The 115343-nt window shown below is 48.5% G+C and carries 99 protein-coding genes, 3 tRNA genes, 3 rRNA genes and 2 pseudogenes (2 of these 107 running past the window's edge); 47 read left to right on the top strand and 60 right to left on the bottom strand.

Annotated features, from left to right (window positions below):
- Both KCG54_RS03105 and KCG54_RS03100 read right to left on the bottom strand, forming a co-directional pair.
- Positions 1–863, bottom strand: the 5' end (the start) of a protein-coding gene (locus tag KCG54_RS03105) for a TonB-dependent hemoglobin/transferrin/lactoferrin family receptor (RefSeq protein ID WP_254324613.1). 1510 nt of this gene lie to the left of the window's left edge; 863 of the gene's 2373 nt are visible here — the first part of the coding sequence; it begins with the start codon at positions 861–863; its stop codon lies beyond the left edge, outside the window.
- Positions 864–1037: 174 nt separating this feature from the next.
- On the bottom strand, positions 1038–1661 hold the full coding sequence (locus tag KCG54_RS03100) for a biliverdin-producing heme oxygenase (protein ID WP_049329094.1): 624 nt from the start codon (positions 1659–1661) through the stop codon (positions 1038–1040).
- 404 nt (positions 1662–2065) lie between these two features.
- Here KCG54_RS03100 and KCG54_RS03095 point away from each other — a divergent pair, with 404 nt between their 5' ends.
- Genes KCG54_RS03095 through KCG54_RS03085 form a run of 3 tightly spaced genes read left to right on the top strand, consistent with a single transcriptional unit; the run spans position 2066 to position 5552 of the window.
- Positions 2066–3376 carry a paraquat-inducible protein A gene (locus KCG54_RS03095; RefSeq protein WP_254324612.1) on the top strand — a complete coding sequence of 437 codons (1311 nt, stop codon included), beginning with the start codon at positions 2066–2068 and terminating at the stop codon, positions 3374–3376.
- A complete protein-coding gene (gene pqiB / locus KCG54_RS03090) occupies positions 3373–5034 on the top strand; it encodes an intermembrane transport protein PqiB (protein WP_254324611.1) in 1662 nt (553 codons plus the stop codon). Before KCG54_RS03095 ends, pqiB begins: the two co-directional genes overlap by 4 nt.
- Positions 5034–5552, top strand: a complete 519-nt coding sequence (locus tag KCG54_RS03085) for a PqiC family protein (RefSeq protein ID WP_254324610.1) — start codon at positions 5034–5036, stop codon at positions 5550–5552. The genes pqiB and KCG54_RS03085 overlap by 1 nt, the downstream gene beginning before the upstream one ends.
- Before the next feature lie 55 nt (positions 5553–5607).
- On the opposite strand, the gene KCG54_RS03080 is transcribed toward KCG54_RS03085, so the two are convergent.
- The gene (locus KCG54_RS03080; protein ID WP_254324609.1) at positions 5608–6318 is read right to left on the bottom strand and encodes a GrxB family glutaredoxin; all 711 of its coding nucleotides are present in this window, start codon (positions 6316–6318) and stop codon (positions 5608–5610) included.
- 88 nt (positions 6319–6406) lie between these two features.
- On the opposite strand from KCG54_RS03080, the gene KCG54_RS03075 reads away from it, so the two are divergent.
- The 4 genes from KCG54_RS03075 to putA all read left to right on the top strand — a co-directional run bounded on the left by KCG54_RS03075 (position 6407) and on the right by putA (position 15424).
- On the top strand, positions 6407–8620 hold the full coding sequence (locus KCG54_RS03075; protein ID WP_254324608.1) for a RelA/SpoT family protein: 2214 nt from the start codon (positions 6407–6409) through the stop codon (positions 8618–8620).
- 198 nt (positions 8621–8818) lie between these two features.
- Positions 8819–9613 (top strand): formate/nitrite transporter family protein, encoded by a 795-nt coding sequence (locus KCG54_RS03070; RefSeq protein ID WP_254324607.1) that lies wholly within the window; start codon positions 8819–8821, stop codon positions 9611–9613.
- Between the two features lie 452 nt (positions 9614–10065).
- A complete protein-coding gene (gene putP, locus KCG54_RS03065) occupies positions 10066–11592 on the top strand; it encodes a sodium/proline symporter PutP (protein WP_254324606.1) in 1527 nt (508 codons plus the stop codon).
- A gap of 223 nt (positions 11593–11815) precedes the next feature.
- Positions 11816–15424 carry a bifunctional proline dehydrogenase/L-glutamate gamma-semialdehyde dehydrogenase PutA gene (putA, locus tag KCG54_RS03060; RefSeq protein WP_254324605.1) on the top strand — a complete coding sequence of 1203 codons (3609 nt, stop codon included), beginning with the start codon at positions 11816–11818 and terminating at the stop codon, positions 15422–15424.
- A gap of 56 nt (positions 15425–15480) precedes the next feature.
- Here the strand turns inward: putA and nth are convergent, their stop codons facing one another.
- The 4 genes and pseudogenes from nth to KCG54_RS03040 form a co-directional block, all read right to left on the bottom strand.
- Positions 15481–16110: an endonuclease III gene (gene nth, locus KCG54_RS03055; protein WP_150538046.1), complete on the bottom strand. Its 630-nt coding sequence runs from the start codon at positions 16108–16110 to the stop codon at positions 15481–15483.
- A 111-nt stretch (positions 16111–16221) separates the two neighbouring features.
- A complete protein-coding gene (gene nhaC / locus KCG54_RS03050) occupies positions 16222–17601 on the bottom strand; it encodes a Na+/H+ antiporter NhaC (protein WP_003747540.1) in 1380 nt (459 codons plus the stop codon).
- Positions 17602–17782: 181 nt separating this feature from the next.
- Complete coding sequence (locus tag KCG54_RS03045) at positions 17783–18406, bottom strand: alpha/beta fold hydrolase (RefSeq protein WP_254324604.1); 624 nt, start codon at positions 18404–18406, stop codon at positions 17783–17785.
- Between the two features lie 92 nt (positions 18407–18498).
- Positions 18499–19721 (bottom strand): annotated as a pseudogene (locus KCG54_RS03040) (sugar MFS transporter).
- A 274-nt stretch (positions 19722–19995) separates the two neighbouring features.
- On the opposite strand from KCG54_RS03040, the gene KCG54_RS03035 reads away from it, so the two are divergent.
- Positions 19996–20409 (top strand): YqaA family protein, encoded by a 414-nt coding sequence (locus KCG54_RS03035; protein WP_254324603.1) that lies wholly within the window; start codon positions 19996–19998, stop codon positions 20407–20409.
- A gap of 65 nt (positions 20410–20474) precedes the next feature.
- Here the strand turns inward: KCG54_RS03035 and KCG54_RS03030 are convergent, their stop codons facing one another.
- From KCG54_RS03030 to KCG54_RS03015, 4 genes are all read right to left on the bottom strand, one after another.
- The gene (locus KCG54_RS03030) at positions 20475–21668 is read right to left on the bottom strand and encodes an amino acid aminotransferase (protein WP_070588069.1); all 1194 of its coding nucleotides are present in this window, start codon (positions 21666–21668) and stop codon (positions 20475–20477) included.
- Positions 21669–21766: 98 nt separating this feature from the next.
- Positions 21767–22417, bottom strand: coding sequence for an HAD family hydrolase (locus tag KCG54_RS03025; RefSeq protein WP_254324602.1), 651 nt, complete (start codon positions 22415–22417; stop codon positions 21767–21769).
- Between the two features lie 69 nt (positions 22418–22486).
- Positions 22487–23431 carry a cation diffusion facilitator family transporter gene (locus KCG54_RS03020; protein WP_254324601.1) on the bottom strand — a complete coding sequence of 315 codons (945 nt, stop codon included), beginning with the start codon at positions 23429–23431 and terminating at the stop codon, positions 22487–22489.
- A gap of 15 nt (positions 23432–23446) precedes the next feature.
- Positions 23447–24277, bottom strand: a complete 831-nt coding sequence (locus tag KCG54_RS03015; RefSeq protein ID WP_254324600.1) for a ferritin-like domain-containing protein — start codon at positions 24275–24277, stop codon at positions 23447–23449.
- A gap of 289 nt (positions 24278–24566) precedes the next feature.
- Between KCG54_RS03015 and lolA the strand changes: the two genes are divergently transcribed.
- Complete coding sequence (gene lolA, locus KCG54_RS03010) at positions 24567–25187, top strand: outer membrane lipoprotein chaperone LolA (protein ID WP_254324599.1); 621 nt, start codon at positions 24567–24569, stop codon at positions 25185–25187.
- Positions 25188–25263: 76 nt separating this feature from the next.
- Here the strand turns inward: lolA and glmM are convergent, their stop codons facing one another.
- Complete coding sequence (gene glmM, locus KCG54_RS03005) at positions 25264–26601, bottom strand: phosphoglucosamine mutase (RefSeq protein WP_004520640.1); 1338 nt, start codon at positions 26599–26601, stop codon at positions 25264–25266.
- A gap of 216 nt (positions 26602–26817) precedes the next feature.
- A complete protein-coding gene (locus KCG54_RS03000) occupies positions 26818–27684 on the bottom strand; it encodes a c-type cytochrome (RefSeq protein ID WP_049323135.1) in 867 nt (288 codons plus the stop codon).
- 285 nt (positions 27685–27969) lie between these two features.
- Here KCG54_RS03000 and KCG54_RS02995 point away from each other — a divergent pair.
- A tRNA-Arg gene (locus KCG54_RS02995) sits at positions 27970–28045 on the top strand.
- A gap of 91 nt (positions 28046–28136) precedes the next feature.
- Here the strand turns inward: KCG54_RS02995 and KCG54_RS02990 are convergent.
- Together KCG54_RS02990 and KCG54_RS02985 are read right to left on the bottom strand one after the other, a co-directional pair.
- Entirely contained in the window at positions 28137–29330 is a 1194-nt protein-coding gene (locus KCG54_RS02990; RefSeq protein ID WP_254324598.1) for an aromatic amino acid transaminase, read from the bottom strand.
- Positions 29331–29440: 110 nt separating this feature from the next.
- Positions 29441–30214 carry a FadR/GntR family transcriptional regulator gene (locus KCG54_RS02985; RefSeq protein WP_070589682.1) on the bottom strand — a complete coding sequence of 258 codons (774 nt, stop codon included), beginning with the start codon at positions 30212–30214 and terminating at the stop codon, positions 29441–29443.
- A gap of 428 nt (positions 30215–30642) precedes the next feature.
- Here KCG54_RS02985 and KCG54_RS02980 point away from each other — a divergent pair, with 428 nt between their 5' ends.
- Entirely contained in the window at positions 30643–32619 is a 1977-nt protein-coding gene (locus KCG54_RS02980; RefSeq protein WP_254324597.1) for a TonB-dependent copper receptor, read from the top strand.
- 127 nt (positions 32620–32746) lie between these two features.
- On the opposite strand, the gene KCG54_RS02975 is transcribed toward KCG54_RS02980, so the two are convergent.
- From KCG54_RS02975 to KCG54_RS02960, 4 genes are all read right to left on the bottom strand, one after another.
- Positions 32747–34084, bottom strand: a complete 1338-nt coding sequence (locus KCG54_RS02975) for a sodium-dependent transporter (protein ID WP_254324596.1) — start codon at positions 34082–34084, stop codon at positions 32747–32749.
- A 267-nt stretch (positions 34085–34351) separates the two neighbouring features.
- Positions 34352–35257, bottom strand: coding sequence for a metal ABC transporter solute-binding protein, Zn/Mn family (locus KCG54_RS02970; protein ID WP_107867435.1), 906 nt, complete (start codon positions 35255–35257; stop codon positions 34352–34354).
- A gap of 79 nt (positions 35258–35336) precedes the next feature.
- The gene (locus KCG54_RS02965; protein ID WP_254324595.1) at positions 35337–36212 is read right to left on the bottom strand and encodes a metal ABC transporter permease; all 876 of its coding nucleotides are present in this window, start codon (positions 36210–36212) and stop codon (positions 35337–35339) included.
- Between the two features lie 76 nt (positions 36213–36288).
- Positions 36289–37014 (bottom strand): metal ABC transporter ATP-binding protein, encoded by a 726-nt coding sequence (locus KCG54_RS02960; protein WP_249552092.1) that lies wholly within the window; start codon positions 37012–37014, stop codon positions 36289–36291.
- A 270-nt stretch (positions 37015–37284) separates the two neighbouring features.
- On the opposite strand from KCG54_RS02960, the gene KCG54_RS02955 reads away from it, so the two are divergent.
- On the top strand, positions 37285–37581 hold the full coding sequence (locus KCG54_RS02955) for a DUF2288 domain-containing protein (RefSeq protein ID WP_254324594.1): 297 nt from the start codon (positions 37285–37287) through the stop codon (positions 37579–37581).
- 65 nt (positions 37582–37646) lie between these two features.
- Here KCG54_RS02955 and apaG read toward each other — a convergent pair whose 3' ends face one another.
- The 12 genes from apaG to KCG54_RS02895 form a co-directional block, all read right to left on the bottom strand.
- Positions 37647–38015, bottom strand: coding sequence for a Co2+/Mg2+ efflux protein ApaG (apaG, locus tag KCG54_RS02950; RefSeq protein WP_003682575.1), 369 nt, complete (start codon positions 38013–38015; stop codon positions 37647–37649).
- 96 nt (positions 38016–38111) lie between these two features.
- The gene (locus KCG54_RS02945; RefSeq protein ID WP_254324593.1) at positions 38112–38600 is read right to left on the bottom strand and encodes a phosphatidylglycerophosphatase A family protein; all 489 of its coding nucleotides are present in this window, start codon (positions 38598–38600) and stop codon (positions 38112–38114) included.
- Complete coding sequence (gene thiL, locus KCG54_RS02940; RefSeq protein ID WP_254324592.1) at positions 38593–39549, bottom strand: thiamine-phosphate kinase; 957 nt, start codon at positions 39547–39549, stop codon at positions 38593–38595. The genes KCG54_RS02945 and thiL overlap by 8 nt, the downstream gene beginning before the upstream one ends.
- Positions 39550–39736: 187 nt before the next feature.
- Positions 39737–40456 (bottom strand): SDR family oxidoreductase, encoded by a 720-nt coding sequence (locus KCG54_RS02935; protein ID WP_049331115.1) that lies wholly within the window; start codon positions 40454–40456, stop codon positions 39737–39739.
- Between the two features lie 95 nt (positions 40457–40551).
- Positions 40552–41859 carry a hydroxysqualene dehydroxylase HpnE gene (gene hpnE, locus KCG54_RS02930; protein WP_254324591.1) on the bottom strand — a complete coding sequence of 436 codons (1308 nt, stop codon included), beginning with the start codon at positions 41857–41859 and terminating at the stop codon, positions 40552–40554.
- A complete protein-coding gene (hpnD, locus tag KCG54_RS02925) occupies positions 41856–42704 on the bottom strand; it encodes a presqualene diphosphate synthase HpnD (RefSeq protein WP_254324590.1) in 849 nt (282 codons plus the stop codon). The genes hpnE and hpnD overlap by 4 nt, the downstream gene beginning before the upstream one ends.
- A gap of 436 nt (positions 42705–43140) precedes the next feature.
- Positions 43141–43428 (bottom strand): ComEA family DNA-binding protein, encoded by a 288-nt coding sequence (locus KCG54_RS02920; protein WP_036472233.1) that lies wholly within the window; start codon positions 43426–43428, stop codon positions 43141–43143.
- A gap of 383 nt (positions 43429–43811) precedes the next feature.
- A 5S ribosomal RNA gene (rrf, locus tag KCG54_RS02915) occupies positions 43812–43925 on the bottom strand.
- Between the two features lie 95 nt (positions 43926–44020).
- Positions 44021–46908 (bottom strand): 23S ribosomal RNA (locus tag KCG54_RS02910).
- Between the two features lie 348 nt (positions 46909–47256).
- A tRNA-Ala gene (locus KCG54_RS02905) sits at positions 47257–47332 on the bottom strand.
- A gap of 5 nt (positions 47333–47337) precedes the next feature.
- Positions 47338–47414, bottom strand: a tRNA-Ile gene (locus tag KCG54_RS02900).
- 105 nt (positions 47415–47519) lie between these two features.
- A 16S ribosomal RNA gene (locus KCG54_RS02895) occupies positions 47520–49060 on the bottom strand.
- Together the 16S, 23S and 5S rRNA genes with 2 tRNA genes alongside form the textbook arrangement of a ribosomal RNA operon.
- 544 nt (positions 49061–49604) lie before the next feature.
- Here KCG54_RS02895 and KCG54_RS02890 point away from each other — a divergent pair.
- Together KCG54_RS02890 and coaBC are read left to right on the top strand one after the other, a co-directional pair.
- The gene (locus KCG54_RS02890) at positions 49605–50834 is read left to right on the top strand and encodes a tetratricopeptide repeat protein (protein WP_254324589.1); all 1230 of its coding nucleotides are present in this window, start codon (positions 49605–49607) and stop codon (positions 50832–50834) included.
- Between the two features lie 44 nt (positions 50835–50878).
- A complete protein-coding gene (gene coaBC / locus KCG54_RS02885; RefSeq protein WP_254324588.1) occupies positions 50879–52057 on the top strand; it encodes a bifunctional phosphopantothenoylcysteine decarboxylase/phosphopantothenate--cysteine ligase CoaBC in 1179 nt (392 codons plus the stop codon).
- A gap of 56 nt (positions 52058–52113) precedes the next feature.
- Here coaBC and era read toward each other — a convergent pair whose 3' ends face one another.
- Both era and rnc read right to left on the bottom strand, forming a co-directional pair.
- Entirely contained in the window at positions 52114–53043 is a 930-nt protein-coding gene (gene era, locus KCG54_RS02880; protein WP_003679342.1) for a GTPase Era, read from the bottom strand.
- Positions 53044–53107: 64 nt separating this feature from the next.
- Positions 53108–53827 carry a ribonuclease III gene (gene rnc, locus KCG54_RS02875; protein WP_070646320.1) on the bottom strand — a complete coding sequence of 240 codons (720 nt, stop codon included), beginning with the start codon at positions 53825–53827 and terminating at the stop codon, positions 53108–53110.
- Between the two features lie 254 nt (positions 53828–54081).
- Here rnc and KCG54_RS02870 point away from each other — a divergent pair, with 254 nt between their 5' ends.
- The 3 genes from KCG54_RS02870 (at position 54082) to nusB (ending at position 55528) form a co-directional block, all read left to right on the top strand.
- Entirely contained in the window at positions 54082–54405 is a 324-nt protein-coding gene (locus KCG54_RS02870; RefSeq protein ID WP_003748560.1) for a DUF2185 domain-containing protein, read from the top strand.
- Between the two features lie 93 nt (positions 54406–54498).
- The gene (gene ribH / locus KCG54_RS02865; protein ID WP_036493252.1) at positions 54499–54978 is read left to right on the top strand and encodes a 6,7-dimethyl-8-ribityllumazine synthase; all 480 of its coding nucleotides are present in this window, start codon (positions 54499–54501) and stop codon (positions 54976–54978) included.
- A gap of 121 nt (positions 54979–55099) precedes the next feature.
- Complete coding sequence (gene nusB / locus KCG54_RS02860; RefSeq protein ID WP_049350952.1) at positions 55100–55528, top strand: transcription antitermination factor NusB; 429 nt, start codon at positions 55100–55102, stop codon at positions 55526–55528.
- A gap of 117 nt (positions 55529–55645) precedes the next feature.
- On the opposite strand, the gene KCG54_RS02855 is transcribed toward nusB, so the two are convergent.
- On the bottom strand, positions 55646–56068 hold the full coding sequence (locus KCG54_RS02855; protein WP_254324587.1) for a type IV pilin protein: 423 nt from the start codon (positions 56066–56068) through the stop codon (positions 55646–55648).
- Positions 56069–56357: 289 nt separating this feature from the next.
- On the opposite strand from KCG54_RS02855, the gene KCG54_RS02850 reads away from it, so the two are divergent.
- The 10 genes from KCG54_RS02850 to nagZ all read left to right on the top strand — a co-directional run bounded on the left by KCG54_RS02850 (position 56358) and on the right by nagZ (position 70715).
- The gene (locus KCG54_RS02850; protein WP_004519696.1) at positions 56358–57539 is read left to right on the top strand and encodes an efflux RND transporter periplasmic adaptor subunit; all 1182 of its coding nucleotides are present in this window, start codon (positions 56358–56360) and stop codon (positions 57537–57539) included.
- An 81-nt stretch (positions 57540–57620) separates the two neighbouring features.
- Complete coding sequence (locus tag KCG54_RS02845) at positions 57621–59558, top strand: MacB family efflux pump subunit (protein ID WP_254324586.1); 1938 nt, start codon at positions 57621–57623, stop codon at positions 59556–59558.
- Between the two features lie 63 nt (positions 59559–59621).
- Entirely contained in the window at positions 59622–61004 is a 1383-nt protein-coding gene (locus KCG54_RS02840; protein WP_254324585.1) for a TolC family protein, read from the top strand.
- Between the two features lie 112 nt (positions 61005–61116).
- Positions 61117–61983, top strand: a complete 867-nt coding sequence (locus KCG54_RS02835) for a DUF808 domain-containing protein (protein ID WP_070646300.1) — start codon at positions 61117–61119, stop codon at positions 61981–61983.
- Between the two features lie 55 nt (positions 61984–62038).
- Positions 62039–63586: an apolipoprotein N-acyltransferase gene (gene lnt, locus KCG54_RS02830; protein ID WP_070826613.1), complete on the top strand. Its 1548-nt coding sequence runs from the start codon at positions 62039–62041 to the stop codon at positions 63584–63586.
- A gap of 279 nt (positions 63587–63865) precedes the next feature.
- Positions 63866–64729, top strand: a complete 864-nt coding sequence (rpoH, locus tag KCG54_RS02825; protein WP_004519690.1) for an RNA polymerase sigma factor RpoH — start codon at positions 63866–63868, stop codon at positions 64727–64729.
- A gap of 148 nt (positions 64730–64877) precedes the next feature.
- A complete protein-coding gene (hemA, locus tag KCG54_RS02820; protein ID WP_254324584.1) occupies positions 64878–66131 on the top strand; it encodes a glutamyl-tRNA reductase in 1254 nt (417 codons plus the stop codon).
- A gap of 245 nt (positions 66132–66376) precedes the next feature.
- On the top strand, positions 66377–67876 hold the full coding sequence (locus KCG54_RS02815) for a DegQ family serine endoprotease (protein ID WP_254324583.1): 1500 nt from the start codon (positions 66377–66379) through the stop codon (positions 67874–67876).
- Positions 67877–68009: 133 nt separating this feature from the next.
- Positions 68010–69530 carry a Na+/H+ antiporter NhaC family protein gene (locus KCG54_RS02810; protein WP_254324582.1) on the top strand — a complete coding sequence of 507 codons (1521 nt, stop codon included), beginning with the start codon at positions 68010–68012 and terminating at the stop codon, positions 69528–69530.
- 99 nt (positions 69531–69629) lie between these two features.
- On the top strand, positions 69630–70715 hold the full coding sequence (gene nagZ / locus KCG54_RS02805; RefSeq protein WP_254324581.1) for a beta-N-acetylhexosaminidase: 1086 nt from the start codon (positions 69630–69632) through the stop codon (positions 70713–70715).
- A 77-nt stretch (positions 70716–70792) separates the two neighbouring features.
- Here nagZ and KCG54_RS02800 read toward each other — a convergent pair whose 3' ends face one another.
- Positions 70793–71539: an amino acid ABC transporter permease gene (locus KCG54_RS02800; protein WP_128580488.1), complete on the bottom strand. Its 747-nt coding sequence runs from the start codon at positions 71537–71539 to the stop codon at positions 70793–70795.
- A gap of 326 nt (positions 71540–71865) precedes the next feature.
- Between KCG54_RS02800 and yegQ the strand changes: the two genes are divergently transcribed.
- A complete protein-coding gene (yegQ, locus tag KCG54_RS02795; RefSeq protein ID WP_070646281.1) occupies positions 71866–73221 on the top strand; it encodes a tRNA 5-hydroxyuridine modification protein YegQ in 1356 nt (451 codons plus the stop codon).
- Between the two features lie 63 nt (positions 73222–73284).
- Here the strand turns inward: yegQ and hemC are convergent, their stop codons facing one another.
- Positions 73285–74220, bottom strand: coding sequence for a hydroxymethylbilane synthase (hemC, locus tag KCG54_RS02790; protein WP_107810756.1), 936 nt, complete (start codon positions 74218–74220; stop codon positions 73285–73287).
- Positions 74221–74338: 118 nt separating this feature from the next.
- On the opposite strand from hemC, the gene ybeY reads away from it, so the two are divergent.
- The 5 genes from ybeY (at position 74339) to KCG54_RS02765 (ending at position 78226) form a co-directional block, all read left to right on the top strand.
- The gene (gene ybeY, locus KCG54_RS02785; protein ID WP_070826620.1) at positions 74339–74854 is read left to right on the top strand and encodes an rRNA maturation RNase YbeY; all 516 of its coding nucleotides are present in this window, start codon (positions 74339–74341) and stop codon (positions 74852–74854) included.
- A 1-nt stretch (position 74855) separates the two neighbouring features.
- A complete protein-coding gene (locus KCG54_RS02780; RefSeq protein ID WP_254324580.1) occupies positions 74856–75698 on the top strand; it encodes an HlyC/CorC family transporter in 843 nt (280 codons plus the stop codon).
- Complete coding sequence (locus tag KCG54_RS02775) at positions 75695–76432, top strand: methionine ABC transporter ATP-binding protein (protein WP_254324579.1); 738 nt, start codon at positions 75695–75697, stop codon at positions 76430–76432. Before KCG54_RS02780 ends, KCG54_RS02775 begins: the two co-directional genes overlap by 4 nt.
- A 1-nt stretch (position 76433) precedes the next feature.
- On the top strand, positions 76434–77120 hold the full coding sequence (locus KCG54_RS02770; protein WP_004519678.1) for a methionine ABC transporter permease: 687 nt from the start codon (positions 76434–76436) through the stop codon (positions 77118–77120).
- Between the two features lie 194 nt (positions 77121–77314).
- On the top strand, positions 77315–78226 hold the full coding sequence (locus KCG54_RS02765; RefSeq protein WP_070695416.1) for a MetQ/NlpA family ABC transporter substrate-binding protein: 912 nt from the start codon (positions 77315–77317) through the stop codon (positions 78224–78226).
- A gap of 595 nt (positions 78227–78821) precedes the next feature.
- On the opposite strand, the gene KCG54_RS02760 is transcribed toward KCG54_RS02765, so the two are convergent.
- From KCG54_RS02760 to KCG54_RS02715, 10 genes are all read right to left on the bottom strand, one after another.
- Positions 78822–79841, bottom strand: coding sequence for an FAD:protein FMN transferase (locus tag KCG54_RS02760; RefSeq protein ID WP_070695418.1), 1020 nt, complete (start codon positions 79839–79841; stop codon positions 78822–78824).
- Positions 79842–79960: 119 nt separating this feature from the next.
- Positions 79961–80455 carry a nitrous oxide reductase accessory protein NosL gene (locus KCG54_RS02755; protein WP_070695420.1) on the bottom strand — a complete coding sequence of 165 codons (495 nt, stop codon included), beginning with the start codon at positions 80453–80455 and terminating at the stop codon, positions 79961–79963.
- Positions 80452–81282, bottom strand: coding sequence for an ABC transporter permease (locus KCG54_RS02750; protein WP_254324578.1), 831 nt, complete (start codon positions 81280–81282; stop codon positions 80452–80454). Before KCG54_RS02750 ends, KCG54_RS02755 begins: the two co-directional genes overlap by 4 nt.
- Complete coding sequence (locus KCG54_RS02745; protein ID WP_254324577.1) at positions 81279–82178, bottom strand: ABC transporter ATP-binding protein; 900 nt, start codon at positions 82176–82178, stop codon at positions 81279–81281. The genes KCG54_RS02750 and KCG54_RS02745 overlap by 4 nt, the downstream gene beginning before the upstream one ends.
- Positions 82179–82234: 56 nt before the next feature.
- A complete protein-coding gene (locus tag KCG54_RS02740) occupies positions 82235–83614 on the bottom strand; it encodes a nitrous oxide reductase family maturation protein NosD (protein WP_432761017.1) in 1380 nt (459 codons plus the stop codon).
- Between the two features lie 198 nt (positions 83615–83812).
- The gene (gene nosZ / locus KCG54_RS02735) at positions 83813–85780 is read right to left on the bottom strand and encodes a TAT-dependent nitrous-oxide reductase (RefSeq protein ID WP_036493194.1); all 1968 of its coding nucleotides are present in this window, start codon (positions 85778–85780) and stop codon (positions 83813–83815) included.
- 108 nt (positions 85781–85888) lie between these two features.
- On the bottom strand, positions 85889–88165 hold the full coding sequence (locus KCG54_RS02730) for a NosR/NirI family protein (protein ID WP_254324575.1): 2277 nt from the start codon (positions 88163–88165) through the stop codon (positions 85889–85891).
- A 488-nt stretch (positions 88166–88653) separates the two neighbouring features.
- Complete coding sequence (gene porB, locus KCG54_RS02725; protein WP_254324574.1) at positions 88654–89715, bottom strand: trimeric porin PorB; 1062 nt, start codon at positions 89713–89715, stop codon at positions 88654–88656.
- Positions 89716–90028: 313 nt separating this feature from the next.
- Positions 90029–90874 carry a tRNA pseudouridine(38-40) synthase TruA gene (gene truA, locus KCG54_RS02720; protein WP_254324573.1) on the bottom strand — a complete coding sequence of 282 codons (846 nt, stop codon included), beginning with the start codon at positions 90872–90874 and terminating at the stop codon, positions 90029–90031.
- 227 nt (positions 90875–91101) lie between these two features.
- Positions 91102–93075, bottom strand: a complete 1974-nt coding sequence (locus KCG54_RS02715) for a FimV/HubP family polar landmark protein (protein ID WP_254324982.1) — start codon at positions 93073–93075, stop codon at positions 91102–91104.
- A 353-nt stretch (positions 93076–93428) separates the two neighbouring features.
- Between KCG54_RS02715 and KCG54_RS02710 the strand changes: the two genes are divergently transcribed.
- The 6 genes from KCG54_RS02710 (at position 93429) to dtd (ending at position 96833) form a co-directional block, all read left to right on the top strand.
- Positions 93429–93962: a septation protein A gene (locus KCG54_RS02710; protein WP_107724141.1), complete on the top strand. Its 534-nt coding sequence runs from the start codon at positions 93429–93431 to the stop codon at positions 93960–93962.
- A complete protein-coding gene (locus KCG54_RS02705; RefSeq protein WP_004519663.1) occupies positions 93962–94252 on the top strand; it encodes a YciI family protein in 291 nt (96 codons plus the stop codon). Before KCG54_RS02710 ends, KCG54_RS02705 begins: the two co-directional genes overlap by 1 nt.
- The gene (locus KCG54_RS02700; RefSeq protein WP_254324572.1) at positions 94249–94521 is read left to right on the top strand and encodes a BolA family protein; all 273 of its coding nucleotides are present in this window, start codon (positions 94249–94251) and stop codon (positions 94519–94521) included. Before KCG54_RS02705 ends, KCG54_RS02700 begins: the two co-directional genes overlap by 4 nt.
- A gap of 70 nt (positions 94522–94591) precedes the next feature.
- Positions 94592–95464, top strand: coding sequence for a peptidylprolyl isomerase (locus KCG54_RS02695; RefSeq protein WP_101755918.1), 873 nt, complete (start codon positions 94592–94594; stop codon positions 95462–95464).
- Between the two features lie 44 nt (positions 95465–95508).
- Positions 95509–96273: a peptidyl-prolyl cis-trans isomerase gene (locus KCG54_RS02690; protein ID WP_254324571.1), complete on the top strand. Its 765-nt coding sequence runs from the start codon at positions 95509–95511 to the stop codon at positions 96271–96273.
- Between the two features lie 98 nt (positions 96274–96371).
- Positions 96372–96833: a D-aminoacyl-tRNA deacylase gene (gene dtd / locus KCG54_RS02685; protein ID WP_254324570.1), complete on the top strand. Its 462-nt coding sequence runs from the start codon at positions 96372–96374 to the stop codon at positions 96831–96833.
- 59 nt (positions 96834–96892) lie between these two features.
- Here the strand turns inward: dtd and KCG54_RS02680 are convergent, their stop codons facing one another.
- The 14 genes and pseudogenes from KCG54_RS02680 to hisC all read right to left on the bottom strand — a co-directional run bounded on the left by KCG54_RS02680 (position 96893) and on the right by hisC (position 107384).
- Positions 96893–97411 carry a gluconokinase, GntK/IdnK-type gene (locus tag KCG54_RS02680; RefSeq protein ID WP_107724138.1) on the bottom strand — a complete coding sequence of 173 codons (519 nt, stop codon included), beginning with the start codon at positions 97409–97411 and terminating at the stop codon, positions 96893–96895.
- A gap of 90 nt (positions 97412–97501) precedes the next feature.
- Positions 97502–98887, bottom strand: a complete 1386-nt coding sequence (locus KCG54_RS02675; protein ID WP_049331176.1) for a GntP family permease — start codon at positions 98885–98887, stop codon at positions 97502–97504.
- A gap of 557 nt (positions 98888–99444) precedes the next feature.
- The gene (tatC, locus tag KCG54_RS02670; RefSeq protein WP_039862097.1) at positions 99445–100221 is read right to left on the bottom strand and encodes a twin-arginine translocase subunit TatC; all 777 of its coding nucleotides are present in this window, start codon (positions 100219–100221) and stop codon (positions 99445–99447) included.
- Positions 100222–100236: 15 nt separating this feature from the next.
- Positions 100237–100899 (bottom strand): Sec-independent protein translocase protein TatB, encoded by a 663-nt coding sequence (tatB, locus tag KCG54_RS02665; protein WP_254324569.1) that lies wholly within the window; start codon positions 100897–100899, stop codon positions 100237–100239.
- Positions 100900–100902: 3 nt separating this feature from the next.
- Positions 100903–101105 (bottom strand): annotated as a pseudogene (tatA, locus tag KCG54_RS02660) (Sec-independent protein translocase subunit TatA).
- Positions 101106–101146: 41 nt separating this feature from the next.
- Positions 101147–101470, bottom strand: a complete 324-nt coding sequence (locus tag KCG54_RS02655) for a histidine triad nucleotide-binding protein (protein WP_254324981.1) — start codon at positions 101468–101470, stop codon at positions 101147–101149.
- Between the two features lie 117 nt (positions 101471–101587).
- A complete protein-coding gene (locus tag KCG54_RS02650) occupies positions 101588–101911 on the bottom strand; it encodes a phosphoribosyl-ATP diphosphatase (RefSeq protein WP_003679440.1) in 324 nt (107 codons plus the stop codon).
- 31 nt (positions 101912–101942) lie between these two features.
- Entirely contained in the window at positions 101943–102350 is a 408-nt protein-coding gene (hisI, locus tag KCG54_RS02645) for a phosphoribosyl-AMP cyclohydrolase (RefSeq protein WP_432761016.1), read from the bottom strand.
- Positions 102351–102394: 44 nt separating this feature from the next.
- Positions 102395–103162 (bottom strand): imidazole glycerol phosphate synthase subunit HisF, encoded by a 768-nt coding sequence (gene hisF, locus KCG54_RS02640; RefSeq protein WP_254324568.1) that lies wholly within the window; start codon positions 103160–103162, stop codon positions 102395–102397.
- Positions 103163–103202: 40 nt separating this feature from the next.
- The gene (locus KCG54_RS02635) at positions 103203–103520 is read right to left on the bottom strand and encodes a hypothetical protein (protein ID WP_036493171.1); all 318 of its coding nucleotides are present in this window, start codon (positions 103518–103520) and stop codon (positions 103203–103205) included.
- 177 nt (positions 103521–103697) lie between these two features.
- A complete protein-coding gene (gene hisA / locus KCG54_RS02630) occupies positions 103698–104435 on the bottom strand; it encodes a 1-(5-phosphoribosyl)-5-[(5-phosphoribosylamino)methylideneamino]imidazole-4-carboxamide isomerase (protein WP_254324567.1) in 738 nt (245 codons plus the stop codon).
- A 73-nt stretch (positions 104436–104508) separates the two neighbouring features.
- Complete coding sequence (gene hisH, locus KCG54_RS02625) at positions 104509–105153, bottom strand: imidazole glycerol phosphate synthase subunit HisH (RefSeq protein WP_254324566.1); 645 nt, start codon at positions 105151–105153, stop codon at positions 104509–104511.
- 169 nt (positions 105154–105322) lie between these two features.
- Entirely contained in the window at positions 105323–106279 is a 957-nt protein-coding gene (gene hisB / locus KCG54_RS02620; RefSeq protein ID WP_070606862.1) for an imidazoleglycerol-phosphate dehydratase HisB, read from the bottom strand.
- A 19-nt stretch (positions 106280–106298) separates the two neighbouring features.
- Entirely contained in the window at positions 106299–107384 is a 1086-nt protein-coding gene (hisC, locus tag KCG54_RS02615) for a histidinol-phosphate transaminase (protein ID WP_254324565.1), read from the bottom strand.
- Between the two features lie 218 nt (positions 107385–107602).
- Between hisC and KCG54_RS02610 the strand changes: the two genes are divergently transcribed.
- The 8 genes from KCG54_RS02610 to rimM all read left to right on the top strand — a co-directional run.
- Positions 107603–107959 carry a DUF2069 domain-containing protein gene (locus tag KCG54_RS02610; RefSeq protein ID WP_039862096.1) on the top strand — a complete coding sequence of 119 codons (357 nt, stop codon included), beginning with the start codon at positions 107603–107605 and terminating at the stop codon, positions 107957–107959.
- Complete coding sequence (locus KCG54_RS02605) at positions 107956–109788, top strand: PglL family O-oligosaccharyltransferase (RefSeq protein ID WP_254324564.1); 1833 nt, start codon at positions 107956–107958, stop codon at positions 109786–109788. The genes KCG54_RS02610 and KCG54_RS02605 overlap by 4 nt, the downstream gene beginning before the upstream one ends.
- 207 nt (positions 109789–109995) lie before the next feature.
- Positions 109996–110673: a two-component system response regulator MisR gene (gene misR / locus KCG54_RS02600; protein WP_003748666.1), complete on the top strand. Its 678-nt coding sequence runs from the start codon at positions 109996–109998 to the stop codon at positions 110671–110673.
- A gap of 15 nt (positions 110674–110688) precedes the next feature.
- Positions 110689–112086, top strand: a complete 1398-nt coding sequence (locus tag KCG54_RS02595) for a HAMP domain-containing sensor histidine kinase (protein ID WP_254324563.1) — start codon at positions 110689–110691, stop codon at positions 112084–112086.
- Positions 112087–112141: 55 nt separating this feature from the next.
- A complete protein-coding gene (locus tag KCG54_RS02590) occupies positions 112142–114061 on the top strand; it encodes a CoA-binding protein (RefSeq protein ID WP_254324562.1) in 1920 nt (639 codons plus the stop codon).
- Positions 114025–114531 carry a GNAT family N-acetyltransferase gene (locus tag KCG54_RS02585; protein ID WP_349306441.1) on the top strand — a complete coding sequence of 169 codons (507 nt, stop codon included), beginning with the start codon at positions 114025–114027 and terminating at the stop codon, positions 114529–114531. Before KCG54_RS02590 ends, KCG54_RS02585 begins: the two co-directional genes overlap by 37 nt.
- Positions 114532–114606: 75 nt before the next feature.
- Complete coding sequence (rpsP, locus tag KCG54_RS02580) at positions 114607–114855, top strand: 30S ribosomal protein S16 (RefSeq protein ID WP_003684452.1); 249 nt, start codon at positions 114607–114609, stop codon at positions 114853–114855.
- 15 nt (positions 114856–114870) lie between these two features.
- Positions 114871–115343, top strand: partial view of a ribosome maturation factor RimM gene (gene rimM, locus KCG54_RS02575; protein WP_254324561.1) — the 5' portion only. Its footprint extends 37 nt past the window's final position; only the first 473 of its 510 coding nucleotides appear in the window; it begins with the start codon at positions 114871–114873; its stop codon lies off the right edge, out of view.

The following is a 115343-nucleotide window of genomic DNA, read 5'->3' as shown; positions in this document are numbered from 1 at the left end:
TAAGACTCTTCGATCGTGTAATTGTGGCCCTGCTGACCGTTGAGAGATGCTCCGATACGGTGGTTGTCGTTGATTTGATAAGCAATCTTACCCAAGAAGCTGTGGTATTTGTGTTGGGACGGATCAGGAATACCGCGAGCAGAACCACGGATATTCGCTCCGCTGCCGGCACCCTCTACCGGATAACCACGCTCGCCCGCGCTTTCAGTCTCATGACCGCGACGTTGTGAATACAGCAAAACGGCATCCACGCGATCGTTGCTCACGCCGAAACCGAGGGTATTTGTCCATTCGCGGTTGCGGCTGCTGTAACCGTTTTTCATCATCACGCCGAACTGACGCTCAGGCAACAGCAAATCATGACCTTGCAGGGTTTGGTAATTCACGCCGCCACCCAATGCACCGCTACCGGTATTGAAAGAGTCTGCGCCCTTCACGATTTCGATGTTGCGCACGAGTTCGGGGTCGATAGACAGACGCGAGCTGTTGAAGTTGCCATAACGGGCATACAGCGAGTTTTCTTCGGAATCAGGTAGGTTTACGCCGTCAATGCTGACGCCGACACGGTTGCCTTCCACGCCGCGTACAGCAAAGCCTTTTTGATGACGGCCGCTATCGCTCAAGCCAACGTCGGTGGAATAACGTACCAAGTCTTTGTTGTCGCGTACCATTTCTTGTTGGATACGGCCAAGGTTGACACGTTCCACGGCTGCAGGCGCATTGCGCTGGCCTTTAACGCGGACTTCTTTTATTTCTGCTTTAACGGGTGTGGTTTCAGTTGCAGCTTCATCTACTGCTAATACTGGATTGCCAAAAATACTGCCGACCAGCGCGGCAATAGGGAGCATTTGTAATGGTTTCATATTATCAACTCAAGATGTAATGGATTGTTCATCCATCAGTTAATGCATAAAAAATTTCTGATAATCATTAATAATTAATAAGACAGCAACCCGTTCAAACAAAACTTTGTTGTGTAATTAAAGGCCCCTGCAAACATCTACGCCGAGACCTTGTCTGTTTGATTTAATTATTTTTTAGAGTCTGTGCGGCGTCATACCTTCAGGCGCTTCCGCACCTTCCGGCAAACCGAAGGTTTCACGCAGAATCACTTTATAGAATTCAAAAGCTTCGCGAGCGCCTTGAATGGCTTCCGCTTCAGCTTCCGGAGTCAAGTTCAAAGCATTCAGATGCTCGACAAAAGCGCGCCAGTGTTTGCCGCGGCCGTTCGGATGAGGAGCCAGGTGGCGTGCGCCGAATTCGCCGGTGTATTCGAGCTTTTGAGCGTGTTTGAACAAAAATGCCGCGCCCAAATTTGAACCTTCGGCGCAATAGAGCCAGCCGATGGCTTTATTGCCGGTTTCGTGTGGCAATTCTTTGTCAAATTTGTAAGGCTCTTCGCCCAAGTCTTTCAAGTCTTGAGTCACGGCATCGTAACGCGCCATGTATTCAAGCTCTGGAATGGCTTTGTTCAATTCGGCATCTTTATAGATGTGATCGACGGCCTTATGGAAAACAGATTGAAGTTTCAAGAATTTGATGTAGTTTTCTTTGCTGGAAAAAGGTTGAACGGACATAACCAAGTTATCAACGCTGTCGTGCGTTGTCGTGGTTTGCTCTTTCAAGCGTTTGGCGAAAGTCAGCTCTTGGGTTTCACTCATGATGTTTCCTTTGAATTAAGAGACTAATGGTTTCAGACGGCCTTTATGGTTAAAAATACCGTCTAATTTGAAAAGAATCGTTTTAAAAACAAAGAAGATAATTTTTAGCCTGTTTCAGGTTCGTTGACCGTGTACCTTCCACAAATCTACAAGGATTATCGTGTTTTTAAATATTGAGAATATATCTTATTTTTATCCTAATGGCAATAAACCAAACTAAGACCTATTAATAAAATTTAACGGTCCATAGCAATAATCTTCTGAAGTTTTTTCAAACTTTTCAGACGGCCCAAACCTTATTAAGCAGCCACCATTCAATCAAATATCGACCTAAATTTGGGCTATCCTTCTGTTTTCCTTTATAATGCGACACTCTTTGCACCTTCTTTATCCCCTGCCGAACCATGAAACGGATTCCTGCCTACCATCGCTGGTGGCGCTACAAGTCTTATCTTCCTGATGCGACGCTGCCTGCACATACGGTGGAATGCCCGGATTGCGGCTGCCGTATGGATATTCCGCGCCTGCGTCAGGGACAGGAAGCGCATTGTCCGGTGTGCAACCACGAAATCGTGGAAGTGGAAAACAATCCGTATATCGCGCCGATTGCCTATGCGCTGACAACCTTGATTCTGATGGCATTCGCGTACAATATGGTGTATATCCGCGTCGATTTGTTCGGCGTGACATCGATTTTGTCGTTGCCGCAAATGATGCGGCTTTTGATTTCGCTGGATTACGGTTTTCTAGCGGAAGTGATGTTTATCCTCACCTTCGGCGCGCCTTTACTGTTTTTACTGCTCTGCCTTTATGTTTATACGGCTTTGATCCGTGAAAAGGCCTACCCTGCGCTGCGCTTTGCAACGCGTGTATTGGTTCGGCTGCGCCATTGGATTATGGTGGATGTGTTTTTTATTTCCACTTTGGTGGCGTATATCAAACTCTCGTCCGTTGCTACAGTAGAGTTTGGTTCGGCGTTTTATCTGATGTTTCCGTTGTCGGTCATGCTGATTCGGACTTCGGTATCGATTCCGCAGCATTGGGTTTATTATAAGATTCACCGTTTAACCGGCGGCCATGCGGTTCAGACGGCCGCTGAAGACAAAATCTGTTGCAGCCGCTGCCTGTATTTCCGCGATAAAGACGAGCAACCTTGCGGCGTATGCGGTGCGGACTTATACCGCCGCCGCCCGAAAAGCCTGAGCATTTCGCTGGCGTTTTTAATGGTGGCATTTATCCTATATTTCCCTGCCAACATCCTGCCGATTATGATTTCGTCCAATCCGACGGCTTTGGAGATCAATACGATTTTCAACGGCATTGTGTATATGTGGGACGACGGCGACCGATTGATTGCCGTGATTATCTTTAGTGCCAGTATTATGCTGCCGGTATTGAAGATTATTGCGATGGCGGTTTTGATTTATTCCGCATACTTCAAACCCGTGATGAGCGCGGACAAAATGTCGGTTTTGTATCGGATTACCGAATCCATCGGCCGCTGGTCGATGATTGATATTTTTGTGATTATTATTTTGATGAGTTCGTTCCACACCAATATGGCGCGCGTCGTGCCGGGTGGTGCGGCGATTTACTTCTGCCTGGTCGTTATTTTGACCATGCTTTCGGCCTATTATTTCGATCCCCGTCTGATTTGGGACAAACAACAGCAGCTTTCAGACGGCCTTGATTCTGACCAGACCTTAACACAATGAAAAAACACGATTCTTCACCCAATTATCACGCCCCGGCGCGTGTCAAGAAAACCAATGTCTTCACATCTATCGTGTGGCTGATTCCACTGATTGCGCTGATTGCCGGCGGCTGGCTTTTGGTTAAAGACATCCGCAACCGCGGCCCTGTCGTTACGCTGTTGATGGACAGCGCCGAAGGCATCGAAGTCAACAACACCGTTATTAAGGTGTTGAACGTCGATGTCGGACGCGTTACCCGCATCAAATTGCGCGACGACCAAAAAGGCGTGGAAGTTACTGCCCAGCTCAGCGCCGACGCCAAAGACCTTATCCGCAGCGATACCCAATTTTGGGTGGTCAAACCGCGTATCGACCAAAGCGGCGTTACCGGCTTGGGAACCTTGCTTTCCGGCTCATATATTGCATTTACACCGGGTAAAAGCCAAGAAACCAAAGATGTATTTGTCGTCCAAGACATTCCACCGATTGCCGCCATCGGTCAAAGCGGCCTGCGCCTGAATTTGATCGGCAAAAACGACCGCATCCTCAACGTCAGCAGCCCTGTTTTGTATGAAAACTTTATGGTCGGCCAAGTAGAAAGCGCGCATTTCGACCCGTCCGACCAAAGCGTGCATTACACCATTTTCATCCAAAGCCCCAACGACAAACTGATTAATTCCGCCAGCCGTTTTTGGCTGGAAAGCGGCATTAATATCGAAACCACAGGCAGCGGTGTCAAACTTAACTCCGCCCCTCTGCCTGCCCTGCTGTCCGGCGCGATTTCCTTTGACTCGCCTAAAACAAGCGACAGCAAAAACGTCAAAAGCGAAGACAGCTTCACGCTTTATGACAGCCGCAGCGAAGTGGCCAATCTGCCTGACGACCGCTCGCTGTATTACACTGCGTTTTTCAAACAATCCGTACGCGGCCTGACTGCCGGTTCGCCTGTTGAATACAAAGGCCTGAATGTCGGCGTGGTTTCCGATGTCCCTTATTTCGACCGCAACGACAGCCTGCATTTGTTTGAAAACGGTTGGATTCCCGTACGCATCCGCATCGAGCCTTCCCGTTTGGAAATCAATGCCGACGAGCAAAGTAAAGAACATTGGAAACAACAATTTCAGACGGCCCTAAACAAAGGCCTGACCGCCACCATCTCCAGCAACAACCTGTTGACCGGAAGCAAAATGATTGAGTTGAACGATCAGCCTTCCGCCTCGCCTAAGCTGCGACCGCATACCGTTTATGCAGGCGATACCGTAATCGCAACCCAAGGCGGCGGTTTGGACGATTTGCAGGCAAAAGTGGCCGACTTGTTAGACAAGTTCAACAATCTGCCATTGGATAAAACCGTTGCCGGCTTGAACGGTTCGCTTGCCGAGCTCAAGTCCACACTCAAATCTGCCAATGCAGCCCTAAGCTCTATCGACAAACTGGTCGGCAAACCGCAGACACAAAACATTCCGAACGAGTTGAACCAAACCCTGAAAGAATTGCGTCAAACCCTGCAAGGCGTATCACCGCAATCGCCTATCTACGGCGACGTACAAAATACGCTGCAAAGTTTGGACAAAACCTTAAAAGACGTTCAACCCGTGATTAATACTTTGAAAGAAAAACCCAACGCGCTGATTTTCAACAGCAGCAGCAAAGACCCTATCCCGAAAGGAAGCCGATAATGCGCCTCTTCCCGATTGCCACCGCCCTGACGCTTGCCGCCTGCGGCACTGCGCAAAGCACACAATATTTCGTCCTGCCCGACAGCCAGTACATCCGTCCGGCTGCGCATGGCAATGAAATTGCGGTCAAAGTCAACCTTGCCGAACCACTTGCCAACGGCGGCCTCGTTTACCAAACCGATGCCTACCATGTGAATCTGGCGAAAAACCACCTTTGGGCTGCTCCGCTCGATGGCGCGTTGGCAGCAAACCTCAGCAACAAGCTCAATCGCCTCAATCCGCATCGCACCTTTGTACCTGCTTCACGCAGCCAAAGCAGCCAAACCCTGAAAGTCTATATCGAAGCCTTCCAAGGCAGCTATCAGGGGCAGACCACCATCAGCGGTTATGCACAATGGCCGGACGGACGCAGCAAACCGTTTAACGCCGTCACGCCGCAACAAGGTGATGGCTATACCGCCATGCTCGAATCGTTGGAAAACGGTTTGTCACAGGTTGCCGATGCGATTGCCTATTAAACAAAAGGCCGTCTGAAAAACTTTCAGACGGCCTTTTTCATGTTTCAAACATTCATCACAATGCGCGGTCAAAATACAAAGCCACGCCGGAACGTTCGCTCATCGCCAACAAATAATCCATCAATTTTTGCGGCCATTGAATACCGCGCACAACGGTCAGGTTGCGCAAAATAGGGAAAGTAAGGATATCTTCCAAACTGATTTCACCGCCCAAGCCCTCGCCTTCGCACACCAGCGCTTCCAGCTCTGCCAAGTCTTGATGCAGACGCTCCAGATATTGTGCCGTTTTATTCAGATTAGTCTCGAAATTGCCGATACTTTTCTCTTTTTTGTCGATAAAGTATTTTTTCGCTTCATCGGTCTCAAATTCAGGCAAGCCGATTTTGACCATGCGCGGCTGTACTAATTTGTTATTGTATTCGCCCACTTTATCCAACCAAGCCTGAACCTCGGGACGAACTTCTTCTTTCAGACGGCCTTGATCGATGTAACGGACAATATCCAAACTCTCGCCCATAAACGAACCGTCTTCTTTTTGCAAAATCGGCACTTGTTTTGAGCCAATCATGCCAATCGGCGTAGCTTCGTCATCGTTTGCCAAGACAACTTCTTCCACCGCCACATTGCGCAAGCCGAAAATCATCCGCGCACGGACGCAAAACGGGCAATGGTCGTAAATATACAGCTTCATCGAAATGCTCCTTAAAATTTCAAAACGGTTAACCATAACACCCAAGGCCGTCTGAAACAAGGCTTCCTGAAACATAGTGCCACATTCGCATACAAATCTAGGGCTGTCGGCAATAAACTGTTACAATGGCAACGTTTTTATCAAAAAGAAAAAAACGCACGCCATGACCACTATTCGCCAAACGCCCCAAACATCGAGTGCAACGCTGGAAGGCCTCCTCGCTTGGTTCGACGGCTATGTTGCCGCGCTGCCCGATTCCGATAAAAACCTGATTCAGACGGCCTTTGACCTGTCTAAAGAACATTATCCTGCCGATGCCCTAACGACTTACGGCGAGCCTTTAATGGAACATTTTCTCGGCTCGATGCAAATCGTCAGCGAACTCGACTTATTGCCCGATGCCGTGGCGGCTACGATTTTGTCCGACATCGGCCAATACGTTCCCACTTGGCAAGAATTGGTTACCGAACGCTGCAACAGCACCGTTTGCGAGCTGGTCAAAGGCGTAGACGAAGTACAAAAACTGACCCAATTCGCACGCGTGGACAGCCTCGCCACACCGGAAGAGCGCGCCCAACAAGCCGAAACCATGCGTAAAATGCTGTTGGCGATGGTTACCGACATCCGCGTCGTCCTGATCAAACTGGCCATGCGTACGCGCACCCTGCAATTTTTAAGCAACGTTCCCGACAATCCTGAAAAACGCGCCGTTGCCAAAGAAACCCTCGACATTTTTGCCCCGCTCGCCAACCGCTTGGGCGTGTGGCAACTCAAATGGCAGCTCGAAGATTTGGGCTTCCGCCATCAAGAGCCGGAAAAATACCGCGAAATCGCCCTGCTTTTGGACGAAAAGCGCACCGAGCGCCTCGAATACATCGAAAACTTCCTCAATATCCTGCGTACGGAACTGAAAAAATACAATATTCATTTTGAAGTTGCCGGAAGACCGAAGCACATCTACTCCATTTACAAAAAAATGGTGAAGAAAAAGCTTACTTTCGACGGTTTGTTCGACATCCGCGCCGTACGGATTTTGGTGGACACCATTCCCGAGTGTTACACCACCTTGGGCATTGTCCACAGCCTCTGGCAGCCGATTCCAGGCGAGTTTGACGACTATATCGCCAACCCGAAAGGCAACGGCTATAAAAGTTTGCACACCGTTATCGTCGGTCCGGAAGACAAAGGCGTGGAAGTCCAAATACGTACCTTCGACATGCACCAATTCAACGAATTCGGTGTTGCCGCCCACTGGCGTTATAAAGAAGGTGGCAAGGGTGATTCCGCCTATGAACAGAAAATCGCTTGGTTGCGCCAACTCCTAGACTGGCGCGAAAACATGGCCGAAAGCGGCAAAGAAGACCTTGCCGCCGCCTTTAAAACCGAACTTTTCAACGATACGATTTATGTTTTGACCCCGCACGGCAAAGTCCTCTCCCTGCCTACGGGCGCTACTCCCATCGACTTTGCCTATGCCCTGCACAGCAGCGTAGGCGACCGTTGCCGCGGCGCAAAAGTCGAAGGGCAAATCGTACCGCTGTCAACGCCGTTGGAAAACGGTCAACGCGTTGAAATCATTACCGCCAAAGAGGGAAATCCTTCCGTCAACTGGCTCTACGAAGGCTGGGTCAAATCCAACCGCGCCATCAGCAAAATCCGTGCCTACATCCGCCAGCAAAATGCGGATACCGTGCGCGAAGAAGGCCGCGCCCAGTTGGACAAACAGTTGTCGAAAATCTTCCCCAAACCCAATCTGCAAGCATTGGCGGAAAAACTCGGCTTCAAAAAAACCGACGAACTCTATACGGCCATCGGTCAGGGCGAAGTTTCCAACCGCGCCATCCACAAAGCCTGCGGCGCGCTGAATGAACCGCCTCCCGTGCCGATTGATGAAACCAATATCGTCAAGCAGTCTAAAATCAAAAAAGGCGGCAAAAACGGCATTTTGATTGACGGCGAAGACGGCTTGATGACCACGCTTGCCAAATGCTGCAAACCGGCACCTCCGGACGACATCATCGGTTTCGTTACACGCGACCGCGGTATTTCCGTCCACCGCAACACCTGCCCTTCTTTCCGCCACCTTGCTGAACAAGCGCCTGAAAAAGTGTTGAATGCGAGCTGGGCAGCCCTGCAGGAAGGACAAGTGTTTGCCGTCGATGTCGAAATCCGCGCCCAAGACCGCTCCGGTTTGCTGCGCGACGTTTCGGATGCGCTGGCGCGGCACAAGCTCAACGTTACCGCGGTGCAAACCCAATCGCGCGATTTGGAAGCCAGCATGCGCTTTACCCTTGAAGTCCGCCAAGTCAACGACCTGCCGCGCGTATTAGCCAGTCTGGGCGACATCAAAGGCGTTTTAAGCGTAACGCGCTTATAATTCCCATTCCCCCATCTAAAGGCCGTCTGAAAGTATTGCTTTCAGACGGCCTTTCACACATCGGTTGCCAATATATAACCTACGCTTCTATCCTTACAATCAGCCGTTATTTCCTGTCCGCCATATTCTCAGGCAAACTCGCCATCCGTATGATAAAGAAAGATATTTTTATTCTTATATTAACCTTAAGGAAACTTCATGGATACACGAGACCTGTTCCCTCATGAAATTTTGCAGGACGCCATCGGCAAGAGTTGCACCAAATCTGAATTCAGCATCAAAATGTTGGTGATTTTGAGTTTCTTAGGCGGCGGTTATGTCGGCTTCGGCTATCTTGCCTGCCTGCGCGTCATCAGCGGCATTCCAGCCGAATGGAACGGCCTGGCCGCCCTTTTGGGCGCATCCGTGTTCCCTATCGCACTGATTTGTATCTTAATCGGCGGCGGCGAGTTGGCAACAGGCAATATGATGATTATGGCTTTGGGCAGATTAACCGGCCGCGTCAGCACCCACAAACTGGTGCGCAACTGGCTGATTGTCAGCTTGGGCAATCTGGCAGGCGCCGTAGCCATGGCCTATTTCCTCGGCCACTATGTCGGCCTTGCCGAAGGGCCGGCCGCAGCGAAAACCATTGCCATTGCCGAAGCTAAAGTCAATATGGACTTCGGCCGCGCATTCGTTTCTGCCATCGCATGTAACTGGATGGTGTGTATGGGCATCTGGTTTTACTTCGGCGCACGCCATACTTCAGGACGAATCTTAGCCATGTGGTTCCCGGTTATGATCTTCGTATTAATCGGTTTCCAACACTTTGTTGCCAATATGTTCATCATTCCGGCCGGTATTTGGGCGGGCGCAAATGTCAGCTGGGGTCAATTTTTCTACAATATGATTCCCGTTTTCTTAGGCAACGTCCTGGGCGGGTCATCCTTTGTCGCAGCCTCTTATCTCTTTGCTTACAAACACTTACTAAAAGACGATTTTTCTATTTAATGTAGTCTTTTTTCTAAAAACCCCGTATCTGCCCGACACAGATACGGGGTTTCTGCACAGGGCCGTCTGAAAGTCCAAGTCGTTTAATTACTTTTTCTCTTTAATCCCCAAAAAACATCAGGAAAGATAGTTTCACACACTTTCCTTCGTCATCATCGGTAAAAATTTATATATTTTTATGTTTTTAAATGACTTAGCCAAAAGGCGGCATCAATTTCGAATAAAGGCTGAGTTCTTCGCTTTGCAAAAGCGACTTTTTACGGTATGCTGGTTTAAATTATTTACAATTTAATACATTAAAATTTCGTATTTTATTGTATTTGAAAATAATTTATCCTGTCTCTCTCGCAAAAAACAGGATTTTTAAGCTGTATTTTTATTAGAAAAAAGTTTGGGTATGAATTACTTGCAATTTCAAAACCCGTTTTAAAAGTTAGATGAGGAATAAGTACATGAATCCCATGTATATCACTTTCGCGATCTATTTGGTCGCCGTATTACTGATCGGCCTCGCCGCCTATTTTTCAACACGAAACTTCGACGACTACATTCTCGGTGGCCGCAGCTTAGGTCCGTTCGTGACCGCGATGTCTGCCGGTGCTTCCGATATGTCAGGTTGGCTTTTGATGGGCTTGCCAGGTGCCATTTACCTGAGCGGTTTGAATGAAGCTTGGATTGCCATTGGTCTGATTGTGGGTGCATACCTCAACTGGCTGTTAGTTGCAGGCCGTCTGCGCGTACATACCGAATACGCCAACAACGCGCTGACGCTTCCTGATTACTTCTTCCACCGCTTCGGTGCCGGCGGTCACTTGATGAAAGTGGTTTCTGCACTGATTATCTTGTTCTTCTTCACTATTTACTGTGCTTCAGGCATCGTAGCCGGTGCTACCCTGTTCCAAAGCCTGTTCCACGGTATGTCTTACACTCAAGCCATGTGGCTGGGTGCCGGTGCGACCATCGCCTACACTTTCTTGGGCGGTTTCTTGGCCGTAAGCTGGACCGATACCCTGCAAGCTTCTTTGATGATTTTTGCATTGGTACTGACTCCTGTAATGGTGTACTTGGGTTTGGGCGGTGCAGATCAAATGAATGCTGCCATCCAACAAGTTGCCGCTTCTACCGGTAAAGAATACGGCAGCCTGTTTGCCGGTACTACTTTCATCGGCATTATCTCTACCGCCGCTTGGGGCTTGGGCTATTTCGGCCAACCGCACATCTTGGCCCGCTTCATGGCTGCCGAAAGCGCTAAATCCCTGGTTTCTGCACGCCGCATCGGTATGACTTGGATGATTCTGTGTATGGCCGGTGCCGTGGCTGTCGGCTACTTCGGTATCGCTTACTTCGGTGCCAACCCAGCCCACGTTGAAGAAATGAACGGCAACCACGAACGTATCTTCATCGCCTTGGCTACCTTGCTTTTCAACCCTTGGATTGCCGGTATCATCTTAAGCGCGATCCTCGCCGCCGTAATGTCCACCCTGTCTTGCCAATTGTTGGTTTGCTCCAGCGCGATTACCGAAGACTTCTATAAAGGCTTCCTGCGTAAAAACGCCCAACAAGCTGAATTGGTATGGATTGGCCGCGTAATGGTATTGGCGATTGCTGTGATTTCCATCCTGATTGCTTCTGACCCTGAAAGCAAAGTATTGGGCTTGGTAGCTTATGCATGGGCAGGCTTTGGTGCCGCATTCGGTCCAGTTGTGATCCTGTCTGTTTTGTGGAAACGCATTACTGCCTACGGCGCACTCTCCGGCATGATTGCAGGCGCGCTAACTGTAGTAGTTTGGGCTGAGTGGATCAAAAAACCTGCTTTGGCCGCACAAGAAACAGGTTTCGCTACTGTCTATGAAATCGTTCCAGGCTTTATCATTTGCACACTCGTGATTGTTTTGGTGTCCCTGATCGACAAAAAACCTTCACGCGAATTGCAAGAACGCTTTGAGAAAGCAGACGCAGAATACCGCGCCTCTAAATAAGGTGTTTTCAGACGGCCTGCATGATTCCGTGCAGGCCGTCTTTACGACATAAACTGTTTCAAAATAATCTGAGCCTTATCAGAAAAAACAGCAATTTATGCGGATGCATCTTGTATCCGCATCATAATTTTATTACGATATTACTATCCTTCAGAATGCTTGTTTTAGCAGTCTTAATTCAGGTCGTCTGAAATCATGAAAAAACCTTTGGAGAACATAAATAATGTTTAACTTCGCTTTTCCAACACAAACTCCTCTGCGTCAAGCTGTAACTGATGCCTACCGCCGCGACGAAATCGAGGCCGTTCAGGATATGTTGCAACGTGCACAGATGACCGACGAAGAGCGCAACGCCGCTTCCGAACTTGCCCGTCGTTTGGTTACTCAAGTCCGCTCCAGCCGCACCAAAGCAAGCGGCGTAGATGCCTTGATGCACGAGTTCTCTCTCTCCAGTGAAGAAGGTGTTGCACTGATGTGTCTGGCCGAAGCCCTGCTGCGTATTCCGGACAATGCCACCCGCGACCGCCTGATTGCCGATAAAATCTCCGAAGGCAACTGGAAAAGCCACTTGAACAACAGCCCTTCCCTCTTCGTTAACGCGGCTGCATGGGGTCTGTTGATTACCGGCAAACTGACCACCAACACTTCTGAAAAAAACATGGGTTCTGCCCTGAGCCGCATGATCAGCAAGGGTGGCGCGCCTCTGATCCGTCAAGGTGTGAACTACGCAATGCGCCTGTTGGGCAAACAGTTCGTAACCGGCCAAACCATTGAAGAAGCGCTGCAAAACGGTAAAGAGCGCGAGAAAATGGGTTACCGCTTCTCTTTCGATATGTTGGGTGAAGCCGCATACACCGAAGAAGATGCCAACCGCTACTACAACGACTACGTTCAAGCCATTCATGCCATCGGTAAAGATGCCGCAGGCCAAGGTGTTTACGAAGGCAACGGTATCTCCGTCAAACTTTCCGCCATCCACCCACGCTACTCACGCGCCCAACACGAACGCGTGATGAGCGAACTGTTGCCGCGCCTGAAAGAATTGTTCCTTTTGGGTAAAAAATACGATATCGGTATCAACATCGATGCCGAAGAAGCCAACCGTCTCGAATTGTCTTTGGACTTGATGGAAGCTTTGGTTTCCGATCCCGACTTGGCCGGCTACAAAGGTATCGGTTTCGTTGTTCAGGCCTACCAAAAACGTTGTCCGTTCGTTATCGACTATCTGATCGACCTGGCCCGCCGCAACAACCAAAAACTGATGATCCGTTTAGTTAAAGGCGCATACTGGGACAGCGAAGTGAAATGGGCTCAAGTAGACGGCATGGAAGGCTATCCGACTTACACCCGTAAAGTCCACACCGACATCTCCTACCTTGCCTGCGCACGAAAACTCTTGGATGCGCAAGATGCCGTGTTCCCACAATTTGCCACCCACAACGCCTACACTTTGGGCGCAATCTACCAAATGGGTAAAGGCAAAGACTTTGAACACCAATGTCTGCACGGCATGGGCGAAACCCTGTACGACCAAGTGGTCGGCCCGCAAAACTTAGGCCGCCGCGTACGCGTGTATGCCCCGGTCGGCACACACGAAACCCTGCTTGCCTACTTGGTACGCCGTCTGTTGGAAAACGGTGCGAACTCTTCTTTCGTGAACCAAATCGTTGACGAAAACATCAGCATCGACCGCCTGATTAAGAGCCCGTTCGACACCATCGCCGAACAAGGCATCCACCTGCATCCGGCATTGCCTCTGCCGCGCGATTTGTATGGCAAAGGCCGTCTGAACTCCCAAGGCGTCGATTTCAGCAACGAAAACGTATTGCAAAACCTGCAAGAAAAACTCAACCAAGCTTCTTCCGAAGACTTCCACGTCGCTTCTATCGTCAATGGCGAAGCGCGTAACGTGGGCGAAGCTCAACCCGTCCGCAACCCTGCAGACCACAACGATGTTGTCGGTACTGTCAGCTTTGCCGATGCCGCATTGGCTCAAGAAGCTATTGGTGCAGCCGTTGCCGCCCTGCCGGAGTGGAGCGCCAAACCTGCTTCAGAACGCGCCGACTGCCTGCGCCGTTTTGCCGATTTGTTGGAACAACACACGCCTGCATTGATGATGCTGGCCGTCCGCGAGGCTGGTAAAACCCTGAACAACGCCGTTGCCGAAGTACGCGAAGCCGTTGACTTCTGTCGCTACTATGCCAACGAAGCTGAGAACACCCTGCCTAAAGATGCCAAAGCCGTTGGCGCAATCGTTGCCATCAGTCCATGGAACTTCCCATTGGCCATCTTTACCGGCGAAGTGGTTTCTGCATTGGCAGCCGGTAACACTGTTATCGCCAAACCTGCCGAACAAACCAGCCTGATTGCTACTTACGCCGTTTCCTTGATGCATCAAGCCGGTATTCCGACTTCTGCGCTGCAACTCGTACTCGGCGCAGGCGATGTCGGCTCTGCCCTGACCGGCGATGCCCGCATCGGCGGCGTGATCTTTACCGGTTCTACCGAAGTAGCGCGCCTGATCAACAAAGCCCTGTCCAAACGCGACGACAGCCCTGTCCTGATTGCCGAGACCGGCGGTCAAAACGCGATGATCGTGGACTCTACCGCCCTGCCGGAACAAGTCTGCCTCGACGTATTGAATTCTGCCTTCGACAGCGCGGGCCAACGTTGTTCCGCCCTGCGTATCTTGTGTGTTCAAGAAGATGTTGCCGATAAAATGATCAACATCATCAAAGGTGCAATGGACGAATTGGTTGTCGGCAAACCGACCCAACTGACCACAGACATCGGCCCTGTCATCGATGCTGAAGCCCAACAAAACCTGTTGGCCCACATCAACCGAATGAAAGGCGTAGCGAAGGCTTACCACGAAGTCAAAACTGCTGCCGACGTTGATAGCAACAACTCTACTTTTGTTCGACCAATCCTGTTTGAATTGAATAACTTGAACGAGTTGCAACGCGAAGTGTTCGGTCCTGTATTGCACGTTGTCCGCTACCGTGCCAGTGAATTGGATCAACTCATCGACCAAATCAACGCCAAAGGCTATGCTCTGACCAGCGGTGTACACAGCCGTATCGAAGGCACTGTCGACCATATCCGCGACCGCATCGAAGCCGGTAACATCTACGTTAACCGCAACATCGTTGGTGCTGTTGTCGGCGTACAACCTTTCGGCGGTCACGGCTTGTCCGGTACCGGTCCAAAAGCAGGCGGTTCATTCTATCTGCAACGCCTGGTTCGTACTCCTGAATGGGTTGCCCCAACCCTCAGCCGAATCGGCCAAGCAGACGAAGACGCACTCAAACGTTTGGAAACTCTGGTTCACAAGCTGCCGTTTAACGCAGAAGAGAAAAAAGCCGCAGCCGCAGCTTTGGGTCACGCACGCGTCCGTACCCTGCGCAAAGCCGAAACCGTATTGGTCGGTCCGACCGGCGAACGCAACTCATTGAGCTGGCGCTCTCCAAAACGTGTTTGGGTACATGGTGGCAATCTGCTGCAAGCCTTCTCTGCCCTGACCGAGCTGGCAGCCGCAGGCATCCAAACCGTTGTTGAGCCTAACAGCCCGTTGGCTTCCTACTCAGCCGATTTGGACGGTTTGTTGCAAGTAAACAGCAAACCTGAAAACGCAGGCATCAGCCATGTTGCCGCTATCGAGCCTTTGAGCAGGGAGCGCAAACAAGAGTTGGCCGGCCGCGACGGTGCGCTCATCCGCATTCTGCCTTCCGAACAAGGCCTGGACATCTTGCAAGTATTTGAAGAAATTTCTTGCAGTATCAATACTACCGCTGCCGGTGGTAACGCCAGCCTGATGGCAGTTGCCGACTAATCGTAGCCAAATCAAAGGCCGTCTGAAATTCAGACGGCCTTTTTTATGTTTTTTATTTACATTTTTGCCGGATATTCGCACAAATCGTTAATCAAACATGTGCTGCATTGCGGCTTCAAAGCCTTACACGTATAGCGGCCGTGCAAAATCAACCAATGATGAGCATCCATCAAAAATTCTTTGGGAATAAAGCGCATCAGCTTGTCTTCAACTTCACGCACATCCTTGCCCGGCGCGATTTTGGTGCGGTTGGCCACACGGAAAATATGGGTATCGACCGCCATAACAGGTTGCCCGAATGCAGTATTCAACACCACATTGGCTGTTTTACGGCCAACACCGGGCAAAGATTCCAAAGCCTCTCGGTCGGCAGGCACTTCGCCATTGTATTTTTCCAGCAAAATACGGCAAGTCTGCATGATGTGTTTGGATTTGGTTTTGTAAAGGCCTATGGTTTTGGTGTATTCCATCACACCGTCCAGCCCCAAATCCAACATGGCTTGCGGCGTATTGGCAACGGGAAAGAGCTTGGCAGTCGCTTTGTTCACACCGACATCAGTCGCTTGTGCAGACAATAAAACAGCAATAAGCAGCTCAAACGGCGAGCTGAAATTCAACTCGGTAGTCGGATGCGGATTGGCAGCGCGGAAACGCTCGAAAATTTCTTGGCGGATTTGTTTGTTCATGGTTGGAATTGTTTTTATATGGCGCGGCAATTATATCCGATGGGGCTGCTTCAAACAAAGCAGGCCGTCTGAAACGCATTCAGACGGCCTGATGATCAAACAGCCTACTGTTTATTTTTTACTCAAAGTCAGCCCTGTCCAGCCAAACACCAGCGTCAGAGCCAAGCTCAAGTAGCAGAAGAAGGCGTAAGGCAGGTATTCCCAAACAGGCACGCCCAAGGCATGGCTGATGAATACGCCGCAGACGCTCCAAGGCACCAACGGGTTGATGACCGTACCCGCATCTTCCAGCGTACGGGCAAGGTTGCGCGAATGCAGGCCGAGTTTGTCATAAACCGGCTTAAAGGTTTCGCCGGAAAGCAGAATACTCAAATATTGTTCGCCAATCAGGAAGTTGACGCCGACCGATGTCATGGCCACGCTGAAAGTAGCGCGTCCGGCATTGGTCAGGAACGCACGAATGGCCTCCAGCAAAGACGGAATCACACCAATGCTGAACAACAGGCCGCCCAAGCTCATGCCGAGTATCACGATGGTTTGCGTAAAGAACATGCTTTCCAAGCCGCCGCGCGAAATCAAGCGGGCAATGTCTTTGAATGCTTCGCCTTCGAGTTTGTATCCGCTGTAAAACCACGCGCCCAGCTGTTTCAAATCAGGCGTACTGTGGAAATAAGTCACAATCAGTGCCACCACAACGGTAAACAGCATGGCCACAATGGCATTGACGCGCATCAGGGCGAGGATAACCAATAAAGCAAACGGAATCAATGAATAAGCATGCACCAAACCGGTTGCTTCCAATTGCGCGCGGAAAGCCTCGACGCTGTTCATGTCATGTGCGGCCACATTGGGCAAGAGCCACAACATCAACGCCGCACTGATCAACCACGCAGGCACAGTGGTGTACATCATGTTTTTGATGTGCTCGAACAAATCAATGCCGACAATCGAAGCGGAAATACCGGTCGTATCGGAAAGCGGCGACATTTTATCGCCGAAGAACGCACCCGACACAATCGCACCTGCCGTCATCGCCATATCGGCATGAAACGCAGCCGCCATCCCCATAAAGGCCACGCCGACAGTTGCACAAGTCGTCAAACTACTGCCGATGGAAATACCGATGACCGAGCAAAGCGCAAACGCCGAAAAATAAAAATAAGTCGGGGAAATCAATCCGAAACCGTAATACATCAGCGTCGGAATCGCACCGCTCATCATCAACGCGCTGACCATCAGGCCGATAAAGAAAAACAGATAAATCGCGCCCATGCCCTGCCCGACCGCGCCTATCATACCGTTTTGCATGTCTTGATATTTCAAGCCGCGCATCAAACCGTACAAAAGCAAGACCACGATCGCCGTCACAATCGACATATGCGGCAGCCATTCAAGCGAAATAATCGTATAACCCATTGCCGCCACCAAAGCCAAGGCCACCGCAATGGCCTCGAAACGCGGCATATTGAGTAAGGATTTGAAAGCAAACATTGTTCTTTGCCTTTTTAATAAGTATTTAACAGATTTTAGCATAACAGGCCGTCTGAAAAACCGGTTTCAGACGGCCTGCTGATTATTTTACGAAAACAACGCTCACAAATCCTTGCCATTTTCTTTAAAATAAACGAATTATTTAGAATAAAATATTTTTTAATCAGAATAAATGGTGTTTTTATTGCTTTTTAAAATATCCATCATGCAAAAATGCCACCACCTGCCCGGCAGTTTTGCGGTTGAACAGCATACCGCTATGGCTGACCGGCAAAACGACATGATCGCGCATATTCGGACAATGCGTTTCGCTGACCAAGACCGTACCATCATGTTCGCCGTGCAAACCTAAAACACGGCCCAGTCCATACGGTTTGTTACCGGCAATACTGCCCAGCTCAACACTTACGGGCAATTCAGGCATACTGCCGTCCAACGCCCCTTTGTAAGAGCCGCCCAATACCGGCTTTTGCAAACCTAAATTGAGCACGCGTTGCGCGGCACGGCTGCCTTGGTGCGGCGTACCCATGGTAACGATACGGCCGCTGACTTTATCCGGATATGCCGCCGCAAAATTGCGTAAAACCAAACCGCCCAAACTATGGCCGACAAAGTGCAGCGTTTCATCAGCATGGTTCTCATCAATCCATCGGGCCAAATCTTCAATATGTCGGTTCATCGAATGCAAAACACTGTAATAATCGAACAGAGCAACTTCAAAACCTTCTTGTTCCAGCAAATACGCCAGCGGTCTCATGACCCACGAATGCATGTGCAAGCCATGCAGCAAAATGATTTTGGCCATTTTTTCCTCCTGTCATTTAAATCATTATGCCACAAAGTAAAAAGGCCGTCTGAAATCCCATAAGGTTTCAGACAGCCTTTTATCATGATGAATTATTCGTCAGCTTTGTAGCCTTTTATAGCAAAGAAGACGATGTATACGTAACAAATCGCTGATACAACGAAAGAAATCATCAGACCTTGAGTATCCGCTACCCAACCTTGTACCACAGGCACAATCGCACCGCCGACAATCGCAGTACACAATACGCCAGAAGCGCTGCTGGTGAATCGGCCCAAGCCTTTGGTTGCCAAAGAGAAAATGGTCGGGAACATGATGGAGTTGAAGAAGCCGATGGCCAACAATGCCCACATCGCAATATCCGCACTGGCTTTACCTGCCAACATAGCAACACCCAACAAGACAACAGCAGCAGTAGCGTTAAATGCCAAATAGCGGTTAGGCGCAATTTTCGCCATGATGGCAGAGCCTAAGAAACGGCCGACCATTGCACCGCCCCAGTAGAACGACAGATATTTTGCGGCAGATGCGTGGTCCAAACCTTTCAGGTAACCCAACACGCTGACCAACAAAGAACCGATAGATACTTCGGCACCGACATAACAGAAAATACCGGCCGCACCAAAAACCAAATGACGGTATTGCCAAACACTGTGTTTGCCATCATGGTTATGTTCGCTCTCTTCTTCAGCAATTTTACGCGCATCAGGCAAACGAATCATTTTGACACACACAGCCAAAATAATAAGTAAACCGGCCAACCCTAAATACGGAATTTGAACGGAAGAAATTTGCTCGGCTTTGCTGACAGTTTGTGTTGCATCAGCCAAAATCAGGAATGCGCCGATTTGCGGAGCAATGGTCGTACCCAAAGAGTTAAATGCCTGAACCAAAGTCAGTGTTGCAGATTCTTTACCCGGTTTGGACAGCAAAGTCACATAAGGGTTACCCGCTACTTGCAACAGGGTTACACCTGAAGCCAAAATAAACAATGCACCCAAAAAGTTGCATAAGAATGACTACCGGCTGCAGGATAGAAGAGCAGACAGCCGATGGCGGTCAATACGAAGCCGCTAATCACGCCGTTTTTATAGCCGATTTTGCCGACCAAATAGCCCATCGGAATCGACATAATCGCATAAGCGGTAAAGAAACAGAATTGAATCAGCATCGCCTGAACATAAGTTAGGTCGAAAATATCTTTCAAATGCGGAATCAAAATATCGTTCATGCAGGTAATGAAACCCATCATGAAAAAGAGTGTGGTTAGGACAACCAGTGCAGGAGTATGATTTTGTTGTGAATGCGCAGACATGATTTGCCTTTCGTTTTGTTAAGATTTGCTGGAAAAATGAGCTTAAATCAGTTCATTAAACTTAACACCCATTAACAGCCGCCCGTATCATACTGATAATCCGTCACTTTGAAAACTATTTTCTAACAGCCGACTACATTATCCTTCAGTTGTTTAATTTTAAAAATTTCAATAATATTGGATTTATCTTTTATTAGATTAAAAAATAAAGGCATAATCCTCTTATTAAACCTATTATTTCTTTTTTACAATATCACTTGATGCAACTCAAAACATGCCCCCTCTTTACGCTTACCTTGCCCTGATTGCTTCTGCCTTCACTTCAGCCACACTACTTCCGGGTACATCCGAGGCGGCATACGCCGCATTTGTGTACCAATATCCGCAACATGCCCTCGGCGCATGTTTGTGTGCCGGTTTGGCGAATGGCTTGGGCAGTATGGTTTCGTATTACATGGGCAGAATGTTTCCGGCCAAGAAAAGGCCGTCTGAAAAAGTATTGGCGCGTATACAAAGATGGGGGATTTGGCCGCTATTGTTCGCATGGTTGCCGATTATCGGCGATGCACTCCCCCTTGCCGCAGGCTGGCTCAAGCTCAATGCTTTGCATTGCGCCATCATTCTGATTACAGGCAAACTGCTGCGCTATGCCATGATTTATTGGGGAATGAACATAGTTGCCGGATAAGCTTCGACAGTCAAAAATAAAGGCCGTCTGAATGATTCAGACGGCCTTTGCTTTTAATTCGACAATTACAAGACTTTCACAATGCTTTCGCACAGGTAGTCGATGTTGTCATCGGTAATACCTGCAACATTAATGCGGCCGGAGCGGACAGCATAAATGGCAAACTCGTTTTTCAAACGGTCAACTTGTTCGGGAGTCAGACCGCTGAAAGAGAACATACCGTTTTGTTCGATAATGAAATCAAAGTCTTGGGTTGCACCTTTGGCTTTGAGCAACTCAACAAATTTTTGGCGCATGGCTTTGATGCGACCACGCATTTCATCGAGTTCGGCAATCCATTGCGCTTTTAAATCATCATTTTTCAACACCAGCGCAATGGTGTTCGCACCATGTGAAGCCGGGTTGGAATACAAGGTACGGATGATGGTTTTGACTTGGCTGTGGGCGCGGGCCGCAGTTTCTTCATCTTCGGCCACCAAAGTGAACGCGCCAACGCGCTCGTTGTACATACCGAAGTTTTTAGAATAAGAACTGGCAATCAGCAATTCTGTATTGTGTTTCAAGAACACGCGCAAGCCGTAGGCATCTTCTTCCAAACCATTGCCAAAGCCTTGGTAGGCAAAGTCAAACAGTGGCAACCAGCCTTTTTCGGCAGAAAGTTTTGCCAAAGTTTCCCATTGTTCGGGCGTAGGGTCGATGCCGGTAGGATTGTGGCAGCAGCCGTGCAGCAGGACGATGTCGCCTTTTTGCGCTTGGCTCAAGTCTTCAATCATACCGTCCCAATCCAAACCGTGTTTGGCGGCATCATAGTAACGATAAGGTTTATCTTGGATACCGACCGCTTTGGCGATGGCATTGTGGTTAGGCCAAGTCGGATTGGAAATCCAGATGGTTTGCGCGTTCAACTGACGTTTGGCAAACTCGGCCGCAATACGCAATGCGCCTGTACCGCCAAGGCTTTGCGCTGTTTTGGCGCGACGGCTTGCGATGATTTCGTGGTCTTTGCCAAACAGCAGAATTTGGGTTTGTTCGTTGTAGTCGGCAACGCCGTCGATGGTCAGGTAATTTTTAGTTGTTTCGCTTTCCAACAGGCGTTTTTCAGCCTCTTTGACGGCTTTGACAATAGGCGTTGCGCCGGATGCGTCTTTGTACACGCCGATACCGAGATTGACTTTCTCCGGACGAGTTTCAGCTTTAAACGCCTCGCCCAAACCTAAAATCGGATCAGCAGGAGCAGCTTCGATATGCTTGAAGAACATGATTTTTCTCTTTACAAGTGTAAAACGGTTGAAAAAATACAAACTTAGTGCGATTTTACGCCGTTTCAGGCCGTCTGAAAACGGATTATTACAGGGTTTCAACGCAAGATTGCCAACAAATCCAAAGGCGTAGCAATACGGAAATCGGCAAGCCAGTTTTCGGTTTGGTCTTCGGCAGAAATATAGCCCCAATCGGCAAGCACGGTCGTCATGCCTGCATTTTTTCCTGCCTGCATATCGCGCTCGGCATCGCCGACATAAAAACATCGCTGCGCCTCAACACCAATCTGTTCGCACGCGTAAAACATAGGCTTCACGCTGGGCTTGGGTTCATCGCATGTATCGCCGCTGACAATGACGGCAGGAGGCACGGTAAACCCGAGCTTAGGCACGAGGATATCGGTAAAGCGCATAGGCTTGTTGGTGATAATGCCCCATTGGATACCGCGTTGAACTAAGGCTTCCAACATTTCGTTTACGCCGTCGAACAAGATGGTTTGGTCGGCATAGCAGCGGCTGTATTCGTCCAAAAACTCTTTGCGCCATTGCATATAGTCCGGATGGTCGGGCGTAATGCCTGAACCAAGTTTGAGCAAACCGCTTGCACCGTGGCTGGCCTGCGGACGGATTTCATCCATGCTTTTTTCTGGCAAACCGTGTCGGCGCAATACCGTGTTGAGCGCGCCACCCAAATCAAGTGCAGTATCGGCAAGCGTGCCGTCAAGGTCGAATAATACGGCTTGGGTCATAAGTGTTCCTTTAATGATTTTAGAAGGCCGTCTGAACAATCCAACAAGTTTCAGACGGCCTGAATATGGTTAATGGTGATGATGTTCGTGCATTTCCTGCGAACACAAAACTTCATCTTTATGCGGATGCTGTTCGCTTTCAATCTGAATCGTACAATGCCCGATGTTGTGATGCGCCAATTCATGTTCGATACGGTAGGCGATTTGTTCGGTCTCTGCAACCGTCATGTTGCCATCGACAACAATATGGCAGGACAAAACGTGGATATTGCTGGTAATCGTCCAAACATGCAAGTCGTGAACGGATTTTACACCCTCCGTATTGCGGATAACGCTGAGCAACTCATCGGTATGGATGTTTTCCGGCGCGCCTTCCATCAAAATATGCAAAGTCTGTTTAAACAGCTTCCAGCCGCTACGCCCTACCAAAGCCGCCACCAATACGCTGGCAACTGTATCCGCCCATTGCCAACCATACGCCATCATCAGCACTGCTGCGACAATCGCCCCTATCGAGCCGAACAAATCGCTGATTACATGCAGATACGCGCCGCGCATATTGACGTTTTCTTCGGTATCGCTATTTTTCAACATATAAACGGCGACGCCGATGTTGACCAGCAAACCGATGATACTGACCACCAACATGCCGCCCGTCAAAATTTCCGGCGGATAAAACAATCGTTTGACTGCTTCATAAAAAATCATCGCCGCAATCAATACCAGCGACAATCCGTTAAACATCGCCGTCAAAATTTCAAAACGCTTGTAACCAAATGTCTTTTGCAGCGTAGTCTGTTTCTCGCCAAGTTTGAATGCCCACAATGCCACGCCCAGCGAAAACGCATCGCTGAACATATGCCCCGCATCGGAAAGCAGAGCCAAAGAGTTGGTCAACCAGCCGCCGACCGCCTCAACCAGCATAAATCCGGCAATGACGAAAAATGAAATGCGCAATACCTGCTTATTGGCGGTATGCGTGTGCGCGTGCGAATGATCGTGATGATGTGCCATGATGATTTTACCATTTCAGACGGCCTTTTTATCCTGTTTCAAACTTTTCTCAAAATCTTCCAACATATCCAGCTCGAAACGGCTGAATCCGGCACGTTCCCGAGCTTCGATATTGACGTAGCCGCGGAAGATAAACATATCGTAACGCGCAATCAGGCTGCGGAACAAGGCAACCGGTTCCAAACCGCGCTCACGGCAAAGATGCTGATACCAATGATTGCCGATGGCGACATGCCCTACTTCATCGCGATAAATAATATCCAACACATCGCAGGTTTCCACATCGCCACGCTGCGCCACTTTTGCACGAATACCCGGCGTGACATCCAAACCGCGCGCTTCCAACACCCGCGGCACCAAAGCCATGCGCAATAAAGGATCGTAAGCGGTTTTATACGCCATATCCCACAAATGCCCGTGCGCTTCAAAATCGCCGTAATCGTAGCCCAAGCTGTTCAGACGGCCCCGCATCAAGCCGAAGTGAAACACTTCTTCTTTTGCCACCCTTACCCAATCGCGTACAAACTGAAACGGCATATTGCGAAAACGATACGCCGCATCCAAAGCCAGATTAATCGCATTAAATTCAATGTGCGCAATCGCATGCAACATGGCCGCATAGCCTTCAACCGTATTCATCTTGCGCGGCGTAACCTCCGAAGGCGCAACCAAACGCGGACGGGGCGGATGTCCGGCAAAACGGCAATCCACAGGTTTTGACTCATCAACCGTCAAACCTTCCGCCTCGCCCAACTGCGCAAACAAGGCCTGCGTCAATCTTCCCTTTTCATCCGGATTATCCGACAGCAAAGCCTGTTCCAATAAAGGATAAGGATTCAGATACATACAAAACCATTGTTTTAAAAAGATAAATATTATAACCGTTTTAAAAAGCAAACAGAAAGACTATAATTTCACGCTTTCCGTAAAATGACATTAAATACCACACCAAACCATTGTGTGCTTCATTAAAAAAACGTCAAAACCAAATGCAGGCCGTCTAAAGAAATAAAATTATTTCAGATACTTGCTTAGTTTTTCCATATTTACACAAATTAAACCCTCCATTCAGCCCCTTGCCTGTTACACCATAACGTCTATACTGAACCCATCTCTCCGAACAAGGAACCAAAACATGAAAACTACCCGACTGTTCACCCTGACCGCTGCCGCGCTGCTTTCTTCAGCCATCGGCTTTGTACAAGCCGGCGCAGTGGACGCCCTGAAAAAATTTAATAATGACGCCGACGGTATCAGCGGCAACTTCAGCCAAACCGTTCACAGTAAAAAGAAAACCCAAACCACATACGGTACATTCAAAATCCTGCGCCCTGGCTTGTTCAAATGGGAATACACCAAACCCTACAAACAAACCATCGTCGGCGACGGCAAAACCATTTGGCTCTATGACGTAGATTTGGCGCAAGTAACCAAATCCTCACAAGACCAAACCATCGGCGACAGCCCTGCCGCCATCCTCTCCAACAAAACGGCATTGGACAGCAGCTACACGCTGAAAGAAGACGGTTCTGCCAACGGTATCGACTACGTTTTGGCTACGCCTAAGAAAAACAACGCCGGCTACCAATACATACGCATCGGCTTCAAAGGCGACAACCTCGCCGCCATGCAGCTGAAAGACAGCTTCGGCAACCAAACCAGCATTAGCTTCAGCGGTTTGAACACCAAGCCTAACCTTTCCAGCGGTATGTTCAAATTTACCCCTCCTAAAGGTGTTGATGTCTTGAGCAACTAAGCTTCTAATAAAACACAAAGGCCGTCTGAACAACAGACGGCCTTTTATTTAGTTCAATTCAAAATCAAACACACTGTTACTTTTGACCTTGAATGGCAGCGGCAATTTTTTCTGCGCCTTTTTTCGCCCAGTCTGCCTGCTTGGCTTCCACCATCACGCGTACGACAGGTTCGGTACCGGATGCACGCAAGACTACGCGGCCTTTGCCTTCGAGTTCTTTTTCCACTTCAGCCAAAGCCTCTTTGGAAGCATCCTGCCAGTTTTGGCCTTTTTTGATGCGAACGTTGATCATGGTTTGCGGATACGGCTGCCAATCGGCGCAAACGGTGGCAAGGTCTTGATTCAAGGTTTGCAGTGCGGCCAAAACTTGCAGCGCGGAAATGATGCCATCACCGGTATTGTGTTTGTCCATACACAAAATATGACCGCTGGCTTCGCCGCCAATCAACCAACCGCGTTGGTGGAGCTGTTCCAACACATAGCGGTCGCCCACTTTAGCGCGGCAGAAATCAACGCCCTGCTCTTTCAAAGCAACTTCCATCGCCATATTGGTCATTACCGTACCCACCACGCCGCCGATTTCCACGCCTTCGTGTGCGCGTGCTTTGGCAATCACATAAATCAGACTGTCGCCGTCATACACTTTGCCATTGCGGTCAACCATCATTAAACGGTCGCCATCGCCATCCAAGGCAATGCCGTAATCGGCTTCATTTTGCAACACAGCCGCTTGCAGAGCTTTCGGATGGGTTGCCCCACATTTCTCATTGATGTTGTAGCCGTTTGGCTCATCACCGATACTGACCACTTGCGCACCCAATTCGTGGAATACTTTAGGCGCAACTGCATAGCCTGCACCATTGGCAGTATCGACCACCAATTTCAGACCGCGCAAATCCAAATGACTTGGGAAAGTGGATTTACAGAACTCGATATAGCGGTCATCCGCACCATTAATCCGGCGCGCGCGGCCAAGACGGCTGGACGGCTGGGTTTTCATTTCCTCATCGATTTTGGCTTCGATTTCCAACTCGATTTCATCACTCAGCTTCACACCGCCTTCAGCAAAGAATTTAATGCCGTTATCGGAATAAACGTTATGGGAAGCAGAAATCATCACACCGGCAGACAAACGCAAAGCACGGGTCAGATACGCTACGCCCGGGGTTGGCAGAGGGCCAGTTTGAATAACGTTGACACCGGCAGCAGTAAAGCCGGCAATCAGCGCAGCTTCCAGCATATAGCCTGAAATACGCGTGTCTTTACCGATTAAGACAGTCGGTTTGATTTCGCCTTCGTGCTGCACCAAAACCTGACCTGCCGCATAGCCTAATTTCAGGACAAAATCAGGATTGATAGGAAACTGACCGACTTCGCCGCGCACACCGTCAGTACCAAAATATTTTTTTGCCATGAGATAACTCCGTGATTGTTTTGTCGTATGTGAATATTGTTGAACTTCTTTAAAAGAATCTTGATTGTATTCGAAGGCCGTCTGAATCTTTCAAACGACCCTTGATCATGAGAATAATTTACTACTTCAGTATTATAGCAAGATCCGGATTTCCTGCACGAAAAAAGCGCATCCTTTTGCAGAATGCGCCTTCTATTCGAAATTCAAAATCAAATCTTAGAATTTAGCACCAGACTGATTAGCCATGTAATCAACTGCAGCTTTCACTTCATCATCGCTCAGGCTACCGTTACCGCCTTTGGCAGGCATTGCGTTAAAGCCTTCGAGTGCGTGTTTGTGCAGGGTGTCTTTACCTTGTTTGATACGAGGAGCCCAGTCTTCTTTTTTACCTACATGAGGAACACCTGGAACTGCGCCGCCGTGACATGCTTGGCAGTTGGCTTCGTAAACTTTTTTGCCGTCTGCGCCACCGGCTGCTGGAGCTGCCGCACCTTTGTCATCTGCTTTGGCCGCATCTGCTTTAGGGGCTTCTGCAGGAGCTGCACCTTCAGCCGCCGGAGCTGAAGCGGCTTCACCGGAAGCGGCTGCATCGGCAGGAGCTGCGGCATCAGGATCAGGGAAAGTACCGCCGGCTTTGTTGGCCATGTAAGTAATGACGCGTTTCAATTCTTGGTCGGTCAAATCAGCTGCACCGCCCTTGGCAGGCATTGCATTGAAACCGTTCAGAGCGTGTTGGAACAAGGTATCGAAACCTTGTGCAATGCGAGGCGCCCAATCGCCTTTGTTTTCAAATTTAGGCGCTTTGGGAACGATGCTGTCTGCCGCGTGACATTGAATACAGATTTTGTTGAAAATCTGATCGCCTTGACGCTCGCCGACTGGAATACCGTCGCCCAATTTCAGTTGGCCGACTGGCTGGATACGGGTTTGAGTCGCAGCTTCGGTTGTTTCGGCAACATCGCCGAATGAACCGCTTCCCGCCAGTTTGATCAGGAAGTAAATCACTGCAATGACAATAACGATACCGCTCACAAGGGTGAACAATGCAGAGCCTTGGGCTTTGTGGTCGCGGAGTTGTTTCATTTGGTAGGCCTCGCCGTTAGGTTAGGTTGTGCTGTAAGTTATAGTTTATGTGTTAAACGCAGTTAACAATATTTTGCTGGATTATACTGAATTCGCAAAGGCTTTCCAATCCATCTTGAGAAAAAGATACGCAAAAATCCTCAAAAGGCCATCTAAATTCTGCTAAGCCTTTGTAGTTAATTGATTATTCCAACTATGCAAAAAAGTGACCGCCAATGCCACTTTCAGACACTTTCAAGATAAACTTTGCCAATAAAGCCAATATGCGTTAACCTTACGGCTTTCGCACCCATAGCTCAGTTGGAAGAGTGTCAGTTTCCGAAGCTGGAGGTCACAGGTTCGATCCCTGTTGGGTGCGCCAATTATAAAGAGGCCGTCTGAAAGATGAAAATTTTTCAGACGGCCTTTTGATTTACTTCAAATAAAACTACATTCAATTTCAGATTAAACGGCTATTGCAACACTTTGGCAAATGCCTCAGCCACATAATCGATATTCGATGCATTCAATCCTGCCACACACATCCTACCCGAATCCAGCAGATAAACGGCAAACTCGTCGCGCAGGCGGTGTACCTGCGCTACGGTCAGGCCTGTATAGCTGAACATGCCGCGCTGTTTGATGAAATAGCTGAAATCGCGATTGGGAATTTTGGCCGTCAAAACATCATAAAGTTTCTGACGCATGGCACGGATGCGGTCACGCATAGCGTAAACCTCGTTTTCCCACAAAGCGCGCAGCTCCTCGCTGTTCATCACATCAGAAGCGATGTATGCGCCATGTGCGGCAGGACTGGAATAAATACGGCGGACGGTAAATTTCAACTGTCCGAACACCAGCTCTGCTTCTTCCTTATTGGGACACACTACGCTCAAACCGCCGACGCGCTCTCCGTACAGCGACAGGTTTTTCGAGAAAGAGTTGCTGACAAACAAAGGTAGTCCCATTTCGACGGCTTTACGGATTGCATAGGCATCGTTGTCCAAATCCTCGCCGAAACCTTGATAGGCAATATCCATAAACGGAATCAGCTTGTGCGTTTTGATAATATCCAACACTTCATCCCATTGCGCTTGCGACATATCGACGCCAGTCGGGTTTTGACAGCATGGATGCAAAATCAAGACGCTGTTTTCCGGCAATGTTTTGAAAAACGCAGTCATTTCTTCAAATTTCACGCCGACGGTTTCAGGGTTGTAATAAGGATACGTCCCCACTTCAAAACCGGCGCCTTCAAAAATGCCTTTATGGTTGTCCCACGTCGGATCGCTGACATAGGCTTTTGCATCGGGGAACCAACGGTGCAAAAAGTCGGCACCGACTTTCAACGCCCCTGAACCGCCTAAAGTCTGTACGGTCGCAACGCGCCCTTCTGCCAGCGCCGGATTATCCTGCCCGAACAGCAAACGCTGAACTGCGCTTCGATAAGTGTCCAAACCTTCCATCGGCAGATAAGGAGATGGGCGCGGTACAGCCGCATGCTCTGCTTCTGCCCGGCGGACAGATTCCAAAACCGGCATTTTACCTTCGTCATCAAAATAAATGCCTATGCTCAAATTGACTTTTTCAGAACGCTCGTCGCGCTTGAAGGTTTCAACCAAACTCAAAATCGGGTCGCCCGGATAATACTCGACATGACGGTACATAGTGCTTCCTTTGTTTTCAGACAGAATTGATGAAGATTGTGGCACTAAAAGTCCTTATTTGCAAAATCAGGCCGTCTGAAAAATTCAGACGGCCTGATTATTTTTAAACGCTACCAATCTACCCGTTTCAAATCGTTTTGTGCCAATACATCCGCATGCTCGCTGCGGCTTTGATATTCCCTGTCCTGCAAAATGCGGCGGGCGACATAATTCAAATGCAGTTTGGCCGCTTCCGCAGCCTCCGCCGGTTTGGCTTGGGCAACGGCTTCAAAAATAGCGCGGTGCTGGGCAATCAATGTCGGGCGCGGGTCTTCGGTTTGATGGATATAGATAATGCCGCTGCGTGTTTGCTGATAAAGCATTTTGAGCAGGCTGCTGGAAAGGTGGCTGAATAGGATATTGTGCGCGGCATCGGCAATGGTTTGATGGAAGCTGACGTCTGCTTCGGCTTGATGCTCCAAATTTCCGCTTTCACAAGCCGTCTCGAACTTCTGCCGCCAGAAGTCAATGCGTTTCAAATCGGCGTCAGTCCGTCTTTCGGCGGCCAAAGCTGCCATACAGCCTTCAACGTGGCAGCTGAAATCGAATACGTCTGTTTCCCAATTGGTATGTTTGCCGAGCAACTCCTGCCAGCTTTGCAAAAAATCCTGCTGCGGCTTGACGGAAACATAATAGCCATCGCCCTGCCGCGCTTCCAAAACCTGCTTGGCAATCAAGATATTCAATGCCACCCTGACCGACGGACGCGATACGCCGAATTCTTCCGCAAGCGTACGTTCGGGAGGCAATTTACTGCCTTCTTCATAAATGCCGGTAGCGATACGTTCTTCCAAAACGGCTAAGACCTGATCGCTGATTTTTTGCGGACGAACCAATTTCGTCATGTTGTATTCCTGATGATTGAAGGACAGTTTTATTCAGACGGCCATAAATTGGATTGACCAATTGGCCGCCCATTCTAATCAATCCCCTATTTTTCCGTCAAGAAATGTTATCAAATCGCAACATCAATAAAAAATCATAAGCAAATGATGCTTTCTATACCAAATATCTTCTTGCTTTCAGTTAAATAATTAAATTAATGAAATTCCCAATAATCAAGCTTAAAACCATATTGGCATTTTTCATTAACTGCTTAAAAGGTATCAAATTTTGTCATCACTGGTATAACCAAATCGTGAACCAGCAAAACATGCAAATAAAATGATAAATATTGATATAAGTTAAAAACAGTATGTTTTAATTTTACTAAACTTTATATATACTACTTAAGTAGTATTAAACATGACACTTAATAATAGAGAGAAACCAGATGAAATACCCACCATTACTTATCTTGCCTATCGTCTTAGCCGTATCCCAAGCATGGGCAGACACTGATCCTGTACCTGAAGAAACAGTTACCCTTTCCCCTGTCACCGTCACCGGCACACAACAAGAAAAAGCCAATCGCGTTACTTTCAACCCCAAAGCTGCTTTGCAACCCCTCCCTGCCGGCGACGGGGCAGACCTTTTGCAATCCGTGCCTAATATGAGCATCATCCGCAAAGGCGGCAGCTCGGGCGATCCGCTGTTCCGTGGCTTGGGTGGCTCGCGCCTCTCCGTCAATGCCGACGACCAGTTTATTTATGGCGGTTGTGGTATGCGCATGGACCCGCCGACTGCCTATATTCACCCAAATTCATTTGACAAAGTCGTGGTTACCAAAGGTCCGCAAACCGTTACCCAAGGTATGGGCTTGGTCAGCGGCTCGGTGCAATTTATCCGTAAAGATCCTGATTTCACTGAAAAACCTTACAACATCAATACCACTCTGACGGCGGGCAGCAACGACCGCCTTGACGGCTCGCTGGAAGCCGAGTTCGGCGGCAAATACGGCTATGTCCGTACCAATATCTCCCATAACGAAGCCGACGATTACAAAGACGGCGACGGCAACCGCATTCACTCCAACTTCAAACGCGACAGCCAAATGTTGCAACTGGGTGTTACCCCGACAGAAAATACCACCATTGCCGGCACATACGAGCGCAGCAGAGCCAAGGTTGCCTACGCCGACCGCATGATGGACGGCAGCAAATTCGACCGTGATGCGTGGAATATCCGTTTTACCCAACGCAACCTCACACCATGGTTCAGCGAGTTGGAACTGCGCTACGGTAAAAGCGAAATCGACCACGTGATGGACACATACAGCCTGCGTACCATCTACAATCCTGCCGGCAAGCAGATTAAAAATGCCAACAACCCTAAACGCAATACCGATACAGGCCGTCTGAAAGCCACTTTCGACTGGGACAAGCTCAACCTGCAAACCGGTTTGGATTATTTGGATGACGTCCACGTCGCGCGTCATGAGCGTGGTGGCGACGGCTACAGCCACAAGCCTTACATGCCCAACCAAAGTTTCAAACAATGGGGTATTTTCACCGAAGCTTCTTGGCAGCAAACCGACAATCAACGCTGGGTAGCAGGCTTGCGCCATGACCAAGTCAAAGCGCATTACGATACCGCGCGCGTTACCGACCCCGTTTTGAAACATCAAAAATTCAATTTGAACTCAGGCTTCCTGCGTTGGGAAAGAAATACGGACAACGGCCTGAAATACTATGCCGGCTTCGGTATTGCCGAACGTGCGCCTGACTACTGGGAACGCCTGCGCTCTGAAAACAAAGCCATCCGCGCAGAGCAAAACCGCCAAATCGATGCAGGTGTAATCTGGAAACGTCCTAATCTCCACGCGTCTGTATCCGTATTCGGCAGCGACATCAAAGACTTCATCATGATGGAGCGCCAAGGCATGAATTTCGGCGTGCGCAACATCAACGCTTCACGCTTTGGCGGCGAAGCCGAAGTCAAATGGACGTTTGCGCCTAACTGGGAAGTCGGCACCAGCCTCGCCTACACCCACGGCAAAAACCGTACAGACGGCAAACCTTTGGCACAAACGCCGCCACTCGAGTGGAACAACACCCTCGCCTTTGACAACGGCAAATTCAGTGCGGGCGCATTATGGCGCGTCGTAGCCAAACAAAACCGTTACAGCAAAGGCCAAGGCAATATCGTCGGCCAAGACATCGGCGCTTCTTCAGGCTTTGGCGTACTCTCGCTCAACGCCGGTTGGAAATTCAGCAAATACGCCACATTGCAAGGCGGCGTGGACAACGTGTTCAACAAAACCTATGCTGAATTCGTCAGCCGTGGTGGCGACCCGTCTGCCGGTACTCAAACCATGCGCGTGAACGAACCCGGCCGTACTGCATGGCTGAGACTGCAAGCGAAGTTCTAATCAGCCTCGCGTGTATATAAAAAGGCCGTCTGAAAAATTTTCAGACGGCCTTAATATTTTTAATGATATTTTTAAACAAACAGTCCGGCGAAGCAATGCAACGCCGGACTGTTTGTTCACTATCGGATTAAATCAAACCCAAAGAGTTGATGAACACCACAATAATCGCAATCGGGGCAAGATAGCGAAGCACACCCAGCCACAGATAAAGCAACTGTTTCGGAATGGTACTGCCCATGCCCGCATCACGCAGGACGGACTGTTTGTCCTGAACCCATGCTGTAAACACGGCAACGCTCAATGCGCCAATCGGCATAATAACGGCGGAAATAATAAAATCCCACAAGTCAAAAATGGTTTTGCCGAAAATTTTAAAATCGCTCCATACGCCAAAAGACAGCGCAGAAGGAATACCGACTATGAAGATCGCAATGCCTGTTATCCAAGCGTGGCTGCTGCGCTTTTTCTCGTCTTGGCGGATGGTTGCCGCGATGACGGTTTCCAGCATAGAAAACGCGGAAGTCAGTGTCGCAAAGACTACCAACAGCATAAACACGGCAAATAAATACGTACCCATAGGCATTTTCATGAAGACCGCAGGCAACACAACAAAAATCAAACCAGGGCCTTGACCGGGTTCAAAGCCGAAGGCAAATACCGCAGGGAAAATTACCAAACCGGCCAGCAGCGACACAAACAGGTTCATCCACATAATCATGTGGCCGGAGCGGAACATATCCTGATCCTTACCCAAATACGAGGCATAGGTAATCATCGCGGACACGCCGATACTCAAGGCAAAAAACGCCTGCCCCAAAGCAGTCAGCATCGTGCCCGGTTTCAAATACGACCAATCCGGTTTCAACAAGAATGCCACGCCGTCCATTGCCCCGGGCAAGGTCAGCGAACGGATAGCCAATGCAATAAAGAGGATAAACAAACCCGGCATCAAGACGCGGTTTGCCTTTTCAATGCCGTCTGAAACGCCGCCTTTGACCACCCAAATGGTAATCAGCATGAACAAGCCTTGGTAAAACAGCGAGCCAAACGGTGAAGAAATCGTATTTTCAAACAGGGCCTTAAAGTCTGCGCCAACGTGAATTTCGCCGGTAAAGCTGTGCACGACGTAGTTCAATACCCAGCCGCCGACCACGCTGTAAAACGACAGCAAGATAAAACAAGCAGCCACGCCCATGCGGCCAACCCACGGCCACTGCGAACCGGGGCGCAATACTTTGAAGGAGTCGATGGCGTTTTTACCGCCCGTGCGGCCGATGTAAAACTCGGCCAATTGAACCGGCAAGGCTACCAAAATCGTGAAAATCAAAAACAAAAGAAAGAATACGGCGCCGCCGTTGGTACCGGCTGTATAAGGGAATTTCCAAATTGCACCCAAACCGATGGCCGAGCCTGCCGCAGCAAGCACAAAGCCGATTTTGGATGACCAAGACGAATGGTTGCTCATGATGTAATATTAAGAAACGTGAAGATGCCGAATTGTAACAGGGTGAAGTCAGGCCGTGAGTGGCTGACGGACAGCAGATAAGCAATTCGCACGGATGGTGCGTACTTACCAAGCAAATTAGCATGAATTTTTGATAATTAAACTTTTAATAGCATAAATTTTATTTTTATATTTTAAATTTGACGGTTTGTTTTAAAAATAAGCATATAAAAGGCCGTCTGAAACCTTGTTTTTAAGGTTTCAGACGGCCTTTATCCTTAAGCCGCTTTATTTTTTCATGGCATCGGTCAAAACTTTGACATTGTAGCGATACATGCCGATGTAGCTGTTGGCCGGTGCGCCACCTAATGCATCGGAATACAAACGTCCGCTGACATTGACGCCGGTTTCTTTAGCAATACGGTCAATCATGCGCGTGTCTTTGATGTTTTCAGTAAAGACGGCTTTAATGCCCTCGCGTTTGATTTGGCGGATGATGGAAGCCACTTGTTTGGCAGACGGCTCGGCTTCGCTGCTCACGCCTTGAGGGGCGATAAATTCAATATTGTAACGTTTGCCCATGTAAGAGAACGCATCGTGTCCGGTCAAGACTTTACGCTTGGCGGCAGGTACGGCATTAAAGGCAGCCTGCGCATCGCTGTGCAATTTTTTCAGCTGCATTTGATAGTTGCCCAAACGTTGCTGATAGTAGGTTTTACCTTCAGGGTCGGCTTGAATCAGCGCATTGGCAACATTTTGCGCATAAGTACCCATCAAGACGGGGTCGGTCCAAACGTGCGGGTCAAATTCGCCGTGATCGTGATGATGGCCTTCGTGATCGTGGTCATGATGATGGCCGCCCTCTTCTGCTTTCAAAGCCTGAATGCCTTTGGTTGCTTCGGCGAAAGGAACTTTACTCTGTTTGACTGCACGCTGTACATCGGCGGCTTCCAAGCCCAAACCGTTAAGTAATACCAATTTGGCACTGCGGATTTTTTTGATGTCACCACTGGTCATGTGGTAGGCATGGCTATCTTGGTTAGGACCCACCAAACTTTGAACGGCCACACGGTCGCCACCAATCTGTTTGGCCACGTCGCCCAAAATGCTGAAGCTGGTGACAACAGGCAGCGGAGCGGCATAAGCTGCACCGGTCAATAATGCGGCAACGATGCCGAGTTTCCAATGTTTCATATTCTCTCCAGTGATATAACGTAACATTAACATCATCATAAAACAGACCGCCTGATTATTCAAGCGGCCGTCTGAAAAATCATGCCGTGCGGTGTTTCTTGCGGCGCAGCCATTTTGCCAAAATGCCGCCTTCCCAACCGAACACGACGGAAATCAGGTAAAGCGTGCCGCAGCATAAAATAATCGCCGGGCCGGACGGGATTTCGATATGGTAGGAAAACAACAGTCCTGCCAAGCCGCAAAGCAAAGCCAACGCGACCGACAAAATCATCAGCCGACCCATACTTTTCGCCCACAGTCTGGCGGTAATCGCAGGCAACATCATCAAGCCGACCGACATCAGCGTACCCAATGCCTGAAAACCGGCAACCAGATTCATCACGACCAACACCAAAAACAGCACATGCCAAAAGCCGCCCTTACCGCCTACAGCCTTGAGGAACAAAGGGTCTATGCTTTCCAACACCAGCGGGCGGAACATGACCGCCATCAGCAAAATAGTGACGCTCGCAGAAACGGCAATCAGCTGCAAAGCCGGAATATCCACCGCCAACACCGAGCCAAACAACAAATGCAGCAAATCGACACTGCTGCCGTTTTTGCTGACCAAAACCACGCCGATGGCGAGGCTGCTCAAATAAAATGCGGCAAAGTTTGCGTCTTCTTTCAATGAAGTAAACCGGCTGACCAAACCGGCCAACAAAGCCATCAGCAAACCGGCTGCAAAACCGCCGACGCTCATTGCAGGCAAACTCAAGCCGGCAAACATATAGCCAATGGCCGCACCGGGCAAAACCGCATGACTCAAGGCATCGCCCACCAAACTCATGCGGCGCATCACCAAAAACACACCGACGGGCGCCGCGCTCAATGCCAGGCAGAAAATCGACGCCAGGGCATAGCGCATAAAGTCAAATTCGGTAAACGGCGCGACGACCAAATCATATAAATCCATGTTTTATCGCTTTTTTATTAATCTCTGAAAGCCTTAGGCCGTCTGAAAAATACTAACTTTCAGACGGCCTTGTCCATTAAACCGCGCACCAATCGGCCGCTTCCTGTTTCTGCATCATTCGGTTTGCCTGTGCCAAAAACTCATCGGTCAACACATTTTCAGTCGCACCGGCAGTCACTTTTTCACGCGCCAAAAGCAGCGTGTTGGCAAAATATGCCCTCACCTGCTCGTAATCATGCAACACGGCAATCACTGCCTGACCGTCCTGATGGCACTGGCGCAAAACTTCCAACAGCGCATAAGTCGTCCGCGCGTCCACCGCGTTAAACGGTTCGTCCAGCAACAAAAATTTGGCATCCTGCACCAGCATCCGCGCAAACAATACGCGTTGGAACTGGCCATTGGACAAGTGCGCGATTTGGCGCGTGGCAAAATCCTGCATTTCCACGCGTTCCAAAGCCGCCATCACGCGCTTTTTCTGCGCCGCGTTCACACGCCCGAAAAAGCCGATTTCATACCACAACCCCATCGCCGCCAGTTCAAACACCGTCATCGGCTGGCTGCGGTCAATATCCGACTGCTGCGGCAGATAGGCAATGTCCTTGCGCGCCATATTTTCATAGCGCACGCTGCCCGTATCCGTCTTCTGCAAACCCATAATGGCTTTGAGCAGGGTCGATTTGCCCGCGCCGTTCGGCCCGAAAATCGTCCACATCTTGCCATCTTCAAACACCATATCGATATGGTGCACCACCGGCCTTCGCTGATAGCTGACCGTCAGATTTTCCACCACGATACTCATGGCGACACCGCCCAAAAATATACAGCCCACAACGCCGCCAATGCGGCAAGCGCAATCAGCAGCCTTTGCAGCAATCCGGTCAACAATACAGAATTCATAAGCCTAAAACCGCCCTTGCCCGAATACGGACAACAGGCCGTCTGAAAGAAAATTAAAACATTAAAATGATACTGTATAACGTTAACCCTGTAAATTTCTTTCGTTTTCAGACGGCATCGGGCAAAAGGCCGAATATCGGTTACAATCCGTTTTTTATTTGATGATTGTCCTATGTCTATTCCACTCTTAAACGAAAAACTCAATACCGAAACCGCCCGCATTGCATGGGAAGAGCTGCAATCCCACTTCGCACGCGGTGCCGCCGTCTATGTTGCGCCCGATTTGGATTTGATTGCCGTCGCCCGCCATGTTGCCGAAGATGAAGCCGCGCCATTGAAACAATGGATGGAACAAGGCAAATTCGGTGCCATCAGCGATGATATGGCGCGCACATTTTTAGCGGATAAGCAGGAAATGTGGGCGGTTGTCGTGGCGCCGTGGGTATTGGTACAGCCTTGCAAAGACTGATTAGGCTGTCTGAAAAAACAAAACCGGAACATTTCCCATGTTCCGGTTTTGTTTTTTCAGACGGCCTATTGCAAAGTAAAACCAGCTTTGAATTCAAGCTTCGGCACCCCGATAACGAAACGTTTGCCGATGCTGTCTTCAAACTCATACGCGCCTTCGATACTGCCCCAAGGTGTGCTGATTTGCGAACCGCTGTTGTACTCATAGGCTTCGCCCGGGTACAAAACAGGTTGCTCTTCAATCAAGCCGGCATGACCGACCTGCTCTGTCTCACCGTGTCCGTCGGTGATTTCCCAAAAACGCTGACGCAAAGTAATGATTTCATCACTGCGGTTGCAGATGGTAATCAGATAATTGAAGGCATAGCGGTCGCGATAGACGTCGCTCTGACCGGCCATATAACGCGGCTCCACGTTAATCTCGATTTCATTCATAATTGTTTACCCCGTATGGTATTTATTTTATTTCAATCCGGATAATTCCGGCGTGTCCGCCCTATTTTTGCAAAGGGTCGAAACACTTAAAACGCATCACGCGATCCAATAAAACAGGCCCAAGACCATCAAGGTCATCGCAGCCGCAATCAAATCATCAAGCATAATGCCCAAACCTCCATGAATCCGCCGGTCAAACCATTTGATCGGCCATGGTTTCAACGCATCAAACAAGCGGAAAATAATAAAAGCTGCCAGCCACCAGCTCCATTTAAACGGAATCAGCGACAGCACCAACAGCATCGCGACAATTTCATCCCAGACGATACCGCCGTAATCCTGAATGCCCAGCTCCCTCTCGGTATAACCGCAAATGCGGATACCCCAGAAAAACAAGGCGATACACAATAAAAGCAATATCCAGCCGTCTATGCCCAACAGGCACAATACAAAAGCCAGAGGTAATGCCGCCAGTGTTCCGGCCGTACCCGGTGCAACCGGCGACAAACCGCTGCCGAAACCGAATCCTAAAAAACACAATGGTTTGTGCAACAGCCAAGAAAAAGTAGGTTTACGTTCAGCCAAAATGATCAAATCCTAAAGAAGTCAGTTCCAATACGCCGCCTTCGGCATCTAAAATATTCAGACGGCCTGAGTCAGTAATTTTACCAATTCGGGCGACCGGTACGCCACTTTGTTCCGCTGCCTGACAAACGCGTTCCCTATCTTCTGGAGCAGCGGTAAAAATCAGTTCGTAATCATCGCCGCCAGACAATACTGCAGACAACCATTGTTCACGCGACAATACGTTTTTCAATTCAGGCAACGACGGCACACAATCGGCAAATATTTCCGCCCCGACAGCAGAGGCTTTTAAAATATGCCCCACATCTTGAGCCAGGCCGTCTGAAACATCTTGCGCGGCATGGGCAAACGGCAACAATGCCTGACCCAATGAAACGCGCGGCTCTGGACGGAGCAACTTATCATCGCAAACCGCCATGATTTCAGACGGCAATTGATAATGCCCCAGATGTTTGTTCAAAGCAGCGGCGGCCAAACCCAACCGACCCGATACCCAAATATCGTCACCGATTTCGGCCGCATCCCGCCGCAAGGCACGCCCTGTCGGAACTTCACCTACTATCGTTACATTAAAGACCAAATCGCCTTTTGTGGTATCGCCACCAATCAATACCGTATCAAAACGCGCGGCCAAAGCAAAAAAGCTATCGCAAAAACGTTTGAGCCAGTCTTGATTCAATTCAGGCAAGGCAGCACTGAGCAACACCCAACGCGGCTTGGCACCCATAGCGGCCATATCGGATAAATTTACTGCAAGCATTTTCCATGCCAAATCTTCGGGCGAAACATCTTCAAAAAAATGTCTGCCTTTGACCAACATATCAGCGCTAAAACATAAATCAAATCCGTTACTTGGGCGAATAATAGCGGCATCGTCCCCTATGCCCAAAATCAGACCTTCCGATTTTTGTCGCTGCAAATATTGTCTGATAAAGTCAAATTCCGTCATATTTATCCAATATAACTATAACTTAGATTACTATATCTAATTTTGTGCCAGCCTGATGTTTGCCTGCGAACACGTCAAACATCAAACCTCAACATTATTTAGATATAAAACTCAATAAGTTAAAGGCCGTCTGAAAATACAGATTTCAGACGGCCTCATGTTTTCAAACCACTCTGAGCAGGTATATTTACAGATAGACGATTTCGCCTGTCCGCCCCCTGCTCTCTTGGCTTGCCCACCAAATAAATTGCGGCAGGACATCTTCGTAGTTTTTACGTTCGCTTTTCGATTCGCCCGGATGCGATTTAATACGTTGCGGCGAATTGATGGCACCCGGCACCAAAACATTGGCACGCAGATTGTCAAAACGCTCCCACTCGTCCGCAGCCACTTTACACAAATAATTAAGCGCGGCTTTGGAGGCACCGAAACCGCCCCAATAGGCTTGCGGTTTCTCGCCGTGGCTTTCGCCGACAAAAATCACAGAAGCGTCTTCGGATTGCTTCAACAATGGGAACAGCGCACGGGTCAAGCCCATAGGCGCAACGGTATTGATACGATATTGGTTGACCCATTCCGATACGGTTTGGAAGTCCAATGGCGACAAGGCATAAAAATAGCTGGCGCAATGCACCACGCCATCCAATTTTCCGCCGGTTGCTTCATCAATAGTTTCCGCGAATTGCTTAAACTCTTTCTCCTCCGCACTCATCAAATCAAAGCAGATGGCAAACGGCTCAGGGCTGCCCGCAGCCACAATGGCATCATATACTTTTTCCAAACGCTTTTGATGACGCGCCACCAAAATGACAGTCGCTCCGGCAGCTGCATAGGCTTTGGCAACCTGCTCGCCCAAGCCTTGGGATGCGCCGGTAACCAAGATGGTTTTGTCCGCTAATGTCGTCATGACTTTTCCTTGAACTTTATGGTTTCGGATATTGTATCGGCTTGGTAAGTTTTGTAAAGTCAAAAAGGCCGTCTGAACATTCAGACGGCCTCAGTTTATTCAACCTGCAAATCCAGCATAAGCTTTTCAGCCGCTGCAAAGCCAGACTGAACCGCAGCCTCCAATGTTGCCGGATAGCGCGGATGGAGATAGTCGCCGGCCGGATAAATACAGCGATGGTGCAACCATGAGAAATCAGGTTGTACAAAATCAACCGTTGCCGCCGTAGTCGCGCGTTTTTCCGTAATAATGCGTACGGCTTCGGGTTTATTCAAATCCGGACAAACCCGCTTAATGTCCGCATGAATTTTCTCGGCTAAATCTTTATCCTTCCAAGCCTCGGTGCAATCGGAAACGCTGATAACGACCGTAACTTCATTATCCGGCAAACCCAATGCCCCCCGATGCAACACCCATTGCGCCGTACCATCGGCAAATCCGGTTAAAGGTGCAGGCAGTTTGACTGCTTGGGCATAACGCAAATAAACCGTGGTAATCGCATGATAGTGCAACGATTGATAGGCCGTCTGAATATAGTCAGGCGTATCTTCAGGCAAAAGCGCATCAACATGATATGGCGCAACAGCCAAAATCACCGCATCAAATACTTCGCCATTGATTTCAATTCGGCCATCAATATGATGGTTCAAATGTGAAACACGAGTTTCAAGATGTATCTTTGCACCATGCTTGTGCAGAAAATTCAAAGCCGGTTCGGCTACAATCCGCCCTAAATCCTGCTTAGGCAAAAGATAATCGCTGTTCGCCTTTTCAGACCACACACCATCATTCAATACATTGCATAAAATGCGCAACGATGCCTGTTCTAACGGCGTATTTAAAGCACCCCAGACCAAAGGTTGCCAAAATTGGCCAAGTAAGCTGCGAGGAACATTTCGTGTTCTCAACCACTTTGCAACCGTCAAATCGGTTTTATGATGAGCTGCCCAACGTTGCAATGCCGACATATCCGACAGCAATTTGATTTTCAATGAAAAAGAAAGATTTTTAGCACGCAGGATAGCGACAAGCAAATGCCACGGCGCTGGCAAAGAGGCCGTCTGAAACTGTAATCCCTCATGAATGTACCATTGCAAAGGCTGGCGTAAAAAGGCTGATTCAGGTTGAACGCCGATATGTTGCATCAAAGTTTGAACACCATGATACGCACCCAATAAGATATGCTGCCCATTATCCAAAAAGCTGAATCCATCATCTTTCCCAGACAAGACACGCGCCCTACCGCCAGCCTGTCTCCCAGCCTCAAACAAAGAAATATCAGCTCGATGAATCAGAGAAACCGCCGCAGACAAACCCGCCCAACCGGCACCAATCACAGCAATTTTTGGACGCTTAGTATTCATGGTTTAAATCCAAACAGCCAAGTTTTCAAAGCAATACGTTTTTTACGGGGAGAAGGAATCGCAATTTTATAAGTCAAAACATTTTGCGCACCATCACGGTCAATTTCATTCAACAACGCATAATAAATAGCCGCCATAATCAGGCCGACTTTTTGCGATTTCTTATCCTCAGCCGGCAAAAGCAACATCGCTTCACGATAAGTTTCACGCGCCCTATTCACTTGAAATTGCATCAATTTTGCAAAATTATCGGTCGGTTTGCACTGCATGATTACATTGGCAGGTACATCAAACTTCTGCATTTCCTCCATCGGCAGATAAATTCTTCCCTGCCGCGCATCTTCGCCCACATCGCGAATAATGTTCGTCAACTGCAAAGCCAAGCCCATTTTATCCGCATATTCCAAAGTTTTCGGATTGGAAAAACCTAAAATCCGCGCAATAAGGCATCCTACTACCCCTGCAACACGGTGGCAATACAGCTTTAATTCATCAAAACTACCATAACGAGCCTGCTCCAAATCCATCTGCATGCCATCAATCAAAGCTTCAAATTCATTCTTCGGCAAATCAAAATTTACCCGAATATCTTTTAAAGCCTGATGAACGGGATGCTCAGGCATCTCATTATTAAATACTTTCTCCAAATCACTGCGCCACCAATTCAACGTTATCTGAGCCACATTTGGATCGGTACAGCCATCAACCACATCATCTAGTTCACGACAAAAAGCATATAAAACAGTGATCGCATTTCTTTTTTCTACCGATAAAAAACGAAAGCCGGATAAAAAACTGGAATGGCTTTCTGCAGCCTTTTGATGACAATAATCCAAAGCACGCACTGTGTATCCTAAAAAATATCGTTATAAATAATTAGCAGGGATTTTATCTGTATTTAAAAAAGTACGCCAATATCAAAAACTCATCTTATAACAAAGCCGTCTGAAAGCTATTCTTAAGTATCTTTCAGACGGCCTAATATCCACCGTCGCCAAGATCGAAACCAGCAGCATCACCACCAGCAGCTGTATCAAGGAGTAGCCCCTCTGCACAGTTGCCCTATCCCGTTTTCTGTCAAATGCTTTTAAGTACATATCTTTCTTCCCTTTATCTTCTATATCCCTATCCAACAAGAGGCGCCCTATCCGTTTATCCCTTCACCCCATGTAAAGTCTCCACTGGTTCAAGTTTTATTCCCCCCCAAACAAAGCCGCCCCGTGGCCCAACCGGCAAACGGTTCGGCCGCAGGGCGGCATTACGGTACGATCGTCCGTCAGGTTATTTTTTCACGGCAGGCTGGGCAGCCTTAGGCGCGGCAGAAGAAACCGTCGCCTCCGCCTTCAACTTGTTCAGCACCGCATCACCAATGCCCTTCACGTTTTTCAGCTCCTCCACCGATTTGAACGCACCGTTCTTCTGGCGGTATTCTACAATCGATTTCGCCTTAGCCGGGCCGATACCCGGCAAGGCCTCCAGTTCGGCAGAAGATGCGGTATTGATGTTCACGGCGGCCAAAGAGAATGCTGCACAAACAGCGGCAAATGCACCAAATAAAAATTTCTTCATCAGATTTTTTCCCATAACGTGTTTGATTGAATCAGTCAGGAAGTCTACCGAATGGTTTTATTCCACTCTGTAAACACTGTCACATACGCAGATAGGGCAACAGCCCATACCACATAAATGCTTACGACATATTAACTCAAATATCGTTTGATTTCAAATATTCTAAACAGTTAACCGTAACTTTCGGTACTTTTGTGCAAGAATAACAACAGGGTAAATATTTCCGATCCCAATACCAAGATGCACGAATACTCCATAAACACCGGCACATTACTACCCCAATGTTTGATCCCAACACCTGTTACCCCAATTCTGCCACCAAACCGACAGAAACAACAGGCATGTAAAAAGCCCCCGACATCAGTCGGGGCTTCGGAATGGTTGTTTGGCGGTGACCTACTTTCACATGGAAGAACCACACTATCATCGGCGCTGAGTCGTTTCACGGTCCTGTTCGGGATGGGAAGGCGTGGGACCAACTCGCTATGGCCGCCAAACTTAAACTGTTACAAATCGGTAAAGCCTTAATCGGTATAAATGGTGATGACTGAATCAGTCAGTAAGCTTTTATCTTTGAAGTTCTTCAAATGATAGAGTCAAGCCTCACGAGCAATTAGTATGGGTTAGCTTCACGCGTTACCGCGCTTCCACACCCCACCTATCAACGTCCTGGTCTCAAACGACTCTTTAGTGTGGTTAAACCACAAGGGAAGTCTCATCTTCAGGCGAGTTTCGCGCTTAGATGCTTTCAGCGCTTATCTCTTCCGAACTTAGCTACCCGGCTATGCAACTGGCGTTACAACCGGTACACCAGAGGTTCGTCCACTCCGGTCCTCTCGTACTAGGAGCAGCCCCCGTCAAACTTCCAACGCCCACTGCAGATAGGGACCAAACTGTCTCACGACGTTTTAAACCCAGCTCACGTACCACTTTAAATGGCGAACAGCCATACCCTTGGGACCGACTACAGCCCCAGGATGTGATGAGCCGACATCGAGGTGCCAAACTCCGCCGTCGATATGAACTCTTGGGCGGAATCAGCCTGTTATCCCCGGAGTACCTTTTATCCGTTGAGCGATGGCCCTTCCATACAGAACCACCGGATCACTATGTCCTGCTTTCGCACCTGCTCGACTTGTCGGTCTCGCAGTTAAGCTACCTTTTGCCATTGCACTATCAGTCCGATTTCCGACCGGACCTAGGTAACCTTCGAACTCCTCCGTTACTCTTTGGGAGGAGACCGCCCCAGTCAAACTGCCTACCATGCACGGTCCCCGACCCGGATTACGGGTCTGAGTTAGAACCTCAAAGACACCAGGGTGGTATTTCAAGGACGGCTCCACAGAGACTGGCGTCTCTGCTTCAAAGCCTCCCACCTATCCTACACAAGTGACTTCAAAGTCCAATGCAAAGCTACAGTAAAGGTTCACGGGGTCTTTCCGTCTAGCAGCGGGTAGATTGCATCTTCACAACCACTTCAACTTCGCTGAGTCTCAGGAGGAGACAGTGTGGCCATCGTTACGCCATTCGTGCGGGTCGGAACTTACCCGACAAGGAATTTCGCTACCTTAGGACCGTTATAGTTACGGCCGCCGTTTACTGGGGCTTCGATCCGATGCTTGCACATCTTCAATTAACCTTCCAGCACCGGGCAGGCGTCACACCCTATACGTCCACTTTCGTGTTAGCAGAGTGCTGTGTTTTTAATAAACAGTCGCAGCCACCTATTCTCTGCGACCCTCCAGGGCTTACGGAGCAAGTCCTTAACCTTAGAGGGCATACCTTCTCCCGAAGTTACGGTATCAATTTGCCGAGTTCCTTCTCCTGAGTTCTCTCAAGCGCCTTAGAATTCTCATCCTGCCCACCTGTGTCGGTTTGCGGTACGGTTCAATTCAAACTGAAGCTTAGTGGCTTTTCCTGGAAGCGTGGTATCGGTTACTTCATGTCCGTAGACACTCGTCATCACTTCTCGGTGTTAAGAAGACCCGGATTTGCCTAAGTCTTCCACCTACCGGCTTAAACAAGCTATTCCAACAGCTTGCTAACCTAACCTTCTCCGTCCCCACATCGCATTTGAATCAAGTACAGGAATATTAACCTGTTTCCCATCGACTACGCATTTCTGCCTCGCCTTAGGGGCCGACTCACCCTACGCCGATGAACGTTGCGTAGGAAACCTTGGGCTTTCGGCGAGCGGGCTTTTCACCCGCTTTATCGCTACTCATGTCAACATTCGCACTTCTGATACCTCCAGCACACTTTACAATGCACCTTCATTGGCCTACAGAACGCTCCCCTACCATGCCAGTAAACTGGCATCCGCAGCTTCGGTTATAGATTTGAGCCCCGTTACATCTTCCGCGCAGGACGACTCGACCAGTGAGCTATTACGCTTTCTTTAAATGATGGCTGCTTCTAAGCCAACATCCTGGCTGTCTGGGCCTTCCCACTTCGTTTACCACTTAATCTATCATTTGGGACCTTAGCTGGCGGTCTGGGTTGTTTCCCTCTTGACAACGGACGTTAGCACCCGCTGTCTGTCTCCCGAGGAACCACTTGATGGTATTCTTAGTTTGCCATGGGTTGGTAAGTTGCAATAACCCCTAGCCATAACAGTGCTTTACCCCCATCAGTGTCTTGCTCGAGGCACTACCTAAATAGTTTTCGGGGAGAACCAGCTATCTCCGAGTTTGTTTAGCCTTTCACCCCTATCCACAGCTCATCCCCGCATTTTGCAACATGCGTGGGTTCGGTCCTCCAGTACCTGTTACGGCACCTTCAACCTGGCCATGGATAGATCACTCGGTTTCGGGTCTACACCCAGCAACTGTTCGCCCTATTAAGACTCGGTTTCCCTACGCCTCCCCTATTCGGTTAAGCTCGCTACTGAATGTAAGTCGTTGACCCATTATACAAAAGGTACGCAGTCACACCACAAGGGTGCTCCCACTGTTTGTATGCATCAGGTTTCAGGTTCTATTTCACTCCCCTCCCGGGGTTCTTTTCGCCTTTCCCTCACGGTACTGGTTCACTATCGGTCGATGATGAGTATTTAGCCTTGGAGGATGGTCCCCCCATATTCAGACAGGATTTCACGTGTCCCGCCCTACTTTTCGTACGCTTAGTACCACTATTGAGATTTCGAATACGGGACTATCACCCACTATGGTCAAGCTTCCCAGCTTGTTCTTCTATCTCGACAGTTATCACGTACAGGCTCCTCCGCGTTCGCTCGCCACTACTTGCGGAATCTCGGTTGATTTCTTTTCCTCCGGGTACTTAGATGGTTCAGTTCTCCGGGTTCGCTTCGCTTATCCTATGTATTCAGATAAGGATACCTCCTAAGAGGTGGGTTTCCCCATTCGGACATCGCGGGATCATAGCTTTATTGCCAGCTCCCCCACGCTTTTCGCAGGCTTACACGTCCTTCGTCGCCTATCATCGCCAAGGCATCCACCTGATGCACTTATTCACTTGACTCTATCATTTCAAGAACCTCTTTGACTTCGTCTGCCTACCCGTTGACTAGGGAAGCAAACTTGAAATTCCTACTTTGATAAAGCTTACTGCTTTGTTGTGTCTTAATCCTGCCTTTTGTGTTTCAGGATTAAGTCGATACAATCATCACCCAAATACTGTGTTTGTTTTCTTTTCTCTTGCGAGAGATTTTTTATCCTTTGCAAAGAACAAAAAATCAAAACAAACTCATTGTCTTTGTTTGTTGATTTCGGCTTTCCAATTTGTTAAAGATCGATGCGTCGATATTTCACTTCGCAAATCAAAATAAGCTGCTAAGTATAGCAGGCTTCCTTTGATTTGTAAAGTTCTTGGTGGAGGCAAACGGGATCGAACCGATGACCCCCTGCTTGCAAAGCAGGTGCTCTACCAACTGAGCTATGCCCCCGTTCTTGGTGGGTCTGGGAGGACTTGAACCTCCGACCCCACGCTTATCAAGCGTGTGCTCTAACCAGCTGAGCTACAAACCCGGATTCTCTTCTTAAGCGAATCTTGTCTTCACTCAAGCTTTTCTCTTCCGCATCTTTTACAGTTTACCGATAAGTGTGAATGCATCAGACCTCTTCTTTCTCTAGAAAGGAGGTGATCCAGCCGCAGGTTCCCCTACGGCTACCTTGTTACGACTTCACCCCAGTCATGAAGCATACCGTGGTAAGCGGGCTCCTTGCGGTTACCCTACCTACTTCTGGTATCCCCCACTCCCATGGTGTGACGGGCGGTGTGTACAAGACCCGGGAACGTATTCACCGCAGTATGCTGACCTGCGATTACTAGCGATTCCGACTTCATGCACTCGAGTTGCAGAGTGCAATCCGGACTACGATCGGTTTTGTGAGATTGGCTCCACCTCGCGGTTTGGCTACCCTCTGTACCGACCATTGTATGACGTGTGAAGCCCTGGTCATAAGGGCCATGAGGACTTGACGTCATCCCCACCTTCCTCCGGCTTGTCACCGGCAGTCTCATTAGAGTGCCCAACTAAATGATGGCAACTAATGACAAGGGTTGCGCTCGTTGCGGGACTTAACCCAACATCTCACGACACGAGCTGACGACAGCCATGCAGCACCTGTGTTACGGTTCCCGAAGGCACTCCTCCGTCTCTGGAGGATTCCGTACATGTCAAGACCAGGTAAGGTTCTTCGCGTTGCATCGAATTAATCCACATCATCCACCGCTTGTGCGGGTCCCCGTCAATTCCTTTGAGTTTTAATCTTGCGACCGTACTCCCCAGGCGGTCAATTTCACGCGTTAGCTACGCTACTAAGCAATCAAGTTGCCCAACAGCTAATTGACATCGTTTAGGGCGTGGACTACCAGGGTATCTAATCCTGTTTGCTACCCACGCTTTCGAGCATGAACGTCAGTGTTATCCCAGGAGGCTGCCTTCGCCATCGGTATTCCTCCACATCTCTACGCATTTCACTGCTACACGTGGAATTCTACCTCCCTCTGACACACTCTAGTCACCCAGTTCAGAACGCAGTTCCCAGGTTGAGCCCGGGGATTTCACATCCTGCTTAAGTAACCGTCTGCGCTCGCTTTACGCCCAGTAATTCCGATTAACGCTCGCACCCTACGTATTACCGCGGCTGCTGGCACGTAGTTAGCCGGTGCTTATTCTTCAGGTACCGTCATCAGCTGTCGGTATTAGCAACAGCCTTTTCTTCCCTGACAAAAGTCCTTTACAACCCGAAGGCCTTCTTCAGACACGCGGCATGGCTGGATCAGGCTTGCGCCCATTGTCCAAAATTCCCCACTGCTGCCTCCCGTAGGAGTCTGGGCCGTGTCTCAGTCCCAGTGTGGCGGATCATCCTCTCAGACCCGCTACTGATCGTCGCCTTGGTAGGCCTTTACCCCACCAACTAGCTAATCAGATATCGGCCGCTCGAATAACGCAAGGCCCGAAGGTCCCCTGCTTTCCTCCTCAGAGAATATGCGGTATTAGCTAATCTTTCGATTAGTTATCCCCCATTACTCGGTACGTTCCGATATATTACTCACCCGTTCGCCACTCGCCACCCAAGAAGCAAGCTTCTCTGTGCTGCCGTCCGACTTGCATGTGTAAAGCATGCCGCCAGCGTTCAATCTGAGCCAGGATCAAACTCTTATGTTCAATCTCTAACTTATAACTTCTGGTCTGCTTCAAAGAAACCGACAGGACAATGTCTAAAACATCATCTTGTCTGTCTTTCAAACAGTGTGAGGCCTAATGCACTCACACTTATCGGTAATCTGTTTTTTAAAGAGCGAATCGAATTATACAGTACATTTAGCAAATGTCAACTAAAATTATCGAAAATTTTAACTAACTGTGTTATACTGTCTGCTTCGTTTTCTTCACCGCGTCAGCAGCGAAGAACCGAACTATACGCCTACCTACAAAACCAGTCAACACCCAATTTCAAAAAAATTAAAAATTTTTCACAACTATCTGTATTTAAATAATTTAAAATTTATTGGATTTTATCGTTCGATAGATAAAACAGATATCCTAAGATAAATAGTCCTGCGGCTTTGCTCTTAATTTGCCACATTCAGCATTCTTATCTCTATATTACTGGCGCTTATCTCTATATTACTGGCGCTTTAGCCCTATCTACTCTTACAATCTCTACTTTCTCCAATAAAACAATCATAAATTTAGAATAGTCCCTATTATGAGTAACGAAAAGATTCAACAAAAATTTGAACAAGCATATCACTCTTTTATCGAAGAGGAAAATTACGAGGAAGCGCTAAAACGTGCCGAGATTCTTTGCCTTCTCAATCCCCAATCTGTCGAATTTCATCATAAAGTTGCTTATGCCTATCTGAAGCAATTGAAATGGGAAAAAGCCATTGAGGCTGAAATGAAAACGCTAGAGCTGGATAGCACCTATATTCCTGCTTTGGATTTACTTGCCCATGCTTACGGCGCTCTAGATAATTGGGAAAAAACCGGGTTTTACGGTCATCAAGCTTTGGTTCTAAAAGATAAAACCATCCCAGACCTAGAACATGAAATCATTCCGACACCAGCTCCAAAAAACGGCAAACGGATTATCTCCTTTTCTTTATTTGGCAATAATTCCAAATATATTGAGCCTGCCGTCTTAAATACCCAGCTTGCTCCTGTACTTTTCCCCGGTTGGACATGTCGTTTTTATGTCGACGATTCTGTATCGGCTGAAGCTATTCAACGATTTAGAAATAACGGAGCAGAAGTAATTAGGGTTGGCGCACCGTTGGACAACTGGCCGGGTACGATGTGGCGCTTTCTTGCCATTAATGATCCCGAGGTTGAATACGTTATTTTCCGTGATGCAGATTCTATTATTTGCTATCGTGATGCTGCAGCCGTATCCGAATGGATAAAAAGTGGTACCCTATTCCACACTATTCGCGACTCAGGCTCGCATACTGCCCTGATTCTTGCGGGTATGTGGGGGGCTAAAGCGGGTGCAGTCCCAGATATACAGGAAAGAATTCAAAACTTTGTCGACGAGGGCTACCCTTCCAGACATTTTGCCGACCAAGATTTTCTAGAAAAAGAATTGTGGGCCTATATCCGTCAGAATCTGTTTGCACATGACAGATTATTTAATTTCTGTAATGCACACGAAATTCCCGGCGAGTTCTACTCTAATTATCAAATCGCTTTCAGCGAAGGGGTTACCAGCTTTAATGCAATGACTGATTATGAAGACGGCAGTCTGGCAAGATGGACGCTGTACTCCAGTGCTTCACCTTTGGTCAATCCGGACTACTCGCTCAATGTTGTTCCTGAATTTAAAGTCTGCAGTTATGTGACTGAAGTGAAAAACGGGGTGGTTTCAGCGTTCTTGCCGAAGAGATATGGCAATGCGATTAAAGCAAAACTGGCCAGAATCAACATCGAACAAATCTAATTTGATTTGATTCCTATATCTCTCATTTCATGAACCCATTATTTATGAGCAAACACATTCTCCTCGGCATTACCGGTGGTATTGCAGCGTATAAATCTTGCGAACTGGTCAGACTGCTGAAAAAGCAAGGACATTCTGTATCAGTGGTAATGACAGATTCTGCGACGGAATTTGTCTCCCCACTGACTTTCCAAGCTTTAACCGGCAATCCTGTTTTATCGTATACCTATTCAGGTGCTTCCAATAATGGCATGGCACACATCAACCTGACGCGCAAAGCCGACGCATTTCTTATTGCACCTGCGACTGCCAATACGATTGCCAAAATTGCCAACGGATTGGCCGATAACCTGTTGACTACTTTGGCCGCAGCCAGAAAATGTCCTTTGGCCGTTGCGCCTGCAATGAATGTCGAAATGTGGAACAACCCTGCCAACCTGCGCAATATTGAGCAACTGGCTTCAGACGGCATTACCGTGTTTTACCCAAACAATGGCGAACAGGCTTGCGGAGAAACAGGCACTGGCAGAATGGTCGAAGCGGTCGATCTGGCTGATTTGTTAGAAGATTTATGGACACCCAAGCTACTGAGCGGCAAAAAAGTTCTGATTACAGCCGGCGCAACGTTTGAAGCCATCGATCCTGTTCGCGGCATTACCAATATTTCCAGCGGACAAATGGGCATGGCTTTAGCACGTGCGTGCCGTGCTGCCGGAGCGAAAGTCACGCTGATTTACGGTCAAATTCAGACGGCCTTGCCAGCAGGCTTGGCTCATTCCGAACAGGCTGTCAGCGCAGAAGCCATGTATCAGGCAGTTCACCGCCATATCCATGAGCAGGATGTCTTTATTTCCGTTGCAGCCGTTGCAGACTATAAAGTCAAAAACAGCAGCAACGAGAAACTGAAGAAAAACGGCAATCAGCCCCCGATTATCGAACTGACGGAAAATCCAGACATTCTCGCATCCGTTGCCGCCCTGCCTTCTCGACCATTCTGCGTCGGCTTTGCTGCGGAAAGCCATCAGGTCTTGGAATTTGCTCGGACAAAACGTTTGCGCAAAAACGTACCGATGCTGGTAGCCAACCAAGTTTCCGTTTCCATGGGTAAGCCAACCAATCAAATCACCATTATTGATGACCTTGCCGAAACCTCATTTCCGGAAACATCGAAACGCCAAGCGGCAGATGAAATCGTCAAACGTCTGGCTGAATTATTGGCTTAATCAAACAAAAGGCCGTCTGAAAGTTTTTCAGACGGCCTTTATTCAAACACATTACATTACAAACCCAATTCGCGCAGGAAACGAATATCGTCTGCCCAACCGGATTTTACTTTCACCCAAATCTTCAAAAAAACTTTGGTATCAAACAATTTTTCCATATCAAGGCGGGCTTCAGTAGAAATTTTCTTCAATTTCTCCCCACCCTTGCCAATCAAAATTGCCTTTTGGCTGTCTTTATCGACCAACACCGCGATATAAATACGGAACAGTCCGCTTTCCTCTTCCTCAAACTGCTCCACTTCAACATTCATCGCATAGGGCAACTCTTCGCCCAAATAGCGGAACAATTTTTCGCGCACAATTTCCATCGCCAGGAATCGGCTGGATTTATCCGTCACCATATCTTCCGGATACATCGGGATACTTTCCGGCAGATACGGCTTGAGCAGTTCCAGCAGATTGGCAATACGCAGGCCATGTTTCGCGCTGACTGCCTCGCTGGCAGTAAATTCAAACTCTTGGCGTACTTCATTGATAAAAGCCTCAAGCGCAAATTTATCTTTGGCTTTATCTTTATCGATTTTATTGACCACCAATACCACAGGCGTATGCTTAGGCAACTGCTTCAACACCACGCGGTCGGCATCGGTAAAGCGCATGGCTTCCACCACAAAAACCACCACATCCACGCCGCTAAGCGCTTCGGTTACGTTTTGATTAAGACGGTCATTCAAGGCATTGCGATGATTGGTTTGAAAACCCGGCGTATCGACAAACACAAATTGCGCCGTGTCGTCGGTGTAAATACCTGTTACACGGTTGCGCGTGGTTTGTGCTTTTTTACTGGTAATACTGATTTTCTGACCGATTAAATGGTTCATCAGCGTGGATTTACCGACATTCGGTCGACCCACGATGGCCACAAAGCCGCAACGATAATCCGTCGGGTGTTGCGACTCGTTTTGCAAAAAGGTTTCGATATCCATTTATATATGACTTTCTTGATTGTTTCAGACGGCCTTTGCATTTTCTCAAAGGCCGTCTGAAATATTATTTTTTAGCTTTTTTCAAAGGGAACTTCTGTTCCAACCACTCTAAGGCTTCACATGCCGCTTTTTGCTCGGCCACTTTCCGACTGCTGCCGCGTGCATTGCAGATGAAACCGAGTTCGCCCAAATCACAGGAAATCACAAACATCGCATCAGCCGTCTGCTCCGCCTGCTCTTCGATTCGGTATTTCGGCAGAGCAAAGCGGCGTGCCTGCAAGGCTTCCTGCAAAGCGGTTTTACTGTCTTTCTTGCCGATATTCAAATCCGCACGTTTCACGCGTTCCGCAAACAAATGGCGAACCACTTTTTCCGCCGCAGAAAAATCCGCGTCAAAGCTGACCGCCGCAAACATCGCCTCCATTGCGTCGGCCAAAATCGAAGGCCGTCTGAAACCGCCGCTCTTCAACTCGCCGGCACCCAAATACAAACCGTCGCCGACATTCATTTCCAACGCGATTTCAGCCAATACACCTTCATTCACCAAAGCCGCTCGCATCCGCGACAACTCGCCTTCCGACAATTTCGGAAACGCGTCAAACAACATCCTCGCCACGGAATAGTTCAAAATCGAATCACCGACAAATTCAAAACGCTCATTGTGTTTGGCATTGTAGCTGCGGTGGGTCAAAGCCTGCCGAAGCAGTTCCATATTGCGGAACTCATAGCCCAGACGCTTTTGAATCGCTCGATGCGCCTGCTGTTTGAGCAAATCAGGTTTCATTCCATACTTTCAAAAAAACAGCCGGAAAGCACGCCTCATCCGCAGTGAAACAAAATAAAAAGGCTACACCGGCAACTTTTTTATTTTGGCTCATTGTTTCTTGCGTCCCTCAAGCCGATAAACAATCAAAAGCCGTCATATTCAAACCTGACGGCACTTGCCGACATTGTACCATCAAACCGCCCCTGCACACATCCGTGCGGAAAAGCGGCGAATCGTGTAAAATCATGCCAAATCATCTCTTTGTCAACTCCATGAACAAATTTGCCCAAGCATTGGCCGCAGCGCTCGACCGCTGCATCGTCACCAACACCGTCGCCGAACAAGGCGAGCCCGTCGGCTTCCTCTACCGCGAAGCCCCCGTATTTGAAAACGACAGCGGCTGGCGTATTTTCAGCGGCGACGAAACTGACGAATACACCGACAATCCCGACAATTTCAGCATTGTCAGCCTCTCTGCCATTACCGCAGATAATCCCGATATCGCGCCCCTGCTGACTCAGGCAGAAGGCAGCGCGTGGGAATTGAACGAAGACGGCGAGTTCCAAGCCGTTGCCGATTGGCAGCCGCAAGAATAACCCATTCCCATTTCGTTTCAGACGGCCTTCTTTATAACAAGGCCGTCTGAAACCGAGCCGAATCCCTATTTCACAAATATTGAAGGAATCATCATGAACATTATCGAACCACGCCTCGATGGCACCAACTTGCGCATCGGCATCGTTCAAGCTCGCTTCACCAACGAAATCGGCAGCGAAATGGTCAAAGTATGCTGCCGCACCCTAAAAGAATTGGGCGTATCCGAAGACAACATCACGCTTGCCACCGTTCCCGGCGCGCTTGAAGTGCCTATCGCGTTGATGAACCTCGCTTCATCCGAACAATTCGATGCCCTGATTGCTATCGGCGTTGTCATTCGTGGAGAAACCTACCACTTTGAATTGGTATCTAATGAGTCCGGCGCGGGTGTCAGCCGCGTTGCTCTCGACTACAACATCCCTATCGCCAACGCCATCCTGACGACTGAAAACGACGAACAAGCCGTTGCGCGTATCGAAGAAAAAGCCTCCGATGCCGCCAAAGTTGCCGTAGAATGTGCCAACTTGGTCAACCATCTTTTGTCAGAACAATACGAAGACGACGAAGAATAAGCTTCTCCCCGTATTGAATACCGCATATTTTCAGACGGCCTCTCAATCATGACATTGAGGCCGTCTGAATCATTCAATATTCAGCCGACAACCATCGGCATTCTCTTCACAAGGAATACCCATGAAAAGCCCACGCCGCCGCGCACGCGAGCTTGCCGTACAAGCTATTTATCAAGCAGGCATCAACAAAACCGCCGCTCCCGAAATTGCCAAAAACATCCACGAACTGTCCCAAACATCCAATATGGATGAAGAACTGTTCAACAAACTGTTTTTCGGCGCACAAACCCATGCCGAAGAATACATGGAAAAAATCAGCCCTCTGCTCGACCGCGACGAAAAAGACCTCAGCCCTATCGAACGCGCCGTTTTGCTGGTTGCCTGCCATGAGCTGAGCACCATGCCTGAAACCCCATACCCCGTCATCATCAATGAAGCCATCGAAGTTACCAAAACTTTCGGCGGCACCGATGGCCATAAATTCGTCAACGGCATCCTCGACCAACTGGCTTCCCGCATCCGCCCTGACGAACCGCGCCGCAAAGGCTAAGCTGGGCTTCACATCAGGTCGAGATTACCGATCTTTACCCTGTTTAGGCTAATGTGCTTATACAGCCAAACCATCCAAAAGGCCGTCTAAAATTCAGACGGCCTTTTATATTTCGATTTATTCCGATTTTGGTATTTCATAACCGGGACAGTTTTGCTTGTCGCTGCTTGCCCAGATGATACCGCTGTCGTTGTAATAAACGGTACAAGTTTCATCGGCATTGGTTTCTCTATTGGGTACAGCCTTCAAAATATAACCTGAATCGGAAGGATCAGGCATAGAATCCGTACCTTCGGAAAAACTAATATTGAAATATTGATTCTGCTGCAAATTTTCGGTAGGAAACCCTACAAAAGTACTTTTTTGAGTATAGTAGCGTTCAAGTTGTTGGGCATTATGCAGCATCTGTGTGCGGACGGATGCGAGACGCGTTTGGCGGATGTAGTTTTGATAAGACGGATAGGCGATGGTAGCGAGAATGGCTGCAATCAAAACGACTATCAGCAGCTCGATAAGCGTGAAGCCTTGTTGGTGTTTCATTTTATTTGTGTCGTTAATAATTGGAATAAGACATGAATATTATAGTCGTTTTCTTGCGGCTTAAATGTTCAGATTCGGAGGGAGTTTGGGAATTTATGTAAACGAGGTACAAGTTCTGAAAAATATCTTCATCCTTTTATTTTTTATTTCAATAAGTTAAACTTCAATTTAAGTTGACCGTCTCCTGGTTGGTCTTGGTCTTTACAGTAAAATCCAGTTGTTTTTTTGTTTCTATCAATACATTGGTTGCTTGTCTGCGACGTTATTTTATTGAATTGGTTCCTTTTATATGTCTAAAGTTTTCAAGTGGGCGGCCGGTACGGCTGTTATCGTGGCTGCGGCTTTCGGCGGCTGGTCTTTGATGAAGCCTGAGCCTCAGTCTTCTTTTATTACGGAAGTGGTCAAACTCGGCGATATCCGTCAAACCGTATCGGCAACCGGCGAAATCTCGCCTTCCAATTTGGTATCCGTAGGCGCGGAAGCTTCAGGCCAGATTAAAAAACTGTATGTGAAACTGGGCCAACAAGTAAAAAAAGGCGATCTGATTGCAGAAATCGACTCAACCAATCAGCTCAACACCTTAAATACCGAAAAATCCAAACTAGAAACTTATCAGGCAAAATTGGTTTCTGCCGAAATCGCACTTTCCAGCGCGGAGAAAAAATATAAGCGCGAACTTGCCTTATGGAAAGAACAGGCCACTTCCAAAGAAGATTTGGAATCTGCACAAGACTCTTTAGCCGCAGCCAAAGCCAATGTCGCCGAACTGAAGGCCTCCATCAAACAATCCAAAATCTCCATCAATACAGCCGAATCCGAACTGGGCCACACGCGGATTACCGCCACCATGGACGGCACCGTAGTCGCCATTCCTGTTGAAGAAGGCCAATCCGTCAATGCGGCGCAATCTACGCCGACCATTATCCAACTGGCCAATCTGGAAACCATGTTAAACAAAATGCAGATTGCCGAAGGCGATATTACGAAAGTCAAAGCCGGTCAGGATATTTCGTTCACCATTTTGTCCGAACCGGACACGCCGATTAAAGCGAAATTGGACAGCGTCGACCCCGGCCTGACCACCATGTCTTTGGGCAGCTACACCAGCAGCACGGACACGACTTCCAATGCAATTTACTACTATGCCCGCGCCTTGGTGCCAAATTCCGACGGCAAACTTTCCATCGGCATGACCACTCAAAACACGATTGAAATCAACGGCGTGAAGAATGTTTTGCTGGTACCGACGCTGACTGTGAAAAAGCATAACGGCAAATCCTATGTCAGCATTTTGGGCGCAGACAATAAAGCGGTAGAACGCGAAGTGACCGTCGGTTTGAAAGACAGCATGAATACCGAAATCAAAAGCGGCTTGAAAGAAGGCGAAAAAGTGATCGTTTCTGAAATGAGCGCAGATGAAAAGAATAAGAGCAGTGAACGCGCGATGATGGGTGGCGGCCCTCCTCGCTGATTGATTAAGGTCGTCTGAAAGGTTTGGCTGTGTTTCAGACGGCCTTAGTTCCTGTATTTCTATTTTTCGCCCGGAAAGATTATGAGTTTAATCGAATGTAAGAATATCAACCGTTTTTTCGGTAGCGGTGAAAACCGTGTACACGTATTGAAAGATGTCAGCCTTTCTATTGAGAAAGGCGACTTTGTAGCGATTATCGGACAGTCCGGCTCAGGCAAATCGACGCTGATGAATATTTTGGGTTGTCTGGATACCGCCACTTCCGGCTCTTATCAAATCGACGGCATCGAAACATCGCAAATGCAGCCGGATGAGCTGGCGGCTTTGCGCCGTGAGCGTTTCGGCTTTATTTTCCAGCGTTACAACCTGTTAAGCTCGCTGACCGCCCGGGACAACGTCGCCCTGCCTGCCGTGTATATGGGCATGGACAGCAAAGAGCGTGCGGAACGTGCGGAAAAACTGTTGGGCGATTTGGGTTTGCAAAATAAAGAAGGCAACAAACCCAGCGAACTTTCCGGCGGTCAGCAACAACGCGTTTCGATTGCCCGCGCATTGATGAACGGCGGCGAAATCATCTTTGCCGACGAGCCGACCGGCGCATTGGATACCGCCAGCGGTAAAAACGTGATGGAAATCATCCATAAGCTGCACGAAGACGGGCATACCGTGATTATGGTCACCCACGATCCGGGCATTGCGGCAAATGCAAACCGCGTCATCGAAATCCGCGACGGTCAGATTATTTCGGATACGTCTAAAAATCCCGATATCCCGCCAAGCAAAGTAGAACGGATTAAAGAAAAAGCTTCTTGGTCGTTTTATTACGATCAATTTATGGAAGCATTCAAAATGTCGGTGCAGGCGATTATGGCGCACAAGATGCGTTCACTGCTGACCATGCTGGGGATTATCATCGGTATCGCTTCGGTGGTATCAGTAGTGGCATTGGGTAATGGCTCGCAACAAAAAATCTTGGAAGACATCAACTCGATGGGCACAAACACCATCAGTATCTTCCCCGGCCGTGGTTTTGGCGACCGCCGCAGCGGACGGATCAAAACGCTGACGATTAATGACGCAAAAGCCATCAGCCAACAAAGCTACGTCGCCTCTGCTACCCCTCAAACCAACTCCAACGGCACCTTGACCTACCGCAACACCGACCTGACCGCCTCGCTTTACGGCGTAGGCGAACAATATTTCGACGTGCGTGGTTTGAAATTGGAAGAAGGCCGTCTGTTTGATGATGACGATGTAAAAACCGATGCCCAAGTCGTCGTCATCGACCTAAACACCAAAACCAAACTCTTTGGCGAAGGCGTTAATCCTTTAGGCAAAACCATCCTTTTCAAAAAACGCCCGCTAACCGTCATCGGCATTATGAAAAAGGATGACAACTCGTTCGGCAATTCTGACTCGCTGATGCTTTGGTCGCCGTATACAACGGTCATGCACCAAATTACCGGCGAGAGCCATACCAACTCCATCGTTGTCAAAATCAAAGACGATGCCAACACGCAAGTTGCCGAGAAAAGCCTGACCGAGCTGCTGAAAGCACGCCACGGTACAGAAGACTTCTTTATGAACAACAGCGACAGCATCAAAGAAATGGTTGAAAGCACGACCGGTACCATGACGCTGCTGATTTCTTCCATCGCGGTCATCTCTTTGGTGGTCGGCGGTATCGGCGTGATGAACATCATGCTGGTTTCCGTTACCGAGCGCACCAAAGAAATTGGCGTCCGCATGGCAATCGGCGCACGTCGCAACAATATTTTGCAACAGTTCCTGATTGAGGCCGTCTTAATCTGTATCATCGGCGGTCTGTCAGGCGTATTGTTGTCCGCAAGCATCAGCCTGGTGTTCAACTACTTTGTCACCAACTTCCCGATGAGCATTTCCATGACTTCCGTCATCGGCGCAGTTGTCTGCTCCACCGCCATCGGTGTCGCGTTCGGCTTTATGCCTGCCAACAAGGCTTCCAAGCTCAACCCGATTGATGCGCTGGCTCAGGATTGATTATGTTTCAGACGGCCTATTATTTTAGGGCCGTCTGAAATGCTGTTACCCGAAAGTTTTTTTATGAAGACGAAACCTTTTTCCCAAGCTGCCTTATCATTGGCTGTTGCCCTTGCCCTAAGTGCGTGCGCCGCACCTAAAGCCAATCCGAACCTGACGCTGGAAGCGACCGGCCAAGTCATGAGCGCGGCTGAAACTGCCGAACGCTACGATGTCAACGGCAACTGGTGGGAAATCTACCAAAGCCAGCAGCTTAATGCGCTGATGGAGCAGGCGCTGGCGAACAATGTCGATTTGAAACAGGCGGCCATCAGCGTCAACAAAGCTTTGTATCAAGCCAATATTTTGGGTGCGGATTTGGTGCCTTCGTTCAGCGGCTTGTTGGGCGCGAATGCTTCTAAAAACCTGAAAACCGGCAGCCATGGCAATACCTTCAGCAGCCAGCTTGGTTTGAGCTACGAATTGGATTTGTGGCGCAAACTCAGTGCCACCGCCGATGCTCAGGTATGGGAATATCAAGCCACGCATGAAGACATGGCCAATACACGCCTAACTTTGATTAATAATGTTGCCGATGCGTATTTCAATATCGCCTATCTGAACGAAGCGATTGAGTTAGCAAAAAAATCGCTGAAGCAATATCAGGAAATCAACCGCATCGCGAATGCCAAGTTCCGCTACGGCAGGGCCGACTCCAGTCAGCCGACCCAAGCCAAACAGTCATTGCTGAGTGCGGAAAACAGCCTGTTGTCTTTGCAAAACAATTTGGATACGCAAAAACAGGTTTTGCGTAATTTGTTGAATTTAAGGCCGTCTGAAAATATGGCCGCCGATCCGGCACAGTTCCGCCTGTTGCCGGTCAAAGGCGTGAACTTGGACGTACCGATTACCGTTTTGGCCAACCGCCCCGACCTGCGCGCCGCCGAATACCGCCTGCAAGCGTCACAACAATCAGTCAACGCGCAAAAACGCAGTTGGTATCCGTCGATTACTTTGGGTGCAAGTCTGAGTACGTCGTCCGACAAAGCAAAAAGCACGTTCAATATCCCTATGTTAGGCGGATCGGCCACCATCAATCTGCCTTTCCTTAATTGGCAGACCATGAAATGGAAAGACAAAACCGTACAAGCGGAGATGGACAGTGCCAAGCTGAATTTTGAAAAAGCCCTGACCACCGCGCTCAACGAGGTCAACACCAACTACCTTGCCTACAAAAACGCGCAGGCCAGCCTTGCCAATCAGGAACAACGTTATCAGTTGGACAAGAAAAACAGCCATTACTATCAAGTACGCTACCAACACGGTAAAAACGAACTGAAAGACTGGCTGGAGGCTTTGAATTCGGAATACAGCTCAGCTCAAAACCTGCTGAACCAACGCTATGAAGCCTTGAAATACGAAAATATGGTGTATAAAGCCATGGCGGGACGTTATACGCCGAAATAGCATTTTCGGACGGCCTTTGGTTAATTTCCGTCAAAGGCTGTCTGAAAAACATTCAAGCAACTGAATTTTCATATATAATCGCGCGTTTATTTGATTTTATCCGGACAACATTATGGCCTTCGCCTCTCTCTTTACGCTTTTAGACGACATTACCGCCGTTTTGGACGACGTAGCGATGATGACCAAAGTCGCCGCCAAAAAAACCGCCGGCGTGGTCGGTGACGATTTGGCGCTCAACGCCAATCAGGTAACCGGCGTATCCGCCGAGCGCGAATTGCCGATTATTTGGGCGGTGGCAAAAGGCTCTCTGGTCAATAAGCTGATTCTGGTGCCGCTTGCACTGTTGCTTTCCGCTTTCCTGCCAGCGCTGATTACGCCCTTGCTGATGATAGGCGGTGTGTATTTGTGTTTTGAAGGCGTGGAAAAACTGTTGCACAAATTTCTACACCGCAATGAACACGAAGACGGACACGATGCCGAGCCTGAAGTCACAGACGAAAAAACAAAAGTGAAAGGCGCGGTCCGTACAGATTTCATCCTCTCAGCTGAAATCATCATTATTGCGCTGGGCGTTGTTGAAAAATATGACCTGATGACGCGTTCTTTGGTTATGGCCGCCATCGGTGTCGGCATGACGGCATTGGTCTATGGTTTGGTCGGCATTATCGTCAAACTTGACGACCTCGGTATGATGTTGATGCGCCAAAAAAGCGCCGCCGTACAAGGTATCGGACGCGGTTTGATTTCATTTATGCCTTGGTTTATGCGCGGCTTGAGTATTGTCGGCACGCTGGCGATGTTCTTGGTTGGCGGCGGACTGATCGCCCATAACCTTGGCTTTTTGCACGATTTCCTCCACGCGCAACATTGGGACAGCGGCATGATGGAACATATCGCCAACTTGGTGGTCGGAGTAGCCGCCGGTGCCTTAGCTTGCGCAATCGTCCTGCCTGCAATGAAATTATTTCAAAAAGACTGATTTTGTTTCCCTGCCGTCTGAAAACTTTTCAGACGGCCTCAATACCATTTAAAGCATGAATATTTTCCGTAAACTCGAACAATATTGGCAACATCCGCTGCTTTACTGGCCGCTGGTCATCTTGATTGCCGCCGCGACACCGTTCACTTTCGCCCCCTATTATCATTTCTGGCTGATGCCGCTGTTGTTTGGCGCGCTGATACGCCTGATTGAATTGCGTCCGCGCTTTGCCGTCATGACTGCCTATCTGTTCGGATTAATCGGTTATACGGCGCAGTTTTATTGGATACACACTGCCTTGCATGATGTTTCGGGCTTGCCGGATTCATACGCCATCCCTCTCACCTTCCTGCTGCCGGCGTTTCTCGCGCTTTATCCGGCCATCTGTTTTTGGGTGTGGAGAAAATGCAACCTGTCGCGCTGGGCCAAAACCGGCCTCCTGCTGCCGATTTTGTGGACGCTGGCAGAATTTGCCCGCGAACGTTTCCTGACAGGATTCGGCTGGGGTGCAATCGGCTACTCCCAAATCATCAAAGACAGCCCGTTGGCAGGCTTCGCGCCTTTGGGCGGCATTCATATGGTCACGCTGGCAACCGCTTTCCTCAGCGCATGGCTGGTATTGCTGATTGACAACCATGGCCGTCTGAAACACCGCCTGCTGCCCTTATTCCTTATCGTTGCGCTCTGCTCCGTCGGCTACATTTCCCAACAAACCGAGTACACCCGCCCTGACGGCAGCACCAGCACGGTTGCCCTGATTCAAGGCAATATCGAGCAAAATCTGAAATGGAAGGAAGAGCAAATCATCCCAACCATTCAGAAATACTACGAACAAATCAGCAAAACCAGTGCCGACATCGTCATCCTGCCCGAGACCGCCCTGCCGCTGATGCGCCAAGACCTGCCCGAAGGCATCTTGGAACAATTCGCCGAACAAGCTCAAAGCAACGGCAGCGCGTTGGCCATCGGCATCAGCCAATATACGCCCGACGGCAACGGCTACGAAAATGCAGTCATCAATTTGAGCGACTATCACAACAGCACTTCCGATGTCATCCCCTACTACGCCAAGAACCATCTCGTTCCATTTGGTGAATACAAACCCTTGCCCGCCATTACCGAGCGTCTCTATAAAATGATGGATATGCCTTTGGCCGACTTTCAAAAAGGCGGCGACAACCAAGCGCCTTTGGTGATGAAAGATCAAAAAGTCGCCTTCAATATCTGCTATGAAGACGGTTTCGGCGACGAACTCATTGCAACGGCGAAACGCTCCACCCTGCTCGCCAACATCAGCAATATGGCGTGGTACGGCAAATCGAATGCCATGTATCAGCAGCTTCAACAATCCCAAGCGCGTGCAATGGAACTGGGTCGCTACATGGTTCGCGCCACCAATACCGGTGCGACCGCCATTATTTCCCCTAAAGGTACGATTGTTGCCGAAGCCCAACCGGATACAGAAACCGTCCTCGAAGGCCACGTCAAAGGCTACATCGGTGAAACGCCTTATATGAAAGCAGGCGGCTCAACATGGCTTATCAGCATTTTGGCCGTTATCGGCGTATTCCTTATCCTAATTGGCCGGAAGAAACCAGAATGAAAAAATTTTAAGACCTTGTTATACAAGGTCTTTTTTATTACCAAAACTATTTACATACAGAAATGTTTGTAATATACTTATCCAAAACCTAGTAAATCACTCAAATTTTCTAAGACAATCAAACCTTGAGATTCAAACAGTAAAAACTATTGAATCTATCGTTAATTTACAGAAAAAATCCAACCCATAACAAAATAAACCACAGGCAGTGTTATACTGCTTGTCACACAAATAAACAAAAGCCGTTTTCAGACGGCCTAATTAAGGAGAGCATCCTTTATGAATAAAGCTTTTGCATTACCCGTTATCCACAGCGGCAACGGTAGCCTCGAGCAATACATTCATACTGTCAACAGCATTCCAATGCTTACCGCAGAAGAAGAAACACAACTGGCCGAACGTCAACAAAAAGGCGATCTCAACGCCGCCAAACAGCTTATTCTGTCTCATCTTCGCGTCGTCGTATCCATCGCACGCGGCTACGACGGCTACGGCCTCAACCAAGCTGACCTAATTCAAGAAGGTAATATCGGCCTGATGAAAGCCGTCAAACGCTACGAACCAAGCCGTGGCGCGCGCTTGTTTTCGTTTGCCGTGCATTGGATTAAAGCAGAAATCCACGAATTCATTTTGCGTAACTGGCGTTTAGTCCGCGTTGCCACAACCAAACCGCAACGCAAACTGTTCTTCAATCTGCGCAGCATGCGTAAAAACCTGAATGCCTTGTCTCCAAAAGAAGCGCAAGAAATCGCCGATGATTTGGGCGTCAAATTGTCCGAAGTCTTGGAAATGGAACAACGCATGACCGGTCACGATATCGGCATCATGGCAGAAAACAATGATGACGAAGACAACTTCGCCCCTATTGACTGGTTGGCCGATCACGATGCAGAGCCTAGCCGCCAGTTGTCCAAACAGGCTCACTACGCCCTGCAAACCGAAGGTCTGCAAAATGCCTTGGCGCAATTGGACGACCGCAGCCGCCGCATCGTTGAAAGCCGCTGGTTACAAGACGACGGCGGTTTGACCCTGCACGAATTGGCAGCAGAATACGGCGTATCTGCCGAACGCATCCGCCAAATCGAAGCCAAAGCCATGCAAAAACTGCGCGGTTTCTTGGCAGAAGAAGCTGAAGCCGTTTAAGCCTTTCTTGATAAAAAGGCCGTCTGAATCTTTTCAGACGGCCTTTTCGATGACAAACCTCAGTGTATCTTCTCCCCCAACACATTCATTTTAAAGCCCACTTAAGCTATAATACCCACCACACACACTACCCAGTCATACCATAACCATGCAACTTACCGTCGTCGGACTCAATCACCAAACCGCGCCCTTGAGCATACGCGAAAAACTGGCATTTGCAGCTGCAAATCTGCCGGATGCCGTATCCAACCTCGCGCGCAGTGAGGCGGCGGAAGAAGCAGTCATTCTTTCTACCTGCAACCGCACCGAGCTTTACTGCGTCGGTGAAACCGAAAAAATCATCGACTGGTTGGCACAATATCACGACCTGCCTGCCGAAGAAATCCGCCCTTACCTCTATACCTTGGATAATAATGAAACTGTCCGCCACGCCTTCCGCGTTGCCTGCGGTTTGGACTCCATGGTCTTGGGCGAACCGCAAATTCTCGGTCAAATCAAAGATGCCGTCCGCGTCGCGCAAGAACAGGAAAGCATCAACACCCACTTAAACGCCCTGTTTCAAAAAACCTTTGCCGTTGCCAAAGAAGTGCGTACCGACACTGCTGTCGGCGAAAACTCCGTCTCCATGGCTTCTGCATCGGTCAAAATGGCAGAGCAAATCTTCCCTTCCATTTCCGACCTTAACGTCCTCTTTATCGGCGCAGGCGAAATGATTGAGCTGGTGGCTACTTATTTTGCCGCCAAAAATCCCAAGCTCATTACTGTTGCCAACCGCACACACCAGCGTGCGCAGGAATTGTGCGACAAACTCGGTGTCAACGCCGAAGCCTGCCTGCTGAACGAATTGCCCGATATTCTGCACGATTACGACGTGGTTGTTTCTTCCACCGCCAGCCAACTCCCCCTCGTCGGCAAAGGCATGGTCGAGCGCGCATTGAAAAAACGCCACAACATGCCCGTTTTCCTGCTGGATTTGGCCGTTCCGCGCGACATTGAAGCCGAAGTCAGCGAATTGGAAGATGCATATCTCTATACCGTGGACGACATGATGGACATTGTCCAAAGTGGTAAAGACGCACGCAAAAAGGCAGCGGCGGCGGCTGAAAGCATGGTGGAAGAAAAGGTTAGCGAATTTATCCGCCAACAGAAAAACCGCCAAAGCGTTCCGCTTATCCGCGCCTTGCGCGACGAAGGCGAACGCGCACGCCGCCAAGTATTGGAAAATGCCATGAAGCAACTGGCAAAAGGCGTATCCGCCGAGGATGTCCTCGAACGCCTCTCCATTCAGTTGACCAACAAACTGCTCCACTCTCCGACACGCACGCTCAATAAAGCGGGCTCGGACAACAGCGAATTAATCGATGCCGTGGCGCAGATCTACCATTTGGACCAACACGACTGACCACAATTTAAAGGCCGTCTGAAAAAAGCGAACCGACCGACAGGTCATATTCCAAAGTTTTCAGACGGCCTTAAAACAATAAAATCCCAATTATCATTTTTTCATTTAAAATGAAATGCTTGAAAAAAAACCGTTAAAGTGTAAAAATCCTATCTTATACATTTAAACAGCATTCAAACAATAAAACTGCCTGCCGATTCAAACGCATGCCGACAATACGATAGGCACCGGCAAAAGGAACTTTCGTGCATATTAAAACAAACACATATCTGGCCCTCGCTGTCCTCTCAGCTTCTCTTCTTTCAGGTTGCGACAAAGTCAGCACCTTTTTTGGCAAAGACGAAAACAAAGAACTCGTCCAACGCATAGAAACCAATACCGATGACGGTAAGGTCGGCATGCTGTTGCCCGATTTCGCCCAATTGGTACAAAACGAAGGACAGGCCGTCGTCAATATTCAAGCAACTCCGGCAAAACGCACTGCGACACCGGATGACGACCACAGCATGGACCTGAGCCAATTTCCCGACAACGATCCGTTTTACGAGTTCTTCAAACGCCTTGTTCCCAATATGCCCGACATGCCGCAAGAAGATACCGAAAGCGACGATTTGAATTTCGGTTCCGGCTTCATCATCAGCAAAGACGGCTATATCCTGACCAATACCCACGTGGTTGCCGGCATGGGCAATATCAAAGTCCTGCTCAACGACAAACGCGAATACACTGCCAAACTGGTCGGCTCAGATGCCCAATCCGATGTTGCCCTCTTAAAAATCGAGCCGCAAGAAGACTTGCCGGTTGTCAAAATCGGCAATCCGAAAGATTTGAAACCGGGCGAATGGGTAGCCGCCATTGGTGCGCCTTTCGGCTTTGACAACAGCGTAACCTCCGGCATCGTCTCCGCCAAAGGCCGCAGCCTGCCGAATGAAAACTACACGCCGTTCATCCAAACCGACGTTGCCATCAACCCCGGCAACTCAGGCGGCCCGTTATTCAACCTCCGTGGCCAAGTAGTCGGCATTAACTCGCAAATTTACAGCCGCAGCGGCGGTTTCATGGGCATTTCGTTTGCTATTCCGATTGATGTTGCCATGAATGTGGCCGATCAATTGAAAGCCAACGGCAAAGTCCAACGCGGTCAATTAGGCGTGGTTATTCAAGAAGTTTCTTATGATTTGGCCAAATCTTTCGGTTTGGACAAAGCAAGCGGCGCGCTGATTGCCAAAATCATGCCGAACAGCGCAGCGCAACAAGCCGGGTTGCAAGTCGGCGATATTGTCCGCAGCGTAAACGGAGAAGAAGTCCGCGCCTCCAGCGATTTGCCGGTCATGGTCGGCTCGATGATGCCGGGAAAAGAAGTGACTTTAAGCATTTGGCGCGGCGGCAAACAAACCGATGTCAAAGTCAAACTTGGCAGCGCAGCTGAACAAACGGAAACTTCTGCAAAAGAAGCCGAACACCCGCAACACGAAGGCGGCCATGACGGATTTACCGTTGAAAATGCAGGCCTAACTTTGCAGGTTGAAAACGCAGACGGCAAACAACGCTTAATCGTTCTGCGCGTTAGCGGTGCGGCCGAACGTGCCGGCCTCAAACGCGGCGACGAAATCATTGCCGTCAGTCAAATCAGCGTCAATGACGAATCCACTTTCCGTAGCGCATTGGAAAGCTCAGGCAAAAACGTACCGCTTTTGGTACAACGCGAAGGCAATACTTTGTTCCTCGCGCTAAATCTGCAGTAGTCCGATTTTTCAGACGGCATGATGATGTGTTAAATGATAAAATACCCATCTGTCAGAGGCGGTGGGTATTTTGTTATCCGTCTTCCAATTTAGGCCGTCTAAAAATATTTCACCGCTTATATACAATATAATTATGCAACTTATTAATTATTCGAATTCTATTTTATCTATCGTCCCGGCAGCCATTGCGCTCGCCTTGGCCATTGCCACGCGCCGTGTATTGCTGTCCCTCGGTGTCGGCATTATCGTTGGCTCATTCCTGCTGGTAGGCGGTAATCCACTTGATGCCTTGGTTCACTTGAAAGACATGGCGGTCAGCCTGACTTGGACGGACGGTGATTGGTCTTTGGGCAAACCCAAAATCCTGCTCTTTTTGGTGCTTTTAGGGATTTTCACTTCCCTGCTGACGCATTCCGGCAGTAACCAAGCATTTGCCGATTGGGCAAAACAGCACATCAAAGGCCGTCGCGGTGCGAAGCTGCTGACCGCCTGCTTGGTATTCGTTACCTTTATTGACGACTATTTCCACAGCCTTGCCGTCGGTGCGATTGCCCGCCCTGTAACCGACAAATTCAAAGTTTCCCGCGCCAAACTGGCTTATATCCTTGACTCCACTGCCGCTCCGATGTGCGTTTTGATGCCGGTATCCAGCTGGGGCGCATCGATTATCGCTACTTTGGCCGGCCTTTTGGTAACTTACAACATTACAGACTACACGCCAATGGGCGCATTCGTGGCCATGAGCCTGATGAATTACTACGCCGTCTTCGCATTGATTATGGTGTTTGTTGTGGCTTGGTTCTCTTTCGACATCGGCTCCATGGCACGTTTGGAACGCGCCGCTTTGAATGAAATTCATGATGAAACCGTTGAAACAGGCCATCCCAACGGCCGTGTATTTGCACTGATTGTGCCGGTTTTGGTACTGATCGTCGCCACTGTTTCCGCCATGATTTACACTGGCGCGCAAGCTTCTGAAACTTTCTCTTTGCTGAGCGCATTTGAAAATACCGATGTGAACACCTCCCTCGTGTTCGGCGGTACTTGCGGCGTATTGGCCGTCATCCTCTGCACCATCGGCACCATCAAAACCAGCGATTACCCTAAAGCCATTTGGCAGGGCATCATCTCTATGCGCGGTGCCATTACCATCTTGATTTTGGCATGGATCATCAGCACCGTTGTCAGCGAGATGCACACCGGCGAATACCTCTCCACTTTGGTGGCAGGCAATATCCACGCAGGCTTCCTGCCCGTGATTTTGTTTATGCTCGCAGGCGTGATGGCCTTCGCTACCGGCACAAGCTGGGGTACATTCGGCATCATGTTGCCGATTGCCGCCGCCATGGCCGTCAAAGTAGAACCTTCGCTGATTATCCCTTGCATGTCTGCCGTAATGGCCGGTGCCGTATTTGGCGACCACTGCTCACCGATTTCCGACACCACCATCCTCTCTTCTACCGGCGCACACTGTAACCACATCGACCACGTTACCTCGCAATTCCCTTACGCGCTGACCGTAGCCGCGTCTGCCGCCTCAGGCTACCTCGCACTGGGCATGACCGGCTCTGCACCTTTAGGTTTTGTGGTAACCGGCATCGTGATGGTTGTGTTGATTTTCATCTTAAAAGACAAGAAAAAAGCAACTGCCTAATTCAAAACCAATATATTCAGACGGCCTGAGATATTCCTACACTCTCAGGCCGTCTGAACATAACGATTATCCAATATATACATTATTCAGGACAAAACAATGAATACGCCTCATCTTCCACGCGGCCCAGTCATGGCCGACGTCGCTGCCTATCATCTGACCGAAGAAGAAAAACAACGCCTGCTCGACCCTGCCGTCGGTGGCGTTATTTTGTTCCGCCGCAACTTTGAAAATGTCTCCCAGCTCAAAGCTTTGGTTCAAGAAATCAAAGCCGTTCGTACGCCTGAACTCATCATCGCCGTCGACCACGAAGGCGGACGGGTTCAACGTTTTATTGACGGCTTCACCCGACTGCCTGCCATGAACGTATTGGGCGAAATTTGGGATAACGAAGGCAAAGAAGCCGCCTGCGCCCAAGCAGAACAAGTCGGCTGGGTTTTGGCTACCGAACTTTCGGCCTGCGGTATCGACCTATCCTTTACACCTGTATTGGATTTGGATTGGGGTCAATGCGCCGTCATCGGCAACCGCAGTTTCCACCGCGACGCCAACATCGTTACCCAGCTTGCCCTTGCCCTGCAAAAAGGTCTGAACAAAGGCGGTATGAAATCTTGCGGCAAACACTTCCCTGGCCACGGCTTTGTCGAAGGCGACAGCCATCACGTCCTGCCTTGCGACGAACGCAGCCGCGAAGCGCTCGAAGCCGCAGACCTTATCCCATTCCGAGCATTGAGCCAAGCAGGCATGGCCGCAGTCATGCCTGCCCACGTCGTGTACCCGCAAATCGACAGCCAACCTGCCGGCTTCTCCGAAAAATGGCTGAAACAAATCCTGCGCCAAGAAATCGGATTTAACGGCGTTATCTTTTCAGACGACCTGACCATGGAAGGCGCATGTGGTGTCGGCGGTATTAAAGAACGCGCCCGCCTTTCTTTTGAAGCAGGCTGCGATATTGTACTGGTGTGCAACCGACCGGACTTGGTTGATGAATTGCGAGACGGTTTCCACGCACCTGAAAACACCGACTTGGCAGCACGTTGGCAATACATGGCCAATACATTGACCGTACAAGAAGCTGCCGACATCATGGAAACCGAAGAATTCCAAGCCGCCCAACAGGCTACTGCCAAACTGGCTACGCCCAAAGACATCGCAGGCGGTGTCAAAGTCGGCGAAGCATTTTGATTCAAGGCCGTCTGAAACATTGACGGCAAATAAAAAAAGGAAGACTTGAAAAGTCTTCCTTTTTTTATTCAAACCGATTAGCGATGTTGCGGATTGTAACGGCTTTCCAATCGCAGGAATACCCAGCCCAAAAAGCTTGTCAGCACCAAATAAATCAGCGCGATTGTATAAAGCGGCTCTTCATAGACAGAATAGCGGCCGGTAATCGTGCTTTGTACATAAGCTAACTCAGCCACGCCAATGACCGACAACAATGAGCTGTCTTTCAACAAAGTAATAAATTCACTGGCCAATGGCGGCAACATACGGCGCAACGCTTGAGGCAAAATGACATAACGCATTGCCTGAGTATAGGTCAGACCCAGAGAACGCGCAGCTTCCATTTGTCCTTTATCAATCGATTGAATACCGGCACGGAAAATTTCACAAATATACGCACCTGAGTTCGCAACCAAAGCCAAAGAACCGGCAATCAGCGCACCATAAGAACGGCGCAGATCAACAGCTGCTTCGCCGCTAATCAGCACACCATCGGCCGGGTGAACGAAAAATGGGAACCAAACATAAGCCCAAATCACAATTTGTACAAACAATGGCGTACCGCGAAACAGCGTCACATACCAAAAGGAAATCTTACGCAAAACCCAAGCCAAGGCTCGCATCGGTGCACCAGCTTTTTCCGGATTGATCAAACGCGCCAATGCCAGTAGCAAACCCAAAACCGAGCCACCTGCCGTTGCAACCACCGTCAGTCCCAGCGTTGTCAACACGCCGTATAAAAACATCCAGCGGTATTCATAAATAATGTCAAAACGAAAATCCATAACCCTTCCGTCGGTCAAAATCGGTAACTAATCCGAATATTTTTTAAAATGAAGCTTGATATTTTACAAGAAAATACATTGCTTGAACGGTTTTTTGTTAAATTATTCCACCCAACCCTGCTTTTTTACATTTCCAATGAATTGCAGCCCCTTTTCACCTTTCATCATATAAGACATTTTCCGTATAAAAAACAAAGCGCAAACCCGACACAAAATTGACCGAAACACAAAAACAGCGGATAATCCGCCCATTCTTCAAACATCTTTCAGACGGCCTTCCCTCTTTCCTTGAGGGCCGTCTGAAAACATTTTAAAAAGCATAAAACATGAAAGCACCCGAACTCTTATTGCCAGCAGGCGGCCTCGAACGTATGCGCGCTGCCTATGATTACGGCGCAGATGCCGTTTACGCCGGCAGCCCGCGTTACTCTCTGCGCGCCCGCAACAACGAATTTGCCAAACTCGACGTCCTCGAACAAGGCATTAAAGAAGCGCACGAGCGCAACAAAAAATTCTTCCTGACCGTAAATACGCTGCCGCACAACTCCAAACTCAAAACCTTTGTTTCCGATATGGAACCCTTGATTGCCATGAAACCCGACGCGCTGATTATGGCGGATCCGGGTTTGATCATGACCGTGCGCGAAAAATGGCCGGAAATGCCAATCCATCTATCCGTTCAGGCAAACACCACCAACTACTGGGGCGTAAAATTCTGGCAGAACATCGGTGTCGAACGCATCATCCTGTCGCGCGAATTGAGCATGGAAGAAATCGCCGAAATCCGCCAAGAATGTCCGGATATCGAACTCGAAGTCTTCATTCACGGCGCATTGTGTATCGCCTACTCCGGCCGTTGCCTATTGTCGGGCTACTTCAACCACCGCGATCCCAACCAAGGCACCTGCACCAACTCCTGCCGTTGGGACTACAAGGTTCACAACGCCACTGAAAGCGATGCAGGCGATGCCCAGCTTCTGCAAGGTTTCAACTTTGAAAAAGCCCAAGAAGAAGCCAACCAAAACTTTGAAGGCATCAACGGTCAAAAACGCCATCCCTACGCCGACAAAGTTTTCCTGATTGAAGAGTCCAACCGCCCGGGCGAAATGATGCCGATTATGGAAGACGAACACGGCACCTACATCATGAACTCCAAAGACCTTCGCGGCATCGAAGTAGTTGAAAAACTGGCCAAAATCGGCGTGGACAGCCTCAAAGTCGAAGGCCGCACCAAATCGCTTTATTATGTTGCACGCGTGGCCCAGTCCTACCGCAAAGCGATTGACGATGCCGTTGCAGGCCGTCCGTTTGATTACAGCCTGTTGAGCGAACTCGAAGGCCTTGCCAACCGCGGCTACACCAGCGGCTTCCTTGAGCGCCACCAAACCCAGGATTACCAAAACTACCTCAGTGGCCATTCGATTGCCAAACAAAGCCAATATGTCGGCCACGTTACCGAAATTGACGAAAACGGCTGGGCGACCATCGAAGTCAAAAACCGCTTTGCCATCGGCGATTCACTCGAAATTATCCACCCGAGCGGCAACCAAACCATCAAATTGGAACAAATGACCCGCAAAGGTCAGCCTGTCGATGTGGCACCAGGCAACGGCATTCAGGTCAAAATCCCCAATATGCAGGGCAAAGAAAAAGCTTTGGTTGCGCGGATTATGAATCCTTAAACGTCAACAAAATAAAGGCCGTCTGAAAGTTTCAGACGGCCTTTTTAAATGATCTATACTGTTTTAAGCCTGTTCTTGCAATACAGCGGCAATCAATTCTTCCGCACCATCATCTGCCAGTTTTTTGGCGACTGCGCGACCCAAGGCATCGGCGTATTCGGCAGGGGCTTGCGCGTCCGCCTGCAAAATGACCGAACCATCAGGATGACCGACCAAGCCGCGCAAAGTCAGCAAGCCGTTTTCTTCAGTGCAATATGCGGCCAGCGGCACTTGGCAGCTTCCGCCCAAAGCGCGCGCTAACGCGCGTTCGGCCGTAACGCAGGCGTGTGTGGTATCGTGGTTCAAAGGCTTCAAGACTTCGTACAAATCTTCGCGATGCGCTGCAATTTCAATACCCAATGCGCCTTGTCCGGCGGCAGGCAGACTGTCGGATTCCGACAAAATCATGCGGATGCGTTCGTCCAATTCCAGACGCTGCAAACCGGCGGCGGCCAAGATAATCGCGTCGTATTCGCCATTATCAAGTTTGGACAAACGGGTTTGCACATTGCCGCGCAAAGGTTTGATAACCAAATGCGGATAGCGCGCACGCAACTGGGCTTCACGGCGCAGGCTGGATGTGCCGACGACGGCGCCTTTGGGCATTTCTTCCAAACGCGCGTATTGGTTGGACACAAACGCGTCAAACGGATTGGCGCGTTCGCCGATAGCTGCAAGCGCGAAACCTTCAGGCAAATCCATCGGTACGTCTTTAATCGAATGCACGGCCAAATCAGCCCGGCCGTCATACAAAGCCTGTTCCAACTCTTTGACAAACAAGCCTTTACCGCCGACCTTTGACAAAGTTCTGTCCAAAATCTGGTCGCCGCGCGTGGTCATGCCCAAAATCTCGACCTCGCAATCGGGATACAGGGCTTTCAGACGGCCTTGGATGTGTTTTGCCTGCCACATGGCAAGCAGGCTTTCGCGACTGGCGATAACGAGTTTTTTCGGGTTCATAATGGTTGCCTGAAAGATGGAAAACGGCATGAAGTCTATCATATTTTGGGCGGTTTTTCAGACGGCATGGGGGTGAATATGTTATATTTACACCTAAAAACCAAATTTTCCGGACAACATGAAACGCGCCAAACAATATCCTTTTTTATCCTTACAGCGGCAACGTTTTCATCTGAACTTTGAAAACGCTTCTTCCGCCGCCAACCTTCCTTCAGAGAACGACTTCTACCGCTGGGCGTGGTCTGCCTTGAAAAACGAATACCGCCGCGCCGACATCAGCCTGATTCTTCTGGACGAAGAAGAAGCCCGCGCCTACAACCGCGACTACCGCGGCAAAGATTACGCCACCAATGTATTGAGTTTCGCGCTCAACGAAGGCGAAATCCTGCCCGACCAGTTTTCAGACGGCCTGTATGGCGATTTGGTAATTTGCCCGCAAGTGGTTTTAAAAGAAGCCGCCGAACAAGGCAAAACACCCGAGCAGCATTTTGCCCACCTGACCATACACGGTACTTTACACCTGATGGGCTACGACCACATCGAAGACGATGAAGCCGAAATAATGGAAGCCGAAGAAATCCGCCTGATGCTGGCGGCAGGTTTCCCCAACCCCTACCAAGAGGACGAATATTAAAATGGACGGTACGCAGTCGAAACCCAAGTTTTTCGAACGCCTAATCTCCCGACTTGCCGGCGAGCCCGACTCCGCCGAAGACGTATTGACCCTGCTGCGCCAAGCGCACGAGCAGGAAGTTTTTGACGCCGACACACTGACCCGGCTGGAAAAAGTATTGGACTTTGCCGAGCTGGAAGTGCGCGATGCCATGATTACGCGCAGCCGCATGAACGTATTGAAAGAAAACGACAGCATCGAGCGCATCACGGCCTACGTCATCGAAACCGCCCATTCGCGTTTCCCCGTCATCGGCGAAGACAAAGACGAAGTTTTGGGCATTTTGCACGCCAAAGACCTGCTCAAATATATGTTTAACCCCGAGCAGTTCCACCTGAAATCCGTCTTGCGCCCTGCCGTTTTCGTCCCCGAAGGCAAATCACTGGCCTCCCTTTTAAAAGAATTCCGCGAACAACGCAACCACATGGCGATTGTCATTGACGAATACGGCGGCACATCCGGCCTGGTAACCTTTGAAGACATCATCGAGCAAATCGTCGGCGACATCGAAGACGAGTTTGACGAAGACGACAGTGCCGACAATATCCACGCCGTTTCTTCCGAACGCTGGCGCATCCACGCCGCAACCGAAATCGAAGACATCAACGCCTTTTTCGGTACGGAATACAGCAGCGAAGAAGCCGATACCATCGGCGGCCTGGTCATTCAAGAGTTGGGACATCTGCCCGTGCGCGGCGAAAAAGTCATCATCGGCAGCCTGCAATTTACCGTCGCACGCGCCGACAACCGCCGTCTGCACACCCTGATGGCCACACGAATTAAAGAAAACACGGATAAACCATGATTATTCTGGATCACGTCTCCAAACACTATCAAACACGCGACAACAAAGACTTTGTCGCCGTCGAGCCGACCAGCCTCGAAATCAAACAGGGAGAAATCTTCGGCCTGATGGGCTATTCCGGCGCAGGCAAATCTACCCTGCTGCGCCTGATTAATTTATTGGAACGTCCGGATACAGGTACCGTCAGCGTGTGCGGCCAAGAACTGACCGCGCTCAACGCCACGCAACTGCGCCACGCCAGACAAAACATCGGCATGGTATTCCAACAGTTCAACCTATTAAGCAACCGTACCGTTGCCGAAAACGTCGCCTTTCCTTTAGAAATTGCCAAATGGCCGTCTAAAAAAATCCAAGCGCGTGTTGAAGAATGTTTGGAAATCGTCGATTTGCAAGACCGTGCCAACCATTACCCGTCCCAACTTTCTGGCGGTCAAAAACAACGTGTCGGCATTGCCCGTGCGCTGGCGCCGAAACCTCAAGTCATCCTCGCCGACGAACCCACTTCCGCCCTCGATCCTGCCACTACGCGCAGCGTTTTGAAGTGTTTGGAAGACATCAACCGACGTTTCAACGTAACCATCGTCATCGTTACCCATGAAATGAGCGTTATCCGCCGCCTGTGCGACCGCGCCGCCCTCTTGGACAAAGGCCGTCTGCTGGAAATCGTTGAAGTACACGGCAACCAAATCCATGCCCAATCCGAAATCGGGCAAGAGCTGATTCGAGAGGACTAATATGGCAGATTTAACATTTGAAAGTGCTGTTGCGACCATCGTCAGCATGAAGGGCGAAATTATCCAAGCCTTGGGCGAAACCTTTATTATGGTCGGCCTATCGACTACTTTCGCCGTTATTTTCGGTACGATTTTGGGCGTATTGCTGTTTGTGACGTCAAGTCATCAGTTGCACTACAACAAACAGCTGAATTTGTTTTTGGACAATCTGGTCAACCTGATGCGTGCGTTCCCTTTCGTCATCCTGATGATTGCCATGATTCCTGTTACACGCGCCATCATCGGTACGACCATCGGCCCGGTTGCCGCCTCATTGGTATTGAGCGTATCCGGCCTGTTCTATTTTGCCCGTCTGGTCGAGCAAAACCTGCGCGAAGTACCCAGAGGCGTAATTGAAGCGGCCTCCGCAATGGGTGCCTCACCCATGAGCATCATCTGCAAAGTGCTTTTGAATGAAGCGCGCGCAGGTATGGTTTCCAGCATTACCGTACTGGCTATTGGCCTTTTGTCGTACAGCGCGGCGGCAGGTATGATTGGCGGCGGCGGTTTGGGCGACCTTGCTATCCGTTACGGCTACTACCGCTATCAAATGGAAGTCATCATCTTCATCGTTGCCATCCTGGTTTTACTCGTTATCCTGATTCAAGGTATCGGCAACAGATTGGCGCGCAAACTGGATAAACGTTAAACAAACCAGGCCGTCTGAAATGGACTTACTATTTTTCAGACGGCCTGTTATCTATTTAGAACATATTAGGATATACCAAATAAATCTACAAAAAACACCCTCATATTCCCAAAATAGATTTACAATTCCTCTTTTTTTGACGGCGGCAGCTTAAGGCCGTCTGAAACCGTTTTATCATCCATCTGGAGCAAAATATGAAAACCAACACATTCTTCAAAACCCTTTCTGCTGCTGCGCTGGCCATCGTACTGGCTGCCTGCGGCGGTCAAAAAGACAGCGCGCCTGCTGCCTCTGCTGCTTCTTCTGCCGACAACGGCGCAGAGAAAAAAGAAATCGTCTTCGGTACAACCGTCGGCGACTTCGGCGATATGGTTAAAGACCAAATCCAACCGGCTTTGGAGAAAAAAGGCTATAAAGTCAAACTGATCGAATTTACCGACTATGTGCGCCCCAACCTTGCTTTGGCTGAAGGCGAATTGGACATCAACATCTTCCAACACAAACCTTATCTGGACGACTTCAAAAAAGAACACAAACTGGACATCATTGAAGCCTTCCAAGTACCGACTGCACCTTTGGGCCTCTATCCTGGCAAACTGAAATCTTTGGACGAATTGAAAGACGGCGTCAGCGTTTCTGCACCTAACGACCCATCTAACTTTGCCCGTGCATTGGTTATGTTGAACGAATTGGGCTGGATTAAACTGAAAGCCGACGTTGATCCGCTGACTGCCTCTAAAAACGATATTGCCGAAAATCCAAAAAACATCCAAATCGTAGAACTTGAAGCCGCCCAACTGCCACGCAGCCGTGCCGACGTTGACTTTGCCATCGTTAACGGCAACTACGCCATGAGCAGCGGCATGAAACTGACCGAAGCCCTATTCCAAGAGCCAAGCTTCGCCTACGTTAACTGGTCTGCCGTCCGCACTGCCGACAAAGACAGCCAATGGCTGAAAGATGTAACCGAAGCCTACAACTCTGACGAGTTCAAAGCTTACTCACAAAAACGCTTTGCCGGTTACAAATACCCTGCGGCATGGGGTGAAAACGCAGCAGCAGGTGCTCAAGCCGAAGCCGCCTCTACTGCTTCTGCAACCAAATAAATCGCTCTTTGAAAAAAGGCCGTCTGAACGTTCAGACGGCCTTTTTCTATTGATTATCTCTTCTCAAAGCTCAAAATAAGTTTTTTGATTAACGCCAAATACTTACGTAATTCCCTTTTTAAAACCAAATCAATATGTTGTAAAAAAGTTCAATAAGAAATCATGTTTTTATTCAATAGAATCAATCACTAAATGAATTATTCTACTTTTTTATAATATTCACTAGTAATGTTCCGCTTATCCTGATATTATACCGTTCATCTAAAGACATCCGGTTATCTGCATTACAGACCGCTCATCTGAATTGCTTCAAACCACTTTGTCGGATTTTCCCATATATGTTGTGTTTCTCCGTATCGAAGGGGTTTGAGCGGTCGAAATACCGTTTTGCTTAGATATTAAAGCTTCGTGCTTTGAAATGAGTGAATTTTTGTTTTAAGTGTCGTAATCTCTTGCTAATTACTCCCAGCTGCAAGAGTTTCAGGGTTGCCCCTTGGGCAGCCCTTCTTTTTTTATATTTCATTATTTCAATATCTTAGACTTTCCCTTATTCATATATTCAAACCAACTGGCAAAACCATTCTTTTTCTCAATCTCAAATCTTCTTCAATTCATTATTCGGCATCACCAGCCAAACCTGTGCCTTTTTAACTTGGGCCGCTGCTCGGATGGCCGCTTCATCCATAATAGAAAATGCGGTAGAAAAAGCATCGGCAACCGCCGCACTCTCCGCCATGACGCTCATGCTTTTATAGCGCGGCTGGCTTCCGCCTGTGCGCGGGTCAAACAGATGGGTAAATTTGCCTGCCTCGTCCATTACCGTGCCATAGCCGCCCGATGTGGCAAACGCTTGATTTTTCATGGCAATAGTGGTCAGGATTTGGTCTTCTTGGTCGGGATTGCGAATGCTGACATTCCACTCGCGCTGGTTAGCATTATCAAAGCCGTAAATCTCCCCCATATCAATCAATGCCTGGGTAACGCCTTGCTGCTTCAACAATTCAGCTACTTTGTCGGTGATATAGCCCTGCGCAATGCCGTTGAGCGACAGGCCCATGCCTCTTTGGGCAAAACGGATTTCTTTGGTATCAAAATCGACTTTGTTGAAATCCACTAATTTGAGCGTGTCTTTGATACTGCGTTCAGATGGCGGCGTTTCGGTTTTAGGGTTTCGTCTGAAATGATCGGCATACAGATTCCACAATGGCTGAATGCTGGGATCAAATGCACCCTGCGTCAGCTGATGGATATCTCGGCTGATACTGAGCAGCTGTAAAAAATCAGATGGCGGATTTTTCAGACGGCCTTCTCGGTTTAAACGGCTGATCAGGCTGTCGTCCCGATACAGGCTGAAGATTTTTTCCAACCGTAAAACTTCCGCCAATACTTTGTTGACTAATATTTCTGCCTGCTTGCGCTCAACGCCGAACAAACGCAACTCCGCGCCCGAACCCAATGCAATGCCTCTCCAAATAACTGGCTGCTCTTCTTGATTTGGGCTGGTCGGATGAGTCGGTTGATTGGTTTTGCGGCTGATGGCAAAAGGAATGCCGACACCGGCGGCAAGGGTGGCAGCTATGGCAAGGAAACGGCGGCGCGTTAAAGGGGTGGACATAAAGTATTCCTTAGATTTTTTATCTTTACATTGAAAGCCGCATTCATTAAATCATCAATCGGCAGCTTCCAATACAAAGGCCGTCTGAAACTGTTTCAGACGGCCTTCTATTGATTGTTTTATTTGAAAATGTATTCGTCGGGCATCTCTGCAAAACCGACTACTCTGCCGCCTTTTTCTTTGGCGAATTTTTCAGCCTGAGCCTTGTCGGCAAACGGAAGTGCGTCTTCCGCACCCATGCCGCCGATAAAGCTGCTTTCGATGACGTAATAGGCTTTTTTCGCATCTATCCATTCGGCGTCAGCATTGGGTTTTTCCCAATCTTTGACTTTGCCCATATCGGTAACATAGATGACATGAATGCCTTTAGGCTCTTCGGGCAGCTTTGTATAACCGAACATCTGCTTAATGGTGGAAAACCAAACTGGTTTGTCAGGTTTGCCGTTCAAGAAGATTTGCGCTTTAGGGCCGTTGTGTTCAGTCAAATTCATGCTGCAGTAATGACCGACCGCGCTGTCGCTGATTTGTTGGGGCGCAGGCGGAGGGCTGTTATCCTGCTTGCTGCAGGCTGCCAATGCGATGAGTGTGAAGGTTGTCAATAATATTTTTCTCATATTTGTCGCTTTCCGAAAATCCAGGCGGCTAAGACCAAGGGAATGATAACCCATAATACCTGAGCCGTCAGCAAAACAGGCATACTCAGGCTGATTTGTTCGCTCAAACCGGCCATACCTGCGTACATCGCGGTGTTTTCATAACCGGTCAGGTTGAGCAGACGGTAAATGTCGGAAGGATTGAACAAGAGAATGGTTTCTACAACAGGCGCGGTAATGACTTGTTCAGTATCAGCAACCAAAACACCCAAAAGCGCCATATCGAAAATCACCACAAAAAACAGCCATACGCCGATGGCGATACCGGCGGCAGTACCGCGTTCTTTGACTTTCGCGCTAATCAAATATCCCATAGACAAAAAGGCTGCGCCAAGAATCACACTGGCAGCAATCAAAAGGGCGAAAGGTTGCCATGCGGCAATATCAAAACCGCCGTTGGCAAGCTGAAGGGTAATACCTGCCAATCCGTAGCCTGCCGTGGTAGCTAAGGCAAGGATGATGAGATGGCCGATAAATTTGCCGGCAAGGATTTGGTTGCGCGAAATCGGATAGCTCAACAACAGCGCCATCGTACCGCGTTCAATTTCGCCAATCAGCGCGTCATAAGAGAGCAACATCGCAATCAGCGGAATCAGGAAAATAGACAGGCTGGACAGACTGACTACAGTTACCGTCAAGGGATCAACCTTGACCGAACCGGTAGGCGAGCTGCCAAGAAAGCCTAATGACAATGCCAATGCGGCAAGCAAAAGTGCGGCGGCAAGAACCCAACGGTTGCGCAGGCTGTCGCGGACTTCTTTGCCGGTAATAATCCAAACGGGGTTCATACGTCTTCCCTCTTCAAGAATTGCGCGTACATATCGTCAAGTGTCGGGGTATGGATATCGATATAGGCAAGGTTGCCCAAATCACCCAATTCGCTCAAAAGTCCCATACGCTCTTCGGCTTTACATTGCGCTTTATACGACAGGCCATCTGAAAGCGGATGCCAACGCTCGCTCAACGGGCGCGCTTCTTTCAAGCGGACGTTGACGGTCAGCGGCAGACCGCTTTGAACATGCAACTCATCCATGCTGCCGTCGGCAACTTTCACGCCGTTTTTCATAACGATGATGCGGTCGGCGTGGCCGTCAAGCTCGGCCAGTGCATGGGTGCTGAGCAATACGGTTGCGCCGCGCCCATTGAGTTCGCGCACAACTTCATAAAACATTTGACGCGAAGCCGGATCAAGACCGGTAGTCGGCTCGTCAAACAGTAAGACTTTAGGCTCGCCCAACAAGGCTTGTGCCAAAGCGAGGCGTTGGCGCATCCCTTTGGAGTAAGTGCCGACGCGGCGGCGTGCGGCCTGGGAAATGCCGACACGCTCGAGCAATTCGCGGTTTTTACTCAGGGGCTGTTTTTTAAGTTTGGCATAGAAATCCATGGTTTCGATACCGGTCAATGAAGGGTGCAATGCAACCGTTTCAGGCAGGTAACCGATTTGGCTGCGACGCTGCGCCCCTGCTTTACTGCCGGTCGGTTCTCCCAAAAGCATCACTTCGCCCTCGGTCGGCGTAATCAGACCGAGTATCAGCTTCATAATGGTAGATTTGCCTGCACCGTTGTGTCCTGCCATGCCGACGCTCTCGCCAGCCTTGAGAACCAGATCGACTTGGTTGACGGCCTTTTGGCTGCCAAACTGCTTGGTCACGTTTCTTAATTCAACGTGGTTGGTACTGCTCATGAATATTCCTCTAGTGAATGTTTCAGACGGCCTTTGATATTGGGCCGTCTGAAAGGTTACATATTGGCATTTCCACCTGTCAGCGCACCGTTTTCGGCATTACCCCATTCGGATTGGTGCGTTTTTGCTTCATGCAGCAATTCGTCCTTCATAGCTTCGTATTTGGTTGTCGTTTTATTACGGACAGGGTTCATCAAAGGCTTGCTGTCAATTACGCCGCCAGGCAGGATGGCGGGAAATTGCGATTGCGCCCATTTGACAATGCTGATGGCAGGGCTGTTCATCAATAACCGGGCGACGGGTGCGCGCCAGATGATTTGGTCGATAATCCCGTTGGGACGGTAGGCACTGTCGCCGAAGCCGTCGCCGTCAAGGTCAAAGGCGCTGTTATCGCTCCAATAGTTGCCGCGACCACCCTCGCCCCAATCAAGGAAACGGGTGCTGACGTATTTGACTTGGCTTTCGTTGTTGATAAACGAATTATTGAACAGGCTTGTGCCTTCAATGGCCGCGGTAAAGTGAATACCAATTTGACAGTTTTCAAAATGGTTGTCGAAAATTTTATTGTAGTTGGCATTGTAGGCAAACACGCATTTGCCTGCCTTGTTGATCACATTATCGTGAATTTCGGAATAATTGACGTAGTTGAGCATAATGCCTTGGTCGCGGCTGCCAACGGCAATGTTGCCATACACTTTCAGGCGTTCGGAAAACATCAGCACATAACCCATGTTGTTGCCGACGGAGATATTGTTGCTGACTTCGCTGTCATTGGTGTACATATAATGGACGGCAAAGCGTAAGTCGCTAAAACGGTTGCCCTTGTAGGTATTATGAGTACTGGTATTTGAAAAAATACCGTCACGGCCTTTGGAAATATCGTTATCGACCACTTGCGCACCGGGCGCATTCCAGACGGTTACGCCGTTGCCGCGTTCGTTGACGCGCAGGGTTGCATCGCCGATGATTTTATTTTCCCACACCATGGATTCTGCTGCACCATGAATATACACGCCGACAGAATTGTCGATGATGTTGTTATGCTCCACCAGCGCGCGCGTTGCCGTCTCTTCTAAATAGATACCGGCATCCATTGCTGGCAAACTCATGCCGGAATGGGAAACAGTCAGATTGCGCAAAGTTACATCAGGCGCATGAACGGCAACCGTCCTCCCGCTCCGGTCGCCGACAATCTTGGCGGAACGGTCGGCAGGGCCTTCGATGGTAATGGGTTTGTCGATATAGAGTTTGGTTTTGTATGTACCGGAGGCAAGCTTGAGCGTATCGCCGGCTTGGGCGCGCGCCAAAGCATCATTGAGATTGTCTTGTGCGGATACGTTGATGACTGCGGCAAAGGCCGTCTGAACCATGCTGCCAAGCAGCAATACGAGTGCGGCACGTTGCCATTTGGAACGATGGATTTGTGTGTGCGTCATAATCATATCTCTGTTTCAGACGGCCTGCTTGCCGCATGATAAACCGATGCGGAAACAGGTATTTTGGTGTTATAGCAAAGCTGTCTGATGATGGCTTTCATTTTGTGGCCATATCGGCCGACAAACAACTTTGCTATAAAGGCCGTCTGAAAGAATGTTTTTTCAGACGGCCTGAAGAATTAAATCATCAAACCGAAATTATTTTGGTTTAACAATCATTTGGCCAGACATTTCCATGTGCAATGCGTGGCAGAACCATTGGCAGTAGTACCAGTGTACGCCTGGACGGACAGCCTTGAAGGTTACAGAAGATGTAGCTTGCGGGCCAATCTCCATAGCAATGCCATAACCTTCCAAAGTAAAGCCGTGAGTCAAGTCTTCAATGGTCTCAACGTTGGTTACATATACGGTAACTTCGTCGCCTTGGTTCACTTCAAATTGAGGAACGCTGTAAGCAGGCGCAACGGCAGTCATGTACACGCGTACTTTGTTGCCTTCACGTACGACTTTGGCAGCTTTTTCCAGCTCAACACCGTCTTTTTGAGCTTGTTCCAAAGCTTCTTGCCAGAACCATGGGTCTTTGCGGTCCCAAGTTTTGCTTGGGTTCACTTTAGACGCAGCAACCAAGCACAAGTCGTGTGGTTCAGCAAAAGTCGGATTGTCATGCACCAGACGCATTTCGTCGCCGGAGATGTCGATCAATTGGTCACACTCAGGTTTCAAAGGACCGGCATTCAAGAAGCGGTCTTTAGAGAACTTGTTCAAAGATACCAACCATTTACCGTCGGCTTCTTTGGTTTCGCCCATGGTAGTGTGGTTGTGGCCCGGTTGATAGTGAACGTCGAGTTTTTGTTTGATCGGATCGATTTTCTCGCCTTTATAGGCTTTAATCGCATCGTCGATGTTCCATTTCACCATTTGGCTGTCGATAAACAATGTAGTATAGGCATTGCCGCGACCGTCAAATGCAGTGTGTAATGGGCCAAGACCCAGTTGAGGCTCGGCTACGACAACATCGCGCTCTTTGATTTTACCTGCAAACAAGTCATCCAGTTTGCTGACATCCAATACGGTAACGGTTGGAGACAGTTTACCGTTGAGCATGATGTATTTGCCGTCAGGGCTTGCATTACAGCCGTGAGGAGAGTTAGGAACTGGGATGTAACGAGTGTATGGAGAGTTGGCTTCCGCACGACCGTCCAACATTTTCACGCCATTAACTTCTTTGAAGTCGCCTTTTTTGATGCCTTCTTCGATGGCAGCCAGGTTAAATACCACACACCAGTCTTGTTCGTTAGAAGATGCACCTTGTACAGTCAAAGCGCGTTCAGAGTTATAGCAGGTAGAGAAAGAGTATTTACCTTGGTAGTCGGCATCGCCATTATCCAAGTTACCGTCTACCAATACTTGCCATGCGATGTCCATGGTTTCGCCGTCAACTGCAGTATAAACGGCATTCCAAGTTTTAGGATCATCCCATTTGCCTACGCCGTCAACAGGAACGATATGCTCGCCGTTGGCAAATACGTAGCCAGTTTTCGGATAGCGTTGAGGACGCAGACCGTGAACACCTGAAACGTTTGGAATTTCAACGATTTTATCGGTTTTCATCACATCCAAGCGGATACGGCAAACGCGGTTGTTTGCTTTATCGTTGGCATATGCATAGCGGCCGTCGTAAGTTTGATCGGTAAAAGACAAGTGCGGGTGGTGCAAGTCGCCGTTAGGGTAGCAGCGCAGACCGCTGTCTTGCAGGAATTTACGGGTTTCTGGCGTAATTTTTTCATTCAAAATACGCAGGCTCTCGTTGGTACGACCCCAACCGGTAGCGCTGTCCATATTAAATACAGGGATACGCATCAACTCACGCATAGAAGGTACACCGATCAAGCGCATTTCGCCTGATTGACCGCCTGACAAGAAACCGTAGTATTGGTCAAGTTCGCCCGGACCGACTTCGGAAGTTTGTTTGCCCGGTTCGGCAGAATGAGCAGCGGCTTTTTCGGCAGGTGCAGCACCGGAAGCAGCAGCTTTATCACCCTCGCCGTTAGAGCAACCGGCCAAGCCCAACAAACCGGCACCGGCAATACCTGCACCGGAAGCAGCGGCAGTACCTAAGAATGAACGACGGCTTAAGCCGTTTTGTTCTAATTTTTCGTCTGACATACGACACTCCTTGGATAAAATCCGGCGGCCGATTTTTCAGACGGCCTGCCGATGAAAAACTTTCTAAGTCAGGCTGCCGATACAGCCCTCTTTATTTATTTAAAATTACTACTTGTCGACACTGATTGCCGATTCTTTTTTAACAAACTGGACGACTTGTTCTTGGGCATTTTGCGTCGCTGCCGCATCATGCTGTTCAGCTTTTGCCGCCGCTTGTTTTTGTTTTTTCTTATTCGTTGCCACTACTTGAGGACAACGCGTATCGTGATGATACATTACCTGACAATGCAGACATTGGATACATTCGTTCGGATGAATGTCGCCTTCAGGTGCGATTGCCTGTACTGGGCATTCGTGTGTACAAATCTGGCATGGGTTACCGCACATTTTATAACGGCGCAGCCAATCAAACACACGGAAGCGGCCCGGCAATGCAATACCTGCACCCAAAGGACACAGATAACGACAGAAGAAACGTTCGATAAACAAACCGGCAATCAACAAAGCTGCAGCAAATAATACAAACCACCATTCGCGCATGAATTTCAAAATAATTGCAGTTTTGAAAGGCTCAATTTCAGCAAATTTTTCAGCCGTACCCAAATCGTACAGGGAAATTGCCAGCAAAGCGAAGAAAATTACATATTTAATCGCACTCAGACGGGTATGCAACAAGTGTGGCACTGTAATTTGTTTCAGACCCAATTTTTTAGCGATACGGTTGGTTAACTCCTGCAATGCACCGAAAGGACACAGCCATCCACAGAATGTACCGCGGTTCCACAACAGCATGGTCGCCGCTGTAAAGAGCCACAGAATGAATACCAGCGGATCCATCAGGAAGAATTCCCAGTGGAACTCAGTCAAAACAGCTGAGAACAACGTCAAAGTATTCACTACCGATAATTGTGCCTGAGCATACCAGCCGATATAAAACAGCGTAAAGGTCAGGAAACAGAGACGGAATCGGTCATACCATTTTTCGTAACGGACAATCCAATCTTGGAATAGGAATACCAACAGAAGAATTGTCAAAGCAATACCGACAACCACGATTTGACCTTGTTTGGCTTTCCAAACCTGTTTCCAAAGTTGGTTGGAAACACCATCATCACTGGCAGTCGCATCTTCAGCAATACCCGTACTTTCAGGAGCTGAAGCTGCAGCCGCAACTTGCTCAACCGGCGCGCTGATTTCAACAGGTGGAGCTTTTGGATCATCGACATAGTAGCCTTTTGGCAATTCATAATCCAAATCTGCATTCACGAAAGCTTTATCGTTAACGCTCAACACACGTTGAATCATCAGTTGTAAACGCCATGGCTCGGCAGCATCAAATTCCACACCTTCAGGAATGGTAAACCAAGAAACCTCTTTGAATGCAGGCGAACCTTCCGCTGCCAAAGCAACCACGCGCTCATGTTGTGCATCGGTAAAACGGAAGCTGGTATCGCCCTGAATCATTTCGATACGGTCGAAGATACCGCCACGCACATAGCCTGAGCCTTTCCAAGAGTATCGACCTTCCCCGGCAACCATAATAGCCTGTTGACCTGGTTGCAAACGTTTTTGCAGATTATTCCAACCGGCTTCACCTAAAAGACTTTTACCGATAGAAGGTTGGCTGACCAAAGCAACATATAAATCAACGAATGTATCGTTACCATCCCCCTGCTCTGCATGATCTGCAACACCGGCTTTACCGCCTTTTTCAAACAATTTGTTGATATCGTCAACAGAAATATGCAGATGACCAACAGCTTTTTGTTCTAACAGTGCATTCCAAGACTGAATATCTTGTTTATCAGGATTCACAGCACGACGTGGACGGGTTTGAACCGCAGGCGCATTCTCAGCTTGCTCACCAGAAGCGGCAGCAGCACCGGCTTGAGTCGCTTTATCAGTACCCAAATGATATTGATGAATGACCGACTTGACAGAACGCTGAATACTGTCGTTAATCACCATTAACGTTACAGTCGCACCACTGATGATATCAGCAGGAGCCACGCCAGGCTGTGGGGGATTTTTAATAAAATTTAAGCCAATATATTTGTCAATGAATTTATCGACACGGGATTGCGGAATACCAATCAGCATAATTGGTTCATGATGTTCAACCAATTTTGCTCCCGCAATAGTGCCATCATTGGCCAATGCAACCATCGTATCAATCGGCTTACTCGAATAACCGCGCGTATTGACCACATCAGTCGTGATATAAACCAAGCCAAGTTGCTCTTCGCCTTTATATACACGAGCAACCAAAGGCTTACCTTCCGGTTTGCCGTAGCGATCAGCACCAGGAAAAATTTCAGAAGGCTGAATTTTTGCCAAGAAATCAGGCAAGCGCTCCGCGTAAGCAGGCAGGCTTACTATCATCATAGAAAATACAGCAAACAGCACAAGGATTCGTTTCCAAATGCCACTTAAGCACTTCATTTCAAGACAGGACATGGCTATTCCCGATATATCGATACTCTAAACACTTATATTATATGAATCATCTATCAGCAATAATTTGATTAAAATCAAATTTACAAATCTTAAAACCAAATTCTACATACTAATAATACTTTAGAACTACATTAGATGAACCTTTTATTAGCAGGCATGAAACATAGGAAAATCAACTTAATCCAATAACCAGCTATATATTATTAACTTATTTATAATAATACTAAAAATAATTTCTAAAATTTTATTTAGCATATATTAAATAGAATATAACCTGACTTAAATTTCCATAGGCCGTCTGAAAACGAATATCGAAAATACTTTAACCTGCCCTTGCAATGACAAAATATATTTCTTACAAAAACAAAAAGAGCCTGTATAAAACAGGCTCTTTTTCAGGCTAATCTTAAGTCAGATTAGAATTTGTGACGCAGGCCAACAGTACCAGCAGTTTTCTCGTATTTAGTATCGCCTTTGCCTTCTTTCAACCAGCCGGCAGACAACAGGGCAGAAGTGCGTTTAGAGAAGTCGTAGTCAGCACCAACGATAACTTGGTTGTAAGCGCTGTTCTCTTGTTTCACGCCTTCTTCTTTAGCTTTAAAGCCGTGAGCGTAAGAAACACGAGGAGTTACATTACCGAAGCGGTAAGCAGCAGTTGCACCAACTTCAGTACGTTCGTTTTTCTTAGCACCAGCTACGTCAGCTTTGAAGCCTTCGTATTGACCTACAACAGCAACCATCAGGTTGTTAGCATCGTAACCAGCAGTCAGACGGTGAGCTTGGTGATCTTTATAAGTACCAGCAGTCAAAGTAGTGTTGCTGTTGAACGCATCCAGGTAACCAGAAGTCAAGTCAGCACGTTTAGCATAAGAACCAGCGTAGCGACCGAAGAAGCCAGAGTTTTCGTAGTTCAGACCCAAGTCGTAAGACTCACGGCTTTTCACAGTGTGAGTGTATTTGTCGCCAGGGTTAGCATTGTCACGAGGTTGGTATTGTACGCTTGCGCTGAAACCACCCAATACAGGAGTATCGTAACGTACAGATACTTTACGAGAATCTACACGTTTGATTTTACCCAATTGCAGAGCGTCTGCGTTAGCATCACTAGATTCCCAAGGGTCGAAGCTATCGCTGCTGTCTTTCAGAGCAGTGTTCAGGTTACCGGCACGAACTTTACCGAAACCACCTTCCAAACCGATGAAAGATTCACGGTTAGCAAAACCAGAGTCACCACCGGCGATAGAAGTGTTTTGTTCAACTTGCCAAATAGCATTCAGGTTGCTACCCAAGTGTTCGTGGCCTTTGAAACCGATGCGAGAGCCGTAGTCAGCAATCTCAGTAGCAGTTTTAGAAGAAGTCTTACCCTCTTTTACTTTAGAAATTTCTACGCCAGCTTTGATTTGACCGTACAGAGTCACATCAGCCATAGCTGCAACAGGCAGAGCTGCCAAAGTCAGAGCAATCAGAGATTTTTTCATTGCTGTATTCCTTTTCTATTGTGAAGAAATAACTTAAGCAGACCGAACAATCCGCTTAGGCTTACTTTATCGCTGGAATCAGCGATTCCATGACTGTCACTATAATTGTTCCTCTCTAAAAAAACAAACTTTATTCAATCCTCCCCCACCACCTCGGAAACCAAATAAAGGTAGGCACAACCCAAATAATGGAAATTTATTATTTAAAATCAATGATAAATTCCTTCTAAAACCATATTTGCATTTTTACAACACTTTATCAATTTACACATTAATCACGCTATTTTGTTGCTTTTATACCAACAATCCGCAGTTAGGCCGTCTGAAAACCATTACCCAGAACGCTCATCCACTCGGGCAAAGATAGCTGCGTCACTCCAAACTCATCAGGATAGTCAACACCTGTTAGATACAGGCCATCTGACATAAACGTTGGCGGAGCCTTCAATCTACTTTTTGCATGAAAGACCGACTCAAACTCATCCACACTGATTCTGCCACTACCCACATACACCAATGCCCCCATAATATTGCGCACCATATGATGTAAGAATGCATTTCCATGCAAATCAAGGCACAGATAGCGAGAAGTTCCACTAATCTTTGTACTATATAGTGTCTTTATAGGAGACTTCGCCTGACATTCAGCCGCTCGAAAACTGGAAAAGTCATGTTCACCCTCCAATAAGGCAGCAGCCTGCTTCATCAGATTTAAATCTAATTTCAAATGCGTCCACCCTACCCTGCCAACCAATAATGGAGAACGAACCGGTGAGGATTCCAATAAATAACGATAATGGCGGCCATAAGCATCAAATCGAGCATGGAAATGAGGTGCAACTTTTTGCGCAACCAATACAGCAACACCATCAGGCAAATGTGCATTGACACCTCGCACCCATGCTTGCTCCGGACGACTTACTGATGTATCAAAATGCACCACCTGGGCAGTTGCATGCACACCCGTATCCGTCCTTCCCGCAACAACAGTATTAATTTGCTCCCCTGCTATTGAAGACAACGCCCGCTCTAAGGCCGTCTGAACAGTCGGCAAATCTCCCGCCTGTTTTTGCCAACCATAAAAACGGCTACCGTCATAAGAAAGGGTCAAAGCCCAACGCTGCACGAGATGCCCTGTTGTATTTACTTGTTCAGTCATTTCTTATACTTCTTGTAAATTGATATTGTTGCCTACACTCAAGTAACAAATATTAAAAAGGCGTGATCAACACACGCCTCCATTATGTATTTCAGACGGCCTTCATCTTCAACCATCATATAAAGCTGAAATCTTACCCAACTGACAATAGACTCAGCCAAAATCTTGCTTTTTAATTTACCATAAAAAAGATGCCGTCTGAAACGGCATCTTCATTTGACTGGCACTTATGCGCCAAGTTCTTTCATCAGTTTTTGGGCTTTATGCAGAATATCGCCTTCAGCCTCTTCAATCAGCCCTTGCAATGTTTCTCGAGCTGCTTCAGGATCACCGATTTCGATGTACATCTTAGCCAAATCATATTTGGCTTCAAACGGTGCAGTCATGCCGACTGATTCTGAAACAAAGCCTCTTTCACTATTGCTTTTATCAGCGGCCACTGAAACATCTTCAGCTCCCCACTCCAATGCACCTTCTTCAATCACAAACTCAGAAGCAGCTTCTTCTTTCTCTACTTCTTCTTTGGTTTCCTGAATTTGCAAGTCTTGATCTTGCTTGACATCGAATGGCAGCACATGGCTGTCTGAAGCTTCAGGGGTTTCTACCGTAAACTCGAGTGGCTCTTCATTTCTTGACTCAGAGACTTTTTTCTCTGTCGCCAAATCAAACTCAGCAAATGTATTTGCCTGCTCTTCTTTACGTTCCGGCATAACAACAGATACCGGCTGATACGGATTTTCTGGTTCAGGCTCGTACACGCTTTCTGTTGATTCGATATTGTCCCAATCAGCATAGCGACGTTGCTCTGTCTCTGCATCATGCGTTACTGCACCTGAAAGAATACCTGCCTGACTATTGTCAATCTTACCCAAATCAAGTTTGACATCATCGATATTGGAAGATTCTTCTACTTGATTAATAACCACATCATCTTCGATAAACAGACCGTCTTGAGTTTTTTCAGACGGCGTTACTTTAGTTGCAGCAACCGCGGCAGCTGAAGTAGCAACATTTTTCTGTACAGCCTTCTCTTCATCCTTACGGCTTACAGGTGCTGCTTCCGGCTCGTCTTTACGTTTACCGGCAGCTTTCAACAACAACCAAACAGCAATAAGGGCTGCACCGCCTGCCAATAACCATTTCCATAAATTGCCGTCTGATTCGCTTTCTGTTTGCTCCGCGACAGAATCAGTGGTTGCAACAGGCTCGGAAGCCACTACATTCTCTTGAGCATCAGAAGCCATAGCTTCTTGAACATCAGACGCAGGAACAGTCGATGCTGCATTTTCATTAACCGCTGCAGATGCTGCTTGTTCTGCTTGTTCAGCTGAAGCTTGTTTCACTTCTTCCTGTTGCTGTGTATTTACGCCATCATCTTTAACCTGGGCTTCAGTTTGAGCCTCAGGCTGAACAACAGGTTTTTCAGTTTTAGCTTCTGTTGCATTGACGGTTTCATTGCCTTTCTCTGTCGCTGTATTGGTTTTAACAGGAGCAGAAGCAGCCAAGCGTTGCAATTCGCTACGGTTTGGAATATTCAGTACTTTACCTGCCAACATACGGTTGGCATTGTTATCGATAAATACATCCGGATTGGCATTTACCAAAGCCTGGATGGTTTGATCCAAGGTCATACCCTGCGGACGGATGCTGGACGCGATGGCAATCAGGGTTTCACCCGTACGCACCAAATGCTGTCTGCCTGAACGTGAGGCTGTGTCGTTTTTAGCAGAGGCCGTCTGAACTTGTTTTTTCTCAGCCTTACGCTGCACATCCTTACGCGCTTGAGCTATCTGATTACCTGCTGCTTTATTGTTTTTAGTTGCAGGCTGTTGGGCATTGCGTGTCGGTTCGGAGGATTGAGATTCAGTAGCCGGACGGGTACGAACAGATGCAGCATCTTTAGAATCATATCCAGCCGGATCGATAATAGCGGTGTACTCACGCGATTGCGCACCGACACCTACTTGGAAAACCAAAACAGGATCTTTGATGGCTTTAGAAGAGCGGATGGTAACGACCGCCTTATCGCCTGATTTGCGTACCGCTGCGCGCAAATTGCCATTTGAAATAGTGGCCTTACCGCCATTAAGCAGAGCCTGAGCTTCCTCTCCAGTTACAGTGATACTGCCTGTAAAAGGCTCACCCAAATGAGATTGAACATTCAAGCCGCCCAAACCTGCAGAGGCACTGAGCGATGTCATTAAAGCGATAGAAGCTGTAATTAATTTAATATTGTGATGTTTTTTCAAAACTGATCCCCTGTTCGGAAATTATGGTACTAACCAATGTGCGCGCATTTAACCATATATTTACTAGATATTACGTCATGATATATTTTTAACCCATTCCTGCCAAGCAATAGAGGCTATTCAGCCTAAAATTCCTTAGCAAATCTATTACTTTTGCATGCTTGTGTTTCTTTTTTACAAATTTCACCAACCCAAAACAAATATTTCATATAAATATATGTGGTATTAAATTCATAGGGAAAGGTGCAAAAAAACACATCTCCCTGTATGATTAGCATTTACTCAATTAGTTTCATCATTAATATATGAAGGTTTTGAGCGACTTATTCGCCGTATTCTTATTTTTCATCACATACATCATCACCAAAGACATGATTGCCGCAACGACTGTTGCGGTTATCGTCGGCATTGCCCAAGCTGCGCTGACCTTTTGGAAACACCGCAAATTGGACACCATGCAATGGGTCAGCCTGATTTTGATTGTTTTTTTTGGCGGTGCAACGATTCTGCTGAAAGACAACCGCTTTATCATGTGGAAACCGACCGTTCTGTTTTGGATTGGCGCGATCGTCATGCTGTTCAGCCATCTTGCCGGTAAAAACGGGCTTAAAGCCGTCATGGGCAAAGAAATGCAGCTCCCTGATTTTGTATGGACACGCCTGACTTATGCATGGATTGGCTTCCTAATTTTTATGGGTGCGGCCAACCTCTTTGTCTTTACGTATTTTCCAGACCAATGGGTCAATTACAAACTGTTCGGCACATTGGGTTTCACAATCATTTTTTCCATCGCACAGGGTATGTATCTGATGCGTTTCCAGCCTAAGGAGGATCAATAATGGAATATTTTATGCTTTTGGCCACTGATGCCGAAGATGTCCACGAAGCACGCATGGCAGCCCGCCCTGCTCATTTGGCACGCTTGGAAGAATTGAAAGCGCAAGGCCGTCTGCTGACTGCCGGCCCCAATCCTCTACCAGACAATCCGGAACGCGTTTCCGGCAGCCTGATCGTGGCTCAATTTGAATCTTTGGACGCTGCACAAGAATGGGCTGAACAAGACCCTTACGTCGATGCCGGCGTATACGCAGAAGTATTGATTAAACCCTTTAAAGCCGTGTTCAAATGAGCAATATGCGTCAAATTATCGAGGAACGCCTGCGGACGCTTGAGCCTGAGTTCTTCGATTTTGAAGATGAAAGCCATCTGCATGCCGGCCATGCCGGTAATAAAGGCGGCGGGCATTATGCGATATTGGTGGTCAGCAACGCATTTGAAAACATTGGCCGTCTCCAGCGGCAACGTATGATTAAACAGTTTTTGCAGGACTTGTTTTCAGACGGCCTGATTCATGCACTCAGTATCAAAGCGGCCACGCCGGACGAATACTTCCATTAAGATTACTACTCTTAAACTTTGATTTCTAATCATTAATTTATTTCCAATCATTATTTAAAAGAGAAATACGATGAAAAAAACCTACTTTGCTTCAGCCTTGATGCTTGCCCTGACTACCGGCACCCTGTTTGCCCAAACTTTGGTGACCGTCAACGGTCAAGCCATCGACAGCAGCGTTATCGATGACCAAGTTGCTTCCGTACGCGCCAGCAACCCGAACGTTCAAGACACTCCTGAATTGCGTCAAATGCTGACTGAACGCCAAGTTATCAGCACTGTTGTTACCCAAGAAGCTAAAAAATTAAAACTGGATCAAAGCGCTGAATTCAAAACTGCATTGGAGCAAGCGCGTGCCGATGCCGCCAAGCAAGGTGCAGATAAAAAAGCCACATTCAAAACCGAATGGGCAGTTTTCGAAAATGATTTGTTAGGCCAAGCTTTCGCGGCGCATATCGTCCGTCAATATCCTGTCCAAGAAAAAGATGTCAAAGCCGCTTACAACGACTTCAGCAACTTCTATAAAGGTACTCAGGAAGTCCAACTGGGCGAAATCTTAACCGACAGCAGCAGCAATGCCCAAAAAGCCATTGCCGATTTGGACGCGAAAAAAAGCTTTGTTTCGGTATTGAACCAATACTCAATTGACGAAGCGGCCAAAAAAGCCGGCGGCATCCCTAAAGCTTATGTTCCGCTTAAAGATTTGCAAGAATCAGCTCCTCCGCTTTACGCTGCTGTCAAAGACCTGAAAAAAGGTGCGCACACTAAAACGCCGCTGCAAAACGGTAATTTGTATGCCGTTTTCTATGTCAATGACCGTCGTAACGTTACCGTGCCTTCTTACGAAACCGCTAAAAACGAGATTGGCAGCGACTTACAGGCAGCCCGTGTTGATGCGGCGATTCAATCATTGCTGAAAAAAGCCAGCATCAAAGTCAACAAATAATATAACGTGCCCGCCGTGATGGCGGCGGGCAATAAGGAACTCACATGAACATCAAGCCCAAAACTGCCGTTTTGGCTATCCTCGCCCTATCAACCGTCGGTTTGGCAACCGCCAAAGCACCTGAAATCGATCCCGCCCGTATCGACAGCATGGTTGCCGAAGTATTGAGACAGGCCGATCAACATCCCAACCAGACTGCCAAACCCGATGGTCAGGCAATCCGCAAAGATGTGGTTACACGTTTGCAGACTTTGGAAATCTTGAAAAATGAAGCCATCAAAGCTGGTTTGGACAAAGATGCGGAAGTGCAGAATCAGTTTAAAAACGTCGAAGCTGAATTCTATGCCAACCAATACGCTGCTTATCTAGAACGTCAAACCGCAGTTGACGATGCCGAGTTGCGCCGTTTCTACGACCAGCAAACACGCATTATCAAGCTGCAACAAGTCAGCTTTGCTTCAGCCGACGAAGTACGCGCCGCGCAAGAACTGTTGCTCAAAGGCTTGTCATTCGAAGAGCTGATGAAGCGCTATCCTAACCCAGAACAAGAATTTGACGGCTTCATTTCTCCGCAACAGCTTCCTCCCCAACTGGCCGTTGCTTTTTCCGACATGACCCGAGGCGACGTAACGCATGAGCCTATTCAGATGGAAAACCGTTTTTATCTGTTTAAACTCAGTGCAGTAGAGCGTAATCCTAATGCCGAACCTTTCGAACTGGTGCGCAATCAGATTGCCCAAGCTGTCAAACGAGAAAAAGTCGAGAATCAGATCGAACGTATCTTGAAAGAAAACGGCATTACTCCGTAAATTAATTCAATGGTTTCAGGCCGTCTGAGACCATACTCCAACCCAAAGGGCGTGTCTTTTACGCCCTTTTTTACAAACTTCTTTTATTCAAAAACATCATGCGCGCCGTTATCCAAAAAGTTACCCAAGCCAAAGTTGACGTTTTGTCCGAAAACTCCTGCGAAACCTGCGGCAAAATCGACAACGGATTTATGATATTGCTCGGCGTTACCCATACCGATACAGAAACAGACGCCAAATACATTGCAGACAAAACCGCCAACCTGCGTATCTTTGAAGATGAAAACGGCAAATTAAATTTATCGCTCAAAGATGTCGGCGGCTCGATATTGCTGGTTTCCCAGTTTACCCTTTACGCCGATGCGCGCAGCGGCCGCCGCCCATCTTTCTCCAATGCCGCGCCCGCAGAACAAGCCGATAAGCTTTATCAATACACCGCACAACTTCTACGCGAACATGGATTGACTGTCGAAACCGGCAGATTCCAAACCCATATGCAGGTTTCCCTTTGCAATGACGGGCCGGTTACCTTATTGCTTGACTCGCAAAAAACATTCTAAATCCCATCGAAAAAGGCCGTCTGAAATCTTTCAGACGGCCTTTCCATTTCTGATCATTACTAAATCAAGCCTTGCGCTTTCACCCAGTTCACAATATCTGCCTCAACGGCTTCAGGCGAACCCGGATTGTCGATTTTGACACCGTACTCATCAGTACCCAGCTCTTCCAAAATCTCTAGCTGCGAATCCAGCATACCGGCTTTCATATAATGCCCTTGACGCGACAGCATACGTTCAAGATTGATTGTTTGAGGCGGAGTCAGATGAATAAAAGCCACCTTCCCTTCCGCACCACGCAGAATATCGCGATAGTGATGCTTGAGTGCGGAACAAGTAACGATAGAATATTTTTCCCCGTTTTTTGCCTGCTCCGTCATCCAGTCACGCAAATTGCCCAGCCATGGATAGCGGTCTTCATCCGTCAACGGAATACCGGCACCCATCTTGTCGCGATTGGCTTGTGTATGGAAATCATCGCCTTCGGCATACGGACATTGGTTGAGATGTTTTTGCAAAGACAGCGCGGCAGTAGTTTTACCGCAACCGCACACGCCCATCATGACAAAATGTGTCGTCATTTTTCTACTCCTTGTTTATCTAGATTTTAACGGTATTTAAAAACGGGCGGATTGTGTTATCTCAAAAACACTATCCACCCATTCTTCCGATTAAACCAAAACAAACAACACTGACGATAAAGCAAAACCGATGAGTGCGATAAGTGTTTGGTTGACTGTCCATGTCTTCAAGGTCGTCGGCACATCCATATTCAACAGACGGCCGACAAGCCAGAAGCCGGAGTCGTTAAAGTGGCTGCAACCAACGGAACCTGCCGCCGTAGCCAAGACTACGCAAGTAATCTGCCAATCGCTGAAACCTGCCGCCGCAACGGCCGGTGCCATTAACGCGGCAGCGGTAGTCAATGCAACGGTCGCAGAACCTTGCGCAATACGCAAAGCCAAAGCCACCAAGAAACAACCCAGTAAAACAGGAATACCTAAGTCTGCCATACTGTCTGCCAAAGCCTTACCGATACCGGAGGCACGCAACACGCCGCCGAACATACCGCCTGCACCGGTAATCAAAATGACCGAACAAACCGGGCCCAATGCGCCATCGATGGTTTTCTCCAATGCACTGGCTTTTTCGCCACGTTTGCTACCCAATACATACAGGGCTACCAAAACAGAAATCAGCAAAGCAATTGGGGTCGAACCGAGCATTCGGGCAAACTGCACCCAGCCCTCATCCGCACTGACCATTTTCTCGCTGATCAAAGTAGATAAACCGGTATTCAAGAAAATCAACAGCATAGGAATCAGCATAATACCGACGACGGTAGATGCCTTTGCAGGCGCTTTCGGTTGGTCGTTATCTTGCGTACCGCCGCTGAGCAGATCAGGAACGGGCACATGGATGCTGCGGCCCAAAATCTTACCCAATAAATAGCCGCTGAAATACCAAGTAATCAAGGTAACAGGCAAACCCAAAATCAGCAGTTGACCAATATTTGCGCCATAAAATTCAGAAGCGGCAATCGGGCCGGGATGAGGCGGCAGGAAAACGTGCATGACGGAAAATGCGCCAATAGATGCCAACGCATAGGGCAAAACAGTTTGCTTCATGCGGCGTGCCGTTGCAAACACAATCGGCAACATCACCACCAAACCGGCATCAAAGAAAATCGGAAAACCGAAAATCAAAGAAGCTACGCCTAAAGCAAATGGCGCACGATTCTCACCGAAAATCCGAATCAGCGCATCCGCCAAAGACTGGGCACCGCCGGAAGTTTCCACCAAACGGCCGAGCATTGCGCCCAAACCGACCAACAACGCCACGCTGCCGAGCGTACCGCCGAAGTTTTTGACCAATACATCATTAACAATGCTGCCCATAGGCAGACCTGTTACGATGGCAGTCAGCAGGCTGACCAATACCAACGTCAGCAAGGCATGAACGCGCAGTTTTACAATCAAAATCAAGATCAGCAAAATCGCTGCTGCGGCAATACCGAGCAAAGTACCGGCACTCAGCGTTTGAGTCCATCCATCCATTTTGAAGCCTTTCTCTGTAAGAAAAATACAAACTTATTAATGTTTCTTAACACACGTAGATAAGATAACACATTTCACTATGGATTCATACGGCTGGATTTAGTCAAAATATAAACTTCTCTTTTTCAAAACCCTTTTTGTAAGATGCTTGATAAATAAGGATTACAACGAAAAACAAGGGTGACAAAAAGGCCGTCTGAAACGTAGTTAATTTTCAGACGGCCTGACATCATTCTTCTCGATAAAATAGAAACGAATATTTTTTCAATTACCTAAAATCAAGTATTTTCGGCTTATGCCTTGGTAAAAATCACCCCATTTCCCAAACGTAATTCCGGCAGTTTGGTATTAAAATCCAGCCCATTGAGGCATGAGGGACTGTTACGCATTACTGCTTCGATTTCGGCAAAATCCTCGGTCAAAAATTTTAGCCGAATCAAAAGAATCTGGACAGTAATGTTTTACGATTCCCCGAACATTCATCATGCTTTTTCTTAAAAACTGAAAGTGCCATGATACAAAGGCCGTCTGAAAAATTCTTCAGACGGCCTTGATTCTTAAACTTCTGCCGGTGGTTGCGGTGTATCCTCATCTTCCTGCTGCGTTTTCGCTTTGGCAAAACGGCTGAACCAAATACCAGCTTCGTAGAGCAGAATCAGCGGAACGGCAAGCAGGGTTTGGGAAATTACGTCAGGCGGCGTGATGATTGCGGCCACGATAAACGCACCCACGATAACATACGGACGGGCGTTCTTAAGCTGAGCGGTCGAAACAATGCCCATTTTTGCAAGCAACACCACAACAACGGGCACTTCAAACGTCGTACCAAATGCGACAAACATGCCCAAAATAAAGGACAGGTATTTGTCGATATCGGTCGCCATATTGACGCCGACAGGGGTTACACCAGCCAAGAATTTGAAAATAACGGGAAATACCAAAAAATAGGCAAACGCCATACCGACGAAGAAAAGCGTTACGCTGGACAACACCAGCGGCGTAATCAAACGCTTTTCGTTTTGGTATAAAGCCGGGGCGACAAACGCCCAGACTTGATACAGCGTGTGCGGCAAGGACAGCAGAAACGCCGCCATCAGGGTAACCTTGACCGGCACAAAAAACGGCGCGATCACATCGGTCGCAATCATGCTGGTATCTTTAGGCAGATTGGCCATCAATGGTTCTGCAACAAAAGTATAGAGCTGCTGGGCAAACGGCATCATGCCCAAGAAGCAGACGACGATACCGATGACGATCCACATCATGCGGCGGCGCAGCTCGAGAAGATGCTCGATAAGCGGTTGGACGGGTTGTTCGTGTTGAGGTTCGGACACCGGTTGACTCACTTTTTACTTACGGACGCGCAGTTTGGGCTTAGCGTGGAATTTCGGGCGCATATCGCGTTTGCGGCTCATCGCCTGCTTACGCAAAGAAGTCGTATGCAGCGGAGGAACATCGGCAACAGGGGATTCGATATAGCTGACTTCAACCGCAGGAGCAGGTGAAACTGAAGCCGTCAAATACTCACGCCAAGCGCGGTCTTGCTCGGACTCGGCATTTTCAGCCTCGACAAGCTCTTGGGTTTGTACTGCCCCACCCTGCTCAGAAGCTTGGATTGCACTTTCGTTCTCTGTACCGTTTGAAGCCAAATCCGACAAAGGATTACCCAACTCGTCCACACCAAAATCGGCAGGCGTTTTCTGTTCGGGCAGGCGTTCCCACGGCTTAAGGCCGTCTGAAATATCGCTCAGATTTTTTTGTGCATCGTTGCCCAAGTCTTTGATACCGTCGCGAAACTCCGAAGCAGCAGCTTCAAATTCCTGCTTGACTTTGCGCAATTCGTCCAACTCAGCCTGAGTGTTGAGCTCCTGCTTGACGTTGTTGACGAAGCCTTGCAATTTACCGACCAAACGCCCGGCCGTGCGCGCGGCTTGCGGCAGACGTTCGGGGCCAAGCACTATCAGGGCGACAACACCGACCAGCAGCAATTCGCCCAAACCGAAATCAAACATGGATTATGCTTTGTCTTCGTCTTTTTTGTGTTCGATGACTTCGTCTTTTTGGCATCTTTGCCGTCTGTACCTTCGTTCAGGCCTTGTTTGAAGTCATGCACTGCGCCGCCGAGGTCTTTGCCGACGTTGCGCAATTTTTTGGTACCGAATACCAAAACGACAATAATCAGTACGATAATCCAGTGCCAAAGAGAGAAGCTACCCATGATAAATCCTTGAATTTGTTTAATTTAAAAAGAGATAATAATTATGCGGGCGTACCCATGATATGGATATGCAGGTGGAAGACTTCCTGTCCGCCGCCTTTACCTGTGTTGACCAGGGTTTTGAAACCGTCGGTCAAACCTGCCTCTTGAGCGATTTGAGGGACTTTCAACATCATTTTACCCAACAGGGTTTGATGTTCGGCAGTGGCGTGTGCCAGTGAATCGAAGTGTACTTTCGGAATCAGCAGCAGATGTACCGGCGCGGCAGGGCGGATGTCTTTGAAACAAAGCATCTCATCGTCTTCGTAAACGGTTTGTGCCGGAATATCTTTGGCGGCGATTTTGCAGAAAATACAATTATCCATAATGGCTCCAATGGCCGTCTGAAAACGGGTGCAACGGGTTTCGCTAAACAAAGTGAAATCGTTTTTCCCCAAGAGACGGATTCTGAAACAGGTCAAATACGGGATTGTAATATAAATTCAAGATTCTTTGCGAGAAGCTTTTTCCACCAATCCCGACAAACCTTGACGGCGCGCAAGCTCGTTGACCACATCTTCGGCACGCAATCCGTGATGCGCCAATAAAACCATGGTGTGAAACCACAAATCTGCCACTTCGTAAACCAAATGTTCGCCGCCGCCATCTTTAGAGGCCATCAAGGTTTCACCTGCTTCCTCGATGACTTTTTTCAAAATCTTGTCTTCGCCTTTGTGCAACAGTTGGGCAACGTAAGAAGCATCGGGATCGCCGCCTTTACGCGAATCGATGACGTTTTGGATTTGGGTAAGGATGGTATCGGTCATGGTCGGTTTCTCTTATTTCTTTCAGACGGCCTTAAGGATATTTATGTCCGTAAATCGCTTCTTCGTCTTTCAACACAGCATCCACTGTCTGCCATGCGCCCTCTTGCCAAACTTTGTAAAAGCAGCTTTCGCGCCCGGTATGACAGGCAATGCCGCCGTTTTGTTCAATCAACATAACCACAGCGTCGCCATCGCAATCCAGGCGCAATTCGTGTACTTTTTGCGTATGCCCGGACTCTTCGCCCTTCATCCATTGTTTTTGGCGGGAACGGCTGTAATAGTGGGCAAAACCGGTTTCTACGGTTTTTTGCAGGGCTTCGGCGTTCATCCAGGCAACCATCAGCACACGGCGTGTCTGCCAATCTTGGGCAATGGCGCAAACCAAACCTTTTTCATCAAATTTTACGGCATTCAGCAGCGTTTCGTTTATATTCGACATTCGCGTCTTTCTCCCATATTTTTCAGACGGCCTTTGGGTAGCAATCACAAACGCACTTCGATTCCTGCTTCGCGCATGGCCAGTTTTGCTTCGCAGATACTCGCTTCGCCAAAGTGGAAAATACTGGCGGCCAATACCGCATCGGCCTTCCCTTCTTTAATACCGTCCACCAAGTGTTGAACCGAACCGACGCCGCCGGAAGCAATGACCGGAATATCGACCGCTTCACTGACCGCGCGTGTCAACGGCAGGTTGAAACCTTGCTTGGTGCCGTCCCGGTCCATGCTGGTCAGCAAAATCTCGCCCGCGCCGCGCCGCTGCATTTCGACAGCCCATTCCACCGCATCCAAACCGGTCGGATTACGTCCGCCGTGGGTAAAAATTGCCCAACGGGTGTTTTCAGGGTTGACCGCTTTGGCATCGACAGCAACGACAATCGCTTGCGAACCAAAAAAACCGGCCGCTTCGTTGACCAAATCAGGATTGGTTACGGCAGCCGTATTGATGCTGGCCTTATCGGCACCGGCATTGAGCAGGCGGCGGATATCGGCAACCGTACGCACACCGCCGCCGACTGTCAATGGAATAAAAACTTGCGAAGCGACCGCCTCGATAACGTGCAAAATAGTATCGCGATTGTCGCTGGAAGCGGTGATGTCCAAAAAGGTCAACTCATCCGCACCTTCATCATTGTAGCGTTTGGCAACGTCAACCGGATTGCCTGCATCTCGCAAACCCAAAAAGTTGACGCCTTTTACCACGCGGCCGTCTTTTACATCCAGACAAGGAATAATTCGTTTTGCCAATGCCATACCCAATACCTCTTATCCGTTATCAGGCCGTCTGAAACCGTCAGGCCAAAAATTTGCCCAACCAATCCGGCAAATGTTGCAACAATTGAAAATAACCGATACCGGCCATCATCGCCAACACGCAGGAAATAATAAAATTGCTGTCGATACGGCCGACAATGGCGAAAATCAAACCGGCAAATGCCCATATTATCCCGTTGAAAATCATCCAATAGGTATCGATAATCGGCAAATCAAACGCCGTCAGCTGCCGCAATATCACTGCAATCAGTGTAAACCACAAACTTTCGCTTAGCGGATACACTTCGCGGTCAGATGACCAGATAATCCAAAAACCCAAAACAAACGCTTCAAGCATACCAATCCCTTAATAAAATAAGATATTGAGTGAGTTGTTTTTTATAATTATTTCAGACAGATTTTAAGTTTAAGGACTTTGCAAAATGCCGCTTTTGAAGGCATTTCCAGCTATACGCCAACTCCTGCGCTGTTACCCCTTGCAAAGCCCTAATCTGCATAATTAAACGCACTTAGGTCAAGCCAAAGAATCGGCCAGTTTTTGTGCCTGTGCGAAATCAATACTTCCCTCATAAATTGCGCGGCCGGTAATCGCACCGCTCACACCCTCTTTTTCAACGGCACACAATGCGTGGATATCGTCCAAATTCGTCAAGCCGCCGGAAGCGGTAATCGGGATATTCACTGATTGAGCCAATTTGACGGTAGCTTCGATATTCACCCCGCTCATCATGCCGTCGCGACCGATATCGGTATAAATAATGCTGCTGACACCATCGTCTTCAAAACGCTTGGCCAAATCAACGACATGGTGTTCCGTTACCGTTGCCCAACCATCTATCGCCACCATACCGTCTTTGGCATCCAAACCGACGATAATCTGACCCGGAAATGCCTTACATGCTTCGCGCACAAATTCAGGATTTTTTACCGCGGCCGTACCGATAATCACATCGGTCAGACCCAAATCCAAATACTTTTCGATGGTGCCCAAATCACGGATACCGCCACCAAGCTGTACCGGAATATCTTTGGCTACGGCGGCCAAAATTTCTTTAATCGCCGGAAAATTTTGAGGAACGCCTGCGAATGCGCCGTTCAAATCAACCAAATGCAAACGGCGTGCGCCTTGATTGCGCCAATGCAAAGCCATCTCTGCCGGCGAATCGGAAAACACCGTCGCCTGCTCCATCAAGCCTTGTTTTAAGCGAACACAGCGTCCTTCTTTCAAATCAATGGCAGGTATCAACAGCATTTTCTTCTCCTCTATTCAATTTCAGTATATTTTACACAAATTAGCGATTTTTAGCAGATTTATGTTAAAAGCCTCAAATCTGCCAATTTAAAAAATTACGCAGCAGCAGCAATCCTGCCTGATGGCTTTTTTCCGTGTGAAACTGTGTGGCAAACACATTGTCCTTACCGACAATGCAGGCAAATTCATTCGGATATTCGCTGATGCCTAAAATAATCTCTTCATTTTTCAGTGCAAAATAATAACTGTGAACAAAATAAAAATACTCGTTCTGCCCAATGTCTTGAAATAAAGGGTGCGGACGGGTTTGGCGCACTGTATTCCAACCCATATGCGGCACTTTCAGACGGCCTCCCTGTGCATCGGTTTGATTGGGCAAAAACCGTTTTACTTGACCTTCAAACCAACCCAAACCATCTGTATCGCCTTCTTCGCTGTGTTCAAACAATAATTGCGCACCTACGCAAATTCCAAAAAACGGCTTGTTTTTCAGGCCGTCTGAAACTGCCTCACCCAAACCGCTTGCCTTTAGCGCCGACATACAATCCGGCATGGCACCCTGCCCCGGAAAGATAACCTTATCCGCCGCCATCACCTCTTCAGGCCGCGAAGTCAGATAAATTTCGGCATTTTGATTGGACAAAACCTGCGCCGCCTGAACAGATTTCAATACTGAGTGCAGGTTTCCCATTCCATAATCGACAATCGCTACTTTCATTGCTTCTCCTCAGGCCGTCTGAAAACATTTAATGATTAATATAATAATAAGAATGATTGTAGCAAAAGATGGTTTAAAACAAAATATTGTCGATATACAAGACAAATAATAAAAGGCCGTCTGAAATCCCGATCGGTTTCAGACGGCCTTTATTCATTCACACGATGCCTTATTCTTCAGACGCGGCTTCTGCTTCTTCTTGAACAGATTCTTCACTCAGCGTGCCTTTGGTAGAAGGCGTTTGACCAATCATGCGCGGATCGTATTCAACTGCCATGCGCAGGGCGCGACCGAAGGCTTTGAAAACAGTCTCGGCTTGATGGTGCGCATTACGGCCGCTCAAGTTATCGATGTGCAAGGTCATCATGCTGTGGTTCACAAGACCATGGAAAAATTCTTCAAACAAATCGACATCAAAACGGCCGATCAGGGCGCGGGTAAAGTCGATGTTGTACACCAAACCAGGGCGGCCGGAAAGGTCGATAACCACACGGCTCAACGCTTCATCCAACGGAACATAGGCATGACCGTAACGGGTAATGCCGGCTTTATTGCCAAGCGCTTGTTTCAGTGCCTGACCCAATACGATACCGATGTCTTCAACCGTGTGATGGTCGTCAATGTGCAAATCGCCTTTGCAGGTAATATCCAAGTCAATCAAACCATGACGCGCCACTTGGGCAAGCATGTGTTCAAGGAAAGGAACGCCGGTATCCAGACGATATTTGCCGGTACCGTCAAGATTGAGGCTGACGGTGATTTGGGTTTCGCAGGTATTGCGGGTAACGGTAACAAAACGGCCTTCGGTTGGAACACCAGCTTCGACTGCTTCGACAGTTTGTTTTTCCAAACGCGCGGCTTCAACCGCTGCTGCTTTTTCTTGGTCTTTGCTGTGATCACGGTTCAGCCAGCCTTTGCGTTTGTGCATGCCGGATTCCAACTTCGCAGCCAAGCTCGGACGAATGCCGCGTGCAGACTCATCGCCTGCTTGTTGTTCCAAACGGCGTTTGAGCTGAGACAAAGAGGCGGAGTTTTCATAACCGCATGCGCGTGCAAGCTTGGTCAATGAGCCGGCTTCTTCAACCAGTAACAGAAAATTGGTCAAATGCAGTTGAGCTTTGTTCATAATGGTAGTTTCCTTGAAATCAAAGATTGGAGTAAAGGTTTTTAATAACAGCCAAGACGGCATCATTTTGCGCTGCCGAGCCTATGGTTATGCGAACACACTGATCCAAAAGCGGATGGCTGCCATGCAGTTTTTTAATCAGTACGCGGTTTTGCTTCAATGTTTCAAACAGTTCGTTCGCATCAGGTACGCGAACGGTAATAAAGTTGGCTTCGCTCGGAAAAACTTCCAAACGGTTTAATTTCAACAATTCATTCATCACGCGCGAACGCTCGTTTTTTAATGTATCAATGTTTTGCTGAATGATTGGATGATGCTTCAATGAGAATTTCGCCGCCGCCAAGCTTAATTGATTCATATTGTAAGGCGGAAGGATTTTGGCCAGCTCACCCATAATGCTTGGACTTGCCGCCGCATACCCCATCCGCAAGCCGGCAAAGCCGATTTTACTAATGGTGCGCATTACGACCAGATTTTCAACCTCTCCCGCCCACGGAAGGAAACTGTCATGATGAAACGCGCCATATGCCTCATCGACAACCACAATGCCGGTTGCCGCACGAATGACCGCCTCTACTTCTTCTCGTTTAAAACATACGCCGGTAGGGTTATTGGGATAGGCAATAAAAATTAATGACGGCTGATGTTGCTCAATCGCAGACAAAACAGCAGGAAGATTTAAAGAGAAATCCGGATTTAAGGGGACGCCGACATATTCCATGCCATAAAGTGCGGCATTATGACGATACATAACGAAACTTGGCTCAATACCCAATACACGCGCATTTAGTTTGGCAACCAGCATAGTCAAAAACTGGATAAGCTCATCGGAGCCGTTACCCAACGCGATTTCCGCTTTATCGGGAATACCGAAAACTTCCCTCAATTCTTCATAAATACCGCTCTTGGCAGTATGGGGATACAAATGAATCGGTGCCTGCTTTGCCAAGTCCGCCCATTCTGACAATAAAGATTCATACCCGGCGAAAGGATGATGCGGACACTCCATGGCGTCCAACTTAATAAAACCTTCCGGCAAATCGGCAACCTGATAGGCTGTCATTACTTTAATATCATCACGGATAACATCAGCAACGCGATTCATGGTTTTCTATCCTCCTGAGATAAAGTATTTATAATAGTAGCACAATCTTTACTAGATATATATATTAATAAGACTATAAAACAAGATAAAGTTTCATTCGTTTGAAGAAAAAACAATAAATCCTTTCTTCAGCATCTTTAAGCAATATTCTTGGCTTACCCTGCCTTTTTAGCGGTATAATTTTAAGTTTTCCAGTACGGCTTTACGCCCTCAATATTGTGAACAATACACGCTCCCCATTACCTTATCTTGCAACTTCCATAAGCCTTATCCTGCTGATCCTGCTTTCCTTATCATGGGAATTATGGATCGCGCCATTGCGCGAAGGCGGCTCATGGTTGGCACTGAAAGCCCTGCCTTTGTGCTTGCCGTTGACCGGCATTTTGAAAAAACGCATCTACACTTACCAATACAGCTCCATGCTGATTCTGATTTACTTTGCCGAAGCCTGTATGCGCCTGGCAGACACGGCTCTCGCCAGCCGGATTTGCGCCGCCGTTTCCGTATTATTGTGCATTGCCTTTTTCCTCGGCTGCCTTGCATTTATCAAACAACAAAAACACACATCAAAATGACCTACCACACACTTTCAGACGGCCTGACTGAATCTTCAGTGAAAACCTTTTGGCCTTTATGGCTCAGTTTTCTTTGGATTTGTGCCATCCCTTTTCTTTCACTCTACCGAGTCGGCCCATTACCCAGCTTTTATCTGGAAGCCATTTCACTGAGCGGCTCATTGGTACTGACATTGATTAGCGCACACAAAGGCCTGTTGAATATCCGCCTTCCTGCACTCAGTATCGGCTTGTTTGCCATGGCCGCATTTTGGTCGCTCCAAGCGCGCCTCATGCATTCCACCTACCCCGGCATGAGCGATATTACTGTCTGGACCTTTGTCATTTTGGCACTGGGCGCATGGTCGGTGCGGGGCTGGGTAGCAGCTTACGGACAGGAGCGCGTCGTCAGTATCTTTGCTTGGTCTTTATTGATAGGTGCAACCATACAGGCCGTCATCGTCTGGTTGCAATTTAAAGGCTGGTCCAACGTAGAGTGGTTGAACGGCATCATCGCCAGAAGCAGCGGTACCGTAAACGGCCAACTCGGTCAGCGCAATCATTTGGGACATTATTTAATGTGGGGCATTTTGGCAGCTTCCTATTTATGGACGGCGCGCAAAATGTCTAATGCAGCAGGTTTTCTGTTTGTATTGGCTTTGACTGCGACCCTCGGCCTTGTCAACTCGCGCACCATCTTAGGCTACATTGCCGCCCTATTCCTGATTACGCCGTTATGGTTTTGGCGTACCCGTTTCCAACACAAACGCGCACTGTGCATTTTCCTTCTGACCGCCATCCTGGCCGCCGCTTTCCAATTCGGTATGGGCAGCCTGTTGGATTTGTTTGGCAACATCAAATACGAAACCGCTGTCGAACGCGCAGGCACCAGCGGTTTTGAAGGCTCCATGCGCCAAATCGAATGGAGCAAGGCATGGATTGCTTTTCAATCCGCACCTTGGTTCGGCCATGGCTGGAACAGCTTTGCCCAGCAAACCTTCCTGATCAATGCCCAACAACAATACTTCCCCAACAATATCCTCGGCGTACTGTTTACCCATTCGCACAATATCGTCATGCAGTTATTATCCGAAATGGGCATTGCCGGCACCTTGCTTGCAACCTTAACCCTGCTTGCAGCCGTATGGCGACTATCGGGTCGCAACCAAACGCCGTCTTCCTTGTTTTTGCTGACTGCCGCCGCCGTCAGCCTCTGCCACAGCATGCTTGAATATCCACTTTGGTATATCTACTTCCTCACCGTATTTAGCCTGATTCTGTCGTTGACACCCTCTTATCCGAAAGATGTTTCAGACAGCCTTTTATCTACCCGAATCAGGCAGTGGGCAGGCGGTATAGCCGCTTTATCGATATTAATCGGCATGGCAAACCTCAGCTGGGAATATCAAAATCTGACCCAATATAGCCGTGTAGGGAAAACCGATGATCCGCAAACAGTTCAAAACAAAATCGACGGTTTACAGCAGCTCTCCAAAGAAAGCCCCATGCTTGCCTATTACGCCGATTTAAGTTTGAGCAAACGTGCAGACCCGACCGATGCCTACATCCGCCCGTGGGCAGAAGAAGCCGCACTCAAAGCCCTGACCTACCGCCCCTACTCCAACGCCTATCAAGTCGGCCTCTACCTCTACCGACAAGGCAAAAAAGAAGAAGGTGCGCAATGGATGCAGTCAGTACAATATTATTACCCGTATATGATGTATTTCTACGCCGACAAAATACGCAGCCATCCGGTATTCGCCCCTCTATTGCCCAAACTTTTGTCCGATTGCAAAGATTTCATCAATGCACCGAAACACCAAACTGCCAAATCATGCGACAAACCCTGAACAAAACACACCCAATTGTCAGTTTGTCCTTACAGGCCGTCTGAAAATGTAAAGAGCAGCAAGTTTCTATGCAAAAAAGCGCAAAAGCACAGAAAATTACGCTATCAACAAAAGCAGATTGCATGTTAAGATTGAACACAACTCTATTTTAATCGCCGCACCGCCTATTTAGTGCCACGGCGCATACAATCACGAAAAGGAAATTCCATGAGTCGCGTATTACTCGTAGATGACGATGCCCTCTTGACCGAATTGCTGACCGAATACCTGACTGCCGAAGGCCTCAACGTTCATAGCGTTCCCGACGGCGAAGCCGGCGTTCAAGAAATTCTGACCGGACAATACGATGTCGTCGTATTAGACTCCATGATGCCTAAAATGAACGGTTTGGACGTACTGAAAAACGTACGTACCCAAAGCACCGTGCCCATCATCATGCTGACCGCGAAAGGCGACGACATCGACCGCATTATCGGTCTGGAAATGGGTGCGGACGATTACGTACCGAAACCATGCACACCGCGCGAACTCTTGGCGCGTATCAACGCCATCTTGCGCCGTGCGCAACACAGCAACGAACAAAACAACGCGCCTAACAGCATTTCTGTCAGCGACGTCGTTTTGTACCCAGCCAAACGCCAAGCCAGCATCAAAGACACTCCGCTTGAATTGACCAGCACCGAGTTCAATCTGCTCGAAGTTTTGATGCGCCACGCCGGACAAGTTGTCAGCAAAGAGACCCTGTCTATCGAAGCACTCGACCGCAAACTGGCTAAATTTGACCGCAGCATCGACGTACACATCTCCAGCATCCGCCACAAATTGGGCGATGCCTCCCTGATTCAAACTGTACGCGGCTTAGGCTACCTGTTTGTTAAAAACTAAAGATTAAACAGATCAATGAAACTGTTTCAACGCATCTTCGCCACATTTTGCGCAGTCATCGTCTGCGCAATCTTTGTGGCGAGTTTTTCATTTTGGTTGGTACAAAACACCCTCGCCGAAAACCAATTCAACCAACGCCGCACCATCGAAACCACATTAATGAGCAGCATCATCTCCGCGTTTAACTCGCGCGGAGACAGCGGTGCGCGTGAAATTCTTTCGGAATGGAAAAACAATCCGGTTTCCAATGCCGTTTATGTGATTACCGGCGATGATAAAAAAGATATTTTAGGCCGCAACATCGACAGCCTGTCCATCGAACGCGCCCGCATCTTTGCCATCAACAATCCCGAATCCGATTTAGCCCACATCGAATACGACCGTTTCGGCGAAGAATACCTCTTCTTCATTAAAGGCTGGGACAACCATCAAGCCCAACGCCTGCCCAGCCCGCTTTTCATTCCCGGCCTGCCGCTCTCGCCGATTTGGCACGAATTTATCATTCTGTCTTTCATCATCATCGTCGGCCTCTTGATGGCATATATCCTTGCCAACAACATCACCAAGCCCATTAAAATTCTTGGCGGCGGCATGGACAGGGTAGCCAATGGCGAACTCGAAACCCGCATTTCCCAGCAAGTTGACGACCGTGACGACGAATTGTCCCACCTTGCCGTGCAGTTCGACAAAATGGCCGAGAAACTGGAAAAACTTGTGGCCAAAGAGCGTCATTTGCTCCACCACGTTTCTCATGAAATGCGCTCACCACTGGCGCGTATGCAGGCGATTGTCGGCCTGATTCAATCTCAGCCGCAAAAACAAGAGCAATATCTCAAGCGCCTTGAAGGCGAATTGGTGCGCATGGATACTTTGGTCGGAGAATTGTTGACCCTCTCCCGCTTGGAAACTTCCAATATTCCTTTGGAAAAAGAAAACCTCAAACTCGTTCCTTTCCTGACCAACTTGATTGAGGACAACCAAAGCATTGCCCACCAAAACAATCAAAGCGTTACCCTGAGCATTGACCCTAAAATCCCTGAAAATGCCGTAATCAGTGCCAACGAAGGCTATCTATACCGCGCCTTCGACAACGTTATCCGCAACGCCATCAATTACAGTCCGGAAGGCAGCACCATTCAAACCCATATCGGACAAGACGGCAAAAACTGGATTATCGATGTTACCGACAACGGGCCTGGCGTAGATGAAATGCAGCTTCCACATATTTTCACTGCCTTTTATCGCGCCGACTCCAGCGCGCACAAGCCCGGTACAGGTTTAGGGCTTGCCTTGACGCAGCACATTATGGAACAGCACTGCGGTAAAATCATTGCTGAAAATGTCAAACCCAACGGCCTGAGGATGCGCTTCATCCTTCCCAAAAAGAAAGCCGGAGACAAAAAAGAAGTCTAAAAATAAGGCCGTCTGAAACTTTTCAGACGGCCCAAAACACAAATAAGGAACCATCATGAGTGCAACTGCCCAAACCGGCTACTTCTTCATGCCTGAACACATCATCCTCGTCGGCGCCAGCGAACGTCCGCACAGCCTTGGCGAACGCATTTTCAGCCACCTGCTCGGTTCCTCATATCAAGGCAAAATCACCCCCGTCAATCTTCGACACAGCAGTGTCGCTGGCATTCCCTCCTACTCCAGCCTCAGCAAAATCCCGGGCCAAGCCGATTTGGTTGTTGCCGTTATCCCGCCCGATCATTACGACTCGCTGTTCAAAGCCTGCCGTAAAAAAGACCTGCGCCACATTATCCTGATTCAAGATTGGGAAAACCTGCCACCCGAATCCTGCAAAAATGCCCGTTCCATCATTCAAAAATATCACGGCGACGAATTGAACATCACCGTGTGCAACAGCGCAGGCATCCAACTCCCCTCGCTCAACCTCAACATCAGCACCCAAGCCGACTATCCAGCCGGCCATATCGCATTACTGACCGGCCACAGCACCGTCAGCCGCAACATCAACCACCTGCTGAACACGCTGCACCAAGGCATATCGCGCCACATCAGCCTCAACTTTGACCTAAGCCCCACCACATCCGCCGACTGGCTCAACCGCTTCGGCCACAACCGCCATACCAAAGTTGCCGTCATCCACTACAATCCGGCGGAAAACCAACGCGAGCTGTTCAGCGCCATCCGACACTTTACACGCCACACTCCGCTTATCCTGTTGTCCACACACTACACCGACAACACAGACAAAGCTATCCTACGCAGCCTCAGCCGCCATTGCAATTTCCAACCGGTATTCAATACCGCCGAACTGGAAGCAGCCCTAAAAGCCCACCTTTCCGGCATTCCCGTCATTACCAATCCCACCATTCTGTCCGACACGCCGATAGAATGGCTGCGCACTACCGCCAATGCCTGCGAATTGACCCTCGACCTCCCAACCGATGTACCATCCATCCGACAAGGCTGCATCGGCAGCAACCCCACGCCTGCACGCATCCACCGTCTGGCGCTCGAACAATTACAAAATCCGCATACTCAAGCCTTGCTCGGCATTATTTCGCCAGATACGCCGGATGCGTACAGCATTCATCAAACTCTGGATAATTTGACGCAAAAAACCAGCAAACCCATTCTCGTCAGCTATCGTTTTTCAGACGGCCTGACTCGGTTTAACACACCGGAAGAAGCCTTGCTGACACTTTATTTCCGCAATCAAACAGCCTATTTGCAACAGGTGCAAAATACCCCTGCACCAGCCAAAACAGGCCGTCTGAAAACACCCAAAAGCAAAAGCATCGATAAAGCCATTGCATCCGGCCAAACCGAACTGATGGCGGAAGCCCTATACCTGCCTCCGTGCCAAACCCAAAAACACAATGCCGTCCAGTTCCGGTTCAGCCGCCATGTCATTTACGGCAACATCCTTTCCGCCCATTACAATGGCAAAACCGAAGCCGCATTACCTCCATTTACCACGCTCGATATCCAGCGTTTAAGCCAATTTGCAGAACTCGACAACACTTCCATTCTCAATCAATTCTTGCATTCCCTAAACACGCTTATCCACAACAACCAGCATATCGGCGACATCATCCTCAACTACAACGGCAGCCAATACAGCAGCACCATCATTCCCGAAATTGTGGAAAAACCAACCGCGCCGACAACCAAAATCCCCAAAAAAGCCGTCCAAACCTTAGAACAGGCTGCAGCAAAAATGCAAAGCGCCGCCGCCTACCTCCAACAAAAAAATCCGGTCGCAGCCGAATTCCTACGCAACACCGGCGAAGCCGCTTCCGAACTGCTGCACCCTAAAACCGAAACGCCCGAGATACAAAACGTACTCGCCCCTATCCGAGCCAAACCGATACTTTTACCCTGCCCGACGGCAACACACTGCACATCCGCGCACTAGAACCTGAAGATGCCGAAACCAAACAAAAATTTGTCCGCCAATTACCCGCGGCCGACCGCTATACGCGCTTCATGACCCATACCAACGAGTTGCCGCTGCCGACACTCGCACGGCTGACCCGCCCTGATTTCCATACAGAATGCGCATGGTCAGCCTTCGCTTCAGACGGCCGTATCGTCGCAGTCAGCCGTTACAGCCGCATCAATCGTAATGAGTGCGAGTTCGGCATTACTTTAGCACCTGAAGCACGCAAAACTGGCTTGGCAGGCAAAATGATGAGCCTCATTATCCAAACTGCCACACAGCAAGGTTACCAAACCATGAATGCGGAAATCCTCAAAGAAAACACACCGATGCTCAAACTCGCTGAAAAATCAGGATTTACCGTTACCCCGTCGGAAACCGACCGCGGACTGTATCAAGCCAGCCTCGATTTGAACGCATGGCAAAACAGCAACAAAAACAAATAAAAACTTGCATAACCCGTGTGAAATATCCTAAAATTAGCGGTTTCTATATATCCGCATTTTTCAAAAGGACTCAAAATGGTAGTTATCCGTTTGGCTCGCGGCGGCTCAAAACACCGCCCTTTCTTCAACGTAGTCGTAACTGACTCTCGCAACCGTCGTGACGGCCGCTTCATCGAGCGCGTAGGTTTCTACAACCCCGTTGCCAACGAAAAACAAGAACGCGTACGTTTCGACGCAGACCGCATCAACCACTGGGTTGCTCAAGGCGCGAAAGTTAGCGATGCAGTTGCCAAACTGATTAAAGAGCAAAAAATCGCTGCTTAATCAGCTGAAACGACCATGACAGACACTCAAAAACGGGTAGCCATGGGCTACATCAAAGGCGTATTCGGCATTAAAGGCTGGCTTAAAATTGCCGCCAATACCGAATATACCGACAGCCTGCTGGACTACCCCGAGTGGCAGTTGTGCAAGGATGGCAAAACCCTGAATGTTGTGCTTGAGGCAGGTAAAATTGTCAATGGCGAACTTCAGGTCAAATTTGAAGATATAGACGATCGCGATCAAGCATTTGCCTTGCGCGGCTATACCATCGAAATCCCCAGAGAGTCATTCGCCCCTACTGAGGAAGACGAATACTACTGGGCAGATTTAGTTGGCATGACCGTCATCAACAAAGAAAACATCGTCCTCGGCAAAGTCAGCAACCTAATGGAAACCGGTGCAAACGATGTTTTGATGATTAAAGGCGAACACGGACAAATCCTGATTCCCTTCGTCTCCAACTATATCGAATCTGTCGATACCGACAG

Source organism: Neisseria subflava (genome assembly GCF_024205705.1).
GTDB classification, from domain to species: Bacteria; Pseudomonadota; Gammaproteobacteria; order Burkholderiales; family Neisseriaceae; genus Neisseria; species Neisseria subflava_D.
The sequence above is the reverse complement of the archived record's forward strand: the minus strand, read 5'-3'. Positions and strand labels throughout refer to the sequence as shown.

Excerpts from the sequence above, each read along its gene's own strand:
- KCG54_RS02810 (WP_254324582.1), top strand. The coding sequence starts at position 68,010 with ATGCAACTTATTAATTATTCGAATTCTATTTTATCTATCGTCCCGGCA.
- KCG54_RS02605 (WP_254324564.1), top strand. The coding sequence starts at position 107,956 with ATGACCTACCACACACTTTCAGACGGCCTGACTGAATCTTCAGTGAAA.
- KCG54_RS02715 (WP_254324982.1), bottom strand. The coding sequence starts at position 93,075 with ATGACATCGCTCAGTGCCTCTGCAGGTTTGGGCGGCTTGAATGTTCAA.
- KCG54_RS02590 (WP_254324562.1), top strand. The coding sequence starts at position 112,142 with ATGAGTGCAACTGCCCAAACCGGCTACTTCTTCATGCCTGAACACATC.
- KCG54_RS02680 (WP_107724138.1), bottom strand. The coding sequence starts at position 97,411 with ATGACGACACATTTTGTCATGATGGGCGTGTGCGGTTGCGGTAAAACT.
- rpoH (WP_004519690.1), top strand. The coding sequence starts at position 63,866 with ATGAATAAAGCTTTTGCATTACCCGTTATCCACAGCGGCAACGGTAGC.
- KCG54_RS02990 (WP_254324598.1), bottom strand. The coding sequence starts at position 29,330 with ATGTACCGTCATGTCGAGTATTATCCGGGCGACCCGATTTTGAGTTTG.
- hisC (WP_254324565.1), bottom strand. The coding sequence starts at position 107,384 with ATGAATCGCGTTGCTGATGTTATCCGTGATGATATTAAAGTAATGACA.
- KCG54_RS02700 (WP_254324572.1), top strand. The coding sequence starts at position 94,249 with ATGAGCAATATGCGTCAAATTATCGAGGAACGCCTGCGGACGCTTGAG.
- putA (WP_254324605.1), top strand. The coding sequence starts at position 11,816 with ATGTTTAACTTCGCTTTTCCAACACAAACTCCTCTGCGTCAAGCTGTA.
- truA (WP_254324573.1), bottom strand. The coding sequence starts at position 90,874 with ATGACTGAACAAGTAAATACAACAGGGCATCTCGTGCAGCGTTGGGCT.
- KCG54_RS02800 (WP_128580488.1), bottom strand. The coding sequence starts at position 71,539 with ATGGATTTTCGTTTTGACATTATTTATGAATACCGCTGGATGTTTTTA.
- dtd (WP_254324570.1), top strand. The coding sequence starts at position 96,372 with ATGCGCGCCGTTATCCAAAAAGTTACCCAAGCCAAAGTTGACGTTTTG.
- ybeY (WP_070826620.1), top strand. The coding sequence starts at position 74,339 with ATGAAACGCGCCAAACAATATCCTTTTTTATCCTTACAGCGGCAACGT.
- KCG54_RS02850 (WP_004519696.1), top strand. The coding sequence starts at position 56,358 with ATGTCTAAAGTTTTCAAGTGGGCGGCCGGTACGGCTGTTATCGTGGCT.
- ribH (WP_036493252.1), top strand. The coding sequence starts at position 54,499 with ATGAACATTATCGAACCACGCCTCGATGGCACCAACTTGCGCATCGGC.
- KCG54_RS02760 (WP_070695418.1), bottom strand. The coding sequence starts at position 79,841 with ATGTCCACCCCTTTAACGCGCCGCCGTTTCCTTGCCATAGCTGCCACC.
- putP (WP_254324606.1), top strand. The coding sequence starts at position 10,066 with ATGAATCCCATGTATATCACTTTCGCGATCTATTTGGTCGCCGTATTA.
- apaG (WP_003682575.1), bottom strand. The coding sequence starts at position 38,015 with ATGAATGAAATCGAGATTAACGTGGAGCCGCGTTATATGGCCGGTCAG.
- hemC (WP_107810756.1), bottom strand. The coding sequence starts at position 74,220 with ATGAACCCGAAAAAACTCGTTATCGCCAGTCGCGAAAGCCTGCTTGCC.
- nth (WP_150538046.1), bottom strand. The coding sequence starts at position 16,110 with ATGAACAAACAAATCCGCCAAGAAATTTTCGAGCGTTTCCGCGCTGCC.
- KCG54_RS02740 (WP_432761017.1), bottom strand. The coding sequence starts at position 83,614 with ATGACGCACACACAAATCCATCGTTCCAAATGGCAACGTGCCGCACTC.
- KCG54_RS03035 (WP_254324603.1), top strand. The coding sequence starts at position 19,996 with ATGCCCCCTCTTTACGCTTACCTTGCCCTGATTGCTTCTGCCTTCACT.
- KCG54_RS02755 (WP_070695420.1), bottom strand. The coding sequence starts at position 80,455 with ATGAGAAAAATATTATTGACAACCTTCACACTCATCGCATTGGCAGCC.
- tatB (WP_254324569.1), bottom strand. The coding sequence starts at position 100,899 with ATGTTTGATTTCGGTTTGGGCGAATTGCTGCTGGTCGGTGTTGTCGCC.
- KCG54_RS02935 (WP_049331115.1), bottom strand. The coding sequence starts at position 40,456 with ATGACGACATTAGCGGACAAAACCATCTTGGTTACCGGCGCATCCCAA.
- rnc (WP_070646320.1), bottom strand. The coding sequence starts at position 53,827 with ATGAAACCTGATTTGCTCAAACAGCAGGCGCATCGAGCGATTCAAAAG.
- glmM (WP_004520640.1), bottom strand. The coding sequence starts at position 26,601 with ATGGCAAAAAAATATTTTGGTACTGACGGTGTGCGCGGCGAAGTCGGT.
- hisH (WP_254324566.1), bottom strand. The coding sequence starts at position 105,153 with ATGAAAGTAGCGATTGTCGATTATGGAATGGGAAACCTGCACTCAGTA.
- porB (WP_254324574.1), bottom strand. The coding sequence starts at position 89,715 with ATGAAAAAATCTCTGATTGCTCTGACTTTGGCAGCTCTGCCTGTTGCA.
- KCG54_RS03100 (WP_049329094.1), bottom strand. The coding sequence starts at position 1,661 with ATGAGTGAAACCCAAGAGCTGACTTTCGCCAAACGCTTGAAAGAGCAA.
- KCG54_RS02765 (WP_070695416.1), top strand. The coding sequence starts at position 77,315 with ATGAAAACCAACACATTCTTCAAAACCCTTTCTGCTGCTGCGCTGGCC.
- KCG54_RS02920 (WP_036472233.1), bottom strand. The coding sequence starts at position 43,428 with ATGAAGAAATTTTTATTTGGTGCATTTGCCGCTGTTTGTGCAGCATTC.
- lnt (WP_070826613.1), top strand. The coding sequence starts at position 62,039 with ATGAATATTTTCCGTAAACTCGAACAATATTGGCAACATCCGCTGCTT.
- KCG54_RS02750 (WP_254324578.1), bottom strand. The coding sequence starts at position 81,282 with ATGAACCCCGTTTGGATTATTACCGGCAAAGAAGTCCGCGACAGCCTG.
- KCG54_RS02965 (WP_254324595.1), bottom strand. The coding sequence starts at position 36,212 with ATGGATTTATATGATTTGGTCGTCGCGCCGTTTACCGAATTTGACTTT.
- nusB (WP_049350952.1), top strand. The coding sequence starts at position 55,100 with ATGAAAAGCCCACGCCGCCGCGCACGCGAGCTTGCCGTACAAGCTATT.
- KCG54_RS02635 (WP_036493171.1), bottom strand. The coding sequence starts at position 103,520 with ATGCTTGAAGCGTTTGTTTTGGGTTTTTGGATTATCTGGTCATCTGAC.
- nhaC (WP_003747540.1), bottom strand. The coding sequence starts at position 17,601 with ATGTTTGCTTTCAAATCCTTACTCAATATGCCGCGTTTCGAGGCCATT.
- nagZ (WP_254324581.1), top strand. The coding sequence starts at position 69,630 with ATGAATACGCCTCATCTTCCACGCGGCCCAGTCATGGCCGACGTCGCT.
- KCG54_RS02955 (WP_254324594.1), top strand. The coding sequence starts at position 37,285 with ATGTCTATTCCACTCTTAAACGAAAAACTCAATACCGAAACCGCCCGC.
- lolA (WP_254324599.1), top strand. The coding sequence starts at position 24,567 with ATGAAAACTACCCGACTGTTCACCCTGACCGCTGCCGCGCTGCTTTCT.
- hpnE (WP_254324591.1), bottom strand. The coding sequence starts at position 41,859 with ATGAATACTAAGCGTCCAAAAATTGCTGTGATTGGTGCCGGTTGGGCG.
- hisI (WP_432761016.1), bottom strand. The coding sequence starts at position 102,350 with ATGTCGAATATAAACGAAACGCTGCTGAATGCCGTAAAATTTGATGAA.
- KCG54_RS02675 (WP_049331176.1), bottom strand. The coding sequence starts at position 98,887 with ATGGATGGATGGACTCAAACGCTGAGTGCCGGTACTTTGCTCGGTATT.
- thiL (WP_254324592.1), bottom strand. The coding sequence starts at position 39,549 with ATGACGGAATTTGACTTTATCAGACAATATTTGCAGCGACAAAAATCG.
- KCG54_RS02985 (WP_070589682.1), bottom strand. The coding sequence starts at position 30,214 with ATGACGAAATTGGTTCGTCCGCAAAAAATCAGCGATCAGGTCTTAGCC.
- KCG54_RS02705 (WP_004519663.1), top strand. The coding sequence starts at position 93,962 with ATGGAATATTTTATGCTTTTGGCCACTGATGCCGAAGATGTCCACGAA.
- nosZ (WP_036493194.1), bottom strand. The coding sequence starts at position 85,780 with ATGTCAGACGAAAAATTAGAACAAAACGGCTTAAGCCGTCGTTCATTC.
- KCG54_RS02960 (WP_249552092.1), bottom strand. The coding sequence starts at position 37,014 with ATGAGTATCGTGGTGGAAAATCTGACGGTCAGCTATCAGCGAAGGCCG.
- KCG54_RS03025 (WP_254324602.1), bottom strand. The coding sequence starts at position 22,417 with ATGACCCAAGCCGTATTATTCGACCTTGACGGCACGCTTGCCGATACT.
- KCG54_RS03070 (WP_254324607.1), top strand. The coding sequence starts at position 8,819 with ATGGATACACGAGACCTGTTCCCTCATGAAATTTTGCAGGACGCCATC.
- KCG54_RS03020 (WP_254324601.1), bottom strand. The coding sequence starts at position 23,431 with ATGGCACATCATCACGATCATTCGCACGCGCACACGCATACCGCCAAT.
- KCG54_RS02710 (WP_107724141.1), top strand. The coding sequence starts at position 93,429 with ATGAAGGTTTTGAGCGACTTATTCGCCGTATTCTTATTTTTCATCACA.
- KCG54_RS03095 (WP_254324612.1), top strand. The coding sequence starts at position 2,066 with ATGAAACGGATTCCTGCCTACCATCGCTGGTGGCGCTACAAGTCTTAT.
- hisA (WP_254324567.1), bottom strand. The coding sequence starts at position 104,435 with ATGCTGTTGATACCTGCCATTGATTTGAAAGAAGGACGCTGTGTTCGC.
- KCG54_RS03015 (WP_254324600.1), bottom strand. The coding sequence starts at position 24,277 with ATGTATCTGAATCCTTATCCTTTATTGGAACAGGCTTTGCTGTCGGAT.
- KCG54_RS02870 (WP_003748560.1), top strand. The coding sequence starts at position 54,082 with ATGAACAAATTTGCCCAAGCATTGGCCGCAGCGCTCGACCGCTGCATC.
- KCG54_RS02655 (WP_254324981.1), bottom strand. The coding sequence starts at position 101,470 with ATGGATAATTGTATTTTCTGCAAAATCGCCGCCAAAGATATTCCGGCA.
- KCG54_RS02980 (WP_254324597.1), top strand. The coding sequence starts at position 30,643 with ATGAAATACCCACCATTACTTATCTTGCCTATCGTCTTAGCCGTATCC.
- KCG54_RS02780 (WP_254324580.1), top strand. The coding sequence starts at position 74,856 with ATGGACGGTACGCAGTCGAAACCCAAGTTTTTCGAACGCCTAATCTCC.
- KCG54_RS03075 (WP_254324608.1), top strand. The coding sequence starts at position 6,407 with ATGACCACTATTCGCCAAACGCCCCAAACATCGAGTGCAACGCTGGAA.
- KCG54_RS03085 (WP_254324610.1), top strand. The coding sequence starts at position 5,034 with ATGCGCCTCTTCCCGATTGCCACCGCCCTGACGCTTGCCGCCTGCGGC.
- hisB (WP_070606862.1), bottom strand. The coding sequence starts at position 106,279 with ATGAACAAAGCTCAACTGCATTTGACCAATTTTCTGTTACTGGTTGAA.
- KCG54_RS02695 (WP_101755918.1), top strand. The coding sequence starts at position 94,592 with ATGAAAAAAACCTACTTTGCTTCAGCCTTGATGCTTGCCCTGACTACC.
- KCG54_RS02690 (WP_254324571.1), top strand. The coding sequence starts at position 95,509 with ATGAACATCAAGCCCAAAACTGCCGTTTTGGCTATCCTCGCCCTATCA.
- pqiB (WP_254324611.1), top strand. The coding sequence starts at position 3,373 with ATGAAAAAACACGATTCTTCACCCAATTATCACGCCCCGGCGCGTGTC.
- KCG54_RS02890 (WP_254324589.1), top strand. The coding sequence starts at position 49,605 with ATGAGTAACGAAAAGATTCAACAAAAATTTGAACAAGCATATCACTCT.
- KCG54_RS02745 (WP_254324577.1), bottom strand. The coding sequence starts at position 82,178 with ATGAGCAGTACCAACCACGTTGAATTAAGAAACGTGACCAAGCAGTTT.
- KCG54_RS02840 (WP_254324585.1), top strand. The coding sequence starts at position 59,622 with ATGAAGACGAAACCTTTTTCCCAAGCTGCCTTATCATTGGCTGTTGCC.
- rpsP (WP_003684452.1), top strand. The coding sequence starts at position 114,607 with ATGGTAGTTATCCGTTTGGCTCGCGGCGGCTCAAAACACCGCCCTTTC.
- coaBC (WP_254324588.1), top strand. The coding sequence starts at position 50,879 with ATGAGCAAACACATTCTCCTCGGCATTACCGGTGGTATTGCAGCGTAT.
- era (WP_003679342.1), bottom strand. The coding sequence starts at position 53,043 with ATGGATATCGAAACCTTTTTGCAAAACGAGTCGCAACACCCGACGGAT.
- KCG54_RS02595 (WP_254324563.1), top strand. The coding sequence starts at position 110,689 with ATGAAACTGTTTCAACGCATCTTCGCCACATTTTGCGCAGTCATCGTC.
- KCG54_RS02845 (WP_254324586.1), top strand. The coding sequence starts at position 57,621 with ATGAGTTTAATCGAATGTAAGAATATCAACCGTTTTTTCGGTAGCGGT.
- KCG54_RS03000 (WP_049323135.1), bottom strand. The coding sequence starts at position 27,684 with ATGAAACAACTCCGCGACCACAAAGCCCAAGGCTCTGCATTGTTCACC.
- KCG54_RS02975 (WP_254324596.1), bottom strand. The coding sequence starts at position 34,084 with ATGAGCAACCATTCGTCTTGGTCATCCAAAATCGGCTTTGTGCTTGCT.
- KCG54_RS02730 (WP_254324575.1), bottom strand. The coding sequence starts at position 88,165 with ATGATGATAGTAAGCCTGCCTGCTTACGCGGAGCGCTTGCCTGATTTC.
- hisF (WP_254324568.1), bottom strand. The coding sequence starts at position 103,162 with ATGGCATTGGCAAAACGAATTATTCCTTGTCTGGATGTAAAAGACGGC.
- KCG54_RS02835 (WP_070646300.1), top strand. The coding sequence starts at position 61,117 with ATGGCCTTCGCCTCTCTCTTTACGCTTTTAGACGACATTACCGCCGTT.
- KCG54_RS03045 (WP_254324604.1), bottom strand. The coding sequence starts at position 18,406 with ATGGCCAAAATCATTTTGCTGCATGGCTTGCACATGCATTCGTGGGTC.
- KCG54_RS02855 (WP_254324587.1), bottom strand. The coding sequence starts at position 56,068 with ATGAAACACCAACAAGGCTTCACGCTTATCGAGCTGCTGATAGTCGTT.
- KCG54_RS02970 (WP_107867435.1), bottom strand. The coding sequence starts at position 35,257 with ATGAAACATTGGAAACTCGGCATCGTTGCCGCATTATTGACCGGTGCA.
- yegQ (WP_070646281.1), top strand. The coding sequence starts at position 71,866 with ATGAAAGCACCCGAACTCTTATTGCCAGCAGGCGGCCTCGAACGTATG.
- KCG54_RS02775 (WP_254324579.1), top strand. The coding sequence starts at position 75,695 with ATGATTATTCTGGATCACGTCTCCAAACACTATCAAACACGCGACAAC.
- KCG54_RS03030 (WP_070588069.1), bottom strand. The coding sequence starts at position 21,668 with ATGTTCTTCAAGCATATCGAAGCTGCTCCTGCTGATCCGATTTTAGGT.
- KCG54_RS03080 (WP_254324609.1), bottom strand. The coding sequence starts at position 6,318 with ATGTTTCAGGAAGCCTTGTTTCAGACGGCCTTGGGTGTTATGGTTAAC.
- hemA (WP_254324584.1), top strand. The coding sequence starts at position 64,878 with ATGCAACTTACCGTCGTCGGACTCAATCACCAAACCGCGCCCTTGAGC.
- KCG54_RS02770 (WP_004519678.1), top strand. The coding sequence starts at position 76,434 with ATGGCAGATTTAACATTTGAAAGTGCTGTTGCGACCATCGTCAGCATG.
- misR (WP_003748666.1), top strand. The coding sequence starts at position 109,996 with ATGAGTCGCGTATTACTCGTAGATGACGATGCCCTCTTGACCGAATTG.
- KCG54_RS02650 (WP_003679440.1), bottom strand. The coding sequence starts at position 101,911 with ATGACCGATACCATCCTTACCCAAATCCAAAACGTCATCGATTCGCGT.